A 112,271-nucleotide genomic window follows, 5' to 3' on the forward strand; every position below is an offset into this window, starting at 1 on the left:
GTGTTCATGGTGTCGTGGCATAACCCCGGCGCGGCCGAGCGCAATCTGGGCATGGACGACTATCTGCAGCGCGGCCTGTACGCAGCGCTCGATCAGGTGACGGCGATCTGCCAGCAGGCGCCCGTGCATACGGTGGGTTACTGCCTGGGCGGTACGCTGCTGGCCATAGGTGCGGCAGCGCTGGGCGCGCCTAGCGGCCCGAAACATGGCACGCTGGCTTCCGTCACGCTGCTGGCGGCGCAGACGGATTTCAGCGAGCCGGGCGAACTGGGCCTGTTCATCGACGATAGCGAGCTGGCTTTCCTCGATGCGCTGATGTGGAAGCAGGGTTATCTCGATGGCGACCAGATGGCGGCGTCGTTCCAGCTGCTGCATGCGCGCGATCTGGTGTGGTCGCGCATGATGCGCGAATACCTGCTGGGCCAGCGCTCGGCGCCGAACGATCTGATGGCGTGGAATGCCGATGCCACCCGCCTGCCATTCCGCATGCATAGCGAATACCTGCACGGCCTGTTCCTGCGCAATGATCTGGCCGAGGGCCGCTATCAGGTGGGCGGCCAGCCGATTGCGCTGGCCGATATGGCCGGGCCGCTGTTCGTGGTGGGTACCGAGCGCGATCACGTGTCGCCATGGCGTTCGGTGTACAAGCTGCATCTGCTGTCGCCGGCAGCGATCGATTTCGTGCTGGCTTCGGGCGGCCACAATGCCGGCATCGTCTCCGAACCTGGTCATGCGCACCGCAGCTACCGCCGTCTGGCCGATGCCGCTCCCGGCGGCTACCGCAGCCCCGATCAGTGGCTGGCGCAGTCGGAGCTGGTGGAGGGTTCGTGGTGGCCATGCTGGCAGCAATGGCTGGCGCAGCATTCGGCCAGCAAGCGGGTCAAACCGCCTGCACTGGGGCAGGGCCAGACGCTGGGCGCGGCGCCCGGGCATTTCGTGCTCGACGCCTGAACGGCAAGACCTAAAAAACGGCAGCGCTGGACTGAACCCTGAAAGTTGGCGACAACTTTCAGGGTTCAGTTCTCACGTCTCCTATTTTTTTTGAAACGCTGCGATGATGGTTCTGGCGTTTTAGCCTTTGACGGTGCATAAGGCTTGCCCCTGGTCTTACCATGGTAGTAACATGACTACATTAATTTGACATGCAGGAGTGTCACCATGGCAATTACCACTATTTCTAGCCGTGAGTTCAACCAACAGGTGAGCGAGGTGAAACGTGCCGCCAACAACGGACCGGTGTTGATCACCGATCGAGGCCGCCCGGCCCATGTGCTGATGAGCTTCAAAGACTATCAACGGCTCACCAAGCAACGCCGTAACATCGCCGATGTGCTGGCGATGCCGGACACTGCCGATATCGAGTTTGATCCGCCGCAAGCAACCATCGGGCAACGGACAGCTGATTTCTCATGATGTTTATTCTCGATACCAACGTAGTGTCCGAGCTACGCAAAGTGCGGCTCGGCAAGGCTGATATGCAGGTAACAGCCTGGGCAGAAAGCGTTGACGCCGCTGACCTCTTTGTATCGGCTATTACCATTCTGGAGCTAGAGCTTGGCGTTTTGTCGATCGAGCGTAAGGATGCCACGCAGGGAGCCATGTTGCGTGCCTGGTTGACGAAGCAGGTGCTGCCTGAGTTTGCAGAGCGCACTCTGCCTGTCGATACTGCTGTGGCACAACGCTGCGCCCGGCTCCATGTGCCCGACAAGCGTGGCGAACGGGACGCACTCATCGCGGCAACCGCGCTGGTGCATAGCATGACGCTGGTTACTCGCAACGTCACCGACTTTCAGGCCATGGGAGTTACCCTGATTAATCCGTGGGAAGTATCGCAGTGAGCGCCTTGGATCGGCTACCAGTTGAATCTGCAACTGGTTACCCGCAAGATCCATGGACGAAACGAGAAAACCTTCCTAGAAAGGGCGGCTCAGACTATGACTTGACATCAGAGCAGTGGTTGAGTTTTTGGCTTGGTCGCACAAACACAATAACTCTTCCTTACTGCTTTCTGGCGTTTGCGCCGTGCTTATACCGGTAATCTGTGAAGAACCTTGTTATTTTGCGGGTTGCTACGGCCGGCGTATCAGCCGCGCCGGGTCCAGCGCTCGATCACGCCGGCGAAGGCGGCCGAGGTGAAAGGCTTGGTCAGATAATCGTCGGCGCCGGAATTGATGCAGCGTTCGCGGTCGCCATCGATGGCGCTGGCCGTCAGGGCCACCACCGGCGTGCGCGGCAAACCTTGCGCTGCTTCGCGCGCGCGCAGCGCTTCGGTCGCCTGATAGCCATCCATCACGGGCATCATGCAGTCCATCAGCACCATGTCGTACTGGCGCTCGGCCAGTGCATCGAGGGCTTGCTGGCCATCGTGCGCTTCATCGACATCCCAGCCCAGCCGGGTCAGGAGTATGCGCGCCAGCTGGCGGTTCATTTCAGTGTCTTCCACCAGCAGGATGCGGCCTTGTTTGGGCGCCTGCGGCCTTGCCGCAGCGCTGCTGGCTGCTGCGCTGCTGGTGCTAGTGGCGCTGGTGGTGTTTTCGGTGCTGGCGGGGGTGGGGACAGCAGTGTGCTTCATGGTGATACTTTCCACTTCAGGTTGGTTAACTGATGCTGGTCGCAAGTGCTGCGACGGAACGTCGACGGCAAAGGTGGCGCCGCAGCCCGTGCTGCTGCGGCAGGTGATGGTGCCACCCATCAGCTCGACGAGGCGTTTGCAGATGGCCAGACCCAGGCCCGTGCCGCCATAGTGGCTGCTGGTGCTGTGCTCGGCCTGGCTGAAAGGCTCGAACAGGCGCTGCTGGCCTTCCGCACTGATGCCTATGCCGCTATCGGTGACTTCGAAGTGCAGGCGCCAGCGGCCGCTGGCATCGCCGGGCGGGGTGGCATTCAGGCTCAGGCGGATGGTGCCGGCCGGGGTGAATTTGATGGCGTTGTTGATCAGATTGCCCATAATCTGGCGCATGCGCAGCGGATCGCCTTCCATCGGCCCCGGCAGAGGCCCGATATCGGTTTCGATCTGCAGCCCTTTGCGCAGGGCCACCGGTTCGTGCAGGGCCAGCACCTGCCGGATCATCAGGGCCGGATCGTAGGCTTGCAGGTCCAGCGTCAGGTGGCCTGATTCCACTTTGGAGAAGTCCAGCACGTCATTGATGATGTGCAGCAGTTCGACCGTGCCCTGATGCACGTTATGGGCATAGTTGCGCTGGGTATCGTCCAGCTTGGTGCCCAGCATCAGTTCCGACATGCCCAGGATGCCGTTCATGGGTGTGCGGATTTCGTGGCTCATCATGGCCAGGAAGCGCGACTTGGCCGCGCTGGCCGCATCGGCCGCGGCTTTCAGCTTGAGCGCCTGCTGGGCATCCTGCTCGCGCCGCTTGAGCAGCTGTTCGACCACGCGGAAGGCCAGCAGTACGGCGATCATGCTGGCCAGCGTGATGCCGGTGATCAGGCGCACATTGCGCCACCAGCCGTGCAGCAGCATGTCTTCATTGATGGTGGCGTTGATGATGAGCGGGAAGTCGCGCACCTGGCGCACGGCACCCATGCGGGTTTCCGGCTTGAGATCGTTGGATGCACGCGGGCTGCTGGTGACAACCACGTCATGCTGCTTGCCCTGGCTGATGACCTGATAGGTGGTACCGGTGCGCACCTGCTTGCTGATCATTTCTGGCGCATAAGGCCAGCGCGCCAGCATGGTGTAATCGCGGTTGTACAGGGTGATGGTGGAATCGGCACCCAGATTGACGCGGTGGAAAAAGTCGGCAAAGAACTGGCAGGATACGCCTACCAGCACGGCACCGACAAATTCGCCGCGCGCATTTTCGACGCGGCGGCTGACGTAGAAGGTCCAGTTGCCATTGCCCTTGTTGCGCACCGGTTCGCTCATATAGGGCTGGTCACCGCGGTGCGTGCTGTGGTAGCGGAAATAGTCGCGCGTGGACAGATTGATGGGCGGAGCCGGATAGCTGCGCGTGAAGTTGATGACATTGCCTTCCACATCGAGCAGCGAGACTACGTCCACCTGCGGTAATGCGGCCATCTTGTCGCGCAGGCTGTGGTAGATGTCTTCGCTGGCCAGCGCGTTGCGGCGGTTGTCGCCATTGCGTTCGGGCTGGTCCTGCACCAGTCCCACCACGCTGTCGAGCAGGGTGTAGCTGGCCGCCATGGTCTGCGCCGTGTTCTCGGCCAGCACCAGCGTCAGGCTGTCCATGTTTTCACGCCAGTCCTCGATCTCATGCTGGCGCAGCGACCAGGCCGAGATGCCGGCCGTCAGCGTCAGCAGTGCCAGCAGGGCAAAGCAGATCAGCTGCATGGCGCGGTGGGCGCTCAGGCCCGTGCGGTGCAGCAGCCGGCGCGGACGCGAGTTCTTCTTATGCGCCTGCAGCTCGGGCTGGGTCGGGACGTCGGGATTGCTCATGCATGGTTCCCCGGGGTGCTATGGGCTATGCTGAGCTGCATTTCTTCGAACACGGCCGGATACAGCACCGTCAGGCGCTGCTCGGCCAGTGCCAGGCGCTGACGCTGGCGTGCCGCCTGCTCCATTTCCTGCAGCAGGCTGGTCAGCTCTTTCGCGCCGATCAGCATGGTCATGCCTTTGAGCGCATGGGACTGGCTGGCAATGGCGCTGAAATCGCCCAGCTGCAAGCCTTGCTGCAGACGGGCATAAGTGGCGGGCGCGCTATCGATATAGGTGTGTGACAGTAGCAGGGCGATTTCCTGGTTGCCTGCCGCCGCCTCCAGCAGCACGGCAGGATCGATCACATGAAACACGGGCGAGGGTGGAACAGAGGTCATGCTGCTTCCTTGGTATTGGCGGCAGGCTGGGCTGGCGCTTCAATCTGGGGCGGGCGGATAAACGGTATGCTGAACAGGAATACCGAGCCTTGCCCGTCGCTATGTTCGAGGGCGATTTTACCGCCCATCAGTTCGACCAGGCGGGCGGCGATCGCCAGCCCCAGCCCGGCGCTGTCGCGCGCGCGCGAAGCGCTGTCGTCGGCGGTGGAGAATTGTTCGAATAAACGCGGCCGCAATGCTTCCGGCACGCCGCTGCCACTATCGCGCACGCGGAAATTCAGCTGGCTGGCACTGGCATCGGTCTGCAGCTGCACGCTGCCCGAGCTGGTGGCCTGGATGGCGTTATGCAGCAAGATGTCCATCACGCGCATCAGCTTGATGCGGTCGCAGATCAGGTGGCTGGGCAGGGCGTTGCCGTTGACCAGTTCCAGCTTGAGTCCCTTGTTCACGGCGGCACCGCGCTGGCGCGCCAGCGCGCCGTGCAGCAGTTCGCTCAGTACCGCCGTTTCCGGCGCCAGCTTGGTCTGGCCCGATTCCAGGCTGCTCAGTTCCAGCACGGCTTCCACCAGCCCCAGCAGCTTGATGCCGCAGCTATGGATGGCGTCGGCAAAGCCGCCCGCATGGCTGTTGGCAAACTCGGCCTGCAGCAGTTCGGAATACCCGAGGATGCCATTGAGCGGTGTGCGCAGTTCGTGCGACATATTCGACAGGAAGCGCGACTTGGCGCGGTTGGCCGCATGGGCCTGTTCGCGGCTGACGATCAGGCGGCCGATCAGCACGATGATCCCCACCGTGAAGGCCAGCACCACCAGACTGGTGACACCGGCCAGCGTGAGCGCCAGATTGCGCCGCTCGTGGTAGTCGGCCAGCGCTTCTTCGTAGTCTATCCCGACCAGCGCATACAGCGGCACGCCGGGCAGGTGGGAATAGGCATAGAAACGTTTGCGCTGATCGATAGGGCCCGATTGCAGCACGGTGCCGCGCTGGTTTTTCTGCATGGCGGCGAACAGCGGCGTATTGAAGATATCCTGGCCGCGGCTATCGTCATTGCCGACGCGGCGGGCGCGTACCACGCCATCTTCGCCGATCAGCGCGATCGAACCCTGGGTGCCCACATTGATATCGCTGTACAGGCGGGTGAAATACTGCGGGTCCAGCGACACCACGACCACACCGTTGAAACTGCCGTCCGGCTTGGCGATGCGGCGGGTCAGCTGGATGGACCATTTGCGCGACACCCGGCCCATCACGGGCTGGCTCACATACAGCAGGTCCGGTCCGGGCTGCATGTGGATGCGGATATGGGGCCGGTCGGCCAGATTGATGGTGGTAAATGGCTGGGTGGACAGCACCACGTCGGCATGTTCGTCGACGATGGTGAACAGGGTGTACAGATCGCTAGGGCCCAGACCTTCGGCCAGCTCGCGTTTCATGTCGAGCCTGGTGCCCAGGCTGTTGTAGCGGTGGCGCAGGAAGGTGACGGCTTGATCGGCAGCAGAAATGGTGCGGCTCGCGTGTTCGTCGAACAGGCGCACCAGATCCTGGGCTTCGCGTTCGGCCACGGCAATCGAGCGGCGCTGGTCCTGATCCAGCTGCCACAGGGTGGAACCCCAGATACCGCTGACCAGCAACAGGGCAAACAGCGCGAGTACCCAGCGTGCGTCCAGATGCCTTTGTACGGCTTGCAACATTTCCCTCTCCCTGCACGTGCCGCCAGCCGGAATGGTGGCGTGCCACGCGAGTAAGCCCTAAGATTGCCTCAGAAACAAAAATTTGTCAAATTCATTAACACCGATAAATTTACGGGCGGTTACGTTCGTGCTGGGCGCAGCAGGCCTTCAGATAGCCCCGCAGTTCATCATAATTGACAGGTTTGGGGAAAAATACCACACCGCGCGGCACGCCGCCCCGGTTTTGCAGCTCGGCCGGATCGAGGCCGGACAGGATGGCGATATGCATGGGGCGCAGCAGCGGATCGGCCACGATGGTGTTGATCAGTTCATAGCCATCGATGCCATCCATGACGATATCGGCCAGCACGATGTCGGGCTGGCGACGGGCGATTTCCAGCAGCGCCTGATAGCCGTTTTCGCAGAAGGTCAGCGTGGCCTGCAGGTTCCAGCTGGCGATCTGGGTCTCGTACAGCTGGCGCTGCATGGGGTTGTCTTCCACTACCAGTATGGTCGGTATGGCGTTGTTATTGCGGTTGGCCAGCACGGCAGCCGGCTGGGCCGCCAGTGAGCCGGCCGCTGGCTGCAGCTTGTAGGCCAGTACGGCAGCGAGGGGAATGCGGCGGTGGCCGCCCTTGGTTTTCCAGGCTTCGATGACGCCCGCTTCTACCAGCTGCTGCACGGAAGATACCGAGACGCCGAGGATCTCGGCGGCGCGCTGGGTGGTGCAGACTTCATCGGCTTGCGTTGCGTTTTTCATTGTCACTTGAGTCCCAAATTAGCCACAGTAGAATTTAAATATACCAAATTTGTTGAATTCGCAAAAAGCTCGGTATAATTGTTTTTATCGGCCATTACGTTCATATCTGCATTATGCCGCCGAAACAGTATTCCGCCTAGGGGTGGCGTAGCTGGGCGCCGGAACAGGCTGTCAAGGCGGTAGCAGAGGAAGCAGGCTAACAGGCAGGGCGGGGCTAGGAGCGCACATGAAAGTTCTGATCGTAGACGACAATCCATTAAATCTGGAATTGCTCACCCATGTACTGGGCACCATCGCGGTGGCCCAGCCGGTGCCGTTTGCCGATCCGGAAGCGGCGCTGGCCTGGTGCGCGGGCGAAGTGCCGGATCTGGTACTGCTCGATTACCAGATGCCGCAGATGGACGGGCTGGAATGCCTGCGTCGCCTGCGCGTGCTGCCGGGCCTGCAGAATGTGCCCGTCATGATGCTGACGGCCGACAGTAGCCAGGCCGTGCGGCACGAAGCGCTGCGGCTGGGCGCCAATGATTTCCTCACCCGCCCGCTCAACCACACCGAGCTGCACGCCCGCATCGGCAACCTGCTGGTGTGGCGGCTGGGGCAGAACCAGCTGGCCGAACATACCGAGCGGCTCGGCTATGCCGTGCAGCAGGCCGAAGCCAGAGCCAGCGCGCGCACCACGGAACTGGTGCAGCGCCTGCTGGAAGCGACCCAGCGGCGCGACCCCGATACGGCCGCCCACATGACCCGCATTGCCGATTACGCGCTGCTGATCGCGCGCCAGCTACGGCTCGACGATAGCCTGTGCCAGCAGATCGCTGATGCCGCGCCGCTGCACGACGTGGGCAAGCTGGCGCTGCCGGACGAATTGCTGTGCAAGACGGATGTGCTGAGCCAGGACGAACTGGCCCTGATGCGCACCCATGCGGAAAAAGGCGCGGCCATCCTGGCCGACAGCGATGTGCCGCTGCTGCAGATGGCAGCCCAGATGGCGCACAGCCACCATGAACATTTCGATGGCAGCGGCTACCCGCAGGGGCTGGCCGGCGACGCCATCCCGCTGGTGGCGCGCATCGTTGCCGTGGCCGACGTGTTCGACTCCCTGACCAGTGCCAAGCCTTACCGTCCCGGCTGGGAGGTGGCCGAGGCGGTGCAATACCTGCGCGACCAGCGCGGCAGCCAGTTTGATCCCGACTGTGTCGACGCCTTGCTGCGTGACATGGTCGGAGTGCGCATCATCCATACCCATTATGAACAACAAGCCCACAGGGCAACCCGGAGAGCAGCATGATGAAAATTCCACGTGGACGCGGCGCCTTGCCAGAGAACTATCCCAACGGCTTCCTCGACAGCGTGATCCGCGAACAGCGGCTGAAAAATGACGCCGAGCTGAGCCGGGTCCTGCAGCTGGCGCCGTCCAGCATCAGCAAGATCCGCCACGGCCGGGCCGAAGTCAGCGCCGAAGTGCTGCTGCGCGTGCACGAAGCGTTCGGCACGCCCATCGCCGAGCTGAAACGCCGTCAGAGCAGCGGCAGTACCACCCATTAAGTTGGCGTATCCACAATAACAGCGCCAGCTTGCGCACTTCCGTCGCAACGACGGGGGCGCTCCGGGCCGGGGTTGGCAGCTAACGGTGCCGGTCCTGATTGATCTGGCGCACCTTCAGTCCGGCAAGCACGGCCATGAAGGGCGGGTATCCCGGCTAGATGCCTTGATTCTATCTCGGCACAATTAAGCAAATATGTCGTATTCAAAGCCAGAATTGGCGGATTTGGTCTATGCAGCATCAAATCCGCGCCGGTGCTGGTTTTGATTTTTGGTATATTGCTCTAATTCATCGACAGTTTCCTTTTGGAAGTATAAAGTTCGTCTTCCGGTTTTTTCTGGCGTTACTTTTCTAGCGTTTCCCATCACGCTGATCGCGCCGGCCGCGTGCGGCCCGCGTCGCCGCTTTTCCCTACACTCTGGACTTTACATGGCGTTTGCCCACCTCTTTCTGCGCCGCAGTCGGGCGCTGCTGCTGCTTTTATCCGTGCTCGCGGCCGCAGGCGCACGGGCGGATGACGCTACGCCCGGTGCTGTGCGCATCAGCGGCTTCGGCACGCTGGGCTACGTGCATAGCAATGAAGATCAGGCCGACTACAGCGCCAGCGCGCTCAATCCGGGTACGGCCGGGGCCAGCAAAGTCTGGAGTCCCGATGTGGACAGCCGGCTGGGCGTGCAGGCCGACTGGCTGCTGAGCCCGCACTGGTCGGTGGTGGTGCAGCTGGTGGCCGAACGCAGTTTGCAGAACGGCTATGCGCCCCAGCTCGAATGGGCCTATCTGAAGTACCAGCTCAGCCCCGAACTGAATCTGCGGCTGGGCCGGATCGCCTTGCCGCTACTGCTGGTGGGCGATTACCGCAAGGCCGGCTATGCGCTGCCGTGGGTGCGCCCGCCAGTGGAACTGTATGGTGCCATCCCGATTAGCAATAGCGACGGGGTGGATGCCAACTACCGCTGGGCTAGCGGCGAGATGACCCATATCACCCAGCTGTTCTATGGCCATGCCGATGTGCCGTTCAAGCCGCAAGCCCATGCCCGGGCGCAGGCCATGACGGGGCTGTCGCACATCGCCACGCTGGGCGCCCTGAGCGTGCGCCTGAGCGCCATGACCACGCGGGTGTCGGCCAATCTGGTTCCCGAGCTGTTCGAAGGCTTGCAGCATGCCGGTACGGCCGGCGCCGCGCTGGAAGCGCGCTATGCGCTCGATAATGCCCGCACCGGCACGGTGGCACTGGGCTTCAGCTACGATAGCTGCGCGTGGTTCCTGACGGGCGAGGCGGCCAGCATGACCAGCCATTCCTTCCTCGGCCATCGTAACGCGGCCTATCTGAGCGGCGGCCTGCGCTTCGGCGACTGGACCCCGTATCTGGCTTACGCCGTCGCCCGGCCGGTATCGCCCATCGCCGATGCCGGCCTGCCGCTGGCCGGACTCGATGGTGCCCAGCTGGCCCGCAGCAGCGCGCTCAATAACGGGCTGAATGATCTGCTGTCGTCCATCCCGCACCAGCACAGCGTGACGGCCGGTGTGCGCTGGGATCTGGCGAGCAACTATGTGCTAAAAATGCAGTACGAGCGGCTGATGCCGGTGAGCGGCACGCGCGGCACCCTGATCCACATCCAGCCCGGCTTCCGTGCCGGCCATGCGATCAGCGTGTTCAGCGCTGCGCTGGACTTCGTGTTCTGATGGGGGCGCACATGTCACGCTACTGGCAACAAAGCTGCGCCTTTGGTCTGAGCCTGCTGATCCTGCTGACCGATGTCGCCAGCGCAGCGGCCGCCGAACTGGTGGTCATCGTATCGGCCCGCAGCCCCGTGGTGGCGCTCAGCACCGAGCAGGTGGCTGATATCTTCCTGGCCCGCACGGCGCGCCTGCCCGGCGGCGAAGAAGTGCAGGCGCTCGATCTGCCGCTGGGCCATGCCCTGCGCGACGAGTTTTATGCGCGCGTGGCCGGCAAATCGCCCGCGCTGATGAAAGCCTACTGGACCCGCATGGTCTTTACGGGACGGGGCCAGCCGCCGCGCGAACTGAGTTCGATGGCGGCCATCCGCAAGCTGGTGGCCGAGAATCCTGCCATGATCGCCTACCTCGAGCGCAGCGCGCTCGATGCCAGCGTTAAAGCCGTGCTGGTGCTGCGATGATGCGTAAATCGATTTTCGCGCGCCGGCGCCCGCTGCTGCGCCGTGGTCTGGATAGCTATCTGGTGCTGCCCCTGTTCGCCGGCCTGCTGCTGCTGGCGATCTGGCTGGTGACTGTGCGCGAAATTAATAACGAGCGGGCCCACGCGCAGGAAGCCGTGAGCGATTCGCTGCGCGAACTGATGGGCACTTACGAAGCCCAGGTGTCGCGCAGTCTGGACGGTATAGACCAGACCCTGCGCGTAGTGAAGTATGCAGTCGAGCGCAAGGGCGCGCTGGGTGCGTTCGCCGAACTGGAACGGGTGGGCCTGCTGCCGCCGGGCGTGGTATTCAATGTCAGCATTGTCGACCGCCAGGGACAGGTGGTCGCCAGCCGGCCGCGCCGCAGCAGCATGTCGGTGGCTGAGCAGCCGTACTTCAAGGTGCATCAGGAGCGCGACAGCGGCGCCACCTTTGTCAGCCCGGTGTCGCGCGATGTGGCCAATAATGACTGGCATGTGCACTTCACGCGCCGGCTCGACGATGCGCTGGGCAATTTCGCCGGCATCGTCATTGTGGAAACGGATCCTGCCTATTTCACCAGCAGCTATGAGCGCAGCCGTCTGGGCGAGCTGGGCATGCTGGCGCTGGTGGGCTCGGATGGCGTCGTGCGGGCCTTGCGCACGGGTGACAAGCTGAGTTTCGGCCAGCGCCTGCATGCCCGGCAGTTCGGCCTGCTGGACGGCGTGGCGCGCTACAGCGATATGCGCGAACTGCATGGCGTGGCACTGAATGTGGTAGTGGGACTGGCGCAGCAGGAAGCCATGAGTGCCTTCGAGCGTCAGCGCAAGGAAAAGCTGTGGCAGGCCGGCGTCGCCAGTGCCGTGCTGGTGCTGGGCAGCACCCTGTTGTGTCTGTGGGCCTGGCAGGGCGCGCGCCACCGCACCCACGTGCGGCGCGCGCAGGAAACCTATGCGGCGGCGACGGCCGCCAGCATGGATGCCTTCTTTGTGCTGCGTGCCGTGCGTGATAGCGCCGGCGCGATCAGCGACTTCGCCTTTTTCGATACCAATTCGCGTGCCGAGAAGATGATAGGCCACAGCAAGGAAGAACTGCGCGGCATGACCTTGTGCGGCCTGTCGCCGCAGGCGCGCAGCAGCGCCATGTTTGCCGGCATGGTGCGGGTGATGCAGCTGGGCGGCGTGCACGAACAGGAATGGGAAAACAATCTGCCCCAGCTCAAGGCGCGCTGGCTGCACCAGCAGATGGTGGCCGTGGAGGGCGGTGTAGTGGCCATCGTGCGCGACATCACCGAACGCAAGCTGGCTGAAGAGCGCATGCGGCATCTGGCCCACCACGATACGCTGACCGGCCTGCCCAACCGCAGCCGCATCAACGCGCGGCTGGATCAGGCTATCGCCCAGGCCCATCGCCACAACAGTGCGCTGCTGGTGGCGTTTATCGATCTCGACGGCTTCAAGCTGGTCAACGACAGTCTGGGCCACAATGCCGGCGACGAGTTGCTCAAGGTGGTGGCCGAGCGTATGGGCGACTGCCTGCGCGCGGGCGATGTGGTCGGGCGCTTCGGCGGCGACGAATTCGTGCTGCTGCTGAACGAGAGCCATGGGGTGGAAGCGGCGCCCGTGCTCGAGCGCGTGCGCGAAGCCGTGCTGGAGTCGATACTGCTGTGCGATCAGGAAGTGCAGGTCAGCTGCAGTATCGGCGTGGCCGTGTATCCCGACGATGGCGCCGACGCCGAGACTTTGCTGATGCATGCCGATACGGCCATGTACCGTGCCAAGGACCTGGGCAAGAACAACTGCCAGTTCTATACGCGCGAAATGAATGCCACTATCGAACGCAAGCTGCACATGCTGGAAGGCTTGCGTAATGCCGTCGATGAAGGCCAGTTCCAGCTGGTCTACCAGCCCAAGGTGGATCTGCGGACGGGCCATGTGTTCGGCGTGGAAGCGCTGGTGCGCTGGCTGCATCCGGAATACGGCCTGCTGGGGCCGGACCGTTTCATTCCGCTGGCCGAAGAAAGCGGCATCATCTTCGCGCTGGGCGAATGGGTGCTGCAGACGGCCTGCCGGCAGAACCAGCTGTGGCAGGAGGCAGGGCTGTCGCCGCTGCGCATTTCCGTCAACGTTTCGCCGCGCCAGTTCGAAGAACAGCGGCTGGTGCAGCGCGTGGCACAGGCGCTGGAAGAGAGCGGACTGGCGCCCGAGTGGCTGGAGCTGGAAGTGACGGAAGGCGTGATCATGCGCGACCTGCAGCAGGCCGTAGCCAAGATGGGCGAGCTGCGTGCCATGGGCATTTCGCTCTCGATCGACGATTTTGGTACCGGCTATTCCAGCCTGTCGGCCCTCAAGTCCTTCCCCATCAGTACGCTGAAAATCGATAAATCGTTTGTGCGCGATCTGGGCAGCAATGCCGGCGACGAAGCCATCGCCAGTTCCATCATCGGTCTGGCGCACCAGCTGCGCCTGCGCGTGATTGCGGAAGGGGTGGAGACGGAAGAGCAGCGCGCCTTCCTGCGCCACAATGGCTGCGATGAGATGCAGGGCTATCTGTTCAGCCGTCCGCTGGCGCCCGAGCAGCTGCGCCAGCTGCTGCTGCGCCAGTCGCCGCCTGACGTGGCCCGGCGCCAGTTGGCCGCCGCAGCAGCCTGACGCACTGCCGTGGCCAGCGCACGCCGGGCCGCTACGCGCCTGATCTCCCGCGCGGCGCGCCAGCCATGTATCATGGCAGCCTTGCCCTGATCGTGAGCGAAGATGAGATATTGGTTGGCCAGTGAGCGTGGTGCGCACTTTGTTCTGTTGCTCGGCGTCGGCATGGTGCTGCTGTTCGCCGTGCTGGAATGGCGTTTCCCCGGCGAGCAGCAGCTGCAGACGGCCAGCGGACGGCTGGCGTGGGAACGCAGCACCATCGATAGCTATTACTTCGGCCTGCAGGGCGAGGAGCGCATGTTCGTGTTGTACCGCAAGGGCGATCCCGAACAGAAGCTGCAGGCTGCCCTGCATGATGCCGTGGCCTATCCGGCCCGGGTCAGCTACGATCCGCAGCAGCGCGGCGGTGCCATGCTGCTATCGGGCCAGTTCTATCCTGTGTATGGGGTCAGCATAGGCGGCAAGCCGGTGCTGGCGCTGGATACGGTGCGCGGCTACTACCGCCACGACAATCTGGTGGCGCTGGGACTGGGGCTGCTGTTCCTGCTGGCAGGCGGCTGGCGCAGCTACCAGTGCGCCACGGCCATCAAACGCTATCCGCTCGACCAGCTCGACTAATCAAGCTGCGCTACTGTGCTCAGACCAGCAGCGCAGCGTTCATTTCGATGGCGTGGATCTTGGCTTCGGCCAGCATGGACTCGAGCTTTTCGTTATCGATGAACAGTTCAATCGCCGATTCCGAATGGGGTGGCAGATCGCGCTCGGGTTCCTGCAGCGGCGATTTCACGGGCGTCAGCAGATTGGCCAGCAGCAGGGTATCGAACAGGGTTTCCGGCGGAATCGACAGGAAGCCGTCGCGCAGGCTTTCGATGGCTTCCGAAACGGGCTCGGGGATGCACAGCTTGCGCAGCACTTCGCGCGTGATGATCTCTTCGCTGGCGGAATGCCAGTTTTCCGGGTCTTCTTCCAGCAAGCCGGGGAATTCTTCGGCGCGCGACAGCAGATAGAAGCCGCTGACTTCGTGCACGATGGAGGCAAACAAGGCCGTATCGGGATTGACCCCCGTAACGCGGCGCGCGATGATGCGCGCCAGTGCAGCCACGGCGATGGTGTGGTCCCACAGCTTCTCGGCCTTGGCACGCAGATCGGGATCGGTAATCTTGCTGCCGAAGGAACGCACCACCATGGCGGCGGCCAGCGCGAACAGATTCTGGTAGCCGATGCGCATGATGGCGCCGCGCACATTGGTGATCACGGGGGCGCCGGCGCGGTTGAACATGGCGGAATTGGAGATCGCCACCGTGCGTGCAGCCAGCTGCGGCTCGGCCAGAACCAGGCTGATGGCTTTATCGATCGGGCATTCGGGATCATCCAGTGCCAGCTGGACGCGCAGTGCCGCGTTGACGCTGGTCGGAAAGACCAGTTCGCCACGGATGGCCATTGCTGCGATATGACCGTAGGCTTCGAGTTTGTTCATGGTCAAAATTATACGCATGCGGCACGTCATACTCAACGCCGGCGTAAGAATAGTGCATTACATAACGACAATATTGCGTTTTAAGCGATCTGAACTGGACAAAATACAACGGCGCCACCAGGGCGCCGTATAAAAACACTGTGGCGCCGGACCTTGCAGGCCGTGGCGCCCAGCCATGGATCAGGCGTTGACCAGTTGTGGCCGGCCGCCGCCGTGCTGTTGCTGATAGCGTGCCACCGACAGATCGTCGGCCTTGATGGCCGGGCGGCGCGAGGAAATCAGATCGGCCAGCAACTGGGCCGAGCCGCAGGACATGGTCCAGCCCAGCGTGCCGTGGCCCGTGTTGATGAACAGGTTGCGCACACCGGTACGGCCGACCACGGGCGTGCCGTCCGGCGTCATGGGGCGCAGCCCGGTCCAGAAGCTGGCTTCGGCGGTGTCGCCGGCGCCGGGGAACAGGTCGTTGACCACCATTTCCAGCGTTTCGCGGCGGCGCGGGTTGAGGCGCAGGTCGAAACCGGCGATCTCCGCCATGCCGCCCACGCGGATGCGGTCGTCGAAGCGGGTCACGGCGATCTTGTAGGTCTCGTCCAGAATGGTCGAGACGGGAGCGGCCGCCGCATTCACGATAGGCACGGTGATCGAATAGCCTTTCAGCGGGTAGACCGGGATCTTCACCAGATCCTTGAGGAAGCTGGTGGAATAGGCGCCCAGCGCCACCACATAGCTATCGGCCGTGACCACTTCGGCACCGCACTGCACGCCGCGGATTTCATCGCCGGCCGTAATCAGGCGGCTGATGTCGACGTTGTAGCGGAACTTCACGCCCAGTTCTTCGGCCATGGCCGTCAGACGGGTGGTGAACAGCTGGCAATCGCCCGTTTCATCATTTGGCAGGCGCAGGCCGCCCACCAGCTTGTTCTGGTCCAGGCCCGGTTCGGCCGCCACCAGCTGCTCGCGCGTCAGCAGTTCGTAGGGCACGCCGGTTTCTTCCAGTACGCGGATATCCTTGGCCGCATCGTCGAGCTGCTTCTGGGTGCGGAACAGCTGGGTGGTGCCTTGCTGGCGGCCTTCGTATTCGATGCCGGTGCTGGCGCGCAGGGCTTTGAAGCAGTCGCGGCTGTATTCAGCCAGACGCACCATGCGTTCCTTGTTCACGCCATAGCGTTCGGCATTGCAGTTCTGCAGCATCTGCCACATCCATTGCAGCTGGAACAGGGTGCCGTCCGGGCTGATGGACAGGGGAGCGTGACGCTGCAACATCCATTTCATGGCTTTCAGGGGAATGCCGGGTGCGGCCCACGGCGAAGCGTAGCCGGGCGAGATCTGGCCGGCATTGGCGAAACTGGTTTCCAGTGCCGGACCCGGTTGACGGTCGAGCACGGTGACTTCGTGGCCGGCGCGGGCCAGATAGTAAGCACTGGTGACGCCGATAACTCCGCTACCCAAGATAACAACGTGCATTGCAGTCTCCCTATTATTTGTTCATGCCAGATATTCCGCTATGGTATTCTCTGTTCACTAGCATTTGTTACTGTATAACTTGCACAATTCAGTGGATTTTCATGAGAATTCAAAAAGAATCGGTACGTACGCTTGACAAGCTTGACAGGAAAATACTGCGCATCCTGCAGGATGACGGGCGGATTTCCATGAAGGACCTGAGCGAGCAGGTGGGCCTGTCCATCACCCCGGCCATAGAGCGGGTCAAGCGCATGGAGCGCGATGGCGTGATTACCGGCTACCACGCGCGCATCCACCCGCCGGCGCTGGGCGCCAAGCTGCTGGTGTTCGTGGAAATCACGCTGAACCAGAAGTCCGGCCCCGCTTTCGAGCAGTTCCGGCGCGAAGTGCTGCGCATACCGGAAGTGCTGGAATGCCATCTGGTGTCGGGCGATTTCGATTATCTGATCAAGGCGCGCATCCACGAAATGGCGGAATACCGCAAGCTGCTGGGCGATATGCTGCTTAGCCTGCCGGGTGCGGCGCAGTCCAAAAGCTATGTGGTGATGGAAGAGATCAAGGAAACCCTGAGCCTGCCTACCGAGCTCAGTAGCGGTCAGACGGGCGCACGCTAGCGTGGCACTGTGGAGCGGACAACACGCGAGACTAGGCGCAGGCGCATGAAACTGCTAGGCTGGTAGCCGTCGGTCCATGCGTGGCGGGCCCTCGGAACTGGGCAGCAAACCTCCGGATGAAAACCATGAAAGCTCTGATACTGTTGGCAGGCAGTTTGCTGGCGCTGAACGCGCACGGCGATGAATATGCGCCCGTGACGCCTTACCGGCCTTCCGTTTCCAGTCCGGCGCAACTGCCGGCCGCCGGACAGCTGGAACTGGAACTGGGCGGGCTGGCCAGCAAGAGCGATGAGGGCCGGCGTGCCAGCCTGCCTTACACACTGAAGCTGGCGCTCGACAGCGCATGGGGGCTGGTGCTCGGTGGCGAAGGGCTGGTCTCGGCGCCGACGGCGGATGGGCGTCAGCGTGGCATGGGCGATACCCAGCTGGTGCTCAAGCGGGCTTACGTGCTGAGCGACGAATCGGCGCTGGGCTGGGAGCTGGGCACCAAACTGCCGACCGCGCGCAGTGTCATCGGTAGCGGCAAGGCGGATTACAGCGTGAACGGCATCGTCAGCCAGGACCTGGGTGCGGTGCACATGGATGCCAATCTGAACCTGACACGTCTGGGCGCCATAGAGCCGGGCAGCGGGCGCACCCAGATGGGCGTATCGGCCGCATTCGCCATGGCGCTCGATGAACGCTGGGGCATCAGCGGGGAATGGTCGGGCAACCAGCGTCGCGGGAGCGAGCGCAGCGCCCAGCTGCTGCTGGCACTAAGTTTTAGTCCCAGCAAGTTGCTGACGCTGGATTTCGGCATGAGCCATGGGCTGACGGCGGCTACGCCCAGCTGGTCCGTGTTCAGCGGTGCCGTGCTGCCACTGGCACGCCTGTGGTGATCTCGCTAGCTGCTGGCGGGCTTGGGTAGTACCACCGTCAGCAGTGTGCCGCCATCGGGGTGGTTGCTCAGGCTGAGCGTGCCGCCCAGATAGGCGGCCCTTTCGCGTACAGTGCGCAAGCCGAATTTCCCGCTGCTCAGATCATTGCCCGCTACCAGTCCTACGCCGTTATCCTTCAGTCGCAGCGTAATGTTGTGCGCCGTTTCATCGACCTGCACGTCGATGGCACTGGCGTGAGCATGCAGGGCGACGTTGCGCAAGCCTTCTTCCAGTGCATGCAATAGCACCACGCCATGGCTGCGCGGGCACTGGAGTTCGTGCTCGGGCTGGCTGCAGCGTACGTTGATGTGGTGCTGGAGGCCAAACTGTTCGGCGGCTTCGCACAGGGCGACGCGCACACCAAGAAATTCCAGCCTGTCGTTCCACAGCCGCATCTGCATCTGGCGGTTGGTTTCCACCACTTGCTGTAGCAGCTGCTTCATCTGGGCCGCACGGTCCTGCAGGGCCGGATCGGGCGGCAGCTTCTGCGCGAGCAAGCCTAAATGCATGGTGAGTGCTGTCAGGCTGGAACCCAGGCTGTCGTGTAGCTGGCGCGACAGCGAGCGGCGTTCGTTATCCCAGCAGTTATGCAGATGACCCAGCAGGTCGCTTAGCTCGACGTTGCGCAAGGCCGCAGGGTGTGGGGCCGGTGCTGGTGGCGACGCTGGTGCAGGGTGGGCGGACATGGCGGACTCGCAGGCAGGATCAGGTTGCGCCGATGATACCCGAGAGCGGCCAAATGTGGCGCACGATGATGATGTGTCGTGTGCACGCATCACCGGGCTGGCAGCGTGGGCTGGCGCACAGACTAGACAGGGCTGGCGGAACAGAATGGCATCTTGCGCCCGGCGCAGGAGGAGCAAGCATGAATATCGACACTATCGTAGACCAGGAGTACGCAGGCCTGAGCTTCCGTGCACTGGCGGCAGCACCGGTCAGCGCGCTGCGCGGCCTGAGCCCGCGCGACGCCCGTGCGCTGGCGCAGGCCTTCAATGTGCACAGCGTGCGTGATCTGGCCGAGCTGGCGCTGGTGAAATGGGCGGTAGCCATCGTCACGCTGGCCGATCAGGAATTACCGGAGCCGGTGGCACTGGCGCAGGAGCATTTGCTCGATGACGGGCTGGAGATGACTTTTCCTGCCAGCGATCCGATCTCCGTCGATGCCGGTGCGACCCGCATCGAAGTGGCGCCGGATATGGTGGATGCCCAAGGCGATCACCAGCATGCGGAAAAGGTCGCGCAAAGCACGGAAACGGGCAGGCAGGTGGCTGCCGCCACCACGTCCCGGCGGGACACGCGGGCGCAGCGCCGGCATTAGGCCGGCGACACGGCTTCCGGCTGGCCTTCGATCGCGCGCAGGGCTTGCGCCGTGCAGCAGCAGTTCTTGCCGCTGCGCTTGGCTGCATACAGCGCTCCATCGGCGGCAGCTATCAGGGGATTGACTTCGGTGGCGTCGTCCGGGAACAGGGCAACGCCTATGCTGGTCGAGAGCGTGAGCTCCAGTCCATCGACCAGATAGGGGCGGGCCACCGCTTCGATCAGTTTGGCGGCGGGCTCGCAGGTATCATCGAGCTGGTTCAGGCTGCCCATGACGATGACGAATTCATCGCCCCCCACGCGCGCCACAGTGTCTTCCTTGCGCGAGCAGCCGGTCAGGCGCTGGGCTACCTGTTTTAGCACGGCATCACCAGCCGCGTGGCCGTGGGTGTCATTGATGGCCTTGAAGCCATCGAGGTCCAGATACATGACAGCGGCCTTGTTCTGCTGGCGCGTGGCGTGTTGCAGCACATGGCCGATGCGGTCTTCCAGCAGGCGCCGGTTGGGCAGGCCGGTGAGGGGATCATGCAGGGCCAGCGCCTGCTGCTGGCGGCTGTACTGGGCCAGCTCGCGGTAGAGCAGGCGCACTTCCAGCATATTGTGGATGCGCTTGTAGACCTCCATCAGATCAAACGGTTTGCTGATGAAGTCGCGCGCGCCGGCTTCCAGTGCAGCAATCTTGAAGCTGGGCTGGGCGGTCAGCGCCAGTACGGGCAGATAGCCGCCCTGTTCGATCTCCTTCAGCCCCTGCATTACCTGAAAGCCGTTAAAGCCCGGCATCTGCAAGTCCAGCAGTATCAGATCATAGCTATGCTGGCGGTGCATCGCGCAGACCTGTTCAGCCTGCGAGGTGGCGCTGACGTCGCGATAGCCGCCGTCGTGCAGGATTTCGCACATCAGTTCTAGATTGTCAGCGTTGTCATCCACTACCAGTATACGGGCGTTGAGGATATCTTCTCGGCTTGGCATAGGGATCCCGGTCGATAAGTTCTGCAGGCGCTTAGGCCATTTCTAATGGATTCATGTTAGCGCACGATGATTTTGCGCGTCGCACACATGCAAGATATTTCCATGTGGAAATTTATTGTACATGTTTCTTGGTGGATTTGGTAGTTTATTCAAAGAAATTAATCTGATTTGTCTAAGCTTGTTTTTTTGTTCAGGCGGGGGCTTGAAGCTGGGCTGGCAGGCGCAGGGTGAAGCGGGCGCCCTGGCCCAGCCCGGCGCTTTCGGCACTGAGCATGCCGTGATGGAGCTCGGCCAGCTGGCGCGCAATGGCCAGCCCCAGTCCCAGTCCGCCGTAGCCGCGCGAGAGGCCGGGATCGGCCTGATGGAAGGGTTCGAAGATGTGGGGCAGGGCGCTGGGGACTATGCCTATGCCCTGGTCGTCGATGCGGATGCAGACGGTGCTGTCTTCACGCGCTGCATGCAGGCGTACACGCGAGCCCGGGGTGCTGAATTTGATGGCATTGTGCAGCAGCTTGCCCAGCAATTGCTGCAGGCGCTCGCTGTCGCCCAGCACCATGAGGTTGGCCTCGGCGCTGGCCAGTTCCAGTTCGATGGCGGCGGCACTGGCCAGCGTCTGCAGCTGTGCCATGGCGGCCGCCAGCAGGGGCAGCACGGCCGTGCTGCGCAACTGTAATTGCAGACGGCCGCCGGACAGGCTGCTCATGTCGAGCAGATCTTCGATGAGCTGCGCCTGCAGACGGGCGTTGCGTTCTATGGTTTGCAGTCCGCGCTGCAGATCGGCCGCATCGCGGCCGCCGCGCCGCAGCACCTGAGCCCAGCCCAGAATGGCCGTGAGCGGGGTGCGCAGCTCGTGCGAGAGGGTGGATAGCAGCTGGTCCTTGATGCGGGCGTAGCCGGCCGCCTCGGCTCGTATGCGGCGCAACTGGTCCACATCGGTGCAGGTGCCCAGCCAGCGCAGTATCCGGCCGTTGCCCAGCACGACGGGCTGGGCGCGGGCCAGAAACCAGCGGAACTCGCCGGCGGCACTGCGGATGGGGACTTCCATTTCGTAGGGCAGGCCGCTCAGACGGGCCTGATCCCAGCGCGCCGTCAGCGCAGCCAGCGCTTCCGGTGCGCACACCTGGCGCCAGCTCTCGGCATGGTTGCGCGTTGGGTGGGCGCCCGTGTAACGGTACCAGGGCTGGTTATGCCAGATGGTGGTGCCATCGTGCTCGGTGATCCATGCGGGTTGGGGCATGGAGTCAAGCAAAGCACGCAGCGCTTGCTGGTCGGGCTCGTCGGCAGTACAGGTGGCGGGTTTCATCGGAAGTGCTACGGGCGTGGCGAGGCACGCGTGATGTTCGTCAGTGCTGCCATTCTAGTCCGGGCGGACGCCGCAGCCGCGCACGATACGGCTATGGAATATCGGTGCAAAAAAAAAGCCCGCTACGGGAGCGGGCTAAATCTATTTCCTTGGAGGAGAATAGAGGAGACAGGTGAATGATGCTGCAACGCGCAATTGTTGGCAAATTTTATGTTGTGATGAGAGAAATCACTAGCATGAATGAAGCTCTGCAGTACACTATGGCGCAGCGGCCGGGCACTGTTGAACTGGCGCGGAAAGGGGATGACATGGTGACCGTGGTGCGGCACAGAAAAGTGAATATAGTGGTGCTGGAAGGCGGGGAACAGCTGGCCGAGCATTGCAAGCCCGGCGATATCGCCATCCTCAGTGATGAGGATGGCTGGTGGATAAAATTCGTCGGCGAGGGCGGAGCGGTCGATTGCTATGGCGAGCCGTTTGCGTCCTATAACGAAGCACTGTGGTCATCCAAGGCTGCGGCGGAATTCGGGGTCTGATTCAGATGAGCCGATACGTGGCACTGGACAAGAGCCTAGACGCTCCCTATAATGCTGCTTCTTTCGCACGGCATGCCATGCAAAGTAAGTAGTAAATAAGGCAGTGAGTGGGTTTGCAAATGGTTCATTCGGTGTTTCGTGCGTCGAACGAATAAAATGATAGAAATATCGAACTTTGCAAAACGAAATTAATGCTTTATAATGCACTACAACGCGGCTGTAGCTCAGCTGGATAGAGTACTTGGCTACGAACCAAGGGGTCGTGGGTTCGATTCCTGCCAGCCGCACCAATTCGTAAGTGAGAGGGCCTGTAACGCAAGTTACGGGCCCTTTTACTATAAGTGTAAGCCTCCGATTCGGATAACAAAATTTCTTGACGGAATGCTTCGCTAAACGAGAAAACGCTGTTATAATCTTGTTTTCGCGGCTGTAGCTCAGCTGGATAGAGTACTTGGCTACGAACCAAGGGGTCGTGGGTTCGATTCCTGCCAGCCGCACCAAAATTCGTAAGTAGAAGGGCCTGAAGAGTGATCTTCGGGCCCTTTTGCTATAAGTGTAAGACCTGTGTTTTGATAGCGAAGAGACTTCGAAATTACTACACAGAACACTTCGTAAAGATAGGAAAAGCTGCTATAATCCTGTTTTCGCGGCTGTAGCTCAGCTGGATAGAGTACTTGGCTACGAACCAAGGGGTCGTGGGTTCGATTCCTGCCAGCCGCACCAGAATTTGTTGTAAAGAAGGGCCCGGAAGCATCGCTTCCGGGCCCTTTTTCTTTGCGCTTGCTTCGCCTGCCCCGAGCCTTCATGTTCTGCCGCGCCTTTATTGCATATTGAAAAATGCGACTTCGCTAGTGCCTGCCACGGCAGTTCCGCCAGTGACTGTCATGTGCGGAGTTTTTGCGTCGTGCGAACGCCACGCGTACACCTGAATTGTGATGCAATTTTTATAATTTTAGACTACCCTAGCGGACAGTGCTTAGCACGTCTGATTCACTTGCTCGGTTGCAGCCATTCGGCGCCCGGTGGCGTAAGATCGACGAGCGTGTCGTAGGCAAAGTATGTGGCGCTTTTCACAAGGAGACGGTATGAAATTGCTTACTTCCTGTTGGTACCAAGTTGTACTTGCGCTCGCACTATTTGTTTCAAATAGCGCACAGGCTACCACCATCGTTCTAGACTCGACCAATAGCAATAACGCGGTAGTACTCAATCTGGCGGTAGGTTCCTATAATTTTACGTATGTTAGTGGGGCCTGGAACCGTTGGTCTGCTGTGGATGGCTGCGATGCCAATGGTGAGCACTGCACTCATGGCTGGGTGAATACTATTCGGGTCGAATCGCCCCAGTATTCGGGGTGGTTTGGTGATGGAATGGTGTACGCAACCGCTGCGCAAGCAGAGGCTTCGGGAAAAGCCAATTTTACGTTCCCGTTTGATTACACGACGGCAGGCCCAGTAACGCTTTCCCTTTATGATGGCTATTATGCCGACAATACCGGGTCCATCACGATTTCCATCACCGCAGTACCCGAGCCGGAAACTTATGTCATGCTGCTTGCCGGCCTGGCCATCGTTGGTGCGATGGTCGTCCGTGGTAGATCTGCCGGGAATGGGAGCGGCGCTTCCTTCTGCGCTTACGTTTGATGCACTGTAGCGGGAGCGTACATGGCTAGGGCCTGAAGGCATGCTTCGGGCCCCTTGCTGTTTTTCCGTGCAGACGGCGCCATTTCAAGCGCTAATTCAAATTTCTTATTGGCATTTGCGCCGAAATCCCCGATGATCGTACGATCACCGTCGCGGAGAATAAGCCATGGCCCTCATCACCAATATCGAGGATTTGCGTCAGCTGGCGCAGCGGCGCGTACCGCGCATGTTTTACGATTATGCCGATGCCGGTTCGTGGACCGAATCGACCTATCGGGCCAACGAAGCGGATTTTCAGAGCATCAAATTCCGCCAGCGCGTGGCGGTGAATCTGGAAAACCGCAGCCTGCGTTCCAGCATGGTAGGGCAGAGCGTGGCCATGCCGGTGGCACTGGCGCCGACTGGCCTGACGGGCATGCAGCATGCGGACGGCGAGATACTGGCGGCGCAGGCGGCCGAGAAGTTCGGCGTGCCATTCACGCTGTCCACCATGAGCATCTGCTCGATCGAAGATGTGGCGGCCCATACCAGCCAGCCGTTCTGGTTCCAGCTCTACGTGATGAAGGACCGGGATTTCATCAACCGCCTGATCGACCGCGCCAAAGCGGCGCGCTGCTCGGCGCTGGTGCTGACGCTGGACTTGCAGGTACTGGGCCAGCGCCACAAGGATTTGCGCAACGGCCTGTCGGCGCCGCCGCGCCTGACGCTGGCGAACATGCTGAATCTGGCTACCAAGCCGCGCTGGGTGCTGGGCATGCTGCAGACGCCGCGTCGCAGCTTCGGCAATATCGTCGGCCATGCGACGTCAGTGTCGGATATGTCGTCGCTGTCGTCATGGACCAGCCAGCAGTTCGATCTGAGCCTGTCGTGGCGGGATGTGGCGTGGATTAAGCAGCGCTGGGGCGGCAAGCTGATTATCAAGGGCATCATGGATGCCGAAGATGCGCGCCTGGCGGTAGCTTCGGGCGCCGATGCCATCATCGTCTCCAACCACGGCGGCCGCCAGCTCGATGGCGCGCCATCCTCGATCGCGGCGCTGCCCGCTATCGTCGATGCAGTAGGCAGCGAGATCGAAGTGCATATGGATGGCGGCATCCGTTCGGGGCAGGACGTGCTACGCGCGCTGGCGCTGGGCGCCAAGGGCGTGTATATCGGTCGGCCCTTCCTGTACGGCCTGGGCGCCATGGGCCGCGAGGGCGTGAGCAAGTGTCTGGAGATTATCTGCAACGAACTCGATCTGAGCATGGCCTTCTGCGGCCTGCGCGATGTCGCGCAGGTGGATAAAAACATTCTGCTGCCCGGTTCTTATTAAACGCCGGCGCTAGCTCAGGCCACCACGTTGCGTGGTGTGCCTGCCACCCACGCTTCGACGTTGTCGATCAGTTGATCCACCAGCACCTGCATGGCTTGCGTGCTGGCCCATGCCGAGTGGGGCGTGAGGAGGAAATTGGGCAGGCGCAGATTGAGCAGCACATTGTCGGCCGGTGGCGGCTCCTGTACCAGTACATCGAAACCGGCACCGGCAATCACGCCGGTACGCAGCGCATCGGCCAGCGCCGATTCATCGACCAGCCCACCGCGCGCCGTGTTAATCAGCAGCGCATTGCGCTTCATGCGTATCAGCTGGCTGGCGCCTATCAGTTCACGGGTTTGCGGCGTCAGCGGCAGGTGCAGGCTGATAATGTCCGAGCTTTCCAGCACTTCGTCGAAGCTGGCTTCGCGCACGCCGTCGGCCGCGGCATCGGCCAGCGGCGAGCGGGTATGGACGATGACTTCCATGCCGAAGGCACGCGCAATCTGCGCTACGGATTTACCCAGCGCGCCATAGCCGAGCAGGCCCAGTCGGCTGCCGGCCAGATCGCTGATGGGATGGCCGAACAGGCAGAAGCGCTCCGACTTCTGCCACAGGCCTGCTTCGATGTCGGCACGGTAGGCCACGATCTGGCGGCGCAGCGCGAGGATCAGGGCAAAGGTATGTTCGGGCAGGGTGTGCACGGCGTAGTTACGGATGTTCGAGACCACGATGCCGCGTTCGCGGCAGGCTGCCAGATCGATGATGTCGGTGCCGGTCGCGGCGACGGCAATCATTTTCAGATCGGGCAACTGGTCCAGATCGGCCGCGCGCAGCGGCACCTTGTTGGTGATGGCGATGCTGGCGCCGGCTTCGCGCAGACGCGCCACGGCCTCGCCGGCACGGGTGGCCGGATACTCGGCCCAGCGGTGCTCGAAAGCCGGGCGGCGGATCGTCGCGATGACGCTATCTCGGTCGAGAAAAACGATGCTGTGGGGTGCGCTCATAGGGTGACTTATCGGGTAATTTATCGGGTAACTTATAGGGCTAGTTCGGCAGTAAGCGGACGTGCGGCCTGTGCAAGCTTCGGCAGGCGCATACCCGGATGGTTGGAAAACAGTTCAGCCACCCATTCGACGAATACCCGCACCTTGGCGGACAGGTGGCGGTTCTGAGGATACACCACATGGATGGGCAGCGGGTCGGACTGCCAGTCGGCCAGTATCTGTTCCAGAGTGCCTGCCCTGAGCATGGGTTCCAGCATAAACTGCGGCATCTGCACGATGCCCAGACCGGCGATGCCGGCCGCCGTGTAGGCATTGCTGTCGTTCAGGGCGATCAGGCCCGGCAGCGGCAGTTGCACCCGTTCGTTACCGCGTGCGAAATCCCAGTCGAAGATTTTGCCCGTGCGCGAAGAGAAGTAGTTTACGCAGCGGTGGCGTTTGAGTTCTTCCGGATGGCCGGGGCGGCCAAAGCTGTCGAGATAGGATGGCGCGGCACAGGTGATGAATTCGAGGATGCCGACGCGGCGTGCAATCAGGCTGGAATCGGCCAGCGCACCGCCGCGCACGGCGCAATCCACGCCTTCTTCGATCAGGTCCACGGTGCGGTCGCTGCAGCCCAGTTCCAGCTGGATGTCGGGATAGCGCTGGAAGAATTCGGGCAGGGCAGGGATCAGTACCAGGCTGGCCAGCCCTGTGGGGGCATCCACGCGCAGCCGGCCGCTGGGGCTGAGGCGGGTGCGCGACAGCGATTCTTCCGCCTCGCGCACGTCGGACAGGATGCGCAGGCAGCGCTCGTAATAGGCCGCACCGTCAGCCGTCACACTGACTTGTCTGGTGGTCCGATGCAATAATTTGACGGACAAAGCCGTCTCCAGAGACTGGATCAGGGTGGAAACCGTGGCCTTGGGCAGTTGCAGGTGTTCGGCCGCACGGGTGAAACCGCCGGCGTCTACCACCTGTACAAACACTTCCATGGCTTGCAATTTATTCATCGATCCACCTTATTGTTCGGGATTCTGAACAATCAATTCAACTTAACCGTATTTATTGGATTGTAAATCATGTTTAACATGTGCGTACTGTCCAAGGAAAACCAGCTTCAGGAAAGGAGATGCACATGAAATATCGGGATGGAATTTTTGCTACGTTCGCACTGGCGCTGACGTCGCTGGCTTTGACCGGCGTAGTCTATACCGATGCCTATTCGCAGGCGGCCAAGGCCGAAGCGACCGGCGTGCGTGCTCTGACCGAAGTGGCGGCCGGCACCACGCTGGCCTCGGCCGAACCGGCCATGCTGGCCCTGGCTCCGGCGCAGGTGCAGTAATGGGCATGGAAGCACAGGCGGAATTTTCGCCCCACCTGAAGATGCGCAATCTGCAGGTGGGCGGTGCGGAAGGCTTGCTGGCGGCGCGGCTGTATGCCGTCGGCGAGGCTGCCGGCAAGCGCGATACGCTGATCGTGTTCTTCCACAGTGGCGGTTTTGTCGGTGGCGACCTCGATGAGGGCGACACTTTCCTGCGCCATCTGGCCAACCAGAATGCCGGCACGATGGTGCTGGCCAGTACCTACACGCTGGCAGGCGTGAAGCCTTTCCCTGCTGCGGTGGAAGATGCCCACGCCGTGCTGCAGTGGGTGAAGAAGAGTAAAGCCAAATTAGGCTGGAGTGGCAAGCGCCTGATCGTGGCCGGCATAGAAGCCGGCGCCAATCTGGCAGCAGTGTGCGCGCTGATGTCGCGCGACCGGGGCGGCCCGGCACTGGCTGGCCAGATTCTGATCATGCCCATGCTGGACCCGGGCCTGTCGACCTGCTCGATGCGCGACATGCAGCACGGGCAGGAGTTGCTGGAAGTGGCTGATGCCTGCGCCGCGGCCTACCGCGGCTATCTGCCGAATGCGGCGGACCGCATCCATCCGTATGCGTCGCCGCTGCAATCGAGCCGTCTGAAAAACCTGCCGCCGGCGCTGATCCTGTCCACCGAGGACGATCCGCTGCGTGACGAGGCAGAACAGTATGGCGCCAAGTTAGTCAGTTGCGGTGTGAAGACCACGGTCACCCGCATGCAACCAGCCCCGCTGCACGAAAGCGGGGCGCGTAACGAATGTGCGTGCCAACGTCACGCACTGGGAGAAATCGCCAGCTTCATCGCTGGTCTGGAACGGGCTGATTTACCAGCGGCCGACTAGAACTCCCGTCTCTCTTGTAGTTGTAAGCAAAACGTCCCCACTGGCTTGCCGGCGGGGCGCTAGTACCGTGTTTTCTCACGATTTTGCTGAGTCGCCCGGTGCCGCCATTTCTATTAAATTTTTTCATGTAAAAAGGAATAAAAATGAAAAACATTAAATTATTGACCGCCCAGGCCCGGCCGCTGGCCGCCGCCATGGCGCTGGCGGGACTGGCCGCAATGAGCGCGTTTGCCCTGACTGGCTGCGATACAGCCACCGGCAAAACGGCCGAAGCACCGGCCGCCGGTGGTCCGCCCGTGTCGGCTGCCGTGGTCGTGGAGAAAACTGTCACCGAGACCCAGCAGTTCTCGGGACGTCTGGAAGCCATCGAACAGGTGCAGATCCGTCCACGCGTGGGCGGCTTCATCACTGCCATCAACTTCAAGCCCGGCAGTCAGGTGAAGAAGGGCGATGTGCTGTTCGTGATCGATCCCCGTCCGTTCCAGGCGGAAGCCAACCGCGCCGAAGCGGCTGCTGGTTCGGCCCGCGCCAAAGCGGATCTGGCCCGTCTGGAACTGAACCGCGCGGAAAAGCTGCTGGCCGATAAAGCCATTGCCCAGCGCGAATACGATGAACGCGCTTCCAGCCTGAAGCAGCTCGATGCGGATGCCCGTGCGGCCCAGGCCCAGTTCGAAGCGGCCCGTCTGAACCTCAGTTATACCCAGGTGCAGTCGCCCATCAATGGCCGTGTTTCGAAAGCCGAAATCACGCTCGGCAATCTGGTCGATGCTTCGGCCGTGCTGACTTCCGTGGTGTCGCTGGACCGCATCTACGCCTCGTTTGACGGCGACGAAGAAACCTATCTGCGCGTAGGCGCTGCGGCCCATCAGGGCAAGCCGGCTACGGTGCGCATAGGCTTGGCCAACGAGGAAGGCTATCCGCACGAAGGCAAGCTGGAATTCGTCGATAACCAGCTCGATGTGCGCAGCGGTTCCGTGCGTATGCGCGCTACGCTGAACAATGCCGACGGTGCGCTGGTGCCCGGCCTGTTCGCCCGCGTGCAGCTGGCTGGTTCGGAGAATACCAAGCCTGCGCTGCTGATCAACGAACGGGCCGTCAACACGGACCAGAACCGCAAGTTCGTGTTCGTGGTGGATAAGGACAACAAGGCTGAATACCGTCCGGTGCAACTGGGCCAGAGCGTGGATGGTCTGCGCGTGGTGCGCGATGGTCTGAAGCCGGGCGAGAAAATCGTCGTCAACGGCCTGCAGCGCGTACGCCCCGGCGCACCGATCACGCCTAACGTGGTGGCCATGGATGTCGATCCGCTGGCCGCCAACGCCCAGCCGCCAGCCGGCAAGGAAGTCGCTAAAGATGCCGGCAAAGATGCCGGCAAGGACGCTGCTGCCAAGGCCGACAAGCATGCTGCCAAGGATGAAAAAGTTGCCATCGCCAAGACTGGCACTCGCAAGGAATAAGAACTCATGAACATATCCCGATTTTTTGTCGATAAGCCGATCTTCGCGGCCGTGCTATCGATCGTCATTTTTGTCGCCGGCCTGATATCGATCTTCAAGCTGCCGATCTCGGAATATCCGGACGTGGTGCCGCCTTCGGTGGTGGTGCGCGCCCAGTATCCGGGGGCGAATCCGAAGATCATTGCCGAAACCGTGGCTGCGCCGCTGGAAGAGCAGATCAACGGCGTCGAAAACATGCTCTACATGTCCTCGCAAAACACGTCCGATGGCGCGCTGGCGCTGACCGTCACCTTCAAGATCGGCACCAACGTCGAGCAGGCCGAGACGCAGGTGCAGAATCGCGTGCAGCGTGCTTTGCCGCGTCTGCCGGAAGAGGTGCGCCAGATCGGTGTGACCACCGTGAAGTCTTCGCCCAACCTGACCATGGTGGTCCACCTGAATTCGCCCAACGGCCGTTACGACGATCTGTATCTGCGTAACTACGCGGTGCTGAACATCAAGGACCAGCTGGCCCGCCTGCCCGGCATGGGCGAGGTACAGATGTTCGGCTCGGGCGACTACGCCATGCGCGTCTGGCTCGATCCGCAGAAAGTGGCCCAGCGCGGCCTGACAGCGGGCGATGTGGTGAATGCCATCCGCGAGCAGAACGTGCAGGTGGCGGCCGGTGTGATCGGTCAGGGCCCCAGCAAGGATGCGGACTTCCAGCTGACGGTGAATACGCAAGGCCGTCTGCAGTCGGAAGAAGAATTCGGCAACATCATCCTGAAGACCAATAACGACGGTGCGGTGACGCTGCTGAAGGATGTGGCACGTCTGGAGATGGGTTCGAATTCCTACGCACTGCGCTCGCTGCTGAACAATAACTCGGCGGTGGCGATTCCTATCTTTGAAGCGCCGAATGCCAATGCGCTGCAACTGTCGGCGGATGTACGTGCCACTATGGCCCGTCTGTCGAAAGATTTTCCGGAAGGCGTCGAATACAGCATTGTGTACGACCCGACCCAATTCGTGCGTGAATCGATCCGTTCCGTGATCCATACGCTGGTGGAAGCCATCATCCTGGTTGCGCTGGTGGTGATTGTATTCCTGCAGACCTGGCGCGCTTCGGTGATTCCGCTGCTGGCCGTACCTGTCTCCGTGGTCGGCACCTTCGCCGTGATGCTGGGCTTCGGCTTCTCGATCAATACGCTGTCGCTGTTCGGTCTCGTGCTGGCCATCGGTATCGTGGTCGATGACGCCATCGTGGTGGTGGAGAACGTCGAGCGCAACATCGCCAACGGCCTGTCGCCGCATGACGCGACGATACAGGCGATGAAAGAGGTGAGTGGTCCGATTATCGCGATTGCGCTGGTACTGTGCGCCGTGTTCGTGCCGATTGCCTTCGTGTCCGGCCTGTCGGGCCAGTTCTACAAGCAGTTCGCGTTGACCATCGCGATTTCCACCGTGATTTCGGCATTCAGCTCGCTGACGCTGGCACCGGCCCTGTCGGCCGTGCTGTTGCGCCCGCACGATGCACCGAAAGACCGTCTGACCCGCATCATGGACCGTATCTTTGGCCGCTTCTTCGGCTGGTTCAACCGCTTCTTCAACCGTGCTTCGCATGGTTACGAGACGGGCGTGACCGGTGTGCTCAAGCGCAAAGGCGGTTCGCTGGTGGTGTATGCCGTGCTGGCGGCAGCCGCAGGCTTCATGTTCAAGCTGGTGCCGCCGGGCTTTGTGCCGGCACAGGACAAGCAGTACCTGATCGGCTTTGCCCAGCTGCCCGATGCTGCTTCGCTGGACCGCACCACCGCCGTGATCCGCAAGATGTCGGACATCGCCAAGGATATTCCCGGTGTGGCCGATTCGGTAGCTTTCCCCGGTCTGTCGATCAACGGCTTTACCAATGCGCCTAACGCGGGCATCGTGTTCACGCCGCTGAAACCGTTCGAGGAACGTACCAAGCCTAGCGAGTCGGCCCAAGCGATTGCCGCTGAAATCAACAAGCGCATGGGCGTGATCGAAGGCGCGTTCGTGATGGTGCTGTCGCCGCCACCGGTGAATGGTCTGGGCACCACGGGCGGCTTCAAGGTGATGATAGAAGACCGCGATAACCTCGGCTACGACGCACTGTACAAGGCAATTCAGGCGGTGCAGATGAAAGCCTGGCAGAACCCGAAACTGGCTGGCGTGTTCTCCAGCTACCAGATCAACGTGCCGCAACTGTTTGCCGACGTGGACCGCGCCAAGGCCAAACAGCTGGGCGTACCGCTGCAGACCATTTATCAGACCCTGCAGATCAATCTGGGTTCGCTGTATGTGAACGACTTCAACCAGTTTGGCCGTACCTATCAGGTGCGGGTGCAGGCGGACCAGCAGTTCCGTTCGCACGCTGAAGACATCGCCCAGCTCAAAGTCCGTAATGACAAGGGCGAGATGATTCCGCTGTCGTCGCTGGTGCGCGTCAAGGATAGCTATGGTCCGGATCGGGTGCAGCGCTACAACGCCTACGTGGCGGCCGAGATCAACGGCGGTGCGGCACCGGGCGTATCGTCGGGCGAAGCACAGGCCGAGATGACCAAAATCCTCAATGAAGTGCTGCCGAAAGGGATCAGCTACGAATGGACCGAGCTGGTATATCAGGACATCCTGTCCGGTAACACCATGATCTATGTGTTCCCGCTGTGCGTGCTGCTGGTGTTCCTCGTGCTGGCCGCCCAGTACGAAAGCTGGACGCTGCCGCTGGCCGTGATCCTGATCGTGCCGATGTCGATTCTGTGCGCACTGCTGGGCGTGAAGCTGACCCATGGTGACAACAATGTGTTCACCCAGATCGCATTGTTCGTACTGGTGGGGCTGGCCTCGAAGAACGCAATTCTGATCGTGGAGTTTGCCCGCGAACTGGAACATCACGGCCGCAGCATCGTGCAGGCCGCACTGGAAGCCTGCCGCCTGCGTCTGCGTCCGATTCTGATGACGTCGATCGCCTTCATCATGGGTGTGCTGCCGCTGGTGTTCTCGCACGGTGCCGGTTCGGAAATGCGCCATGCCATGGGTGTGGCCGTATTCGGCGGCATGCTGGGCGTGACCTTCTTCGGCCTGTTCCTGACGCCGGTGTTCTACGTCCTGCTGCGTACGCTGGCCGTACGTCTGGAGAAAAAGCCTGCTGCCTTGCCGGCAGCAGCAGAAAAACTGGAAGGGAGCCATTAAGATGAATACTATGCAGATGATCGCCCGTGGCGTGGCGCCTGTCATGGCAGCGCTGCTGATGACGGCCTGCGCGGCGCCAGCCTTCAAGCAGCCGGCCATGGAAGTGCCGGCCGCCTACAAGGAAACCCAGGGCGTACGCACGGCCGCTGATGGCAGCACCTGGCAGCCGGCGCAGGCGGCAGAAGCCCGGCCGCGTGGCGACTGGTGGCTGGCCTTCAATGATACGGCGCTGAACCAGCTGATCAACGAGGCTACCCGTGCCAATGCCAATCTGGCCGTGGCGGCAGCGCGCGTCAAACAGGCACGCGCCATCGCCGGTGTGGCAGAAGCTGACCGCATTCCGCAGGTGGGCGTGAGCGCCTCGGGCCAGCGTCAGCGCGCTTCCGATCTGTCGCTGGGGCTGCCCGCCGGCACGCCGGTGGCACCTACCAAGGCCTTCAATGCCAGCCTGACGGCCAGCTATGAAGTCGATCTGTTCGGCCGCGTTTCCAGTAATGTGAGCGCAGCGCGCAGCGATGCTGCTTCGATCGAAGCGACCTACCAGTCGGTGCTGCTGGCCGTGCAGGCCGATGTGGCGCAGACCTATTTCCGTCTGCGTGCCACGGATGCCGAACTGGAAACTCTGCAGCGCACGGTGCAGACGCGCGAAGAAAACGTCAAGGTCAACCAGCGCCGCTTCGATCTCGGTGATATTGGCGAGTTCGATCTGTCGCGCGCCAGGACGGAGCTGGCCAGTGCCCGCGCCGAAGCCATAGGCCTGCAGCGTCAGCGCGCTACCACCGAGCATGCGCTGGCTGTCCTGCTGGGCAAGCCGGCCGCCAGCTACACGGCTGGCAATAGCCCGCTGCTCGATAGTGCGCTGCTGCCGGAAGTGCCGGCGGGTATGCCATCGACGCTGCTGGAACGCCGGCCCGATATCGCGGCGGCCCAGCGCAGCATGGAAGCGGCCAATGCCCGCATCGGCGTGGCCCGTTCGGCCATGTTCCCGGCCCTGAACCTGAATGCTGCGGCGGCCGGTGCATCTGGCAGTACGGTGGCGGAAGTGTTCAAGTGGAGCAGCCGTTCGTGGGTACTGGGCGCCATGATGTCCATGCCGCTGATCGATGGCGGACGTAATTCGGCCAATATCCGCCGTGCAGAAGCGGCACTGGAGGAGTCGGTGGGCAGCTACCGCCAGAGCGTGCTGCAGGCGTTTGCCGAAGTGGAGGACAACCTCGCCGGCCTGCGTATCCTGCAGGCGCAAGCCGTACAACTCGACGAGGCGCTGGTGTCGGCACGCCGTTCGGCCGATCTGGCGCAGAAGCTGTATGCGGCAGGACGCTCGAGCTATCTGGATCTGCTGGACGCGCAGCGCAATCTGGCGGCAGTGGAGCGCAGTGCCGTGCAGTTGCGCGGCAACCGCGCCATTACCACGGTAGCGCTGATCCGTGCGCTGGGCGGCGGCTGGAATGCCGCGGTGACTAGTCCGCAATTAGCGCAGCAGTAGTCCGGCACCGCAGTAGTGGCAGGGGCAGGCCGGTAGCAGCAAGCACGCTGTTGCCGGCCTGCCTTTTTTTATTCTGTACCATACATCGCCCCAGTCACGCTGAGCTGCACTTGTGCCGCCAGCTTTCCTGGTTGCGTGCCCTGTCCCATATCAGGCGGCATATTTGTTGCTGGCCGGAATTCTGGCTCCTATCCTGATATTGTTCTCAAAAAAGCAACAAAAACCCCGTCTGATAAGTTCATTAGGAAATATTTTGATCTAAATGACAAAATTTATTGCTTTTCGTGAATGATGTGTCAAACTTACACGGGTTTGTAATTTTCTAATTTTTTTGCTTGATGCAGGAGTGCAAGATGGCGGGTCGGAGCGTAAGTGCGGGCGTGTTTTTCAGTACGGATAGCGTCCAGCGTATGGCTTTTCAGGCGCTGTGCGGAGAAATGTTTGCCCAGTTGCATCTGACCGAAACTATCGACCAGGCGGTCGACCAGCTCGGCCAGCGTCAGCCAGACTTGCTGGTGCTGGATCTGAACGGCTACAACTACCTGAACGAACTGGCCGGCATCGGCACCCTGATCCGCAGCCGCGCCGGCGCGCCGGTACTGGTACTGTGCCCGTTCGACCATACCTCGTGGCTGCCGGAGCTGATGACTTTCGGCCATTTCGACTACCGTATCTGCCCCCTGATCGACGACGAGCTGCGTCAGTCCGTTGTGCAGGCGCTGGTGCAGCCTGTCGATGCCGCTGCCGCCCTGCAGCAGCAACTGCTGGACAAGGAAAAGGAACTGCGCGACGTGCTCGGCGTGCAGCGCAGCCTGCAGCGTGCGCTGGCCTCGATCGAGCCAGTGGAAACCATGGCTGCGCATATCTGTCTGGCCCTGTGCAACTTCCCCGGCGTGCGTCACACGGCACTGCTGCACATGAAAGAGCGCGGTGATCTGCAACTGGTAGCGCAGGAATCGCGCAACCATCTGGATCTGGCCCGTTTGCTGCAACGCCGCGACCGCCTGCTGCAATCGCCGCTGCGCGATATCTTCCCGCCGCTGCTGTCGGTGGCGCGCGGTGAGCTGATGCTGCTGGACGCGCCGGAAAAGGCCGGCAATCCCGAATTCGCCATGGCGCTGCATGACCGCGGCGTGCGCATGGTGCTGTCGCTGCCGCTGCGCGCCGCGCCGGGCGGTCCGGAAATCGGCGCCATCAGCCTGATGTTCGATCGCCACATCATGTTCTCGCGCGAGCAGTTCGCCTGCTTCACGGGGCTGGCCCAGATCATCAGCTTCGCGCTCGGCATGAGCGCGCTGCAGCACCAGAACGAAGAACTGAGCGGCCAGCTGTCGCAGATGAGTACCGTGGATAGCCTGACCGGCGCCGCCAACCGCCGCGCCGGCGAAGAAATGCTCGACCACGAACTGCGCCGCGCGCGCCGCTACGCCATCCCGCTGGCCGTGCTGTCCTTCGATGTGGTGGGCTTCCAGTCGGAAAACGATATATACGGTTCCAGTGTAGGCGATGCCGTGTTGCGCACCGTTGCCACCATCGTCAAGGAACGCCTGCGTACTTCGGACCTGCTGGCCCGTATGCAGGGCGAGCAGTTCATCGTGATCGCTACCCACACCAATGCGGCCGACGCCATGCGCCTGGCCGAGAAGCTGCGCAAAGCCATCGTGGAAGCCGATCTGCCTAGCGAAGCCACAGTGGTGATCAGCCTCAGTGTCAGCCAGACCCGCTCCGATGACGGCGTATCGGCGGTACTGGAGCGGCTCGATGTGGCACTGCAGCGCGCCAAACGCGTGGGCCGCTGCTGCATCGAACTGGCCGACTAGGCGCGCAGCATACAGGCTGCGCTAGACCTGCGGCGGCTGATGGCGTAGTCTTGCGGTATTTTTTCAGTACCGTGGACAAATTATGCTGTATTGGCTGAGACACTACCGGCGCGCCTATCTGGCGGGCGACCTATCTGCCGGCGTCGTCGTGGCAATGATGATGATCCCGCAGGGCACCGCCTACGCGCTGGTGGCCGGCCTGCCGCCGGTAGTCGGCATCTATGCCAGCATCCTGCCGCCCATGGTGTATGCGCTGTTCGGCAGCAGCATGACGCAGTCGGTCGGCCCCATGGCCATCATCTCGCTGATGACGGCCAGCGTGATCGCACCGCTGGCCGCCCCCGGTTCTGCGCTGGCTACCGTGCTGGCGGCGCAACTGGCGCTGGTATCGGGTGCCGTGCTGCTGCTGTGCGGCTTTCTGCGGCTGGGTTTTCTGGCCAACTTCTTTTCCCGCCCCGTGATGAACGGCTTTACCGTCGGTTCGGCGCTGCTGATCGCCTACGACCAGCTGCATACGCTGCTGGGCGCGCCGGTCGGACAGGTGCATCTGCCGAGCGCCATATTGGGCATCGGTGCCTTGCTGCTGCTGGTGCTGGCGCGCATGTATCTGGCGCAGCTGCTGGTGCGCTGCGGCCTGTCGGCCGGGCTGGCCGATATCGCGGCCAAACTGGCGCCCATGCTGGTGGTACTGGGCGGGATCGCGCTGATGGCAGTGAGCACACTGGCCGCGCAGGGCGTGCGCACCACGGGCGCCATTCCGGCCGGCCTGCCCGGACTGAATCTGGCGACCTCCGCGCCGCACTGGCGCAGCCTGCTGCAACCGGGCCTGCTGATAGGCTTTATCGTGTTCCTGATGTCGATGTCGGCGGCCCAGTCGCTGGCGCTCAAGCGCAACGAAAAGCTGGTCAGCAACCATGAGCTGATCGGGCTGGGGGCTGCCAACATCGCCAGCGCACTGACGGGCGGCTTTCCCGTCACGGGCAGCCTGTCGCGCTCCGCCGTCAACTTTGCCGCCGGGGCCCATACGCCGCTGGCCAGCCTGATCACGGCGACTCTGCTGGCCTGTGCGCTGCTGGCGCCTACCGGCTGGCTGGCGCTGCTGCCGCTGCCCGTGCTGGCTGCCACCATCATCGTCGCGGTACTGGGTCTGCTCGATCTGGGTATATTGCGCACCGCATGGGAGTATGACCGCGGCGATGCGCTGGCATGGGGCGCCACCTGCCTCGGCGTGGTGGCCATGGGGGTAGAAGCGGGCGTGCTGGTAGGCGTGGCGCTGTCCATGGGCACCCTGATCTGGCGTGCCAGCCGGCCCCATATTGCCGTGCTGGGGCGGATCGCCGGTACCGAACATTTCCGCAATATCGAACGCTACCCGGCTGAAACCCGGCCCGAGTTGCTGGTGCTGCGCATCGACGCCAATCTCTTCTTCGGCAATATGGAAGCCATCACCGAGCGTATCGAAAGCGAACTGGCCAGCCATGCGTCGGCGCGCCATCTGGTGCTGGTGATGAGTGCCGTCAGCTCGATCGACACCAGCGCGCTGTATGCGCTGTCGGAGCTGAACCAGCGCATGGGACGGCGCGGCCTGGGCCTGCATCTGGCCGAAGTAAAAGGGCCGGTGCTGGACCGCTTGCGCCAGAGCGCCTTGCTGCGCGAGCTGCATGGCCAGCTGTATCTGAGCACGCTGATGGCTTGCGATGCACTGCAAACCCCGCCCTACAGCCGTCAGCATGCCGGTGAAGCGGGCGGTTCGGGAATCTGAGCGGCGTTTTCCGCAGTTTTTAATGCGTACTAGAAACAATATTCATGGACTTCATGGGGCTTTGAACCTATGATTTCAGGCGTTGCCAGCAGATTAACCCCGAAAAATGGTTAGCCGATGTTAGACCGCCTTGCCCGCCGTGCCTCCAAAGTATCGATTGCCGTCTATGTCAGTGTGACACTGACAGCTGTTGTTACGCTGGTGCTGACGACGTTCGCCCTGTATTTCTATCAGGTCGAACGCGCCCAGCGCTGGGAGCAGCTGCACAAGACACTGGCCGACAGCGCGGAAGAACTGGCCGTGGCCGTGGCGCTGCCGGCCTGGAATTTCGACGAGACCCAGATCGTCACCATCATGAAGAGCGGCCTGAGTAACCGCGATCTGTATGCCAGCGCCGTCACTCCCGTCTCCAGCAGCCCGCCCTTCATCCTGACCCGTAGCGAAACGGGCCAGCTGGTGGAATCGACCCTGCTGCCGCAGCGCGATGACCTGATTTCTGTACAGCGCCCGATACTGGTATCGGGCCAGCACATCGGCACCATCACCGTGTATGCCTCGCCGGCCCAGCTGATTGAACAGCTGCGCCAGCGCCTGTACACCATCGTCGGCATGATCTTCGTGATGGTGGTGACGCTGGTAATGAGCCTCTACCTGCTGCTGTGGCATCTGGTTCTGAAACCGCTGACCACCATCGAACGCTATGCAGCCAATGTGAAAGCGGGGCAGAATCTGGGCGCCGAGCCGCCGCGCGACCTGTTCCTGGGCGAGCTGAAGACGCTGAACGGTTCTATCCGTGAAATGGTGCGCCTGATGGATAGCCGCTATGTGGCCATGCACGCCAGCGAAGAGCGGCTGCAGATCGCCAGTAGCGCTGCCGCCATCGGTATCTGGGACTGGAATATTCCTGACGATATCGTGGTGTGGGACGAGCAGATGTACCGCCTGTACGGTGTCGAAGGGCGCACCCTGCCGCGCCCCATGGACCAGTGGCGCAGCATGATGCATCCGGATGACCGCATTCCCACCGAGGCTTTGCTGCAGCAGGCGCTCGATGGCCAGGCCGAATTCGATGCGGAGTTCCGCGTAGTGTGGGAGGATGGTTCGGTACACCATATCAAGGGCGACGCCATGATCTTCCGCGATAGCGAGGGCAAGCCCGCGCGTATGGTGGGCGTCAACTACGATGTGACGGAAAGCCGTGTGGCAGCGCAGGAATTGCGCCGCCACCGTATCCATCTGGAAGATCTGGTGACCGAGCGCACCAATGCGCTGTCGGTGGCGGTGCTGCAGGCGCAGGCCGCCAACAAGGCCAAGAGTACCTTCCTGGCCAATATGAGCCATGAGCTGCGCACCCCGCTCAATTCCGTGATCGGCTTTTCCCGCCTGCTGGCGGACTCCAAGAACATGCTGCCGGAAGAGAAACGCAATCTGGCCATCATTCACCGCTCGGGCCAGCACCTGCTCACGCTGATCAACGATATTCTGGAACTATCCAAGATCGAGGCAGGACGCGCCGTGCTGCAGACGGACGTGGTGGCGCTGGCCGACATGCTGCAGGAAGTCATGGACATGGTCAGCATGAAGGCTAGCCAGAACGATGTGGAACTGGTGCTGGAGGCGGATGGCCTGCCGCCCGGCGCCTGCGTGGACGGCACCAAGCTGCGCCAGGTGCTGCTCAATCTGATGTCGAATGCTGTCAAGTTTGCGCCGCGCGGCCGTGTCACGCTGGCGGTGCATGGCCAGCTGCTGCAGGCGGCTAGCGGCGACCACTATGAGCTGGATTTTGCCGTCAGCGACAATGGCGCCGGTATCGCGCCGGAAGACCAGAGCCGCATCTTCGAGCCTTTCATCCAGGCCGATACCCCGGGCGGGCATGAAGGCACAGGGCTGGGCCTGACGATTTCGCGCGAATTCGTCCAGCTGATGGGGGGCGAACTGACGGTGGCATCGAAGCCGGGCGTGGGCGCTACCTTCCGCTTCCGTCTGGCCCTGCCGCTGGCCGATGCCTCAGCGGCGGCCTGTGGCGATGAAGTGCCAGCCGGCGTACCGCAGGCCAGCGAAGTGCGCCATCCGGTGCCGCATGCGCTGACGCTGGATGATCTGCTGAACCTGGATGCCACGCTGCGGGCGGACATGAAGAAAGCCTTGCTGGAACTGAATCTGACGCGGGTGGGCCAGTTGCTGGCACCGCTGCCGGGCGAGCTGGCCGCAGTGGTGGCAGGCATCGAATACATGCTGCGCCAGCACCAGTATCCGCAGCTGTGCCGCCTGCTGGACGATGCGGAAAACGGCACAGCGGCGCAAAGCTGAACGGTATATGATTAACCCTGCCCACAGGGGCGGCATCTAGTACGAAAGAGTTTTTACATGGTTCGGGAAATAACGGAGCAGTCGAGCAAGGGAGAAGTGCTGATCGTGGAAGACACGCCAGCCTCGCTCAAGCTGCTCAGCGATCTGCTGACTGAGGCAGGGTACTACGTGCGTCAGGCGCCGAACGGCGAGCTGGCGTTGTGGACCGTGCAATCGCGCCCGCCTGAACTGATCCTGCTGGATATCCGCATGCCCGGCATCGACGGTTTCGAAGTCTGCAAGCGCCTGAAGGCCGCGCCGGAGTTGAGCCAGATCCCCGTGATCTTCCTCTCCGCCCAGCACGACACGGACGACAAGGTACGCGGTTTTGCACTGGGTGCGGTGGATTTCATCGCCAAGCCATTCCAGGCCGAGGAGATACTGGCCCGTACCGATGCCCATGTGCGGCTGGCCCGTACCCAGAAAGCGCTGGCCGCCGAACGCGCCATGCTGGAGCAGCGCGTCAGCGAGCGCACGGCCGAACTGGCTGCACTGGCCACTTCGCTGGAACAAGAAGTGCAGCAGCGCCGTGCCAATGAAGAATTCATGCGCCTGTCCAGCCAGGTGTTCGAGGCGACTCAGGATGCCATCGTGGTCACCGACCGTTATGGCCGCATCGTCGCCTGCAATCCTGCTTTCACGCGTATTTCCGGCTACTCGTCCGATGAAGTGACAGGGCAGGGCGCTGCGCTGCTGCATGCGGGCGAAGCGGATATGAAGACTTTCCAGATCATGGTGCAGGCCATCGTCAAGACGGGCCACTGGTCGGGCGAGATCATGGCACGCCGCAAAAACGGCGATACCTTCCCCGGCCTGCTCAGCCTTTCCGTGGTGCGCGATGCGCAAGGAGAGGTGAGCAACCATGTGGCCGTGTTCATGGATATCAGCGAACGCAAGGCCGAACAGCATCTGATCGATTTCCTGTCGCACCATGATGCACTGACTGGCCTGCCCAACCGCCTGCTGGCGCGCCAGCAGTTCGAGCAGAAGCTGGCTGCGGCCAAACGCGAACACCGCTGCGTGGCCGTGATGTGCCTCGATCTCGATCACTTCAAGAGCATCAACGACTCCTACGGCCACGATGTGGGCGACAAGGCGCTGCAGGTGGTGGCGACCTTCCTCGGCGAATGCGTGGGTACGGACAACATCGTCACCCGTCAGGGCGGCGACGAATTCCAGATCATCGTGGCGGACGACCGCCAGCTGGCCCAGACCATGGCGCTGGCCCAGCGCATACTGGCCGGCCTGCGGCAGGAACTGATTATCGACCAGCATACGATCACCGTAACATCGAGCATAGGCATCGCCGTCAGCCTGGCCGATGGCGAGAGTTTCGATGAACTGGTGCGCAACGCCGACACGGCGCTGTTCCGTGCCAAGGAGGTGGGGCGCGATAACTACGCTTTTTTCACCGAACGCATGGATGCGGAAGTGCGCGACAAGCTGGCCATCCAGAGCCAGTTGCGTGGCGCTATCGCACGCGACGAATTCGAAGTTTACTACCAGCCGCAGATGTGTTTGCAGACGGGCGCCATCGTCGGCGCCGAAGCGCTGCTGCGCTGGGATAATCCGGTGCTGGGCCGGGTGCCGCCCAACCGCTTCATTCCGCTGGCCGAAGAGTACGGGCTGGTGAACTCCATCGGCGAATGGGTGCTGGCCAGCGTGTGCGCGCAGATCAAGGTGTGGCACGATCAGGGGCTGGGCGCCATCAAGGTGGCGGTGAATCTGGCGGCCAGCCAGTTCGTCAACGATGCCACTGTGCCGTATGTGGAAAATATTCTGCGCGATTTCAAAGTGGCGCCGCAATATCTGGGGCTGGAAATCACCGAGAGCACGGTGATGGGCGATCCGGACAAGGCGGTTGCTGCCCTGCGCCGGCTGAAGGCCATCGGCGTGGGCATCTCGCTGGACGATTTCGGCACAGGTTATTCCAGCCTGAGCTATCTGAAGCGCTTTCCCATCGATGTGCTGAAGATCGACAAATCCTTTGTCGACGATATCACCACCAACGCGGCCGATGCCGCAATTGCACTGTCGGTCGTATCGCTGGCGCACAACCTGAATATGCGCGTGATCGCCGAAGGGGTGGAAACGCGCGAGCAGATGGAGTTCCTGCGCCAGCACGGCTGCGACGAAATGCAGGGCTATTATTTCAGCCGTCCCGTCGATGCGGCGGCGTTTACCGGTTTGCTGCGCGAGCGGCGCTGTTTGCAGGACCTGTCTTAAACCGACTCACAGGAGTGTTATGGATAAGAAGTTCAACGCCGCGCTGACTGGCGCAAGCATGCTGCTGGCGCTAGGTGCCGCAGTTTCCCTGCCGCTGCAGGCCACTGCTGCCGATAAGCCGGCTGCTGCGGCCAGGGCCGAGCGTCCCGGTCCGGCCGATGCCCGCTTCAAGGCCATCTACACGCAGGAATGGAAATGGCGCCAGAGCCAGAAGCTGGAAGAGGGCGAGGACGATGACGATAGCGGCGTGGATACCAGCTTGCCGCGTATCGATGCCGCCACCCAGAAGCAGCGCCTCGATTACTGGCTGGCCGTGATGAAGAAGCTGGATGGCATCAGCGAGAAGCAGCTGTCGGCCGGCGAGAAGGTCAACTATCAGGTCTACAAGGCGCAGATCGCTGCGCTGATAGCGGCCCAGCAGTTCCGCGAATTCGAAAAACCGCTGAATGCCGATTCGGCCTTCTGGTCCAACCTCGCCAGCGGTGCACGCCGTCCGCTCACGACCGAGAAACAGTTGCGCGACTATCTGAAGCAGCTGGCCGATATGCCGCGCTACTTCAACGACGAAATCGTGAATATGCGTGCCGGTCTGGCGCGCGGCTTCACGCCACCGAAAGTGACGCTGGTGGGACGCGACAGCTCTATCACGTCCGTCACCGAGGCCAAGTCGGCGCAGGATACCGTGTACTACTTCCCGTTCAAGACCATGCCGGCCAGTATGCCTGCAGCCCAGCAGGAGGCGCTGCGTGCCGAAGCCGTGAAAGCCATCGAGACTTCGGTGCTGCCGTCCTACCGCAAGCTGCTGCAGTTCATGCGCGAGGAATATGTGCCGCATGCGCGCGAAGCACTGGCGGCCGAAAGCCTGCCTGATGGTAAAGCCTATTACCAGTCGAAGATCGTGGAGTTCACTACCACCTCCATGAGCGCTGACCAGATCCACCAGATCGGCCTGTCCGAGATGGCCAAGATTCGCGCTGAAATGCACGACGTGATCAAGCAGGTAGCCTTCGAAGGCGATCTGCCGGCCTTCCTGCAGTTCCTACGTACCGATCCGCGCTTCTATGCCAGGACGCCGGAAGAACTGCTGATGCGCTCGGCGTGGGTGGCGAAGAAGTTCGACGGCAAGGTAAGCCAGTATTTCGGCTATCTACCACGGCGCCGCTTTGCCGTGATTCCTGTGCCGGACGATCAGGCGCCGTTCTATACCTCCGGTCGTGGCGGTCCCGGTGTGTATCTGGTGAATACCTATAACCTGCCATCGCGCGCGCTGTATTCCGTGCCGGCGCTGACGCTGCACGAATCGGCACCGGGCCATGCCTTCCAGATGCCGGTGGCGATGGAGCAGAAAGGCCGTCCGGCCTTCCGCAATGCGTATATCTCGGCTTTCGGCGAAGGCTGGGCGCTGTATTCGGAACGTCTGGGTGTGGAAATGGGCATGTACGAAACGCCTTACGAAATCTTCGGCATGCTCAGTTATCAGGCATGGCGTGCTTCGCGTCTGGTAGTCGATACGGGCATCCACAGCAAGGGATGGACGCGCAAGCAGGCGCAGGATTATCTGCACGAGAATACGGCACTGTCCGAGCATGAAATCGAGACGGAGGTAGACCGCTATATCTCGTGGCCCGGTCAGGCGCTGTCCTATTACCTGGGCGAGATGAGCATCATTGCGGCGCGCCGCAAGGCCGAAGCGGCGCTGGGCACCAAGTTCGATATCCGTGCCTTCCACGACACCGTGCTGCAGCTGGGTTCCGTGCCGCTGCCTGTGCTGGAAGCGCGCATCGATACCTTTATCGCCGACGGCGGCAAGAGCCCCTATCCTCAGCTGGACTAGTGCCAGTCTGGCCGGCGTCGCACCATTGCGGCGCCTCGTGTAAGTCCTTTCTTAACGGCGCACCGCTTTGGTGCGCCGTTTTCACTTGGTAGCGGGCAAACGCGCAGCGCGCTCTCCTATGGGCTGGCATGGTGATTGCATAGATCACCGCATGCCCGATACCACTGCCATCCGTGAATACAATGCCGCCAGCCAGCACTGGCAGGCCAGCCTCACGCTCGGCTTCGGTCGCGATGGCGACACCACCCGTCTTTACGACAATCTGCATGCCGGCCCACTGCGCGTGCAGAAGGCGCTGTATCCGGAAGGCGGCGCAGTGTGCCACGCCATCATCGTCCATCCGCCCGGCGGCGTGGTGGGCGGCGACCAGCTCAGTATAGCCGTCAGCGTGGGTGCACAGGCCCATGCGCTGCTGGCCACACCCGGCGCAGCCAAGTGGTACAAGGCCAACGGCAAAGTCTCGCGCCAGCAGATCAAGCTGCAGGTGGGCGCTGGTGCTGCGCTCGAATGGCTACCGCAGGAAACCATTTTCTTCGATACCGCCCGCGTCCAGCTGGAACAGGAAGTCAGGCTGGGCGCCGGTGCGCACTACCTCGGCTGCGAGATTCTGTGCATGGGGCGGCGCAGTTCCGGCGAGGTGTATGCCAGCGGCTGCGTGAGCCAGCGCAGCAGCATCTACCTCGATGGCAAATTGATCTGGTGGGAGCAGGGCAGGCTGCTGGGTGGTCAGCTCGATAGCCCGCTATCGCTTCAGGGCCACAGCGTATGCGCCACTTTTCTTGCAGCGGGGCGGCAGGTGCCGGCGCCCTTGCTGGCCGAAATTCGCGCCGACATTGCTGCCGATGGCGAACATTTATTCGGCATTAGCCAGACCCGCAACGTGCTGGTGGCGCGCCATCTGGGCAACGACAGCGAAACGGCGCGCCGCCTGATGCTGGCGGTGTGGCGCCGCCTGCGCCCCTATCTGCTGGAGCGCGCTGGCGTAACGCCGCGTATCTGGCAGACCTGAACGAGACAACGATAGAGATACACCGACATGGATCTGACCCCGAGAGAAAAAGACAAGCTACTGATTTTCACCGCCGGCATCGTGGCCGAGCGCCGCCTCGCGCGTGGCCTGAAGCTCAACTATCCCGAAGCCGTCGCGCTGATCACCTGCGCCATCATGGAAGGTGCGCGTGATGGCAAGAGCGTGGCGCAACTGATGTCCGACGGTACCCGCGTGCTGACGCGGGCCGATGTGATGGAAGGCGTGCCGGAGATGATCCCCGACATACAGGTGGAAGCTACTTTCCCCGACGGCAGCAAGCTGGTCACCGTGCACCAGCCCATACCCTAAACAACAGAGAACCAGTATGACCCCTAACCGCATCCAGTGTTTGACAAGGAGCTCACGATGATACCCGGTGAATACCTGCTCGAAGAGGGCGAGATCGGACTCAATCAGGGCCGTGCCACGGCTACCGTGGTGGTCAGCAATCAGGGCGACCGTCCCGTACAGGTGGGATCGCATTTCCATTTTTTCGAAGTCAATACGGAGCTCAAGTTCGAGCGCTGGAAGGCCTACGGCATGCGCCTTAATATCGCTGCCGGTACGGCCGTGCGCTTCGAACCGGGCCAGCAGCGCACAGTGGAACTGGTGAAGCTGGGCGGCGAGCAGAAGGTGTACGGCTTTAACGGCAAAGTGATGGGCAAGCTGGCCGACCAGCCGCCCCGCAAGTAATCCAGACACGAGAAGGCAGGCAAGTACATGGTAACGATGACGCGGCGTGCATATGCGGAGATGTTCGGTCCCAGCAAGGGGGACCGCATCCGTCTGGCCGATACCGAACTGTTTATCGAAATCGAGCACGATTACGCCACCTATGGCGAGGAAGTGAAATTCGGCGGCGGCAAAGTGATCCGCGACGGCATGGGCCAGTCGCAGCGGCTGGCGGCCGAAGTGATGGATACGGTGCTGACCAATGCCGTCATCATCGACCACTTGGGCATCGTCAAGGCCGACATCGGCCTGAAGAACGGCCTGATCGCCGGCATAGGCAAGGCCGGTAATCCCGACATCCAGCCCGGCGTAACCATGGCCATCGGTGCGGCGACGGAAATCATTGCGGCCGAAGGCATGATCGTCACGGCAGGCGGGGTGGATACCCACATCCATTTCATCTGCCCGCAGCAGATCGAAGAAGCGCTGATGAGCGGCGTCACCACCATGATAGGCGGCGGCACGGGGCCGTCGGCCGGCACCTCGGCCACCACCTGCACGCCGGGACCATGGCATCTGCATGCCATGCTGTCGGCGGCCGATGCCTTCCCGATGAATCTGGGCTTTCTCGGCAAAGGCAATGTGAGCCTGCCGCAGCCGCTGGAAGAGCAGGTGCTGGCCGGTGCGATTGGCCTCAAGCTGCACGAGGACTGGGGCAGCACGCCAGCCGCCATCGATAATTGCCTGAGTGTGGCCGATCAACTCGATGTACAGGTGGCCATCCATAGCGATACGCTCAACGAGGGCGGCTATCTGGCCGATACGCTGGCCGCGTTTAAAGACCGCACCATCCACACCTTTCACACCGAGGGGGCGGGCGGCGGCCATGCACCGGACATTATCGCGGCAGTGGGCGAAAGCAATGTGCTGCCCTCGTCGACCAATCCTACCCGTCCCTACACGGTGAACACGCTGGACGAGCATCTGGATATGCTGATGGTGTGCCATCATCTGGATGCAGCGATAGCCGAGGATGTGGCGTTTGCCGAATCGCGCATCCGGCGCGAGACCATTGCAGCAGAAGATATCCTGCACGATATCGGCGCCATCTCCATGATGTCGTCCGACTCACAGGCCATGGGCCGGGTGGGCGAAGTCATCATGCGTACCTGGCAGACGGCGCACAAGATGAAGGTGCAGCGGGGCGCGCTGGCACCGGATACGGCACGCAACGATAATTTCCGCGTCAAGCGCTACATCGCCAAATACACCATCAATCCGGCCATTACGCACGGCATTGCCCATGCCGTGGGTTCGCTGGAAGCGGGCAAGATCGCCGATCTGGTGCTATGGAAGCCGGCCTTCTTCGGCGTCAAGCCGTCCATGATCCTCAAGGGCGGCATGATTGCAGCGGCCCAGATGGGCGACCCGAATGCCTCCATCCCCACACCGCAGCCGGTGCACTACCGCATGATGTTCGGCGCCTTTGGCGGCGGCCTGAAAAAGTCCTTCACCTTTGTCTCGCAGGCCGCTTACGACGCCGGCATAGGCCAGCAGCTGCAGCTGAATAAAACCCTCATCGTGGCGCGCAATATGCGCACGCTGCGCAAGTCCGACATGATCCATAACGGCGCCACGCCGCAGATGCATGTCGATCCCGAAACCTATGAAGTGCGTGCCGATGGCGAACTGCTGGTGTGCCAGCCGGCCAGCGTGCTGCCCATGGCGCAGCGCTACTTCCTGTTCTGATTCTGTGGGCCGAGCATGCTGACCTTACATACCAAACTGAGCCAACTGAGCAACCTGAGTACCGCCGGACAGATTGCCGCGCAACTGGTACTGCCTTACGAACTGCGCGAGAAATGCCGCCTGCGCGCCACGCTCGACAACGGCGAAGAGGTGGCCGTGTTCACCGTGCGCGGCACGGTGCTGCGCGATGGCGATCTGCTGACGGGCGAAGACCGCCGCGTGATCCTTGTGGTAGCCGCACCCGAACCCACCTACACCGTCACCTGCGCCGATGCGCAAGCCTTGCTGCGCTGTGCTTTCCATCTGGGGAATCGCCACACGCAGGCGCAGGTGGGCGATGGTTTCCTGCGCATCCGTGCCGACGCCGTGCTGAAGGAAATGCTGCTAGGGCTGGGCGCCACGGTGACGGAGGAACTGGCGCCGTTCGAGCCGGAGGCAGGTGCCTACGGCGGTGGCCATGGCCATCACCACGAAGCTGGCCAGCATAGCCATCTGCTGGCACCGGTGCCGCTGCGCCAGAAGATCCACCGTCCCGGCGATACGCGCTGATGCAGGCCGCCGCCTTGCTGCACCTGCTGCAGTTTGCCAGCCCCGCATTGCCGATAGGCGCTTACAGCTATTCGCAAGGGCTGGAAGCGGCGCTGGAGCGCGGGCTGGTGCACGATGCGGCGACGGCGCGTGACTGGATAGTGCGGCATCTGCATGAAGTGGTGGCGTGCTGGGAAGCGCCCGTGTGCTGGCGGCTGATGCAGGCCTACACGCGGCGCGACTGGTTGGATGTGGCCTTGTGGAGCGAGCGCTTTATCGCCTCGCGCGATAGTGCCGAATTCCGTGCCGAGACTATCCAGATGGGCTTTTCCCTGAGCCGGCTGGTAGCGGAACTGGGCTTCGTCGATGATGAAATGCTGGCCCACTTGCAGGCACAGAGCGAAGTGGCGCTGCCTACGGCCTATGCCTGCGCCGTGGCCGCGCTGGGCATACCGCACGATGCCGCCTTGCTGGCCATGCTGTTTGCGTGGGCCGAGAATCAGGTGCTGGTGTGCGTGAAGTCGGTGCCGCTGGGGCAGGTGGCGGGCCAGCGTCTGCTGCTGTCGCTGCGCGCCGAGCTGGAAGCGGCAGCGCGGCATGCGCAGTGCGTGCCGGATGAAGAGATGAGTAACTGGGCGCCGGGCCTGTCGCTGCTGTCTGCCCAGCACGAAGTGCAGTACAGCCGTTTATACCGTTCCTAACGAGAGAGTGTTTATGAGTATTCCATCCAACCCCCTGCGCGTCGGCATTGGCGGTCCGGTCGGCTCCGGCAAGACAGCGCTGTGCGAAATGCTGTGCAAGGGCATGCGCGAGCGTTATGACATGGCCGTGATTACCAACGATATCTACACCAAGGAAGACATGGAGATACTGCTGCGCGCCGACGCGCTGCCGGCAGAGCGCCTGATGGGCGTGGAGACGGGCGGCTGCCCGCACACGGCTATCCGCGAAGACGCCTCCATCAATCTGGAAGCCATCGCGCGCATGCAGGCTGATTTCCCCGCGCTCGATCTGATACTGGTGGAATCCGGTGGCGACAATCTGGCCGCCACCTTCAGCCCCGAGCTGTCCGATCTGACCATCTATGTGATCGACGTGGCCGGTGGCGAAAAAATTCCGCGCAAGGGCGGTCCCGGCATCACCCGTTCCGATCTGCTGATCATCAACAAGACCGATCTGGCGCCCCATGTGGGCGCTGACCTCGCAGTGATGGCGCGCGATGCCAAGCAGCAGCGCGGCGCACGTCCTTTCCTGTTCACCAATCTGCGCAGCGGCGAAGGCGTGCAGGCCGTGATCGACTTTATCCGCGTGCAGGGGCTGATGGAAGCCCGCGACGCTGCCTGAATCTGAATCTCTAGGAGTAGCACCATGCATCTGATACGTTTTCTCGCGCTGGCCGCACTGACCATCGCCAGCAGTTACGCGCAAGCCCATGTGCAGGGCGGTGTCTGGCATAGCCATGGTTTCCGCGCCGGCTTGCTGCACCCGCTGACAGGGCTGGACCATCTGCTGGCCATGCTGGCCGTGGGTATCTGGAGCGTGCGCCAGAGCGCTACGCTGCGCCTGCCGTTAGGATTTATGGCAGCCATGCTGCTCGGCGTGCTGACGGGCGTGGCCGGTCTGTCGATACCGGGGCTGGAAACAGGGATAGCGCTGACGGTAGCGCTGCTGGGCGTGCTGCTGGCCGCAGCGCTGCCGCTGCCACCTGTGCTGGCGGCGGCCATGCTGACAGGGTTTGCCATCCTGCACGGCAATGCGCATGGACATGAACTGCCGGAAGTGGCCAGTACGCTGGGCTTGATGCTGTCGAGTGCGGGCTTGATTTACGCTGGCCGTATGCTGGGCCATAGGCTGCCAGTGCTGGCTGTGAAATGGACCGGTGCGGCGATTGCCGCCACCGGTACCATGCTGCTGGCGCTAGCCTGAGTCCCTGGTAGAGTGCAGGCCAGCGCAGCCGGTATAGCGGGGATTCAGGCCTGCTTCGACTGGGAGGCGTTGTCTTCGTCGGGACGGCGCTCCTGGAACACGATGGGTGCGGCCTTCGCCGGATACAGGCCCTGACGGCCGGCGAAACCGGCGCGGATTTTGGCCAGATCGGTTTCCATATCGCCCGTCAGTTCAACGTGTTCGACCAGCCCCAGCGACTTGGTGGCGTAATCGATGTAGACCAGTACCAGCGGCACCTTGGCTTCCAGCGCGAGGTGGTAGAAACCGCTCTTCCAGTAAGGACGATAGCCGCGCGTGCCTTCCGGCGTAATGCCCACCCAGTACCAGTCGGCTGCGTTCATGCGGGCCGCCTGCGTCTTGATGGTGCCGCTAGGCGTGCCGCGCTCGACGGGTTCGCCGCCCAGCGAGCGGAACCAGTTACCCAGCGGGGTCTTGAACAGGGAATCCTTGGCCAGCCAGCGGAACGGCAGGTCCAGCGCCCATTTGCCGAACAGGCCTACCATGAAATCCCAGTTGGACGTGTGCGGATAGATCACGCAGATGCCACGCGGGCCGGGCAGGGGGCGGAACAGCAGCTTCCAGCCGAACAGATGCAGCACGCGCAAGGCAGTGCGCTGGCCCCACTTGGGCAGATCGGCCGGTTTTAATTGAAAATCACTCATTTGTTTGATCCCGTCGTTGTTTTAATATATTTTCACTATTGACAGGTCGGCACATCCCTAGTCAAAAAAAACTGCGCAGGCATTCTATATTGATGCTCGGAACGCAGCAAGCAACTTGTTCTGGATTAAATGGCAAGAACGAACTATTGCCATTTAGTCCAGTCGAACAGGCATGACTCCTCACTCAGCCATACTGTGCGTGGCGCTAGGAAACAGCTTGCCGCCTGCCACATTGGCGCAGGCCTTGCAGGGCCATGTCGTGCATCATGTGGACAGCCTGAAGGAAGCCGAACGCCTGCAGGTGCTGCTGTCTGCGCGCGTGGGTGTGCTGCTGCTGAGTGCGGAACTGCCCCAGCCACAGGCCGCGCTGGAGGCCTTTCTGCTGCGCTGCTGGCAGATGCGCTGGATCGTCGTGTTGCCGCCCAGTCTGCTGGCCCAGCCTTACTGGCGCAGCCTGCTGCACACCCACTGTCATGATTTCCACACACTGCCGGCCGATGCGGCGCGCCTGAATCAGACGCTGGGCCATGCGCTAGGGCTGGCGGCGCTGGCGCCGCTGACGCGGCCGGACAAGCCAGCGCTGCTGGAACAGATGGTGGGCCCCAGCCGTGCACTCACGCAACTGCGTGGCCAGTTGCAGCGGGTGGCGGGCGTACTGGCCCCCGTGCTGATTACGGGCGAAAGCGGCACTGGCAAGGAACTGGTGGCGCAAGCCGTGCATGGCCTGTCGGCGCGGCGCAGCGCGCCGTTTATCGCCGTCAACTGCGGTGCCATGCCGGCCTCGCTGATCCATGCCGAACTGTTCGGCCACGAACGGGGCGCGTACACGGGCGCCAGCCGCGAGCGGCGCGGCCTGATCGAAGCTGCCCAGGGCGGCACGCTGCTGCTTGATGAAATCGGTGATCTGCCGCTGGAACTGCAGGCCAATCTGCTGCGGTTTTTGCAGGAAAAGACCATCTTCCGGCTGGGCTCGACGGCCAGCCGGCCGGTCGATGTACGGGTGCTGGCAGCCACCCATGTTGATCTGGCGCAGGCGGTCGCACGTGGCAGCTTCCGCGAAGACCTGTACTACCGGCTGAACGTGCTGGCACTGGAAGTGCCGCCCCTGCGCCAGCGCCGTGACGATCTGCTGCCGCTGGCCGAACATTTCTTTGAACGTTATGCCAGCGAACGTGCCAGCCAGCTGCGCGGCTTCAGCAAGGCTGCCGAGCTGGCCATTGCCGCGCATGACTGGCCCGGCAATGTGCGCGAATTGCTCAACCGCGTCAGGCGCGCCATGGTGATGGCAGCGGGGCGCCTGATCATGCCGGACGATCTGGGCCTGGCCGCAGCGACGCCCGAGCGGGCAGCAGTGGCGCTCGATGATGCGCGCGTGCTGGCCGAGCGTGCCGCGATTGCGGCCAGTCTGCTGGAGGCGGGCAGCAATGTGGCACAGGCGGCGCGCCGCCTTGGCGTGTCGCGCATGACGCTGTATCGCCTGCTGGCCAAGCATGGCATTCCGGTCCGGTCACATCAGGGTGACATAGGGCGTGCGGCCCCGGGCTGACTCTTCCTTCTCTTTGCTCGACGCGCACAGCGTAGCCGGGGGGCGGTCTGTCGTGACAGCTCCTCTGGCGCAGCAGCTGTCGCGGCACGTGTCACAGCGCATGTCACTGCGCATGTCACAGCGCCGTGACACTCTGCGTCAGCTTTGCTGTCCCACATTGCCACAGGCGGCTTCAGCACTGCTGAAATCACTCTGCAACTCAAGGACTTAGGCGGGCGGGCAGTCAGGTGGCATCGGCTTTGCCTTGAGGCGCCTATCGGGAGCAAGCAGGCCCGGTACACCTCTGTTCTTTCCCCATAACTTGTCCAAGTAGGAGCTAGTATGAAGAAAACCATGATCGCCACTGCGCTGGCACTGGCTTTTAGCGCCAGTATGGCCCAGACCACGACGCCGCCCACCAATACGCAGTCCGGTGCCGGTGCCCACGCGAACGATGCTTCGTCCGCAGTACAGGATAGCAGCAACAATAACAACAACAGCAGTGGCGGTGCGACTGCCAGCCAGGTGGGCGCTGCCGCTGCCAACAACGGTGCCACGGCCACTTCGGCTGTCAGTGGTTCGTACAACACTTCCGCCGCCAATGCCAACAGCACGCTGAACGGTACGGTGTCGGGTAATACGGTACACGATATCGGTAATAACGCAGGCAACAATGCCGGTACGGCCGGCGGGGCCGGCTATGGTGGTGTTGCCGGCAATGCCGCCGGCGGCTCGGCCAGTGGCACGGGCGGCTATGGCGGCGACAGCTATGGTGGTGCCGGCGCTGCGGGCGGTAATGGCGGCAATGCCAGCAATGGCAGCGCCAGCAACGGCGCCGCTACGGCAGCCGGTGGCGTGGGTGGTGCCGGCGGTGCGGGCGGCAATGCCGGCTCGGCCAGCAGCGGTGCCGGCGGTGCTGGTGGCATGGGCGGCGCCGGTGGCGCAGGTGGCCGTGGCGCCGCTGCACTCGGCGGCAATGGCGGTAATGGTGGCGCAGGCGGCATGGCCACTGGTGGCGCCGGCGGTGCCAATGGCGCGGCAGCCGGTGGTGCTGGCGGCATGACGGGGGCCGCCACGGGTAGCAATGGCGGCAGCGGCGGTAACACGGGTAATGCCGGCAGTGCAGCCGGTGGCGCCGGTGGCCTGGCCGGCATGGGGGGCGCCGGCGCTGCGGGCGGTGGTGCCGGTAGTGGTTCCGGCAGTGCCAGCAGCAGTGGCATGGGCGGCGGTGCCAGCAGCGGTGCGGGCAGTGCTTCCAATATGAACGGCGTACCGGAAGGCAGTACGGGTACGACGCCGCCTAGCCAGACCGCCAGCGCCGGCAGCGGTAATGCTGCGGGCGGCAATGGTGCGGCTGGTAATGCCACCAGCAGCACGGGAACGGCCACGGGCGGCGCAGGTGGCAGCGGTGCCGCTGGTGGTGCTGGCGGTGCCGGTGCGGCGGCGACCGCCGGTAACAATACGGCGGGCAACGGTGCGGCCGGTGGTGCTGCCACCAGCGGTGCCGGTGGTGCAGGTGCGGCAGCGAGCCAGACGGGCGGCGCCGGTGCCACGGCCAGCACAGGCAACAGCGGTGCCGGCGGGACTGGTGGCGCTGCCAGCAGCACGGGCGCCGCAGGTGGTGCCGGAGCCGCAGGCGGTAATGGTGCCGCCAGCGGCAATGCCAGCAATACCGCAGGCAATGGCGCAGCCGGTGGTGCAGCGGCCGGTGGCACGGCCAGCAACGGTAACCCGACCAACGGCAGTTCCACCGGAGGTGCAGCCGGTGCTGGCGGTGCCGGTGGTGGTGGCAATCTGGCTGGTGCGGGCGGCAGTGGCGGTGGCAACACGGCCGGTGCGGCCACGGGTGGTGCAGCGAGTGGTGGTACCGGTGGTGCAGGCGGCAATATCTCGGTGAATGCCGGCACCTTCAATATGTCCAATGCCATGACCAATGTGGGCCAGTCGGCGGCCGGTGTAATGGTGGTGGCACAGAACAGCGGAATCGCTTCGCTGGTCCAGCAGAGCGTGAACGTGCAGGCCAATCTGGCAGTCGGTAAATAAACCTCGGGCGGGCCGCGTACCGGAGGGCGTGGCCCGCTCCGCGACAGGGAGCTGTGATGCAAAAATACTTGGGAGTGAGTGCGGGCTTGCTGTGGCTGGCGCTAATGGGTAGGGCAGACGCGCAGCAACAGGGCGTGGCGGCCAGCGCACAGGTGCAGGGTGCAGCGGGCGCTGCGCAGGAGGTTAGTGTAGTGGCGCCTGCCGTGCCTACAGGGCAGGGCGCCGGGACGTCCCGGCTATCGGGCTGGCGGCCGCTGGCACAGGCCGGGCTGGCCGATAAGCGGGCTGGCAGCGACACGGTCAGCAATAACATGGATGTGGCAGGCTCCGTCAGTGGCAATGCCGCCATCAATGTGGTGACGGGGGCGAATGCCATTTCGGCGGCATCGTTTGCCAATGCGGCCGGTTTGCCCGTAGCGATACAGAACTCGGGGGCGAATGTGCTGATCCAGAATGCCACCATCATCAATGTGCAGATGCGATGAAGACGCCTGCGCTGATTGCTTCCGGGCTCGGCCTGCTGCTATTTTGTGGCAGCATGCTGACGGCCGGCGCTGCCGATCTGGCGCTGCCCGGTGGCGGCAGCGTTGCCGTGGCGGTGACGGATATGAAGGCTGCGCGCTTTCTCACCACGGTGCACCAGCAGGCCGACTTCAGTTGCGGCTCGGCTGCACTGGCAACGCTGCTGACGTTTCATTACGGCCGGCCCACTACGGAGCAGCAGGTGTTCGACATCATGTACGCTCAGGGTGATCAGCAGCGCATACGCCGGCAGGGCTTCTCGCTGCTGGACATGCAGCGTCTGCTGGCCAGTCAGGGACTGATTGCCGATGGCTACCAGCAGCCGCTGGACAAGCTGGAGCAGGCGGGACTGCCAGCCATCGTGCGCATCGTCGAGCAGGGCTATGCCCACTTTGTGGTCATCAAGGGCATACAGGGCGGACGGATACTGCTGGGCGATCCGGCCAGCGGCACGCGCGCCATGAGCCGCGTCGCATTCGAGCGGATCTGGCAGGATGGGCTGCTGTTCGTGATCCACGAGTGGCCCGGCCAGCCCCGCTTCAATCTGGCGACGGACTGGCGGGTGGTGCCGCAAGTGCGTCTGGCCGGGGCCGTGAGTGATGTGATCCCGGCCATGTCCGTGCTGCCCAAGACGGGCAGCGGCAATTTCTGAAGGAGCAGCCATGCATGGTCGGCGCAAGATCTTTCCGTGGTACTGGCTGGCTCTGGCCTTGCCCGCGTGCTGGCCTGCACCGGCGGCCTCCCTGCCGGACGACTGGCAGCCTGTCAGTGCCGCGCAACTCGATGAAGCGCGCGGTGGTTTCGAGCTGGGCAACGGGGTGCAAGTGAGCTTAGGTGTAGAACGTTTGGTTTCGATCAATGGCGGTGTTGTAGCCAGTAGTCGGTTTGGCTACGCAGATGTGACAAAGTTGAGCGCTGCGGAGATCAGTACAGCCAGCATGGCGCTGGCCGGCATACGGGTGCAGGATGGCGGCGTTTTGGCGCTGCCGGACAATCCCGGCGCCTTGCTGATCCAGAACAGCCTGAATGATCAGGCTATCCGCAGCCAGACCACCATCAGCACCACTGTCAGCAATCTGGCCATGCTCAAAAGTCTGAATTTTGAAGGAGTGCTGAGAGCAGCTCTGAGCGCGGCAGTGGGACCCAAATGAACACCAGCGCGGAGAGCAGGCATGCGGAAGTTACATCTGTGGGTAGCAGCATTGACATGGGCGGCGGGCACACTGGCGCACGCCGAAGACAGTACGGCACCTGCCGTTGCGCCCTTGTTCGAACAGCCGGGCGTACTCACGCCGCGCGGCCAGATCATCGTCGAGCCTTCGGCCCAGTTCGGCTACTCGTCGAGCAACCGCGTGGTGCTGGTCGGCTATACCATCATTCCGGCTTTGCTGATCGGGCTGGTGGATGTGCGCGAAGTAAAGCGCAATACCGTTACCGGCGCGCTGACGCTGCGCTATGGTCTGGGCCGCCGCGCCGAAGTGGAGCTGAAACTGCCATATGTCTACCGCTCCGATTCCACCGTGAGCCGCGAGCTATTCACCGGCACGGGTGTCGACAAGGTGTTCGAGACTAGCGGCAAAGGCGTGGGCGATGCCGAGCTGGCGGCGCGCTACCAGCTCAATCAGGGCGGCAATGACAGCCCGTATTATGTGGCGGGCTTGCGTTTCAAATCGCGTACGGGCCGGGACCCGTTCAGCGTCGTGACGGACTGTACGCGTCGCTGCGTAGGTTCCGATGCCACCGGCACGGGCCTGCCGCTGGACTTGCCGACGGGTTCGGGCTTCTATGCCATCCAGCCCAGCCTGACATGGCTGTATGCCAGCGACCCCGCCATCCTGTTCGGCGGCGTCAGCTATCTGTACAACTTCAAACGGCACAATGTGAACCGGCGTGTGCTGGCCGGTGAAACGGAGCCGCTGGGTACGGTTGCACCCGGTGGTGTGTTCGGCTTTAATTTCGGGCTGGGGCTGGCGCTCAATGACAAGGCCCTGATCAGCTTCGGCTACGACCACAGCTCGATCGCGCGCACGCGCCAGAATGGCTTGCCGGTGCCCGGCTCGGTACGCACCCAGCTCGGCACTTTGCTGATGGGGCTGTCGTACCGGCTCAGCGCCAAACGCAGCATCAACGTGGCCATAGGCGCAGGGCTGACGCGGGATACGCCCGATGTCCAGCTATCCGTGCGCATGCCAATTTCGTTTTAGCAACTGGCAAACACAGCAATGAAATTTGCGGTATCTTAGCGTTTCCTCTCTCAAAAATAATAAGGAGCGCTATGATCCCGTTTAAATTTAGCCGTTCTGCTGCTGTGCTGGCTGCCATGGCGGCCGTGAGCTCGCTGGCGCAGGCTGCCGCACCCATGGCCAGATTCCAGGCCCCCGGCTTCTATCGCACCACGCTCGGTGATTTCGAAGTGACGGTGCTGAATGACGGTACGGTGGATCTGCCGGTCAACAAGCTGCTCAAGCAGCCAGCGCAAAAGACCGATGCCGCGCTGGCCAAAGTTTACGAGCACAGCCCGCTGGAAACCTCCGTCAATGGCTTCCTGATCAACACGGGCAGCAAGCTGGTGCTGATCGATGCCGGTGCCGCCAGCCTGTTCGGCCCGACGCTGGGCCGTTTGCTGACCAATCTGAAGGCTTCCGGTTACCAGCCTGAACAGGTCGACGAGATCTACATCAGCCATATGCATAGCGACCACGTGGGTGGCCTGTCGTCGAATGAGCAGCGCGTGTTCCCGAACGCTATCGTGCGCGCCGGTAAGCTCGATGCCGATTATTATCTGAGTCAGGCGAATCTGGACAAAGCCGGACCGGAAGCCAAGGATGGCTTCCTCGGTGCCATGGTGTCGGTCAATCCCTATGTGAAGGCAGGCAAGTTCCAGCCTATCGTGGCCAATACCGAGCTGGTGCCGGGCGTGCGTTCCTACTTCAATGGCGGCCACACGCCGGGCCATATCACCTATGTGGTGGAAAGCAAAGGCCAGAAGCTGGTGCTGCTGGGCGACCTGCTGCACGTGGAAGCCGTGCAGTTTGCCAATCCCGGTGTCGGCATACAGTTCGATACGGATAGCAAGATCGCCATCGCCGAACGCAAGGAAGCCTTCGCCGCTGCCGCCAAAGGTGGCTACCTGATAGGCGCGCCCCACCTGCCATTCCCGGCGCTGGGCCATGTGCGCACGGCAGGCAAGGCTTACGAATTCATTCCGGTGAATTACACACAGCCACGCTAATCAGCGCACCGTCGTAAAAAAAGGGCTCAGTTCAAAACTGAGCCCTTTTTGCTTAGGCCAGTGCCGGATAGTCGGTATAGCCTTGCGCCGTGGCGCCGTAGAAGGTGGCCGGCTGCCACGGGTTGAGCGTGGCATTCTGCTGCAGGCGCTGCACCAGATCCGGATTGGAGATGTAATCCTTGCCGAAAGCCACAGCGTCAGCTTTGCCCGAGTCGAGCAGGGCCTGTGCGCCGGCCTTGTCGAGTTTTTCGTTGGCGATGTAGACGCCGCCGAAGGCCTGCTTCAGTAATGGGCCCAGGCTGTCTTCGCCCACGGCTTCACGTGCGCAGATGAAGGCAATCTTGCGCTTGCCCAGTTCCTGCGCCACGTAGCCGAAGGTGGCGGCCGGATTGCTGTCGCCCATATCGTGTGCATCCTGGCGTGGTGCCAGATGCATGCCGACGCGGTTGGCGCCCCAGACTTCGATGCAGGCATCGGTTACTTCCAGCATCAGGCGGGCGCGGTTTTCAATCGGGCCGCCGTAGTTGTCCGTACGCTGGTTGGTTTTGTCCTGCAGGAACTGGTCGAGCAGATAGCCATTGGCGCCGTGGATTTCCACGCCATCGAAGCCGGCTTTCTTGGCGTTCTCTGCACCGAGCTTGTAGGCCGCAACGATGCCGGCCAGTTCTGCCGTTTCCAGTGCGCGCGGCACAGGGTAGGGGCGTTCCGGACGCAGCAGGCTGACATGGCCTTGCGCTGCGATGGCGCTCGGTGCTACCGGCGCGGCGCCGTCGAAGAAGCTGGGATCGGAAATCCGGCCCACGTGCCACAGCTGGGCGAAGATGCGGCCACCGGCAGCGTGCACGGCTGCCGTCACCAGCTTCCAGCCTGCTACCTGTTCGTCCGACCACAGACCCGGGGTGTTTTCATAGCCCACGCCTTGCGGTGTGACGGCCGTGGCTTCGCTCAGGATCAGGCCGGCGTTGGCGCGCTGGGCGTAATACTCGGCCATCAGGGCGTTAGGCACACGGCCGCCGCCGACGGCACGGGCGCGCGTCAGGGGCGCCATAACGATACGGTTTTTCAGCGTCAGATCGCCGATGGTGATGGGGTCGAACAGAGTGGCCATGAAAAGTTCCTATAGTGTCATTTGTGCGATGAAGGCCGCGATGGTCTCTTCATTGCGTTTAAAGTAATTCCACTGGCCCACCTTCTGGTTGGTGATCAGGCCCGCCTTGAGCAGGATGGCCAGATGCGCCGACACGGTGGACTGCGATAAACCGGTCTGCTGGTCGATCAGACCAGCACACACGCCCAGACTCAGTGGATGCTGTTGTGCTGCGAAATACACCTCGGGCTCCTTCAGCCACGCCAGTATCTGGCGCCGCATCGGGTTGGCAAGGGCTTTGTGGATAGCGTCTATGTCCATCTTCTTACCTCGGGCTATGCTAAGTTCTATATGCATCGCATTTTTCCGATTTCAATATCGGAATTCTACGATATTTAAAAAATTTCTGCTCAGTGCGCTGAAATGGTTTATTTTATGACTACCTTATTCAAAAAATAATCCCGCCATGAGCAACCATTATCTCGATGTGGCGCTAGGGCTATCTGCCACCTATCTGGCGCTGAGCCTGCTATGCAGTGCTAGCCGCGAAGCCATCGCTTCGCTGTTCCAGAGCCGCGCCAAAATGCTGCTCGATGGCGTGCTGACCCTGCTGTACGAGCCGGCCGGGCTGGCGCTGCTGCGTGGCATCCTACCATCACTGCAGCGACTGCTGCGGCGCGAAGCTGGTTTCGATCTGCGCGGGCTGGGCCGCGATTCGCTGGCGGCTGCCGTCATGAGCCACCCGCTGATCACCGGTCAGGCGCAGGCCGGGCGCATGCCTTCGTATATTCCTTCCAGCATGTTTGCCCGCGCGGTGATGGATACGCTGCAGCAGCGTTATGGCCGGCAGACCAGCGCGCGCAGCTTGCTGGCGCAGCTGGGCAATCCTGCTTTGCAGCGCACCCTGCTGGCGCTGCTGGGGGAGGTCGATGATCTGGCGGCGCTGGAACAGGCGCTGTCTAACTGGTATGACACGGTCATGGCTCGTACCACTGGCTGGTACAAGCGGCGCTCGCAGAGCGTGCTGTTCGGTATCGCGCTGGTGTTGGCCGTGGCCCTGAACATCGATACATTCACGCTGAGCCAGCGTCTGTGGAGCGACGAGAATGCCGCGCAGCAGAGTGCCGAACTGGCCGCACAGATGTCGGCGCAGATGTCGGCTCAGGCAGCTCAGGCAGCAGCTCAGGCAGCAGCACAGGCAGCAGCGCAGGCAGCCGCGCAGATGGGACAGCAGAACTCTGTATTCGAGCCGGCGCCGGTATCGCCGGCCATACTCGGCACGGCCAGTGCCCAGCTCAATAGCCTGCCGATAGGCTGGCCATCCGCGCGGCTGGACCATCTGGCGCAGCTGAGCGCGGGCGCGGCGGCGGGCGCCGTGCTGCTGACCGCACTGGGCTGGCTGCTGACGGCGTTTGCCGCCTCGCTCGGTGCGCCGTTCTGGTTTGACGGGGTGGGCTGGCTGCTGGCCCTGCGCGGCACGGGGGCTCGTCCGGCCAGCAGTGTGTCAGGCGAGGGTGCGCAGGGCCAGCGCTAGTACGGCCGGCACGGTCTGGATGAACAGGATGGAGCGCTTGACGGTGATCGCGCCCCAGATGCCGGCCACCGCCACGCAGCACAGGCCGAATACGGTGAACGCTGCGCCCGTGGCAGCATCGGGATGCAGCCAGCCTACGCACAGCGCAGCCACCAGAAAGCCGTTGTAGCAGCCCTGATTCGACATGGCAGGGCGCATCAGCTCCGCCTTTTCCTGCGACAGTCCGAACACGCGCCGCCCGCGGGTGGGGAACAGCACTGTCTCCAGCAGTACGATGTAGACGTGGATCAGGGCGACCAGCGCCGTGACGATGTGGGCCAGCAGTTGCATGTTGTCTCCGTTAGCAATATTGAAGAATGATTATGTCTGCAAGCGGCGTAATGGGGAAGCTCCCAGCGTTGTTTTTCCGGCAGTGCTATAGTGCGCGCAACATTGGAGAACTTTATGACGTGGATAGCACTGATATTGGCTGGCCTGCTCGAAGTGGTGTGGGCGGTTGGTCTGAAATATACCGAAGGCTTTACCCGCCCGCTGGCCACAGCCGGCACGCTGGCCGCCATGGCTGGCAGCGTGGGCTTGCTGGGACTGGCCCTGCGCGGGCTGCCGCTAGGGACGGCGTATGCCATCTGGACCGGCATCGGTACGGTCGGTACGGTCATCTTCGGCATCGTGGCGCTGAACGAACCGGCCAGCGCCTTGCGCCTCGGCTGCATCGCCATGATCGTCGGCGGTATCGTCGGCCTGAAACTGACTACTGTCTAGCCTCATTCAGCCGGGCCTGAGCCCGTGCCGCCGGCGCGGGCGATTCAGAAGTCGGGATTAGCGCGGCACAGGTAATACCATTCGCAGTTGGCGCCGGCGGCAGCATCGGGGAACAGGATGCGCCCGTCGAAAGCGGCCAGTTCCGCCGAACCGTCGGCGCGCACGCCTATCTGTTCACCGGCCCGCACAGGATCGAAGCTGGCCCATGGCCGGCTGAAGACATCGCCGGCCTGCTGTTTGTCCACCACGGCGGCCATGCTCAATGCTTCCATCTGTTCTGCCGCTATCGGCTCGGGTACCGGGCCATCGATCAGGCCGAGGAAGGCCAGCGTATTCAGAATGGCGCGGTAGCCCACTTCAGGCGCTTGCGGGTCGTCGTGCTGGCCGCATTCCAGCGTGAGGGCATAGCCGCCCGTGCTGCGCATGTATTCCGTCGTGCCCATGCCATAGCGCAGTACGGTCTGCAGTTCGCTTTGCTGGCGCAGGCGGCGCTGCACACCGGCGCCATAGGTACGCAGCCAGCCATCGACGAAACGCCGCACACCGAGGCGACGCGCCAGTGCGCGCTCCTGCTGTTCGTGGCGGAACGGTTCCAGCGGGCCGTCGTTGTTGCGCGGGCCGACCATGACAAACGCTTCGCTGTGCGCATTGAAGGAGTGCAGATCGAGCAGCACATCATGGCGCGCCAGCAGCGGGCATAGCCAGTTGGCGATGCGGTCCTCGAAATCCTGCGGCGCCTCCTGCGGGAACAGGTTGCGGTTCAGATTGCGCTCGCCGGCCCGTTCGCCCCTGGCATAGGCGAGCGGATTGGTGACCGGTACCAGCGTCAGGCTGCCGCGCCGGATCAGCAGGCTGCCTTCGTCGAGCATGGCCAGCACGCGGCGGATCGCCGTGGTGCCGCAGGTCTCGTTGCCATGCACGGCGCCTGTCACGATCAGGCGCGGCCCCGGCAGCTGGCCGCTGTACTGGTGGGAGATAAATTGCAGGTGGTCGCTGGAGTTCATGCATGCCGAGGGTAGTAGGAGGATAGCGGCTTTATACCATGGCGCCGTGGCGCTGTGCCAGCGGCGACTATGCGCGGCGTGCCATGTTTTGTTATCATTCGTGCATGACTACTACCGCTACCGCGCGCAATGCCGGACTCGATACCCTGCGTGCACTGGCCATTGCGCTGGTGTTTGCCAACCACTATATGCTGTTTATCAGCGGCGCGCCCACGCTGGGCTGGTTCGGCGAGATAGGCTGGAGCGGGGTCGATCTGTTCTTTGCTCTCAGCGGCTACCTGATCGGCAACCAGATACTGGGTGCGATACGGCGCAGCCAGCAGAGCGGCAGCCGGTTTTCTCTCGGCCGCTTCTATGCACGGCGCCTGTTGCGCACCGTGCCGAATTTCTACGTGGTGCTGGCGCTGTTTGCCTGCTGGCCCTACTTCCGCATGGATCTGGTACTGCCGCCGTTATGGCAGTTCCTCACCTTTACCCAGAATATCGGCCTGCAGCCGGGCACCGCGTTTTCCCATGCGTGGTCGCTGTGTGTGGAGGAGCAGTTCTATTTCCTGCTGCCGGCGCTGGCCTTGCTGATCGCTGCCTGCCGCAAGTCGCTGCTGCTGGCATGGCTGGCCGTGGCTGCTGCGCTGATAGGCGGTATGCTGATCCGCAGCCATCTGTGGACCAGCTACGTGGCCGCTGCGCCGGAAGGCAGCCGCGCGTTCTATACGCTGATCTACTATTCTTCGCTATGCCGCTTCGACGAACTGGTGGTGGGGGTGGCACTGGCCCTGCTGAAAAACTACCATGCCGCCGTGTGGGCGCGCCTGACTGCGCATGGCAACTGGCTGCTGCTGGCCGGTGGCGTTGCGCTGGCGCTGGTGTGGTCGCACTTCCTCGCCGACCATTATGGCTATGCCATGACGGTGTATGGTTATCCCTTGCTGGGGCTCAGTTACGCGTTACTGCTGCTGGCCGCACTCAGTCCCGGCTCCTTGCTGCAGAAGGCGCGCCTACCCGGTGCGGGTGCGATTGCGCTGTGGTCGTATGCGATCTATCTGGTGCACAAGACACTGTGCATGTTGCTGCGTGCGCCGTTGCAGGCACAGGGCTGGGAGCCCGACCACTGGGCCACGGTGCTGCTGATGGCGGCAGCCAGCGTGCTGGCCGGTTTTCTGCTGTACCAGCTGGTGGAGCGGCCCTTCATGGCGCTGCGCGACCGCTATGTGCCCAGCCATGAAGTGCTGGCTGTGACGCGGCAGCCGGCGGCGTCTGCGGTGCGCTGAGGACTTCCTAATTGAGATCGATGACGTCGAAGGGCGACTGCATATCGCTCAGGAATGCCATCAGATTGAGTGCGCGTTCCGTCATGTCGGCATGGCGGGTGGCCGCAACGGCGGCGCGCAGGCCGGGCAGCACTTCCATGATGTGCGGGCTATCGTAGGCTTGCACCAGCAGTGCGGCCAGTTCGCTGGCGCGGCCACGGTTGTTGCGCATGCGTTCTTCCAGTATCGACAGCAGGGTGCGCTGCATGCGCGGCGTGGGATTGCTGATGTAGCCGAACACCAGCGGGGTATTGCTGATGGCATCGCACAGACGCTGCTCGATCTGCTCCGGCCTGACGTCGGAAGCGATGTCGAAATACGCGCCCTGCCAGCGCGTGCGCTCGTACAGATGGCCGGCAGGGAAGGACTCGGCCGTTTCAAAGCCGAGCAGGTGACTGAGCCGGCGCAGCCAGCGGAGTAGGGTAGGCATCATGGCCGCATTGTAGCGTGAGATGCCTGCCCCTTGCTCGTTACTGCGGCGCCTGTTCGCCCAGGCGGCCGGCGCGGAAGTCTTCCACGGCCGTATGCAGTTCGGCCTGCGTATTCATCACGAACGGACCGTATTGCGCGATCGGTTCGTTCAGCGGCGCGCCGGCCACCAGTATCAGGCGTGTCGCCTCACTGGCATGCACGCGCAGACCGTCCGCTGCCGGACTATTGGCCAGGATTGCCATGCGTCCCGTTGCCACTTCCTTGTCGCCTACCTGTGCTGCACCCTGATAGGTGAAGACAAAAGCGTTGTGGCCGGGCGGGATGGCCTGCTCGAAGCTGGCGCCTGCGGGCAGGTGGATATCCAGATACAGCGGTTCCGTCACGGGGCGCTGTACGGCACCATCGACGCCATGGCTGCTGCCGGCGATGACTTTTACTGCCACGCCATCGGGCGTGGTGTAGGCCGGCACCTGATCGCCATTGAAGTCGCGATACCATGGCTGGCACATCTTGTCCCTGGCGGCCAGATTGAGCCACAACTGGAAGCCCGACATCAGGCCCTCTTCCTGCTCGGGCATCTCCGAGTGAATCACGCCGCGGCCGGCCGTCATCCACTGCACGCCGCCATTGGTCAGCAAGCCCTCGTTGCCGGCGCTGTCCTTGTGGCGCATGCGGCCTTCCAGCATATAGGTCACCGTTTCGAAGCCGCGATGCGGGTGGCTGGGGAAGCCGGCGATGTAATCGTTGGCCTGATCGCTGCCGAAGTTATCGAGCATCAGGAAAGGATCGAGCCGGCGTTGCAGCGTCTGGGTCAGGATGCGGTTGATCTTGACGCCCGCGCCATCCATGACGGCCTGGCCGGTGATGATACGTTCGACACTGCGTGTCTGAGTGACTGCTTGCGTCATGTTGTGCTCCCTGTTGGTTTAAACCAGAATGGCGTTGATTTCGGCTTCGGCCTGTGCCTGCGCTTTGGCGACAGCTTCAGGACCCATGCCCATACCTTCGGCGAAGACGTACTGTACATCGCTCAGGCCCACAAAGTTCAGGAACATCTTGATGTGTGCCAGCTGGGTGTCGGTCGGCGCATCGCGATGCAGGCCGCCACGCGACAGCGCGACGTAGACTTTTTTACCGCTCAGCAGACCGACCGGACCCGTCGCCGTGTATTTGAAGGTGACACCGGCGCGGGCAATCGCATCGAACCAGCTTTTGAGCTGGGTGGTGATGCCGAAGTTGTAGGTCGGGGCGCCGATCACGATTACGTCCGCCGCCTGTACCTGGGCGATCAGGGCATCGTCGAGGGCCACGCGGGCTGCCTGTGCGGCGCTGCGCTGGTCGGCCGGGGTGAACAGGGCGCCCAGTGCGGCTTCGTCCAGCACAGGGTGAGGTTCGCTGGCCAGATCGCGGCGCTGTACGCTCGCTTGCGGGTTGGCGGCGCGGATTTTGGCAACCAGAGCGTCAGCCAGACGGGTGGATTCGGAACCGCTGCTGCGGGCGCTGGAATTAATTTGCAGGATGTTCATAATGCCTCCGGTGTTAGGTCGTTGTTGACGATGTTGGGTTCGGTGCTGCGATGGAGGTACTTTATCAGTTCCATATTCATGGCAGAAGCCGTTAAAATGGATAACATTAATCCATATATGGAACAATCATGGACATCGATCCCGGCGATCTGCTGTTATTTGCCCGTATAGTCGAATGCGGCAGCTTTAGTCTGGCTGCGCAGCGCGTGCAGCTGCCCAAATCCACCGTGTCGCGCCGTATCGCGCTGCTGGAAGCCCAGCTGGGCGAACGCCTGCTGTTGCGCACCACGCGCAAGCTGACGCTGACGGAATTCGGTGCCAGCCTGCTCGAACATGCGCGCCGCGTAGCGGAAGAAACCGCACAGGCGGGGGCGCTGGCCCAGCACCGGCAGGGCGAGCCGAGTGGCCTGCTGCGCGTTTCGATGCCGGCCGATTTCGCCAACCGGACCATGGGCCTGCTGATGGCGCGTCTGCTGCGCGACTATCCGGCCATTTCGCTGGAGCTGGATCTGTCGCCGCGCCGGGTCGACCTGCTGGCGGAGAATTTCGATCTGGCCATCCGCATGGGCAATCTGCCCGATGATGCCTCGCTGGCCGCGCGGGCGATTACCACCAGTTCGATTGCGCTGTATGCCGCGCCCGAATATGCGAGTTTGCGCGGCCTGCCCGAGCATCCCGATGAACTGTTCCAGCACGATCTACTGAGCCTGCCGCCACGTCAGGGCAGCATGGTGCACTGGACGCTGGTGCGCGGCAAGACCCGCTGGGAGCGCGATCTGCCCGTGCGCCTGCAGGCCAATTCGCCGGAACTGCTGGTGCGCATGGCGGCTACTGGCGTAGGCATTGCCACCTCGACGGAACTGATAGCGGGGGAATTACTGAGGACGGGAAAACTGGTGCGGGTCTTGCCCGAGTGGGCCTTCCCGCCGGTGACAGCGTGGGCGGTGTTCCCCGGGCGCCGGCTGATGCCGGCCAAGACCCGGGTATTCCTCGACCTGCTGCAAAGCGTGTTCGACGCGCAGGCCGGGCGCAGTGCCTAGCGCTTAGCGGCAGTTGGCCATGGTTTCGCCCAGCTGCACGGCAGCTGCCGGCTGCCATGCCGGATTGAAGCCCAGTACATCTTTAGGGAACAGCATGACGACGGTGGAGCCGAGCAGGAAGCGGCCCAGCTCAGCGCCTTTTTTCAGCACGATCTGCTGGTCGTCGTACTGCCATTCGCGCACGTGGCTGGAACGGGGCGGGTTGACCACGCCATGCCAGACGGTAGCCATGCTGCCGACGATGGTGGCGCCCACCAGCGTCATCACGAACGGGCCATGGGCTGTCTCGAACACGCAGACCACGCGCTCGTTGCGGGCGAACAGGCCGGGGATGCCGCGTGCCGTGGTGGGATTGACAGAGAACAGGTCGCCCGGTACGTAGATCATGCGGGTCAGGCGGCCATCGCAAGGCATGTGGATGCGGTGGTAGTCGCGCGGGCTCAGATACAGATTGGCGAAGCTGCCGTTGCGGAATTGCGCGGCCAGTTCGGCATCGCCGCCCACCAGTGCGGTGGTGCTGAAGTTATGGCCCTTGGCCTGAAAGATCTGGTCATCATCGATGGCGCCGAACTGGCTGATGCGGCCATCGACCGGGCAGATGAAGTCGGCGTCGGCCAGCGGACGTGCGTCGGGACGCAGGGCGCGGGTGAAGAATTCGTTGAAGCTGGGGTAGTTGCGGATGTCGGGGTCGAGCGCTTCGTCCATATTGACGTTGTAGCGGCCGACGAACCAGCGGATCATTGCCGTGGTGCGGCTGCCGCCGCGGGCATTGGCCACACGGCCAGCGAAATTGGTCAGCGCTCCCTTGGGGAGCAGATACTGCGGCAGCACGGCAAGACGGTCGGACACGATGGCGGATTCCTACAAATGAAGATGGCGCATTATAGCGCTACATCTGGCCGCTATCGTGCGGCTTCGAGGCTGGCTTCAGTTTTGGCCGGCAAAGCCGGATAGAACTCGGCAGCTTTGCACACGGCGCAGATGGGGATGCCGTGCAGCGCCGTCCATTGCGCCAGGCTCGTGCGTAAATCGGGGTCGTCTGCGACCAGTATCACATTGATGGCAGCGCTCAAGCGGCATGCTCCTGCGCGAGTAAAGGTAGGGTGATGGTGACGGCCGTGCCGCCTTCGGGCCGGTTGGCGAGGCCCACGCCGCCTGCATGCTGGCTGATGATGCGCAGTACCAGATACAGTCCCATGCCGCTGCCGGACACCAGCCGCGTACGGCTACCTCGATAGTATTTGCCGTACACCAGATCGAGTTCGTGTTCCGGTATGCCGGGGCCCTGATCGCTAATCAGTATGCGCAGGCTGTCGCCCTGAGCGCTCAGCCGCACGTGCACCTGGCCGCCTGCCGGGCCGTATTTGATGGCATTGTCCAGCAGGTTGAGCAGGGCAGTCTTGAGCAGGGTGCGATCGCCGTTCACGCTGTAGTCCGCGGCGCTATCGAGTGTGATCTGCGGGTACTTCTCGCCCCAGAATTTGGCTGCTTCGCTGGCGATGCTGCGTAGCAGTTCGGTGATATTCAGGGGCTCGCGTATCGGACCGATCTTGCCGTCTTCGCGGGGATCGCTGCTGACGGCCGTCTCGGCTACTTCTACCAGCCGGCCGACAGCACGCTGCATTTTTTCCAGATTCGGTTGCGTGGAAGTGCTGGCGCCGCGCAGCTTGTTATGCAGAATATCGAGGTTGGTGCGGATAATCGCCAGCGGCGTGCGGTATTCCTGCGAGAACATTTCGACGAAACGGCTCTGGGTTTCCAGTGCATCCTGGCGTGCATCGAGCGACAGCAGCAGCTGGTCCCTGATGCGCTCGAAATACAGTAGCAGCAGGGCAGGGAAGAATAGTACGGTGCCGGCCAGCGGGATCAGGAAGACCAGCAGGACATTGAGCTGCGAGAAATCGTCCGGTGTGGTGCCTGCCCGCTGCGCCATCAGCATGGCGATGCGGGCGCCGTGGCCCGTCAGCAGCAGGCACAGGCCGGCGATGGCCATACGGCGGGCATAGGCATGGCGCTGGCTGCTACCGTCTTCGGCCCGTACCAGTAAAGTTTGCAGACAGAGCAGGAACACCAGTATCAGGCTGGCGCTGCTAAACAGCAGGCGGTAGGCAAACGCCGCCTCGAAACCGATCAGCAGCGTGTAACCTATCGTGAAGGCCAGGCACAGGCCGTAGCCGCTATGGCGGGTGCGGCGGCCGAAAAACGCCCGCATGCCGGCCCAGACCAGCACGCAGGCGGAGAACAGCAGCACATTCCCGATAATCAGTAGTAAGCCGGGCTGGCGTTCGGCGCTGAAAATAATCAGCGTCATACCGGCTGCGCTGCAAATACCGAATTGCGCCCATAAACGGGTATAGCGCTCTGCCGGCGCCGCAAAATATACCCCGACCATGATGATGGAAATACACAGCTGGGTAATGGCGAGGGCGAGGCTGGCGGTAGGCGTATCCATGGCGGCGAGGGTATAACCGTATGCCGGAATAGCATGCGGGACCGGCAATGTAGCACTGTTGGGGATTTTATTGCATAAATAAATTAATCGCTGCGCCGCAGCATGGCAACTATTTCTGCGCCAGGCGTGGTGATTTATGCCGGCGATTCAGTAATCATCCTGCAATGGGCTGGCGTATTGCAGAAATATTATCTGCGCACTGGAAAAGGCAGAATTTGCCGATTATATTGATATTTATCGATTATTGATGTGACTCAGTAATTGAGCTTATGGTAAATTTCGCCAGTAGGATTTTTTCTGGAAAATCTGCCTTAATCTATAACCGCTCCTGCCGATAAGAAGGAAATAAGATGACAACCTATCAGGAATACAAAGCCAAGATCGCTGAACTGGAAACTCTGGCTGAAACCGCGCGCAAGAACGAGAAAACTGCTGCGATCGAACAGATACACTCCATCATGCGCGAGTATGGCCTGACGGTTGCCGATCTGGGCTCCGTCAGCAAGACCAAATCCGGCAAGAAACGCGCCCCGGTGCCGGCCAAATACCGTGACAACGCTACCGGCCAGACCTGGACGGGACGCGGTCGTGCACCGAAATGGCTGGAAGGTAAAAACAAAGAACAGTATCTGATTAAATAAAAGTTACTACGATACTTAAACAGCGGGTTTATAGTGGCTATAAACCCGCTGTTGTCGTTTTAGCCATGGGCGCCCGTGATGAAGTCTACTATTAACTCTGCGGTGAAATCGGTATTCTGTGGTCTGGGGAAACTATCCGGCTTGCCCCTGGCGGGTCGCTTATTAACCGGAGCAGCCTTGCTGTTTATTCCGCCGGCGCTATTGGCGGCCGCACCTCCGGCGCCCGCGATAAACCAGCTATTAATAACCCCGGCACGGGTATGGACAGGCGAAGGAGCGGTACATACCGACTGGTCGGTATTAATTGTCCAGAACAGTATTGCTGCCGTCGGTCCTAGCGCACAATTAAGTGTCAATGCGGCTGCCCAGCGTATCGAATTACCCGATACCACGCTGATACCGGGTTTAATGGATCTGCATGCCCATGTATTACTGCATCCGTATAACGAAACTTCGTGGGACGATCAGGTTCTGAAAGAGCAGGTGGAATACCGCACCCTGTTAGCTGCGCGCCATGCGGCAGCGACCTTGCAGTCCGGCTTTACTACTTTGCGCGATCTGGGTAGCGAAGGCGCTTTATATGCCGACGTGGCGATAAAAAAAGCCATTGACGATGGCGTGATTCCCGGGCCCCGTCTTTGGATCGCGACGCGCGCCATCGTGGCGACGGGCAGCTACGGCCCCTCGCCGCGCAGCTATCGTGCCGACGTTGACCTGCCCAAGGGGGCACAGGAAGCCAGCGGCGTGGAAGAAGTAGTGCGTGCCGTGCGCGAGCAGAGCGCCCGTGGCGCCGACTGGATCAAGGTGTATGCCGACTACCGCAACGGGCCGGACGGCAGCGCCCATGCCACCTTCACACAGGCCGAACTCGATGCGCTGGTCAGTACGGCCCATGCTTCGGGGCGCAAGGTGAGCGCCCATGCCAGCACCGATGAAGGCATGCGGCGCGCCACGCTGGCCGGTGTGGACAGCATAGAGCACGGTTACGGCGGCAGTGCCGCCACCTTCCGCTTGATGGCCGAGCGCAAAGTGGCGTATTTCCCCACCCTGACGGCGCCCGAAGCGACCAGCGAATACTTCCAGAAGTATCAGCGGGGCGGCGCGCCCACCCCATCCATGCAGGCGGCAGCACAGGCCTTCCGGCTGGCGCGGCAGGCCGGCGTGGTGATAGGTAATGGCAGCGACGTGGGCGTGTTTGCCCATGGTAGCAATGCGCGTGAACTGGAATGGATGGTGAAGCTGGGCATGACGCCGACGGAAGCGCTGCATGCGGCCACGATGGTGAATGCGGCCGTGCTGGACCGCGCCGCGACGCTGGGGCAGATCCGCACCGGCTATCTGGCCGATCTGGTGGCGGTGAAGGGTGATCCGACGCGCGATATCACGGCACTGCGCGATGTGGTGCTGGTGGTGAAAAACGGACAGCTGGTGCGGCGCCCTTAGAAAAACATAAAACTTGTAAGGGATTCACTAATCCCAAGCGGGCCAGTTCGTGCGATGATAGCGCTATGGTAACGCTCCCTTTATTTCCGTTAAACACGGTTTTATTCCCCGGTGGCCATCTGCCCTTGCAGATCTTCGAGGTGCGCTATCTCGATCTGGTCAAGCGCTGCATTGAAAATGGCGAGGCTTTCGGCGTCGTGCCGCTGCTCGAAGGTAGCGAGGTGCGCGTGCCCGGCCAGCAGGAGAAACTCAGCGGCGCCGGCACCATGGCGCGCATCATCAGCTGGGATGCGCCGGCCGCCGGCCTGCTGAAAATCCACTGCATAGGCACTACGCGGTTCCGCATACTGTCGTGCGAGCAGCAGAAGAATGGCCTGTGGCTGGGTGAAGTGGTGGCCCTCAACGACGATCTCGATGTGCCTGTGCCTAGCGAGCAGCAGGATGTGGCGAATGCGCTGGCTACCCTGATCCGTTCGCTGCAGAAGAAGCAGATACCGAGCGAGCGCATGCAGCTGGCGCCGCCGTACCGGCTCGATGATGCGGGCTGGGTGGCAAACCGCTGGTGCGAACTGCTGCGCCTCGATATGACGGAAAAACAGCGCCTGCTGGTACAGGAAAATCCGCTGGTGCGGCTGGAACTGATACAGGATGTGCTGGGTGCTAACGGCCTGCTGGACTCCAGCGGGGCGGCGCGCTAGCCCGCTGCAGGCAGGCTAGCCGAGGTACTAGCCGGCATGGGCTTCGCTGTCTTCGTCCAGCGCATGTACGCGCAGCGACCACATCACCCCTAGCGTCAGCAGCACCATGGCGGCGATCTCCAGCGGTTGCGGCAGCTGCTGCTTGTAGATAAAGCCGTACAGCAGCGCGAACAGGGTCTCGAACAGGATCAGCTGGCCGGACAGGGTAAGCGGCACCTTGCGGCTGGCGATATTCCACAGATGGTTGCCGATCACTGATGCGCCCAGTGCCAGCAGGCCGTTGACGATCCAGAACAGGCCCCAGTCGCGGCCACTGGCCTGCGCACCGGCCCCCGTTACATCGGCATGGAAGATGGCCAGCGCCACCACTGCGATCAGTAGCGCAATCAGGCCGCTGGACACGCCGTACAGGGCCGACCATTCCCCGCTGCTGTAGTGCGGATTGCGCTTCAGATAGCGCGCGTTGTCGACCGAATACCAGGTCCAGCACAGCAGTGCACCCGTTGCGCACAGCAGGCCGATGATTTTGTGGGCCAGCGGTCCGCCCGCTGCCGTCGGCTGCGAGAATACTTCAAGGTTGATGCAGCCTATGCCGGCCGCCACCAGCAGCAGCGGCAAGGCCAGCTGGCGTAGCGGCACCGAGCCGTGGTCATTCTTGCCCAGCAGCGTGACGCTGATCGGCAGCACGCCGATAATCAGCGAAGTTGCTGCCACGCCGGCCAGTTTGACACCCATGGCCAGCAGCATGTAGTAGACGATGTTACCGGCCAGCGCGTGCTTGAGCAGCGCCACCATATCGGCGCGGTCGAGCCGGCGCAGCAGCGCAGGCAGGCGGTTGAACAGCAGGCCGGCCGAAATCAGGCCATAGGCGATGTAGCGGCCGCAGGCCAGTTCCAGCGGCGTGAACGCGGTGAGGAAGGCCGGTGCCACGAACACCAGTCCCCACATGGCTCCCGCCAGCAAACCGCACAACACTCCCTGCCACATAAGACTATCCCTGCTGGTTGAAATAGAAACGCATCAAGCCTGTCAGCGCGGCCAGATTCAGCAACACGCTGAACCAGAACGCCAGCACGAAAGGCAGCTTGCGGGTTTTATGGCGCAGCGTCTGCTGCGCCAGCCATGCACCGGGCCAGCCGCCGCACAAGCCCCATAGCAGCAGCGTGCGTTCGGCAATGCGGCGGCGCTGGCCGATGGCGGCAGATTTATCCAGCGCGTACAGCACGTAGCTGATGATGCTGGCGCACCCGTACAGTGCCGCAAGGCCTAGCAGGGTAGACGCCAGCGAGGGCATCAGAAGTAGCTCAGGCCCAGTGCGGCCTTGACTTCGTCGGCCGTCTTGGCGGCTACCTCACGTGCGCGCATCGTGCCTTCCTTGAGCATCTGCATGATGTAGCCGCGATCCTGCGCCAGCTCTTCACGGCGGGCGCGGATAGGTGCCAGCATCTCCTGCAGTACCACTTCCAGACGCTTCTTGACGATGGAGTCGCCCAGACCGCCGCGCACATAGTGGGCCTTCATTTCTTCCAGCTTGTCTTTTTCCGGGTCGAAGGCATCGAGGTAGATGAAGGCCACATTGCCTTCCAGATGGCCGGGGTCTTCCACCCGCAGGTGCAGCGGATCGGTGTACACCTTTTTCACGGCGGCCGTGATTTCGGCGGCGCTGGCGCCCAGATTGATGGTGTTGCCCAGCGATTTGCTCATCTTGGCTTTGCCGTCGGTGCCCGGCAGGCGGCCGATTTCCGGTACCAGTGCCTTGCACTCGACCAGAATGTCGCGGTTGGCGATGCGGTTGAAGCGGCGCACGATCTCGTTGGTCTGTTCGATCATGGGGATCTGGTCTTCGCCCACCGGCACGATGGAAGCCTTGAAGGCCGAGATATCGGCCGCCTGCGAGGCAGGGTAGGTGAGGAAGCCGGCCGGAATATCGCGCTCGAAACCGCGCAGGGCGATTTCCGTTTTTACTGTCGGGTTGCGTTCCAGGCGGGCCACCGTGACCATGTTGAGGTAGTAGAAGGTCAGCTCGGCCAGCTCGGGAATCTGCGACTGGATCAGGATGGTCGATTTGGTGGGATCGATGCCCACGGCCAGATAGTCGAGCGCCACTTCCACCACATTGCGGTGCACCTTGTTGGTGTCATCCATATTGTCGGTCAGCGCCTGCGCATCGGCCAGCATGATGAACTGCTGGTACTCGTGCTGGTAAGCCACGCGGTTGCGTAAGCTGCCCACGTAGTGGCCCAGATGCAGCGGGCCGGTGGGACGGTCGCCGGTCAGGATGATGGCGGGGCCTTTGCTGGCGCCCGGGGTGGCAATAACTTCGGCGGTAGGGGACTGGCTCATCAGACTTCCTTCAGGTTGCTTACACTAGCCCTGACGGCGGCGCACAGTCGTGAAAACGCCACCAGACGAGGGCGGCATTGATAAAAATATCACATCACTAGGGGTGATTCAGGGCCGCAGGTCAGCAGCGGCGCCAATTCAGGCAGGGACTAAGTGTGGACAGAAAATTCATGGCCGTATGGTTGCAGTTCGGGGGCGGTCTGTCAAGCCGCGCAGCGCTGCAGGAAGGTGCTGCATCGGGTAGTATTGTTTTTTTCACGCTATTTCTAATCAATCAACTACTGGAGCCGGAATGCCTTTACCTGCTGTCGCCGTATCTGCCGCCCTGAATGTCGCCCTGATCGCTGCCAGTTCCGTGCTGGCGCCGGTCGCCCATGCCCAGACAGCGCCGATGGCGCCCGATGTACCCGCCAGCTTCGAGATGCGCATGCCGGCAGCAGACTATGTGCGGCGCGAAGTGATGATCCCCATGCGCGACGGCGTGCGTCTGCATACGGTGCTGCTGATTCCGAACGCGGCGCAGCGGGCGCCCATGGTGCTGAGCCGCACGCCCTATAGTGCCAGTGGCCGTGCGCGCCGCAATGACAGCCCTAGCGTGCTGGCCACGGGCGGGCAGGGCGATGAAGTGCTGCTGGGCGCCGGCTACATCCGCGTGTATCAGGATGTGCGCGGCAAATACGGTTCCGAAGGCGATTACGTGATGACGCGGCCGCTACGCGGTCCGCTCAACAACAGCCGCAGCGATCATGCCACCGACGCGTGGGACACCATAGACTGGCTGGTGAAGAATGTCCCGGAAAGCAATGGCAAAGTGGGCATGATAGGTTCCTCCTACGAAGGCTATACGGTGCTGATGGCGCTGATCGATCCTCACCCTGCGCTCAAAGTGGCGGTACCGATGAGCCCCATGGTGGATGGCTGGCGTGGCGACGACTGGTTCCACAACGGCGTGTTCCGCATGACGAATATCTCCTACATCGCCCACCAGACCACGGCCCACGGCAGTGGCCTGCCTCTGCCCACCGGTGTGTACGACGATTACGACGGCGTACTGCGGGCCGGTTCGACGGCCGACTATGCGCGCCAGTTCGGCCTCGATAAACTCAATTTCACCCGCAAGCTATTCGAACATCCGGCCTACGACAGCTACTGGCAGCAGCAGGCCGTGGATAAGCTACTGGCACAGCGCCCGCTGAAGGTGCCGACCATGACGGTGGTGGGCTACTGGGATCAGGAAGACATCTACGGCGCCTATGCCGTGTACGCGGCGCTGGAAGCCAAAGACACCGACAACCGCCGCAACTTTCTGGTGGTGGGCCCGTGGCGCCATAGCGGCGTGAATTACGATGGCTCCGGTCTGGGCGTGTTCAAGTTCAGCGGCGACACGGCGCTGGAATTCCGCCGCGACGTGATGCAGCCTTTCCTCGACCAGTACCTGAAAGATGGCGCGCCCGTGGCCGATACGCCGCCCGTGCTGTTCTACCAGAGCGGCAGCAACCGCTGGCAGCGTTTGCAGCGCTGGCCACTGGCCTGTGAACAGGGCTGCGCTGCACCGTTGCGTCCGCTGTATCTGCAGGATGGGAATAAGCTGGGGTTCAGCGCACCGGCGGGCGAAGCTGCGTATGACGAATATGTCAGCGATCCGGCCAAGCCGGTACCGTTCGTGCCCCGTCCCGTGCGCATGAACGATGCGGCGGTGTGGCGCCCCTGGCTGGTATCGGACCAGCGCGGCTATTCCGACCGGCCCGATGTGCTGACCTATGTGACGGCGCCACTGACAGCGCCGCTACGCATCGCCGGCGCCGCGCAGGTGCAGCTGCATGCGGCCACCACGGGCACGGATGCCGACTGGGCGGTCAAGCTGATCGATGTGTATCCGGACGAAGTACCGTCGCAGCCGGAGCTGGGTGGCTACCAGCTGGGTGTGGCCATGGATATTTTCCGTGGCCGCTACCGCCACAGTCTGGAGCAGCCGGCGCCCATCGTGGCCAACGCCATCGAGCAGTACCGCTTTGCGCTGCCGAATGCCAACCACGTATTCCTGCCCGGTCACCGCGTGATGGTGCAGATCCAGTCCAGCTGGTTCCCCCTGTACGAGCGCAACCCGCAGACCTATGTGCCCAACATCTTCTACGCCAAGCCGGCCGACTACCAGAAAGCCAGTATGCGGGTCTACCACGGCGGCGCCAGTGCCAGCGCCATCGAACTGCCGGTGGTCGAATAGGCGCCGGCCTAGTCGTGGCGGTGCGTCTTGAAGTAGTAGCGCACCACCAGAATGGCTAGCAGCTGCAGCAGGGCGCAGAAGTAGAAGCTGGCGCCCATGCGCCAGTCGCTCGACGGCAGGTGGCTGACGCGGCCCAGTATCTCGGCGCCGATCAGGGGCATGAAGATGATGCCCAGGCTGCTGATGGACTGCATGGAGCCCATCAGCTCGCCCTGTTCAGCCGGCGGCGTGGCCTTGGAGGTGAGTGCCTGCAGGGCCGGGCCGACGGCGAAGGAGAGGATGTTGCACAGGATGAGCACGTACATCATCCAGCCTTGTGTGGCCAGGCCGTACAGCAGGAAGGTAATCGCGCCTGACGTCATGCCCAGCAACGCCAGCCGCACTTCACCGAAACGCCGGATCAGCACACCGAGCAGACCGGCCTGCACCACGGCGGCCGTCAGGCCGACGCAGAACAGCGCAGCGCCATTCTGGCCCGGGGTCCAGTCGAAACGGAAATGGGTGTACAGCACCCAGGTGGTCTGCAGCATCATCTGGGCGCAGGTGGTGAGGGTGAAGGTAATTACCAGACCGCGGATATCCGTGCGCCGCGCCAGCCGCAGCAGCGCCGCCAGCGGATTGATGCGGGCCAGACTGAAAGGCGCGCGGCGTTCGGCCGGCAGCGATTCCGGCACGACGAAATAGCCATAGACGAAGTTCAGCGCCGACAGGGCACCGGCCACGTAGAACGGCAGGTGCAGATCGACGCTGCCCAGCAGGCCGCCCAGCATGGGGCCGCAGATGAAGCCCAGCCCGAAGGCCGCGCCCACTTTGCCGAAGCTCTTGGCGCGGTTGTCCGGCGTCGAAATGTCGGAGGCATAGGCCGAGGCGACCGACATGCTGGCCGAGGACATGCCGCCCACCACCCGGCCGATGAACAGACAGGCCAGATTCGGCGCCCACGCCGTGGTGAGGAAGTTCACGCACATGCCGGCCATGGAATACAGCAGCACGGGGCGGCGGCCGATGCGGTCGCTGATGGCGCCCAGCATGGGCATGCAGAGGAACTGCATCAGGCCGAACACGGCGCTGAGGATGGCGAACCAGTGCGCCTGATTTTCCCGGCTGCCGGTGAACTCGCCCACCAGCATGGGCAGCACGGGCACGATCAGGCCTATGCCCAGCATGTCGATGAACACGCTGATCAGGATGAAGTTCAGGCTGGCCGGTGCGGTGGCGCCGATGCGGCGGGTCTGGGGTGTGGTCGGGGGACTGGACATAGGTGTGCTCGGGTGTCAGGGCGTGGCGGGGCTGCTGGCCCATTCGGCAATAAAGTCATCGCGGAAATTGGTCAGTGCCAGCAAACGGCTGTTGGCCAGTTGTCGGCCAGCCTGCGTCTGCATTTTGCCGGGGATGGTCGCCAGCTTGGTGTCAATGTGGTCGATGGCATAGGCCTTTTCATCAAGTTCGCGGTGCAAGGCCATGGGGTCGTCGGCATGGGCCAGCCCTGTGCCCATACGGCCGGCCGTGTAGAACAGCCGCGCCAGGCCGACAGCGCCCAGCGCATCGAGGCGGTCGGCATCCTGGACGATTTTCGCTTCGATGGTTTCGGCCGCGATGGCAGCGGAATAACTATGGCTTTCGATGGCATGGCCCACGGCGGCCAGCCGTTCGGGCGGGAAGTCCAGTGTGGCCAGCTGGCGGCAGGCCAGCAGGGCAGCCTGGCGTGAAGCCAGATGGCGCTCGGGATGGTTCTTGGGCAGGTTGACCAGATCATGCAGATAGCAGGCCGCCATCACCACCAGCGCATCGGCTTCGGGATAGTCTTCCAGCAGCTGGCAGGCATTGCGCCAGACGCGGTGCAGGTGGTTGCTGTCGTGGGCGCCGTCGCTGCCGGCACTAGCGGCGGCCAGCTGTAGCAGCCGCGGATGCCAGCTGTCGAGCAAACTATTCATGGGTCTCCGGTTGCAGGGCGGTCAGATGTTGGCGATCATACAGGCTGATGCAATGCTTGTGCAGATACTTGTTTTTGCAAGAATGTTACATCGCACTTGCAAAGCTGCAGATGATTGTGCAAAATGCTTTCATAACTGACAATTATTGGCGAATCCTATGCACATCAATGTAACGCTGGCTGTGGTGCTGTACACCCTGGGCACGTCCATGGCATGGGCGCTCGATGATACGCCGACGCTGGCCCCGCGCTATATGCCGCGTCCGGACGATGGGCGGGCTGTCAATCGTACGGCGGCGCCGCTGCCCAGTGCCGCGCCCGCTGCAGCGGCCCGTGCTGCGGCCGAAAACGACGCCCTGCCGGCCAATGTGCGGTCCGCTCCGCTGCGTCCTCAACCGCTACCTCTGACCCGCGTGCTGCCTGCCGAAGGTCATGGCGCGCCAGTGAAGCTGCCAGCCAAGCCGCTATAAAACTGAGGAATTTGCGTCAGAAATTCGTCAAATTGCGGTTTTTATTGCTGTTGGGCATATTTTTTTGCTTTACCTGCTGATTTATTTATTGGCTTGCGGTAATATTACGCACAGTCAATTCTTTCCTGAGGTAAAGCAAATGTCCAACGTCACCGAACTGCACGCCGCTACTCCTGCCGCCGAATATCTGGCGTTCACGCTGGGGCAGGAAGAATATGGCATCGACATCCAGAAAGTCAGCGAAATCCGCAGCTACGAAGTACCGACCCGCATCGCCAATGCGCAGGACTTCGTCAAAGGGGTGGTCAATCTGCGTGGTCTGATCGTGCCCATCGTCGATATGCGCATCAAGCTCAATCTGGGCACGCCTACCTACGACCAGTTCACCGTTGTGATCATCCTGAATATCGGCCACCGCGTAGTGGGCATGGTGGTGGACCGCGTGTCCGACGTGACCACGCTGCTGCCGGAACAGATCAAACCGGCACCGGACATCGGCGTGAACATGAAAACCGACCACATCATCGGCCTCGGCACGGTGGATGAGCGCATGCTGATCCTGGTCGATATCGACAAGATGATGACCAGCGCCGACATGGGGCTGCTGGAATCTACGGCGCTGGCGGCCTAAGCTTCAGCGCCTGCTGTGCCAGCTGGTCGGCTGCGGCATTGCGATGCCGCGGCAGCCAGCGCAGTTCCACTTTGCCTATTTGCGCCATCAGCGCGCAAACTTCCTGCCGGTGCCCTGTCAGCACGGCAGCGCCTTGCCCCGCCGCGATGGCTTGCGGCGTCAGATTCACATCGTTGACCACCACCTGACTGTCGCCACGGATGGATAGCTGGGTCACGCCCGCCTGCACGGCGGCCTGCAGCAGCGCCGTCAGCGCCAGATATTCCGCTTCGCTGCTATTGCCATAGCCGGCCGGCTGGCTGATGCGGATGGTCTGTCCCTGCGGCCCGCACAGCAGGGCGCCTATGCCCATGCGGCCCGGATTCGGTACGGCCGAGCCGTCGAACCAGCCTTGCCAAACTTGCACGTCCGCTACGCTGTCTTGTGCGTCATGCGGCGCACTGGTGGCGCAGGCTGCCTGCCGCTGCGCGCTGCGCTGGGCTAGCGCGGCATTGCGGGCCTGTGCGCGCAATTCGCTGCGTTGCTGCTGGGCCTGACGGTCGGCCACCAGCTGGGCCAGACCGGCCTGACCGGCTGCCAGCGTCAGTACCTGTCTCAGTGCCTGTGCGGGCGCCAGCTGCTGGCGTGCCGCCAGCCTTGCGGCGGCGGCACGTTCGGTCTTGTAGGCGAGTTGCTGGAGTTGCTGGTCGGCCGTATCACTCATCCGGTTTAATCACGTCGCGGGTTGTCAGGATGGTGATCATACCGGTTTGGTACGCCGTCGCCATCCCTGTCGCGGTCATAGCGGTTCGGCACGCCATCATGATCGCGGTCGCCGCGGCCCCGTCCGTGGTGGTATTCACGGCGGTCGTCGCGCTCCCAGCGCGAGGGAGCTGGTGCGCGCGGTAGCGTGACCCAGCCGCCCGGTTCGAAGCGCCAGCCGCCACGGTCTTCCAGCCAGACTGGCGTCTGATATTGATAGCCGTTGCGCAGCACTTCCCAGTGGCCGGTGCGCCAGACATAGCGGTGGCCATTCCAGCGCCAGTAGCCGGGTGCCCACACATGGCCGTGGCGCGGCGGCGGCAGGCTTTCATAGCGTAATGGTGGCGGCGCGTTGCTGACCACGATGCTCAGTTCGGTCTGGGCATGGGCAGGAACCAGCGTCAGGGTGCTGAGTGCCAGCAGGGTGGCGCTGCACAGATGGCTAAGGCGCATAGTCATGATGGTCTCCATGTGAGGTGCGGGGCATGGAGTGGAATATAGCGCGGTCGGCGGGCGCTGGCGCGGCCTGATGCAAACGCTTACAAGTGATGCAGAATTGATGCAGAGTAATGTGGCCTAGCGCACGGAGCGGGACCGGGCGGCACGCCTGCGGCGGGAGGGTAGCGTCGCGGCAGGCGTGGCAAACAGGGCGTTCAAATCTTGCTCGAAGTACTGCTGCGGGTAGCCAGCGTGGCAGGACGGGCACCTTCCTGCATGGCCTGTTTCTGTTCCGGGCTCAGGCGCTTGGCACTGACCACCACCACTTGCATATTGCTGGCAGCGGCCATGGCTGGCGTGGCGTAGTTGGTATTGTCCATCGTGCTGTCCAGGGTATAGCTGGCAGCGCTGGCCAGACCCAAAGCGACGACAAACACGGCTTCGAAGTTTCTCAGGATGTTCATTTTGCTTCCTTTCGTTGGTGTTAAGTGGTGTTCGATGTGATCACTTTATGGCAGCGGCCCTGGACGCTCCAGCGGATTGCGACGAAGCGCGGCCGGCGTAGCGCGAAATGCAGATAGGCGCGATAAAACGTCGCTGCGGGGCGGTGCTTTCATGCTCCCTCCGCTAGCTGGCTGCGTTGCCCGACCATCCCTGCGAGGAAACCATGCCGCGTCTGTATTCCACACTACTGCTAGCCCTGCAGGCACGCTTGCGCGCGCGTCGCCGCGCTGCCAATCTGCGTGCGGGCAGACAGGGCGCAGCTGCGCACTGCGGGCACGTCGCCCCGGTACAGGCAGGTGCAGGGCAGCGCAGGCATGGGCTAGCGCAGTGGCACTGGCTGTGGCTGGGTGCTTTGCTGCTGCTGGGCGGCTTGCTGATCGCCAGTCATGCTCGCTATCTGGTGCAGACCAGTGCGCTCACGCCGCAGGCCAGCCGTACGGCGCGGGCCGTGCAGGAATTTCAGGCCGTGCTGCCCGGTGTGCGCTTCGAAGTGCCGCAGCAGGCCGGCATTTCGCTCAGCCTGCATCCCGAGGCAGCCTTGCTGGTGCTGACCGGCATGCAGGCAGCGCCACCTGTGCGTATCGATCTATGCAGCCAGCTGCGCGCGCCGGATGACCCGCGCCTGCTGCCGCTGCGCTTAGGCTACCGTTTCGAAGATGTGCAGCGGCTGGTGGGGCAGAACCAGTCTGCTGCCTTGCCGCAGGCGCTGCGCAATGTGCTGCTGGTGTCGGAGCAGGGCGTGGCGGCGGGTATGCCGCTGGTGCAGATCAGTGGCAGGGCAGGGGCCGATTTCAATGATCCTGCCGGCGCGACCCTGCAGCTGAACTGGCAGGCGCAACGGGCGGATGTGCGCTGGCTCAGCGATGCCAGCTTCGGCCAGATCGAACAGGGCAGCACTGCCAGCGTGAGCTTGCGCCAGCAGGGCTGGCTGATGTGGGGCAATGAGGCCGCCCTGCACATTGAACGGCGCAGCAATGTCACCTGTCCGCAGGCCGGTGAATTGTCCGTGCAGCTGTACCGCAGCGCCAGCGCTGGCGCGCGCGCAGCGGAGAATGCCGCCGCACAGCCGGCGCTGGTACAGGCTTTTCCGGCCCGCGGCCGCCCATTGAGCAGTGCCCTGCAGGCGGGCGTGTATCAGGTGCCGGCCGCTCCGGCCGCCGCGCTGGAAGATGCCAGCCTGTTCGCAGCCCTGCAGGCGCAAGGGCTGCTGCGCCTGAATGCGCAGGGCAGCATAGAACTGGCGCCGCCGGACCTGATGCAGTGGCAGCTACTGGCGCCCGATCAGCGGGTGGACGGTGCCCGCGTGTGGCAGGCAGTGGCTCATGATGCCGGCAGCCGCAAGCTGCTCAAGCGGCTGTACTATCAGGCCGACGGCGCCTACGTGCGGCAGCAGGTGGAGCTGTTTAATAGCGAACGCTGGCTGCTGGCATGGCGCGCGCCGGAATCAGCACAAAGCGCCGTGCTGGCGGCAGGGGCAATGAGCAGCAAGGCGGCGCCGGCCGGGATGCGGCAACAGGTCGCATCGCCGCAGTGGCAGGCTAGTCTGGCGCCGCCCGGCGGGAATGACGGCATTGCCGTGCCGCTGGCCAGTACGGCCCAGATGCCGGTGGCCGCAACCCGCTTGTTTGCTGCCTTGCCGCAGGGCTGGCAAAGCTGGAACCGGCTGGCTAACTGGCCGCCCGGCCTGCAGGGTGGGACGCGTAACGTGCGCTTGCAACTGGCGCTGCCGGCAGCGGCGCTGGGCGGCGAGCAGCTGCGCCTGATGCTGATCGGGCAGGTAGTGCAGGTGGAGGGCGCTACTGCGCGTAGCCTGCCGGCCTGCACGGGGCGCGCTTGCCGTAGCGCCAGCGACGTGCAGCAAGTGCTGCTGAGCGTATTGCCCGGTGCGCGCAGTGTGCAGCTACAGGTAACGCCGCTGGCTTTCCGTGCGGCCGAAGACGAGAGATACCGTCATCTATGGGTAGACCATGGCCAGCTGCGCTGGCAAGCCTTGCCCGCCGCGTCGCATCGCATGGCGGCGGGCAGTGCGCAGGCTGGATCGCCGGCGGCACTGCAGCTGCTGGACCGCCACGGCACCGCCTTGTGGCGCGATGGCGCCAGCACGGCCGAAGCGGCGCAGGCAGGTCTGGCGCCGTTGCTGGGGCTGGGCCGTGACCATGGCAGCAGCGTGGCCGGCATGCTGGCGCGCCTGCCCGGCGTGCCGCAGCAAGCCCGATTGACGCTGGACCTGCCCCTGCAGGCGCTGAGCCAGCAGGTGCTTGAATGTGTAGGCCTGCGCCATGGTCGCTGGGATGGCGCGCAGTGCCTGGCCGGCGGGCCTGTGCCGGAAGGCCGCCATGCCGGACTGGTGATCCTCGATGCGGAAAACGGTGACATTCTTGCTGCCGCCGGTGCCGGTATGGGCGATGTGTCGGCGGCCAACTGGGCGGAGGTGCGCGATTTCGACCGCACCAGCCCGGCCCGCAGTCCCCTGCGCCTGCCCGCATGGCAGCACGATGGCGGTGCCCACCAGAGCCCCGGTTCCACCTTCAAAGTGGTCACGGCGCTGGGGCTGGAACTGGCGGCACAGCAGGATAGCCAGCTCGATGCGCTGCTGTCAGGCCTGCCGCTGCCCGCGCTGAACCGGCTGGCGCAGCAGCGCGGTTTCGGCTTCCAGACCGATGCCGCCAGCTATCCGCTCAACCCGCGTCTGGCCCACGTCACCAACTACCGCGAGCAGAGTCTGGAACGGCGCGCGCAGGATGGCAAACTGGGGCTGGCACAGGCGCTCACCTACAGCCTGAACACGTGGTTTGCGTGGACGGGAGAACTGAGCGACCGCTCGCTGTTCGGCCGTGCCGAAGGCGGTGCGCCGGACCTGCAGGCACTCGATGCCGGTGCGCTCGATAGCATACGGCCCATCGTGGCAGCAGCGCACAAGCTGGGCTTCGAGCAGCGCCTGCGTCTCGATGGCGGCCTGCTGCCGGCCGATTACGACTGGCGTAGCTGGGATGCCTTGCAGGCCACGCCGGCCCACATCGACCCCATCCACACCCGCCACGAACTGCGCCAGATGAGCATAGGCTTGCGCATGCAGGTTACGCCGCTGCAGATGGCGCTGGCCTCGGCCGCCATAGCGCAGGGCGCGGTGGTGACGCCGCGCCTGTTGCTGGCGCTGGACAGCAGCAACAGTGTAGCGCCGGCCCAGCCGGCGCTGGGCATACGGCTGGACCGCATACGCGCCGGCATGAAGGGCGTGGTGGATACCGGCACGGGGGCGGGCGCCTTCCGTAGCAGTGCGCTGGCAGCGCTGCGCCCCGGCCTGTTTGGCAAGACGGGGACGGCGCCTAGCGGGCCCGATAGCGCCACCGTCTGGTTCACGGGATGGCTGGAAGCGGGCAGCCTGCCGGGCCAGCGCCACCGGCTGGCGCTGGCGGCTTTCGTCAGCCATTCCGAGGCCACGGGTGGCGAACATGCGGCACCCGTACTGGCTACCGTGCTGGCGGCACTGGCCGGACCGGCGCACCAGAACAGCGAACAGAAGCGGAATTAGCCCTGTGACTGCGCAATTGGATGCGGCCCTGCTGTGGGATGATCTTGAGGCGTTCGCCCTGAAGCGGACTTTGATCAATTACACAACAGGATAGTATGCGCCTGCCAGGAACGCGGTATCAGGAACCCGGCTGGGAACAAGTGCGGAAATTGCTGGGGCAAGCCAGTGTGCAGATGCTGCGCACGCTTGCTCCCCATGAACTGCAGGACCCGGCCCTGCTCGATCGCTACGTCGATGAGACGGGCGCACTGCTGCACGCCTGCCGCCACACGGCCCGCGCCGCTGCCGCTGGCAACAGCTACGGCGACAGCGTGGGCGAGCTGGCCCTTAGCCTGCTGTACGAACTGCCGGTGCAGCCCGCATTCTGGCAGGCCTTCCTCGCCACGCTGGAGACGGAACTGGCGCGCAGCGGCGCATTCTGGCAGCAGCCGGCCGGCGAAGGCATGCTGCGCAAAAAGGTCAACGACCTGTACGCGGGCCTGCGCGACCGGATCGACGCCGATGGCTATATGGTGGCGACGGGGCGCAGCTGCACGCCCAACCGCATCTACACCTACCGCATGCTCGATACGGCTTACGGTGAAATCGCCGCCCTGTTCGCCGACTGGCAGGCCCACAGCGCGCAAGTGGGGGCGATACTGGGGCGCGAACTGCAGGGCATACCCATCGAAGTGCGGCAGATGAAGTCGATTGCTGGCTGCAAGGCAGACTGGGTGATTGCGTGGAGTGCTACGCTGGAGCAGTTCAGCGGCGCTGCCGGGCCGCTGCACACGCGCTCCAAGCGCTTTGCCAGCCTGAAAAACAGTCCCGACAAGATAGCCGCCATGCTGGCCGAAATCGGCGAGTACGAGCAGCTGTCGGCCAATCAGGATAGCGCCGAGACCTTTCGCAGCGATGCCGGGGAAGCTGGGATATGGCTGGAAGACTACTGGCGCGTGCTGCACGCGTCCGAGCAGTACGAGCAGGATGGCGGCGATAGCGGCCCTGATCAGCTGCTGATGGCCGAAGCGGGCGAGTACGAGAGCGAGGCTGACGGCGCGGCGGTGCCTGACAGCGAGCAGGCAGCTGAAGCGGGCGCCGAGGCGGATAGGGTAGACCTGCACGCGGCATGGGCCGAACCGGACGAAACCACCCGCATGCTGGAGCAGCAGCGCGCCAGTGCTGTTTCTCTGCCCCCCGGCTATTTGTCACTGGCGCGGTTGGCACAGCACGCCGGCAGCCGTATGCTGGGCATACTGGCGCAGGAAAGCTTGCCGATACGGCTGGCCGTGTATCACAAACTGCTGGGTGTGGCCGATGACAGTTATCCGGATGTCTGGCTGGACCCGGCCACGGGCGAATTGCCCACCTTGCAGCAGCTGGCCGCACTGGACGGGATCTCCATGCCCACCCTGCGCAAGCGCCGCAATGAAGCCATCGATAAGCTGTATGCTGCCCGCCCGAGCGGTGCAGCCTGAAGGAGAATGCCGTGAAACCCACCACCACCGGGCTGGAAGCCCGATTGCAGGAACAGCTGTTGCTGGCGCGCGCCGTGCCCGGCGACCGGCTGATGCTGGCCGATGCCACGCTGCTGCAGGCACTGGACGGCAGCCGTCCCCTGACACCGGCAGAGCGCACGGCCCTGCAGGCTTCACCGCTGACCCTGAAGCGCTTCCGCCAGCTGGCTTTGCAGCGCCATCACGCGGCCCAGCCTGGCCATGCCACTGGCTGGAACGGCAGCCAGGGCCTGCTGCGCGCCGCCGCCACGGCAACGGTACTGGAAACCCTGCGCACGCAGGATGGCTACTGGACGCTGGACTTCGTGCCATCGGAACAGGGCTGGCGCGTGATACTGGCGCTGTGCGCCGATGCGCCGTTTGCTGCGCTGGCCGTGCAGCAGGGCTGGCGCGTGCAGGTGCACGATGGCGCCGGCCAGCTGATGCTGCACGGCGCGCTCGATGACGATGGCGAATGCGAAGCCGCCTGGCCCCATGCGGCGGCGCCGGCATCCTACCTGCAGCAGCATGGCGCCAGCTTCGTGGTGACACCGGCAGGGCAGCGCTAATGGGCCTGTTCTCGCGCCGCAAAGCTGCCGGTACCGAGCTGTCGGGACTGGGCAGCAGCATGATCGCGCAACCGTGCGAGGCGGGCAGCGTGGTGCCGGCCGGCTGTACGCTGGTGCTGGGCAGCGCCGACGGCCAGACCCGGCGGGTGGCAGCGGCCAAGGTGGTGCTGGGGCAGGGCGAACGTGCGTGGTGCTTCCATGCCGGTCCCTACACGCTCGATCTGCAGCCGTTTGCGGCAGCACCGGAATGGGGCTTGCGCTTGCGTGTGCTGGTGGATGCTGCCGATCCGCGTGTCTCGCAACAGCGTTTCGATCTGTTCCTGCAGAGCGAAGTGGCGCAACCCCTGAGCGGCACAGCTTTGCGCAGCGCCCTGCAAGGCGCGGTGCAGAGCGCTCTTGCACTCGGTACGCTGGAACTGCCGCCCTGCACCACGGTGGAAGAATGGCATGCCTTCCGCGCCGGTCTGAACCAGCTGATGTACACCCGCTACGGCCTGACGGTGGATGACTGCGTGCCGGTCGATCTGGCGCCGCAGGCTGACTACGCGGCCATGCTGCGCAGCCGTGCGCTGGCCCCGGTGGCGGCGCCGGTGCCGCTGATCATTGCCCCGCCCGTGCCGCAGCCGCAGGCCGGAGCCGTCGCCTATGTGGCGCAGGACGATGCGGCCGGCCTGCGCCGCCTGTTTATCGAACTGCCGGCACTGTGCAGCGCCTTGCGGCTGCTGGAACTGCCCGCTGGTGTCAGCAGCTTCGAGTCGCATCAGGCTGTCCTGCTAAGGCTAGGCATGGCCACCCTGAATGCAGCCAGCATGCCTTCGCTGGGCTGGGCCACGCCCGACCAGCCGCTGCCTGTGCTGCAGCAGCAGCGCCGCATCGCCCACACTCTGCTGGCCGTGCAGGCGCTGGATCAGGCCTGGGCGGTGCTGGCCCGTATGCAGCTGGCGCGCAGCAGCGAATGGCTAGCCCTGCTGGATGAAACGGCGCGTATCTGCGCCAATCTGGAAACCGGTCTGGCCGGACGGCGCCAGCCCTACCCGCCGGTGGAGGAAGCCGCATGAGCAGCATGCTGCATTCCGCGCTGCCCGCTACGGCGCTGTGCCGCACTGTGCTGGCCGACGGGCGGGTACTGACCATCACGGCCAGCCGCCGTCCGCGCGCCAACCGTGCCGATGTCAAATGCAGCGTGGCGGCAGCGCCGGCGCTGGCCCAGCACATGCAGCAGGTGGTGCGCATGGCGCGCCTGACCGAACCCGTACTCGATACGCGCGATCAGGTCGTGCTGAGCATGGACCATACCCCCGGCGCGCTCGAGCGCGACTGGGAACTGGCCGCCGTGCTGGCCGACCGCATGGTGCGTGGCGTCTATCAGCCGGCCAATCCGGCCGCGGTATTTGCTTTTGGCGCTTCCGATGGCTGGCATCTGGGGCGGTTGCGGCTGGCGGAATTGCCCCAGCCTGTGCCGGTACAGCGCAGCAGCGCAGGTGCGGCCGGTGCTGGGGCTGCCGGCGAGAACGACCGCTACGCTATTGCGCTGGCCCGGTTGCCCGACGACGGCGTGCTGGTGTATTCCGAAGCGGTCGCCACGCTGCCGCGCGCGCCGGACGGGCGCTGCTTCGCCATCAGCCATCTGGGCGCTTTGCACGGACATGCCGATCAGGCGGATTGTGTGGCCAGCGTACGCAGCTGGTTCCCGCTCTACAGTGGCGGCCTGCATGACAGTCTGGCATGGGTGGAAGTGAGCGTGTATCCGCTCGATGCGGCCGATGGCGGCGCCAGCGAAGAGGACAGCATCGCCGCGCCCCAGCTGGAACCGGCGCGCCTGCTGGGCTTGCGCCAGACGCTGGCGGCGGCACGCCATTTCGATGGCCACGGGCTGGGGCGCTGGCGCACGCTGGTGCGCTTCGGCCAGCCCGAGTTTCAGGGCGCATCGTATGAGCTGGCGCTGGTGATGGCCGACCGTATGGCGCGCGGGCGCGAATTCCTGCCGCGTGGCCGGCTGATCGCCAGCGGCCAGTCCAGTGCCTGGCATGCGGGGCTGGTGGAAGCGGTGGAAGGCCAGCAGGCCAAGCTGGAATTGATAATCCGGCAAGCCGGCGCGGGCGACCGTGTACTGCTACCGGCGGACTGGGCAGCAACGCTGCCGGCCGGCTATCAGGCCCAGCTGCGCCAGCGTGGCGCCAGTCTGGCCTGTATTGGCCGTATCGGCATGATTTAAAACGTGCGCAAACGCGCGCAAGAATGGAGCTGCCCTGCTAGAATCGGCTGATGGCAGAGCAATCCGCGAGATGAATGGTTGAGGGAGTCTGACATGTTCCGCAAGTTAGGTTTTGGTGGCGTCAAGTGTCCGCGCTGCGAACAGAAGAACGACGGCCAGTCGGGCTACTGCCAGCACTGCGGCCTGACGCTGGGTGCGCCGCGCAATGAGCCTGTGCTGCGCGATAACCGCTGGATACCGGCGGATGACGAGCTGGCCGTGTATTTCGGCGTCGCCAGCCTGTCCGGCATCTTCACCAAGACACTGCGCGTGCCTGCCATGGCGCGCGCCTATATCCTGCAGGCCGACAAGGCCACCGAAGTGCCGCAGGGCGAATACGAGATCGAGGGCTTTTTCACCCGCCTCAACCACCTGCTGCGCAACCAGCATGCCGAAATCCTGATCACGCGCAGCGTGGCGCTGCCCGTCAGTTTCGAGTTCGAACAGCTGCGTACGGCCGAGCAGCTCAAGGTGGCAGCCAGCTTTACTATCAATCTGGCGATCGAACAGGTGCCGGCGTTTGCACGCCACTTCATGACGGCGCCCGGCACCGTCACCACGCGCCACTTGCAGGATTTGCTGGAGCCGTCCGTGCGCCAGCTGGCGACGGAATTTATCGCCAGCCGTTCCATCCGCGATATGGCCGACAACGGCCATCTGCGCCAGCAGCTCGATGAGCGCCTGCAGTCGGGCCTGAAGCTGCGGCTGGCCAGCTACGGGCTGGCAGTGGAACGGGTGGAGACGGTAGCGCTGCGGCATGATAAATACGACCATAACCGCGAACGGGTGGGCAGCCTGTGGCTGGTGGCCGATGAACGTCAGGGCCAGCTTGAACACACGCGCCAGCTCGACCAGCTGTACGATGCCGAAGAATGGCAGGCCATCGCCCGCGAGGAGCGCAAGCAGCATACGGAATTGCGCCGCGCCGAGCTGAAACAGGATGCTGCCGTCGAGCGGGCCGAGCTGACCTTGAAGGAATCGGAACGCCTGCAGGCGCTGCGCGCACGCGAAGTGGATCTGTACAGCCGCATCATGGATGCCAAGACGCGCAAGGTCGCGCTGGATAAAGGCGCGGGTACGGTGCTGGCCGATCTGGAACATGAACTGGCCAAGAACAAGGCACAGCGCGATGGCGAAGCGGCAGACTGGGAACATGTGCGCCAGCTGGCCCGCATCCGTATGCAGACCGAGCTGGAAGTGCTGCAGCAGACGGCAGCCGAGCAGCGGCAACTGGCGCAGCAGCGCCTGTCGCACCAGCTGCGCCAGCAGGCTATCGAAAACCAGATCGAGAATGCGCTGCGCATCGAAGACGAAGCGCAGCGCCGTCAGGAGCTGTTGGCCCTGCGCGAACAGGAAAAAGCCGAAAAGCAGCGCGAGCTGGCGATCGAGGCGGAAGCCCATCAGCAGCAGCTGCAAAGCCTGACGCTGGCCAGTCTGGCGCAGCGGCGCGAGGCCGAGCGGGTGCAGGAATGGGAAGACCAGCAGGCACTGGCGCGCCAGCGCGAGCTATTGCGTGCCGACGCCGTCAAGGATGCCGGCAATGCGGTGGAAGTGGCACAAGTAAGGCAGCGGCTCGAAGCCTTGCAGCGCGAAGGTGCGGCAGCCGAGGCGCTGGCCCAGCACGAAAAGCTGTTGCGGACGCTGGAAGCAGACCAGCTGCATACGCGCCAGCAGCAGGCCAGTACCAAACAGGCGATGCAGGACCAGTTGGCCATCGAGGAACAGCGCCAGTTGCTGCGCCAGCGCGAGCAGGAGCTGCAGTGGCAGCAGGAATTGCGCAAGCTGGATCAGGCCAGGGAAGAGCGCTATGCGCGCTGGAAGGGCGATTACGAAGTGCTGCTGGCGCAGCAGAGCCACGAGCTGGCGCGCATGGATGCCATGCACCGGATTAGCGACACGGCCAAACTGGCCACGGCCACCGGCCCCAATGTACAGGCGCTGGCGCAGGTGATGGGCTTGCAGATACAGGCCGGTATGGACGCTGCCCAGATCCACGCCCATGCGCAGGTAGTGGGCGCAGGCCAGCCGCCAGCACCGGTGGCCGCTGCCGCGCCGCAGGCCCGTTGCAGCAACGGCCATGTGCTGCGCGCCGGCCATGGCGACGATAAATTTTGTGCCACCTGTGGCGTAGCTTTGCAGGAAACCAGCAAGCCTGGCGGCTGAATAGGAAGCTGATATTTCGAAACATGATGCAGACAGCAAGAGACCGGATCCGCGAACTGCGGGCCTTACATGACGACGGGCTACTCAGCCTGCAGGAGTTCGACCGTCGCAAGAACGCCATCCTCGACGCCGAATATGCGCCGCCCGGCGCAGTGACGGCGCAGCCGCAGCCGCTGCCAGTAAGGCAGGGCACGGAACTGGGTTTCATGACGGGGCAGGAAATCGGTCCGCAGAACCGCCGCTACCGGCTGGAACGCCTGATCGCCATGGGCGGCATGGGGCAGGTGTGGCAGGCCACGGATCTGGCCACGCATGCCGAACTCGGTCATAGCGAAATGGTGGCGCTGAAAATCCTGCCACCCCAGCTGACCCAGAGCGCTACCCATGCCAAGCTGCTCATCGAGGAAGCCACCCAGGCGCGCCGGCTGGCGCATGAAAACATCGTGCGGGTGTACGAATGGGCGCAGGACCCCGCCACCTCCAGCTATTTCATCATCATGGAGTATCTGGAAGGGCAGGATCTGGATGCCTATCTGGCCGCACAGGGCAAGCTGGCGCTGGACGCCATCTACCGCCTGCTGCTGCCGGTGGCCGAGGCGCTGGACTATGCGTGGGACAAGCACAAGCTGGTACACCGCGACATCAAGCCGGGCAACGTCTACCTGACCAGCCATGGCGACGTGAAGCTGCTCGATTTCGGCATCGCTTCGCGCGTGCGCAATGCCGGCAGCAGCCTCGGTCTGCAGACGCCGAATGCGGGTACGGCCGGCTACCGTGCACCGGAAGCCGGCACCCATCAGCGTCAGCCTTCCCGCACGCTGGACGTGTATGCCGTGGCGGTGATGATCTACCAGCTGCTGGAAGGGCGCATGCCTTTCGATACCATGCGCACGGCGGACTTCCATCCTTCGCCGCCGCAGGCGCTGCAGCCGGCCCAGTGGCAGGTGCTGCAGCAGGGCTTTGCCTATCTGGCCGAGCAGCGGCCAGCATCGGTTGCGGCGCTGCTGCAGGCGCTGCGTGCGGCCGCTGGTCCCAGCGAGGAAGAACTGGCCGCACAGGCGCGCGAGGCAGAGCAACGCGAACAGCAGCGTCAGGCCGAACTGGCAGCAGCACAGGCGGCGCAGGCGGCCAAACAGGAACAGCAGCGCGCCGAAGCCGAGCAGCGCCGTGCACAGGCGGCCCAGCTGGCGCAGCAGCGCGAAGCCGAAGCACGCGCTGCGGCGGCCGAGAAAGCCCGGCTGGAACAGCAGCGCAAAGTGATGGAAGCGCGTCAGCGTGCCGAAGCGGAAGCGGCGGCACAGGCGCGCAAACAGGCTTTGCGCGAGCAATTGCTGGCGCGGCGCGAAGCCGATGCGCAGCAGGCCCGCGCGGAACGCGCCGAACAGCAGCGCAAGGCCGCCCAGCTGAAAGCGGAAGCGGCCTATCGCGCCGAGCAGGAACGCCACCGCAAGCAGCAGGCCGAACGCCATGCGGCCGAACTGGCTGCCTTGCGCCCGACGGCCGGCAGCCCCGTGGCCGACGCCAGCGGCGTGCTGCGCGACCGCTTCCTCGATGGCACGGGCGTGGGGCCGGATCTGGTGCTGATCCCGACGGGGCGCTTCCAGATGGGCTCCAATGAAGTGGAACGGGCAGCAGCCATCAAGTCCGGCGCACAGAAAGCCTGGCTCGATCGCGAGTTGCCGCAGCACTGGGTCGGCATAGAGTATTCGTTTGCGCTGGGACGTTTCCCTGTCACGGTAGGCCAGTGGCGCCAGTTTGCACGGGCCACGGGCTGGGAATCGCTGTCCGATACGGACTGGCGCGCACCCGGCTTTGCCCAGAACGACGAGCATCCCGTGGTAGGCGTGAGCTGGGTCGATGCGCAGAAATATGTGGCATGGCTGTCCGAACAGACGGGCCAGACTTACCGTCTGCCCAGCGAGGCGGAATGGGAATATGCCTGCCGCGCCGGTACCCGCACGGCTTTCTCGATGGGCGATACCATCAGCACCGAGCAGGCCAACTACGACGGCAACTACACCTATAACAACGGGCCGCGCGGCGCTTTCCTGCAGGGCACCAACAAGCTGGGCACCTTCCAGCCCAACCCCTGGGGCCTGTTCGACATGCATGGCAATGTGTGGGAATGGACCCAGGACGTGGTGCACGAGAACTACGAAGGCGCACCGGCCGATGGCAGCGCATGGGAGCAGGGCGGCGACAGGGCGCGCCGCGTGCTGCGCGGCGGCTCGTGGCTGTACAACCCGCGCTATCTGCGTTCGGCCGTGCGTAACGGCTTTTCTGCCGTGCTGGCCAACGATATCGTGGGCTTCCGGGTGGCGCGAAAATTGGTCTAGCGGGCGGCGGGGTGTATACTGTCGGCCTCTTTAAACTTCTGGACTACTACCATGAGCGCACTGCCACCATGCCCTAAATGCCATTCCGAATACACCTACGAAGATGGCGCCATGCTGGTGTGCCCGGAGTGCGCCCACGAGTGGAGCGCTACGGCGACGGAAGCCGCTGAAGAAACCGCCCGTGTGTACCGTGACGCAGTCGGTAATATCCTGCAGGATGGCGACACCGTGACCGTGATCAAGGATCTGAAACTCAAAGGCGGTGGCGGCACCGTCAAAGTCGGCACCAAGGTCAAGAACATCCGTCTGGTCGATAGCGACCACGATATCGACTGCAAAATCGACGGTTTCGGCCAGATGGGTCTGAAAACCGAATTCGTCAAAAAAGTCGTGTAATGCGGCAGCGTGAGCCGCGCTCTGCGAGCTCACGCCAAACGGTGTAAATTAGCGGTTCTTTGTCTCCTCCATAAAGGACCGCCGTATGACTATCCGAGTATTGCGCGACCAGTCGCTGCCTATGCGCCACATCGTTCATGTGCGCGATCACATTTTCTCGACCGACGGTTCGGAAGCCGAAGGCGGCAGCGATGCCGGCCCTTCGCCGCACGATCTGTATGATGCCGCCCTGAGCTCCTGCAAGGCGCTGACCGTGGTGTGGTATGCCAAGCGCAAGAACATCCCGCTGGAAAACGTCGAAGTCAGCATCGCGCGTGACGCCAGCGAAGAGCGTCAGGGCGTCTACCGTCTGGCCGTTACGCTGTATCTGGGCGGCGATCTGACGGACGACCAGCGCGCCGAGCTGCTGGCCGCAGCGCAGAAATGCCCGGTCCATAAGCTGATGGCCTCCGTGACCACGGAAATCAGCACCCTGCTGGGTTAAGGCCATGACTGTCACGACCCTGATCAAAGGCCACGAGAAAGACCTCGGCGGCGGCTTCGTGGTGCGCCGCTATCTGCCTGCTGCCGTCAAGCAGGCAGTCGGCCCCTTCATTTTCTTCGACCATTTCGGCCCCGTCGATGTGCCGGCCGATGCCAACCACGACGTGCGGCCGCACCCGCATATCGGACTGGCGACGGTAACCTATCTGTTCGAGGGGGCGATGGATCACCGCGACAGCGTGGGCAGCGTGCAGCGCATCGAACCGGGCGCCATCAACTGGATGACGGCGGGACGCGGCATCGTTCACTCGGAACGTACACCGGCCGATCTGGTGGGCGTGCCGCACCGCACGCACGGCTTGCAGCTGTGGGCGGCACTGCCGGTGGCGCATGAAGAAAGTGCGCCCGGCTTCTGCCACACGCCTGCGGATGCGATTCCCGAATATACGGCGGCTGGCGTCTGCGTGCGCGTGCTGGTAGGTTCCGCCTTCGGCCTGACTTCGCCCGTGCAGACCTATAGCCCCACGCTGTATCTGGATGTGATGCTGCAGGAAGGCGCAGAACTGGCGCTGGAACAGTTACCGGCGGAAGCGGCAATCTATCCCATCAGCGGCGAGATCAGCGTGGACGGGCAGGCGCTGGCCCTGCATGCCATGGCCTTGCTCGATACGGCGGCAGCGCTAAAGGTCAGCGCGCACAGCGAGGCGCGCTTTGTGCTGATCGGCGGCGCAGCACTGGATGGCCATCGCTATATGTCGTGGAATTTTGTTTCGTCGCGCAAGGAACGCATCGTGCAGGCCAGTGCAGACTGGGAAGCCCAGCGCTTCGATGCCGTACCGGGCGAAACGGAATTCATCCCGCTACCGGCGCGGCTGCCGCGCTAAGCCTCAGCGCTGCTTCAGGCCGTGGAGAGTGCACCGGCTGCCACCGTTTCATACAGATCGGTGGCATGGGTGCGGATGATCCAGTGTTCGGGATACGGATCGCTGGCGAAGCGGCTGGGGCGGGCGATGCGGCTCAGCTTATCGAGCGGCGTGGCGGGTGCCAGCGCGGTTTCCTTGCCCGTCACCTGATCCAGATGCCAGAAGCCGCCGTCGCGGTGCAGCAGTATGGGCAGTGCGGCAGCCTGCGGCGTGGCCGGATAGGCTTTGAGCGGATAGCCGGGATGGGTCTCCGGCATCAGCAGGTAATAGCATTCGGCGCTGGCGCCGTGGTCCAGCCGGTGCAGGATCACGCCATGCGGCATGATGGCGGAAACCGTCAGCACCACGATGCCCTTGATGCTGGCCGTGAGTTCGATGCGCATGCCCAGCCTGAGCGTGGTGGGCTTGTGTTTGCCGGGCCAGACGCCATCGAGCAGGATGCCGTAGCGCGACACATCTTCAATTTCAAAACCGGCACCGGCGCGGCGGATCACCGCATGGCGGCCGGACAGGCGGCGCGTCAGGCCATTGGTATCCTGCCCGTCAGGCGTGTAGTGGGTCAGCAGCAGATTGGCTTCCGGATCGACCAGTTCGAAACGTCCCAGCACACATTCGTCCAGCGCAAACAGGCGCACCTGACGCTGGGTGCCCGCTTCCGGCGCAGCATTCACCAGACTGGCCGCGCGGCTAGGATGAGGGTGCACGGCCGGACCTTGCGGCATATCGATTTCTATCAGGTCCTCATCCCAAGCGATGGTGGGGAAACTCAGATCGACCTTGCCGGCGCTGGCGCCCAGATCGAGCTGCGCGATGCCGGCATTGCGTGCCGTGACGTCGATATCGACGCTGTGGCCATCGGGCGCGCTGACGCGGGCAATGGCGGCATCATCGGCCATCACGCGCACGTTCTTGTGGGTGCTGAGGAAGATGCGGTGGATTTCCGTCAGCGTGGCATCCGGCCGTGGCACCAGGATCACGAAGGTGCAGACCCATTTGCGCGTGGCCAGACCGGCGTGGCGGCTGGTCAGCTCGATGCTGATCTGGTACTGGCCGTGCTCCTTGCCGCGCGAGGAAAACTCGGCGAACACGGGGCGCCATTCACCGCCGCTGGCGCGCACGAAGGACTGCTGTGATGCGCCGTTGGGTATCAGGTCCGATTGCAGCTGCAGCACCAGCCCGGGGGCGCAGCCTTCGGGCATGCCGCGCAAGGTCATTTTCAGAGCCTGACGGCCACCGGCGGCGCGCGGATCGAAACCGCTGATGTGCAGCTGGGGGCGGGCCGACTGGGCGCGCTGGACCGGGCGGGCGTAATTGGGGGCGGGTTCTGCTGGCGCAGCATCAAGCGCCGTGCCGGCGGAGCTGGCACGGGCGGTGCGCATGGCACTTAGCAGGTCAAAGCTGGACGGCGCAGGCTGGGTGTGGCCACCCTCGCACGTAGGCGCTCCAGGCATGACCCAGTAGGTGCAATGCGGATGCTGGGCATTACTGCATTTTTTCATGATGAACCGGCACTGGGATACCCCTCAGTGTAGGCGCTTTTTGCCCTGTTTGGCAATCCGATCACCTATCGTCGTGGCGATTTTTGCGGCGCTCATGGCAGTTTTGCCACGTCCGCATCAATCGTGCGGCTTTGCTGCTTGTGGTAGTGCTGTTTCGTCAATATTGCCGTGGCGGGGCACGAGCGGGCGCAGCAGGATGGCGCTCAGGTTATCGATGTGCAGGGCCGGTGGCGGATGCTGGCGGTAGTCGTGGTAGAGCGCTTCGAGCGCCGCCGCGACGGGCTGCCCGGGCCGGGCCAGCAGTTCCGGCCAGCGTGCCACCCACAGGTCGGGGCGGGCGCAGGACCAGAAGCCGTCCGTGGCCAGCAGGTAGAGCGCGTCGCTGCGCAGGGTCAGCGCGCGCCGGTCCGGCAGATGCTGCAGGAAGGCAGGCAAGCTGGCCTGATCTAGCGCATGCAGGCCGTCGTCCAGCACCTGCGGGTTATCGAACGCATTGCCGAGGATGTAGGCCTGCGCGATCTGGGGCCGGTGTTCGCCGTGCACCTGCTGCCACCATTGCTGTTCGTCGAGCAGGCCGTGCATGGCGTAGGCAGTGGCGGGCACATGGTCGACCGTGAGCGGGCGCACGGTTTCAGCGCTGATTTCGTACAGACGCGAGTCGCCCACATGGTACAGCAAGGGGGCGCTGTCGGCCGGGATTTCCAGCAAGGTGAGCGTGGTGCCGGGGCGGCGGAAGCTGTCGGTATCGTGCAACTGGCGGAACTGCTGCTGCAGGCGGTGGTGCAGGGCATCGAGCTGTTCGCCCAGTTGCTGCAGCGTGTGGCAGGCCGGCACCTGCAGCAGTGCCTGCGCTACCGCTTCGGCAGCTTCGCGGCCATGACCATGGCCGCCCATGCCATCGAGCACGGCGAGGCGCACATGGCCGGCTGGCCAGTCCGCCACGGTCAGGCTGAGCGGCTGCTGCTGGTGCATCAGGACGGCCTGTCCGCGTGCGTCGATCAGCAGCAGATTGTCCTGATTTTCCGGCATCTGCAGCTTGCTGATGCTGGCTTCGCAGCGGGCTGCCACGCTCAGGCTGGCGCCGAAATCCAGTTGGTCGGTCAGGCTGGTCATAGCTGGGGCGGTTGTACGGCGCGGTGGGAAAGGCCACAGCTTAGCCGAAAACCGGACCGGCGCGGCACAACTGGCAGGCGATTTAGTGTTCATGCGTCTGGCCTGCCGTTTCTTCGCTGCGGCGCAGCCACAGGCTGCTGACCCAGCCCGTGCTGCACTGGCCGCCGCTACAGGCGCTGATCTGCCACCAGTCACCCTGACGCTGGCCAGTCGGTGTGACCAGTGCCCCGGCCGGAATGGTGCGCATGCGGGTGGCTTGCACACCGGCTGCATAGCGCAGGTTCAGGTCGTGATGCACGATGAATGGCTGCGCCCTAGCCGCGCTGCCCGCAGCCGCGCCGGACTGCCGAGCGGCGGCATTGTCGTCGCGGGCGGATGTGGCAGTACTGTGGCCGCTGCTGGCCGCTGTCTTGACGCTATCCGTTGTTTTGGTGCTCGCGCTGTCCACTACGCCGCTGGCAGCATGGGCAGGCAGCAGCCAGTGGCTGAATAGCTGGGCAAACAGCAGTGTGCCGCCCAGCGTAACGGCGATGGCGCGCAGGTTCAGCTGGCGCCACCAGCGGCGCGGCGTGCAGTAGGCGGCCAGCACCAGTGTGACAAGCAGCGCTGCAGGATAGATGGCTGCGGCTAGCGGCAGAGGTAAGTTCATGGCGGCTCCGCGCATCAGGCGTCAAAGCGCAGCACGTAGGGACCGGCTACCAGATGGTGGCCGCGCGGCAGCAGGTAGGGCGCGTCCGTGCTGGCGCTTTCGATGTTCGCTACCCATGCCAGCTTATCGTCGAGGTGGTAGAGCGCCTGCGTGGTGCTCAGGCGTCCGATCAGAAAGCCGCGTGGCGTGGCCTCGAAGCTGAAGGCGTCGCGCGACAGGCCGATACGTTCCACTCCGGCGCATGCGCCCCCTGCACGCTGGAGGAAACGGGCTTCGCCCAGTATGCGCAGCCCGGCCAGTACGGCCGAATTGCGGCCGAAATTGAAGCGGGCGCCGGCCGGCGCTGCGGCACTCAGCGGGCGCGCCAGTCCCAGTAAGGCGCAATAGCGTTCGGCCATGGCCGCCGGAGCAGGTAGTAGCGCTATGCTGGTGCCATCGACGGGCGCGAAGGTCGCCGGTGCGCTGATGCGCTCCCTGCCTTCAGCGCTGGCGGCATACAGTTCGTCATTGCTGTTGACGATGAAACTGATCACGGCATCGGCGCTGGGCGCCAGTGCCATCTTGCGGTTGAACGGCAGTGCCAGTGCCTGTGTGCCGGTCTCGCGGTAGCGGCTCAGGCGGGGCAGTGCCAGTGCCACCAGACTGACGCGCTGTGCGCTGGTGGGGGCGTAGGTGGCGTCGCCTTCGCTGCTGGCCAGTTCCGGCTTGTGCTGGACGGGGATGGCGGTTACATCGGCGTTGACAGGGCGGTGCTGAGCTTTGACGCTGCCGGCATCGCTATCGCGCATGGACAGGCCGTTCTGTCTGTCCTGCCAGACGGCGGGCCGCGGCTGTGCCGCGCTGGCCGATGCTGGTGCCGAGGCCGGAGGCAACGCCGCGCCAGCCGCGTGGCTACGGGCGGGCGCACTGGCGCTGCGGCTGACCTTGAGCAGCAAACGCGTGCCGCCGGCTACTTCGGGCAGCGTGCGTATGACGTAATATCCGCTGCGCGCATCGTAGCTGCAGCTATAGCCTTCCTTGGGCCGCATCTGCACCACTGGCGGCGTATCGGCGCCATCGTTGAGGATCAGCAGTGTGGCGTCGGGACCGAATGGCCAGTGGGCGCTAGGATGGCTGGCATCGCTGCCGGCTGCTCCCAGTAGCACCAGTCGCTGGGCCGGGTAGATGGGGCAGACCGGGTGCCACACGGCGCTATCGCGCGACAGGCTGACGTTGTACAGCACCTTCTCGTCCGGCGCAGGCAGATACACGGCGTGGCCGAAGCGCACTTCCACTTCGCCCGCGCCCAGCGTATCCGTGCCGATCACGTCGTAGCGCACCTGCTCGCCGCCCAGCAGATCGGCAAAATCTTTCTGGTGCAAGCTGGTCAGCGATTGCGCCAGATCGCGTGCGCGGGCACCCCGGCTCAGGTGGTAGTCGTCGTCGACTTCTTCCTGCGGCAGCGCCAGCGTGATGTGGCTGAAGCAGCGCGTAGCGGCGCGGCCGCGATGCTCGCGCGGGCTGCGTTCCAGCAGATCGCGCAGCAGGGGGCGGCGCGAAAATAGCGATAGACCGGGCGCCTGCCATAAAGCCTCGGCGTTAAAAACGTCGGGGATGCGGCGCAATATCTCGTGTTGTACATAGACTGGCATGATTCATTCTCCTTGCATGGATGGCGCACTGAAGGCACTGAAGGCTAGCAGGGGGCAGAGGAAAAACAGCAGGTGGCTGCCACCGGCGGAGAGAAAACTCATGGGCTGGCCCATGATGGGGAAGATGGCCAGATTGGTGCCCCATGAAAGCAGGAAGTGGCCCAGTACCAGTGCGGCCGCACCGCACAGGGCGAAATAGCGGAAGCGCCCCAGCCACGCCTGGCGGAAGTGGCGTGCGCTCAGTGCCAGCTGGTAGTTCTGCCATGCCGTGCGCACCAGCGCGTAGAGCAGGCTGGCCTGCAGGCACCACAGCAATAGCCCTGCCAGCAGGCCGTGCCGGTTGAGGAAGAAGGAGGCGGCAAAGTCATCCTGTATGGCCGGCACGCGCAGCACGTCGCTGGCGTGCTGGCCCAGCGTCAGCAAACCCAGACGCTGATCGCTGCCCCACCAGCCGCCGTCGGCTATGGCCTGAGCGCCGGCCAGCAGCTGCTGGCCGGTATGGGGATGCAGGGCAGGGTGCAGCCAGACGAGGAAGCGGTCGGCATAGAAGCCCCAGCGTATCAGTTCGTCGCTGCCGAGCAGGCGTAGTGCGGTGATGGCTGCCACGGCCAGCAGACCTAGCGCAATGACGCCGGCGAGCAGGCCGCGCCGCCGTGCAGCCAGCGCATAGGCCAGAGCCATGGCGCTGCACCAGACCAGCAGCAGTATCAGCGGTGAAAAGTCATCGACCTGCACCAGTGCCAGCCCTAGCAGCATCAGGAATAGCAGGGCTGGCGCGATCAGGTGCAGCCAGCGGCCGCTACGTGCAGACAGGCTGGTGCCCGCTTCGTGCCAGCTGAAGCGCAGCGCAAGGCAGTGCGCAGTTAGCGCAGTCAGGGCCAGCTTGGCCAGTTCTACCGGTTGCAGATCGAATACGCCGGTCTCGTCGCCAAAGACTACCTGCAGCAGCAGGCCGGCCAGTGCTACGGCTGCGAAGCCTGCCAGCAGCCATTCAAGCTGGCGCTGCGGCAGATAGTGTCCTTGCATCTTCCTGCGCTGTAACCATAGCTGGCACAGGGCGGTGGCGCTGGCTCCCAGCGCCAGTAAGGCACTGCTTTTCTGGTAAAAGCGTAGCCACGCAGATTCGCTGGCGCCCAGCCCCAGTTCGAGCTGGGACAGCAAGCCCAGTGCGAGCAGACTGCAGGCGCAGATGCCGAGCATGGTGCGACGTGCCGGATGACTGAGCCAGAGCAGCAGCGCGCTGCTGGCCAGCAGCAGCGAGAGTGACGCCGGCGGTGCCTGTACGCTGCGCTGCATTAGCATGGCCGCCAGTGCGCAGCCCAGTAGCAGTAGGGCGGTCGTCACCGTCAGTGCCGCTGTCAGTGCACTGGTTAGCCTGTTCTTTAGCGTAGTTCTGTGTTGTAGGTCTTTTGGCGTGCCTATCGGACCACTGCCTTGTGCATGCGGCGCTGCGGAGAGGGCGTGCAGTCCATACAGGCAGATTACGCCGGCAAGGCAGATAGCGAGGGCGATGGCCAGCGTGCGCACCGGCGCTGCTGCCTTGGCCAGTCCCAGTTCGCGCTGCTGCCATTGCCATTGCACGGCCTGAGGCAGCGATATTTCGGGAGCAGTATACAGCTGCACGTGCTGGGTAGGTCGCAGGGTCAGCGTGTCATCATGGAGGGCGATGGCAAAGCGGGTGTGGCCGATGATGATGGTGCCGGCGTCGGGCACGGGCAATTCCTGACGGCGGATATCTTGTACCTGTTCTTGCACTTGCATTTGGCCGTCGGTGTGACGGGGAAGGAGCAGCACGGGCAGGGGCGCGCCGTCGGGGTTGCCGGCATGGAGCAGGAAGCGGCCATGCTCGCGGGTGATCAGTGCCGAGCCCGGGCTGGCCTGAGCTAGGCCCAGCCGGTTATCGCAATACAGGTTGCCGCCCAGCGTGAGCGGACGGGCCAGTGCCAGCCAGCGCGGCAGGTAGGCATTCCAGTAGCCAGCCAGCCGCGCCAGCCCATGGCTCTGCGGGCAGGCCGGCTGACGCTTGCCATCGGGATACAGCACGGCGCCATCGTAGCGCCAGTGGTGTTCTGCTGTGCTGAACGCCAGATTGCCACCATTCTCGCTATCGACCCGGAACAGCGTTGTGCCTAGCTGGAAGCGCTGGCCACTGGCGAGCACACTGCTGCCGCTGTGCTGTTCGGTGTCGCCTGACTGCAGGAGTAGCCGGTGGGTGCTGCTCAGGTTCTGCACCATCCAGCCTTGCTGCGCGTCGTGCCGCAACCGCAGATGGCGCCGGTCGGCCTGTGCAGCCGCCAGTTCCCGCGCGCCCAGCTCGATGCTGTCGCCAGCGGCCAGACGAACCGCGATGCTGGCCGGCTGCCATGCGGCAGGTGCGCGCAGGGTAGCCAGCAGCTGCAGCGCCAGCAGCGCTGCCGGTAGCATTAGCGCGGCAAAGATCGCAGCGCCTGTGTGCAGGGGCAGCGCTGGTCGCTGCGGGCGGGAGCGTGCGCTGCGCTGTGGCAGGTAGGCGTGTGCGCCATAGCGTGGCGCAAACCGGATGAGGCGGGCCAGCATCATGCGCTCCGCATGGTTTGCCAGCCGTTGGCGGCGGTGGGACGACGCATGCCGCGCACGGGATCGGTGACATCGAGGTAGTTGCGCTCGGGCTGCATGCCCTGTATCGCATGCAGCATGCGGCTGATCTGGATAGCGTGGCGCGGGCGCTGGGCGGGATCGGCATGCAGCAGGCTGCGTAGCAACAGCAGGGCGCTGTCGCGTGCCGCCTCGGGCAGGGCGGCGCAGAAGCGCGCCACTTCATCTTCCTGCAAGGTGGCGGGCAGCAGGCCGCCGCTAGCCTGCAGCAGCAGGCCGGCACCGGCATTCTGGTGGCTGCGATAGGCATTGCCGCAGGCCGCACAGAATTGCAGGGGCGTGCCGCCCGTGACCAGAAAATACAGCATGGCGCCGAGCGAAAAATAGTCGCTGGCAGCGGAGCTCTGGTAGCTGCCTTCCGGCTGGGGGAAGAACTGCTCGGGTGCCTGCCAGTTGGCGGTGCCGGCGTAGGAATGCAGCTCGGTGTAGAGGCCATGGCGGTTGGTGCCGAAATCGGCCAGCTTGACCGTCTGCAGGCCCCAGTCCAGCAGCACATTGGCCGGTTTCAGGTCGAGGTAGCGCCAGCCATACTGGTGTACCTTGGCCAGCGCCTGATTGATCTGGCTGACCCAGCTGAGCAGGCGGGGCAGCGGCACGGCCTGCTGATGGGTTTTCTGCGCCTGCATATGCCGGCCCAGATCCGTGGCCAGCAGTTCCAGCGCCAGTACCGGCAAGCCCTGATGCCAGCCACTATCGAGCAGGCGGACGATGTGCCGCTCGTCCCACGGTTCCAGCGCCTGCAGAAAGCCGATTTCATTCAGTGCGCTGGCGATCCAGCGTTCGCGCAGGGCGGGTTCGGCCTGCGCCATCTGCTCGTGATTGATGAATTTGAGTGCTACATCGCGCGTATTGGCTGGCCCGCTGGCGCGCCAGATCACGCCATATGCCGACCTGCCTATCTGTTCCTGCAGCCGGTAGTGGCCCAGTTCCAGCGTTATGATAGTCATCCCATTCCCCCGCTAGCTGTGTGTCACCTGGCTAGCGGGGGGAATGAAAAAAGCCCCGTGTGGCGGCACGGGGCTAGTCTTTGGGGGCGATGCGCTGTTACCAGCGGCCGCGGTCGTGGTGATGGTGGTGTTCCCAGCGGTCGTCGCGATATTCGCGATATTCGCGCACTTCACGGTAGTAAGGGCGGGCAGGTTCCACGTACACCACGCGTGGTGGCGGGGCATAGTAGACCGGCGCCGGTTCGTAGTAGACGGGGGCAGGGCGGGTGTAGACGCGGGTTTCGACATAGCGGCCGCCGCGGCCACGGTCGTAATAACGGTCGTCGCTACGGATGCTGTTACCCACGGCAGCACCGATCAGGCCACCGACGATGGCGCCGTCGCGGCCGCCGCTGCTGTTACCGATGGCGGCGCCAACCACGGCGCCGGCCAGCGTGTTGAACTCGCGTTCGCCGGCATAGGCCGACGACGAGAGCGCCGCTGCGGTGACTAAAGCCAGCATTATCGATTTTTTGTTCAACATGGTATTCCCCTTGCGTAGGCCGGATCGGGAGGATCGCTGAGCCAGTGAGTTCACTATAAAGCAGTGGCGCCAGAGTGCCACGTCTTATACACCTGCTTACAAACTCGGGAAACTGGTAAAGCCTTGTAACAATTAGCGCCTTGCGGCCTGCCATTCGGGCCGCAGCAGGGCAAATAACTGCACGCTCTGGTAATGGCCGTTAATGAAGAAGCTCTCGCGCAGTACGCCTTCGGCCCGGAAGCCGCACTTCTGCGCAACCCGTACCGAGGCCAGATTTTCGGGCGCCATCAGCAGTTCCAGCCGGTGGTAGGTCTGGGTCTTGAACAGGTAGTCCACCAGCAGCTGGCAGGCTTCGGTGACATAGCCCTGACCCGCCAGTGTGGCGTCGAACAGGCGGTAGCCGATTTCGCGTGTGATCGGGGTACGGCTCTTGAAGTGGGTGATGACGCCGATGATGTGGTGGCGCTGGTCTTCAATCACGAATAGTTCGCTGTCCTCGGTGACGAAACTGCTCTGGGCGAACTCCTTGCGCAGGGTTTCGGGGGACTTGAAGTGGCTGGAAAAGTAGTCGCCGCGCGAGGGCAGGTCGTTGACCAGCGCGATGAAGGTGTTCAGATCGGCCGTGAGCAGGTGACGTACCGTGCACAGTTTCCCCTTGAGCATAGGCGCTTTCTTCAACAGGTTGAAGAATCATGGTAGTGCAGTGGCAATAACAAATCAACATTAATGACAAGAACCTCATGATCGGTTATCGTTTAGATCATTTTTCGTCTAAGCCATGCTCTGGCTCCATTCAGCCTCTTTCTTTGCCCCTATCCGGAAAACCATGAAAGCTACCAAGTTTGCCCTGACCGCCATCGCCAGCTGCCTGTTTGCCGCCGGCGCCGTTTCCGCTGCCACGCCAAATGATGCGGCGACGCTGAGCCGCATCCGCGCCACCGCCATGGAGAGCGACTGGGCTTACGAGCGGCTGGCCGATCTGACCGATCTGGTGGGCCCGCGTCTGTCCGGTTCGGCCGGTTATGCGGCCGCCGTGGAGCAGGTGGCCGATGCCATGCGCAAGCTGGGCGCCAAGGTGACGCTGCAGCCGGTCAAAGTGCCGCACTGGGTACGTGGCGCGGAAACGGCGGAACTGGTGGACTATGCGGGCCGTCCGGCCGGCATCACCCAGAAGATCGTACTGACGGCGCTCGGTGGTTCCGGTGCCACGCCGGCGCAGGGCCTGACGGCGCCCGTGCTGGTGGTGCGCAGTTTTGAAGAGCTGAAAGCCAGGGCCGCGCAAGTGAAAGGCGCCATCGTGCTGCTGGATGTGCCGTTCGATCAGGAGCTGGCCGACCGTGGTCATGCCGGTGCGGCCTATGGCCCGGGCGCCGGTTTCCGTTATGCCGGTCCGAAAATGGCGGCCGAGATGGGCGCAGCAGCAGCGCTGGTGCGCTCGGTGGGCGGCGCAACTTACCGCATTCCCCACACCGGTGCTACCGGTCTGACGGAAGGCAAGCGCATTCCGGCGGCGGCGATTACTACGGAAGATGTGCTGCTGCTGGACCGTCTGCTCAAGCGCGGCCCCGTGAAGATGCATCTGACCCTGACCCCGCAAACCCTGCCGGACGCCGATAGCTACAACGTGATCGCCGACTGGCCCGGCAGCGACAAGGCGGACGAAGTGGTGATCGTTTCGGGTCACCTCGATTCGTGGGATCTGGGCACGGGGGCGCATGACGACGGTACCGGCGTGGCCGGAGCCATGGGCGTGATCGATACGCTGCGCAAGCTGGATCTGCATCCGCGCCGTACCATCCGCGTGATCGCCTGGGCCAATGAAGAAAACGGCACCCGTGGCGGCAAGGCCTATTTCGACGCCAATAAAAACCTGCTGGACAAGCATTTCGCCGCGATCGAATCGGATAGCGGCGGTGGCCGTCCGTTCGGCCTGATCGGCAGCGTCACGGCGCCCATGGTCAAATACTTCGCCCCGCTGCGCGAAGCGCTCAGCCCTATCGGTGCCGGCGTGTTCGAGCGGCGCGATATCGCCGGCGCGGCCGACACCGGCCCGCTGGAACGCGCCGGTGTGCCGGTGTTCGAGCCGCTGGTGGATTCGTCGTTCTACTTCAACTACCACCACACGGCAGCCGATACGCTGGACAAGGTGAATACGCTGGAACTGAAGCGCCACGTCGCGGTGCTGACTTCGCTGACCTGGTTCCTCGCCAACATGGAGCAGCCTATCGGCCGCGTGGGACCGTCCGATAGCGACGATTAAGCCGCTGCGCGCCAGTCGTGCGCGCCGCTGCCGCGCTTCATGCTAGGCTAAACCCGACTGGCATGGAGCGCGACATGGACAAAATACTCTACAAGGGCTGGTATATCCTGCCGACGGCACTGCCCACCACGGGCGGGCAGTGGACGGCCAGTTGCGATCTGGCGCGGGTGGAAGCGGACGGGCTGGAAGTGTTCGAAGGGGCGACCCTGCAGTTCGTCCGGCCACGCGAGCTCGATGCCGTCAACGCTGCCTGCGACGAAGCGCGGCGTCAGGTCGACAACATACTGGCCGACCCGCTCACACGGCTGGCCTGAAGTGCGGGCCTGTTCAGGGCCGTTGCAATTGTCCTGCAGGTGGGATTTTGCTAGTATGCAAAATCCATGACCTCCCGCCATCCACTCTCCGCTCTCCGCATTCTGCCCTATCTGGCGAAATGGACGCTACTTGCCGCGCTGGTTGCCGCTGCCAGCGGCTCTGCCTCGGCACTGTTCCTGTGGGCGCTGGAGCTGGCCACTGCCACGCGCATCAGCCACCCGTGGCTGATCTGGCTATTGCCCGTCGCCGGCTGGCTGGTGAGCTGGGTGTATCTGAAAGTGGGCACACAGGTCGAAGCGGGCAATAATCTGCTGATCGATGAAATCCATGACCCGCGCAAGGTTGTCCCCTTGCGTATGGCGCCGCTGGTGCTGGGGGCAACCGTAATTTCCCATCTGTTCGGCGCATCGGTGGGGCGCGAAGGCACGGCTGTGCAGATGGGCGGCTCGCTGGCGGACCAGCTCACCCATCTGTTCCGGCTTAGGCACGAGGAGCGCCGCATCGTGCTGATGGCCGGCATCAGCGCCGGTTTTGCTTCCGTCTTCGGTACGCCGCTGGCCGGCGCCATATTCGCGCTGGAAGTGCTGGCCATAGGCCGGCTGCGTTACGACGCGATTTTCCCCTGCATGCTGGCGGCGATACTGGCCGATCAGGTATGCATGGCCTGGGGCATACAGCACAGCCATTATGCGGCGGGTGCGCTGCCGGCCATCAGTGCCTGGAGTTTGCTGGCCGTGCTGCTGGCCGGGCTGGCGTTCGGCCTGACGGCCTGGCTGTTTGCCAGCAGCACCCATGCATTGACGGCGCTACTGAAGCGCTACCTGCCGTACGCGCCCCTGCGCGCGCTGGCTGGTGGCGTGGTGCTGGCACTGGCCGTGTACATGCTGGGGCAGCGCTACATCGGACTAGGCATCCCCGTGATGATGGAAGCCTTCCAGCAACCCTTGCCGTGGTGGGACAGTGCAGGCAAGCTGGCATTCACCGTCGCGTCTCTGGGCAGCGGCTACAAAGGCGGCGAAGTGACGCCGCTGTTTTTTATCGGCGCCACTCTGGGCAATGCACTGGCGCCGCTGCTGCAACTGCCGTTCGGCATGCTGGCGGCACTGGGCTTTGTGGCGGTGTTTGCCGGCGCCGCGAATACGCCGCTGGCCTGCACCATCATGGCCATCGAACTGTTCGGGCCACAGCTAGGCCCCTACGCGGCGCTGGCCTGCGTGATGGCCTATCTGTGCTCCGGGCATAGCGGCATCTACCGTGCGCAGACGGTGGCCGTGCATAAGCACCGTATGGGGCCGCCCGAAGCCTGATCGGCACCTGCCTGCCGCCCGTTCAGTTACGGCCGGCCATGACGCCGCCATCGACATCCCAGATGGCGCCCGTGACCCAGTCCGCCTTGTCCGACAGCAGGAAGGTAATGACCTCTGCCACATCCTGCGGCTTGCCGATGCGGCCCAGCGGATGGAAGCTGTTGAATCCCTGCAGTGCGCCATCCACTTCGTCTTTGGGAATGAAGCCCTGATAGATAGGCGTCTGCACCACGGCCGGTGCAACGGCATTTACACGGATCCGTTGCGGCGCCAGTTCCATGGCCAGATGCTGGGTGAGCGAGTGCAGGCCGGCCTTGGCCATCGAATAGGCGGAAGACGGGGTGGCGGCGATGGCCTGTCTGGCCCACATCGAACCGATATTCACGATGGCGCCCGGTTTGGCGCTGAGTACCAGATTGTTTGCCACTTTCTGGGTGATGAAAAAGGTCGCCTTGTTGAGCTTCATATACCGGTCGTAATCAGCTTCGGCGTGCTGCAGGAAAGGCTTGGGCGAGAATACGCCAGCAGCGTTGACCAGCAGATCGATGTCAGTGTGCTCGTCATCCATGATCTGCAGGAGTTGGGCCAGTCCCAGTTCGCTGGTCAGATCGGCGCTCAAGGCTCGCACGGGACCGAATTCTGCGAGCGTATCACGTGCCTCGGCCGTCTTTTCCGGACGGTGGCCAACGATGAGCACATTGCCTCCCTGTTGCAGCACATTGCGTGCCGCTTCAAACCCCATGCCGCTGGTCCCGCCTACCACCAGCAACTTCTTGCCTGCGAATTGATTGCGCATCATGACTCCCTGTTCCAGCCTTGCGGCATATAAATAAAAACTTCATGCACCCACAGAGCAGTTGCGCGCTGTGGTGCATCTATCCTTTGATGGAATGCAGTTTGCGCTGGCTGCGGACAAATAACAAACCAGATAAAATGTCTGTCATCGATAGAAAAACTTTATATCCATGAAAACTCCCGTGTACCTCAATGCCTTGCGCGCGTTCGAGGCCAGTGCGCGCCATCAGAGTTTTTCTGCCGCGGCGGCCGAGTTGAATGTGACGCCTGCAGCCGTGGGCCAGCTGGTGCGGACGCTGGAAGAATGGCTGGGCGCGTCGCTGTTCCATCGTGCGGCAGGCGGACGGGCAAGGCTGGTGCCCAGCGAGGCGGCGGAACGCGCTCTGCCGGAAATCCGCGCCGGCTTCGAGCGCCTGTCGCTGGGGCTGGAACGGCTCAGGGAAGGTTCGCTCAACGGGGTGTTGACGGTCACCGTCAGTCCGGCCTTTGCCGCCAAGTGGCTGTTGCCACGTATAGACCGCTTCCAGACGGCCTGTCCGGATACCGATGTGCGGCTCGATACCAATCTCAAAGCGGTCGATTTCGCCGCCCAGCGCATCGACATCGGCGTGCGCTACGGACTGGGAAGCTGGCCCGGACTGATAGCGGAAAAGCTGATGGAAGAAGAGGTCTATCCGGTCTGCTCACCCGAATTGCTGCGCCCTGCGGGACGATTGAAAAAGCTGGCCGATCTGGCGCAGGAGACGCTGATCCATGATCTGTCGATGGATGGCCACGCCGGTTTTCCCAGCTGGGTGGCGTGGCTGCAGAAGGCCGGTGTTGAAGGCGGCCATGGCCGGCGCGGCATGAAGATCAATAATTCGGCGGCCGTGCTGCAGGCGGCCGTGGAAGGTCACGGCATTGCGCTGGCGCGCAGCGTGATGGCGCGCGACGATCTGGTGGCCGGACGGCTGGTGCGCCTGTTCGGCAAGATCCGCTACGCGTCGCCGCTGGCATACTACGTGGTATATCGCGCCGAGTGTGCCGGCCTGCCGCGCATCCGTACCTTCCGCGACTGGCTGCTGCAGGAGGCGCAGCGTGACCGCGGCCGGTAGCTTGGAAGAGGGCTGCGCCAAGGTGGTGCCGCCCACTCACTGTGCCTGAAAACGTCACCATTCCCATTTCAATCGTAATCAAAATACCCATGACCCGCTTCTCGTCCCCGTCGCTATACCAATGTCCCGCATGCGCCGCCTACTTCACGCGCGCATCGCTTATATCGCTGCACTTCGATAAAAATGTGCCTGAGTGGTCGGATGGAAAAAGCGGGCAGTGGTGGTCCGGTGCCAGCGCTACCGTAGGCCGCTGTCCGTCTTGTAGCGGCATCGTCTGGATAGCAGATGTCACTGCAATCATGGAGCAGCCAACGGCACCGCGCGAGATCCATCCTCTGGCCCGTCTATGGCATCGCATAACTGGCGACCGGCAAGGCCGGCTACGCAAAGAGCGGGAGTGGGCCGCGCTGCCGGCCGGCATCAAGGAAGCCCGGGGATTCGGCGGACTGGAAAGTGCCGACGATCTGATCGAAGCGCTGGATGGGCTTTCGCCTGATGCTGCGGATGACCGCGAAATTTTCCTGCGTCGACGTCTATGGTGGGCTTCCAGCGAGCATCAGCGGACCCGTAACGACGGCGTATCCGCTGCCTCGCTCCCGCTCGTCGCACCAGAACTGGCACACACCAACCGATTACGCCTGCTTGCCTTGTTTGAGCTCGATGCCGAGGCGCCGTTAGAGCGCGGTGAGTTGCTGCGCCAGTTGGGGCGGTTTGCCGAAGCGATGGCGGTGTTAAAGGCTGTCCAGCCAGATGGTTATTCCGAAATCAAGGCGAGCAAGATCGAGCGGCTGGCCCGGGCGGGGATAGTCGAACTACGCGACCTCAAGGCTGTATAGGAGCCCTGGTCCAGTACGGGGAGCTCGCATTTTGCGGAGCAATCATCGGCATAGGCGCCGTCTTTTTTAAGATTATCCAGAACAATGTAGCGGCTACGGAGATCGTTGCGGATAGTTGACGTTTTCTTAATTTGGTCTTAGCCTTGCACTCTTGGTAAAACTGCACAGGGATAGCTATGTACGGAGCGCTGCTTGGGGATCTTATCGGGTCGCCATGGGAATTCAATCGGATTAAGCATGAACGCTTCGAGTTGTTTTCTCCCCAATGTGCTTATACGGATGATTCGATTATGACGGTGGCAGTGGCTGATGCCTTGTTGCACAACACTGACCCCGCTTCCTCCATGCGTGCCTGGGCGCAGCGATTCAAGCCTCAGCGTGGTGGCTACGGTGCCATTTTTTGGGTCTGGCTAAATAATCCAGATGATGAACCATACGGTAGCGCTGGCAACGGTGGTGCGATGCGCGTCTCCGCTGCGGCTATGCTGGGTGATACCCTGGAGGATGCACTGAAGAAGGCTACCTTGGTAACTTCATGTACTCACGATCATCATCTTGGATTGAATGCGGCATTAGCCACCACACAAGCTATCTGGATGGCAAAGAACAAGGCGTCGCAGGTTCAGATCAGGGCTGCACTTGAGGATGCATTTGGCTACGATTTGTCTCGGCCATTTGAGATAGTCCAGCGCGATTGTGTACATTCCGAGCTGGCAATTCCCTCGGTCCCCGAGGCGATCACCTGTGCGCTGCTGTCAACTTCGTTTGAAGACTGTATGCGGAAAATCGTTGCTCTGGGTGGGGATTCAGATACGCAGGCCGCGATTGCCGGCCCTATTGCCGAAATGCTGTGGGGCATACCGGAGGAGTTTATGCGCGAGCTGCGCGCGCGGATTCCGGCAGAGATGCTTACCGTGATCGATGGTCTTTATTTGCGATAGGAGCGGTATCCTGATTCAACTGCATTGAGCTTTGACCCGGAGTTTGCATTGCACCCCCGCTTGCCTTAGATATTCAATTGCTCATAC

Annotated in this window: 105 protein-coding genes and 3 tRNA genes (1 of these 108 cut by a window edge); 69 read left to right on the top strand and 39 right to left on the bottom strand. The window is 63.1% G+C overall.

Translation table 11 applies throughout. The features are described 5' to 3' along the window. From GTP23_RS07210 to GTP23_RS07220, 3 genes are all read left to right on the top strand, one after another. Nucleotides 1-951 carry the 3' portion of a PHA/PHB synthase family protein gene (locus GTP23_RS07210; RefSeq protein WP_202412077.1) on the top strand. The gene continues 687 nt to the left of window position 1, outside the view, so 951 of the gene's 1,638 nt are visible here — the last part of the coding sequence; its start codon lies off the left edge, out of view; it ends in the stop codon at nt 949-951. Between the two features lie 207 nt (nt 952-1,158). Continuing rightward, nucleotides 1,159-1,413, top strand: a complete 255-nt coding sequence (locus GTP23_RS07215; RefSeq protein ID WP_161034453.1) for a type II toxin-antitoxin system Phd/YefM family antitoxin — start codon at nt 1,159-1,161, stop codon at nt 1,411-1,413. After that, nucleotides 1,410-1,838: a type II toxin-antitoxin system VapC family toxin gene (locus GTP23_RS07220; protein ID WP_202411947.1), complete on the top strand. Its 429-nt coding sequence runs from the start codon at nt 1,410-1,412 to the stop codon at nt 1,836-1,838. The genes GTP23_RS07215 and GTP23_RS07220 overlap by 4 nt, the downstream gene beginning before the upstream one ends. 245 nt (nt 1,839-2,083) lie before the next feature. Here GTP23_RS07220 and GTP23_RS07225 read toward each other — a convergent pair whose 3' ends face one another. From GTP23_RS07225 to GTP23_RS07240, 4 genes are all read right to left on the bottom strand, one after another. Then, complete coding sequence (locus GTP23_RS07225; protein WP_161034454.1) at nt 2,084-4,414, bottom strand: hybrid sensor histidine kinase/response regulator; 2,331 nt, start codon at nt 4,412-4,414, stop codon at nt 2,084-2,086. After that, nucleotides 4,411-4,791, bottom strand: coding sequence for an Hpt domain-containing protein (locus GTP23_RS07230; RefSeq protein ID WP_161034455.1), 381 nt, complete (start codon nt 4,789-4,791; stop codon nt 4,411-4,413). The genes GTP23_RS07225 and GTP23_RS07230 overlap by 4 nt, the downstream gene beginning before the upstream one ends. Then, nucleotides 4,788-6,482, bottom strand: coding sequence for a sensor histidine kinase (locus GTP23_RS07235; RefSeq protein ID WP_161034456.1), 1,695 nt, complete (start codon nt 6,480-6,482; stop codon nt 4,788-4,790). The genes GTP23_RS07230 and GTP23_RS07235 overlap by 4 nt, the downstream gene beginning before the upstream one ends. A gap of 109 nt (nt 6,483-6,591) precedes the next feature. Next, nucleotides 6,592-7,221, bottom strand: coding sequence for a response regulator (locus GTP23_RS07240; protein WP_161034457.1), 630 nt, complete (start codon nt 7,219-7,221; stop codon nt 6,592-6,594). A gap of 226 nt (nt 7,222-7,447) precedes the next feature. Between GTP23_RS07240 and GTP23_RS07245 the strand changes: the two genes are divergently transcribed. From GTP23_RS07245 to GTP23_RS07270, 6 genes are all read left to right on the top strand, one after another. Continuing rightward, nucleotides 7,448-8,509: an HD domain-containing phosphohydrolase gene (locus GTP23_RS07245; RefSeq protein WP_161034458.1), complete on the top strand. Its 1,062-nt coding sequence runs from the start codon at nt 7,448-7,450 to the stop codon at nt 8,507-8,509. Then, on the top strand, nt 8,506-8,766 hold the full coding sequence (locus GTP23_RS07250) for a helix-turn-helix domain-containing protein (RefSeq protein ID WP_229255949.1): 261 nt from the start codon (nt 8,506-8,508) through the stop codon (nt 8,764-8,766). Before GTP23_RS07245 ends, GTP23_RS07250 begins: the two co-directional genes overlap by 4 nt. Before the next feature lie 427 nt (nt 8,767-9,193). Next, nucleotides 9,194-10,447 (top strand): hypothetical protein, encoded by a 1,254-nt coding sequence (locus GTP23_RS07255; protein WP_161034459.1) that lies wholly within the window; start codon nt 9,194-9,196, stop codon nt 10,445-10,447. Nucleotides 10,448-10,458: 11 nt separating this feature from the next. After that, on the top strand, nt 10,459-10,902 hold the full coding sequence (locus GTP23_RS07260; RefSeq protein ID WP_229255950.1) for a type 2 periplasmic-binding domain-containing protein: 444 nt from the start codon (nt 10,459-10,461) through the stop codon (nt 10,900-10,902). After that, nucleotides 10,899-13,550 carry a bifunctional diguanylate cyclase/phosphodiesterase gene (locus GTP23_RS07265; RefSeq protein WP_229255951.1) on the top strand — a complete coding sequence of 884 codons (2,652 nt, stop codon included), beginning with the start codon at nt 10,899-10,901 and terminating at the stop codon, nt 13,548-13,550. The genes GTP23_RS07260 and GTP23_RS07265 overlap by 4 nt, the downstream gene beginning before the upstream one ends. Nucleotides 13,551-13,652: 102 nt before the next feature. Then, entirely contained in the window at nt 13,653-14,165 is a 513-nt protein-coding gene (locus tag GTP23_RS07270) for a hypothetical protein (RefSeq protein WP_161034460.1), read from the top strand. 19 nt (nt 14,166-14,184) lie between these two features. Here GTP23_RS07270 and GTP23_RS07275 read toward each other — a convergent pair whose 3' ends face one another. Together GTP23_RS07275 and GTP23_RS07280 are read right to left on the bottom strand one after the other, a co-directional pair. Continuing rightward, nucleotides 14,185-15,024 (bottom strand): HDOD domain-containing protein, encoded by an 840-nt coding sequence (locus GTP23_RS07275; RefSeq protein ID WP_161034461.1) that lies wholly within the window; start codon nt 15,022-15,024, stop codon nt 14,185-14,187. Between the two features lie 180 nt (nt 15,025-15,204). Further along, nucleotides 15,205-16,488 carry a D-amino acid dehydrogenase gene (locus GTP23_RS07280; RefSeq protein ID WP_161034462.1) on the bottom strand — a complete coding sequence of 428 codons (1,284 nt, stop codon included), beginning with the start codon at nt 16,486-16,488 and terminating at the stop codon, nt 15,205-15,207. Nucleotides 16,489-16,589: 101 nt separating this feature from the next. On the opposite strand from GTP23_RS07280, the gene GTP23_RS07285 reads away from it, so the two are divergent. After that, nucleotides 16,590-17,102: an Lrp/AsnC ligand binding domain-containing protein gene (locus GTP23_RS07285; protein ID WP_161034463.1), complete on the top strand. Its 513-nt coding sequence runs from the start codon at nt 16,590-16,592 to the stop codon at nt 17,100-17,102. 125 nt (nt 17,103-17,227) lie between these two features. Further along, nucleotides 17,228-17,980, top strand: a complete 753-nt coding sequence (locus GTP23_RS07290; protein WP_229255952.1) for a transporter — start codon at nt 17,228-17,230, stop codon at nt 17,978-17,980. 5 nt (nt 17,981-17,985) lie between these two features. Here the strand turns inward: GTP23_RS07290 and GTP23_RS07295 are convergent, their stop codons facing one another. Then, entirely contained in the window at nt 17,986-18,705 is a 720-nt protein-coding gene (locus GTP23_RS07295; protein ID WP_161034464.1) for a sensor histidine kinase, read from the bottom strand. A 179-nt stretch (nt 18,706-18,884) separates the two neighbouring features. Between GTP23_RS07295 and GTP23_RS22565 the strand changes: the two genes are divergently transcribed. Beyond that, complete coding sequence (locus tag GTP23_RS22565; RefSeq protein WP_229255953.1) at nt 18,885-19,337, top strand: hypothetical protein; 453 nt, start codon at nt 18,885-18,887, stop codon at nt 19,335-19,337. Here the strand turns inward: GTP23_RS22565 and GTP23_RS07305 are convergent. Beyond that, nucleotides 19,334-20,305, bottom strand: a complete 972-nt coding sequence (locus GTP23_RS07305; RefSeq protein ID WP_161034465.1) for a diguanylate cyclase — start codon at nt 20,303-20,305, stop codon at nt 19,334-19,336. The two genes, GTP23_RS22565 and GTP23_RS07305, sit on opposite strands and share 4 nt — an antisense overlap. 190 nt (nt 20,306-20,495) lie before the next feature. Continuing rightward, nucleotides 20,496-21,608 (bottom strand): PAS domain-containing sensor histidine kinase, encoded by a 1,113-nt coding sequence (locus tag GTP23_RS07310; protein WP_161034466.1) that lies wholly within the window; start codon nt 21,606-21,608, stop codon nt 20,496-20,498. A gap of 176 nt (nt 21,609-21,784) precedes the next feature. Here GTP23_RS07310 and GTP23_RS22720 point away from each other — a divergent pair, with 176 nt between their 5' ends. From GTP23_RS22720 to GTP23_RS07340, 6 genes are all read left to right on the top strand, one after another. Beyond that, nucleotides 21,785-22,144 (top strand): hypothetical protein, encoded by a 360-nt coding sequence (locus tag GTP23_RS22720; RefSeq protein WP_229255954.1) that lies wholly within the window; start codon nt 21,785-21,787, stop codon nt 22,142-22,144. A gap of 213 nt (nt 22,145-22,357) precedes the next feature. Next, a tRNA-Arg gene (locus tag GTP23_RS07320) sits at nt 22,358-22,434 on the top strand. Between the two features lie 133 nt (nt 22,435-22,567). Beyond that, nucleotides 22,568-22,644, top strand: a tRNA-Arg gene (locus tag GTP23_RS07325). A 146-nt stretch (nt 22,645-22,790) separates the two neighbouring features. Next, nucleotides 22,791-22,867, top strand: a tRNA-Arg gene (locus GTP23_RS07330). Between the two features lie 362 nt (nt 22,868-23,229). Beyond that, on the top strand, nt 23,230-23,787 hold the full coding sequence (locus tag GTP23_RS07335; RefSeq protein ID WP_161034467.1) for a PEP-CTERM sorting domain-containing protein: 558 nt from the start codon (nt 23,230-23,232) through the stop codon (nt 23,785-23,787). 166 nt (nt 23,788-23,953) lie between these two features. Beyond that, a complete protein-coding gene (locus tag GTP23_RS07340; RefSeq protein ID WP_161034468.1) occupies nt 23,954-25,099 on the top strand; it encodes an alpha-hydroxy acid oxidase in 1,146 nt (381 codons plus the stop codon). 14 nt (nt 25,100-25,113) lie between these two features. On the opposite strand, the gene GTP23_RS07345 is transcribed toward GTP23_RS07340, so the two are convergent. Together GTP23_RS07345 and GTP23_RS07350 are read right to left on the bottom strand one after the other, a co-directional pair. Next, entirely contained in the window at nt 25,114-26,085 is a 972-nt protein-coding gene (locus GTP23_RS07345; RefSeq protein WP_161034469.1) for a D-2-hydroxyacid dehydrogenase, read from the bottom strand. Between the two features lie 32 nt (nt 26,086-26,117). Beyond that, the gene (locus tag GTP23_RS07350) at nt 26,118-27,074 is read right to left on the bottom strand and encodes a LysR family transcriptional regulator (RefSeq protein ID WP_161034470.1); all 957 of its coding nucleotides are present in this window, start codon (nt 27,072-27,074) and stop codon (nt 26,118-26,120) included. A 125-nt stretch (nt 27,075-27,199) separates the two neighbouring features. Between GTP23_RS07350 and GTP23_RS07355 the strand changes: the two genes are divergently transcribed. The 18 genes from GTP23_RS07355 to GTP23_RS07440 all read left to right on the top strand — a co-directional run bounded on the left by GTP23_RS07355 (nt 27,200) and on the right by GTP23_RS07440 (nt 50,294). After that, nucleotides 27,200-27,406 carry a hypothetical protein gene (locus GTP23_RS07355; RefSeq protein WP_161034471.1) on the top strand — a complete coding sequence of 69 codons (207 nt, stop codon included), beginning with the start codon at nt 27,200-27,202 and terminating at the stop codon, nt 27,404-27,406. Then, entirely contained in the window at nt 27,406-28,266 is an 861-nt protein-coding gene (locus GTP23_RS07360; RefSeq protein WP_229255955.1) for an alpha/beta hydrolase, read from the top strand. The genes GTP23_RS07355 and GTP23_RS07360 overlap by 1 nt, the downstream gene beginning before the upstream one ends. A gap of 143 nt (nt 28,267-28,409) precedes the next feature. Next, entirely contained in the window at nt 28,410-29,723 is a 1,314-nt protein-coding gene (locus tag GTP23_RS07365; RefSeq protein WP_161034472.1) for an efflux RND transporter periplasmic adaptor subunit, read from the top strand. A gap of 6 nt (nt 29,724-29,729) precedes the next feature. Further along, on the top strand, nt 29,730-32,912 hold the full coding sequence (locus tag GTP23_RS07370) for an efflux RND transporter permease subunit (protein WP_161034473.1): 3,183 nt from the start codon (nt 29,730-29,732) through the stop codon (nt 32,910-32,912). Nucleotide 32,913: 1 nt separating this feature from the next. Further along, entirely contained in the window at nt 32,914-34,398 is a 1,485-nt protein-coding gene (locus GTP23_RS07375; protein WP_161034474.1) for an efflux transporter outer membrane subunit, read from the top strand. Between the two features lie 353 nt (nt 34,399-34,751). Then, nucleotides 34,752-36,218, top strand: coding sequence for a GGDEF domain-containing protein (locus tag GTP23_RS07380; RefSeq protein WP_161034475.1), 1,467 nt, complete (start codon nt 34,752-34,754; stop codon nt 36,216-36,218). An 82-nt stretch (nt 36,219-36,300) separates the two neighbouring features. After that, complete coding sequence (locus tag GTP23_RS07385) at nt 36,301-37,980, top strand: SulP family inorganic anion transporter (RefSeq protein ID WP_161034476.1); 1,680 nt, start codon at nt 36,301-36,303, stop codon at nt 37,978-37,980. A 117-nt stretch (nt 37,981-38,097) separates the two neighbouring features. Next, nucleotides 38,098-40,290 carry a PAS domain-containing sensor histidine kinase gene (locus tag GTP23_RS07390; protein WP_161034477.1) on the top strand — a complete coding sequence of 731 codons (2,193 nt, stop codon included), beginning with the start codon at nt 38,098-38,100 and terminating at the stop codon, nt 40,288-40,290. Nucleotides 40,291-40,347: 57 nt separating this feature from the next. Next, nucleotides 40,348-42,555: a two-component system response regulator gene (locus GTP23_RS07395; protein WP_161034478.1), complete on the top strand. Its 2,208-nt coding sequence runs from the start codon at nt 40,348-40,350 to the stop codon at nt 42,553-42,555. Between the two features lie 19 nt (nt 42,556-42,574). Further along, on the top strand, nt 42,575-44,389 hold the full coding sequence (locus GTP23_RS07400) for a DUF885 domain-containing protein (protein WP_161034479.1): 1,815 nt from the start codon (nt 42,575-42,577) through the stop codon (nt 44,387-44,389). Nucleotides 44,390-44,540: 151 nt separating this feature from the next. After that, nucleotides 44,541-45,398: an urease accessory protein UreD gene (locus GTP23_RS07405; protein WP_161034480.1), complete on the top strand. Its 858-nt coding sequence runs from the start codon at nt 44,541-44,543 to the stop codon at nt 45,396-45,398. 27 nt (nt 45,399-45,425) lie between these two features. After that, nucleotides 45,426-45,728 (top strand): urease subunit gamma, encoded by a 303-nt coding sequence (locus tag GTP23_RS07410; protein WP_161034481.1) that lies wholly within the window; start codon nt 45,426-45,428, stop codon nt 45,726-45,728. A gap of 57 nt (nt 45,729-45,785) precedes the next feature. Next, nucleotides 45,786-46,112, top strand: coding sequence for an urease subunit beta (locus GTP23_RS07415; RefSeq protein ID WP_155433827.1), 327 nt, complete (start codon nt 45,786-45,788; stop codon nt 46,110-46,112). A gap of 27 nt (nt 46,113-46,139) precedes the next feature. After that, nucleotides 46,140-47,840: an urease subunit alpha gene (gene ureC / locus GTP23_RS07420; protein ID WP_161034482.1), complete on the top strand. Its 1,701-nt coding sequence runs from the start codon at nt 46,140-46,142 to the stop codon at nt 47,838-47,840. A 15-nt stretch (nt 47,841-47,855) separates the two neighbouring features. Beyond that, on the top strand, nt 47,856-48,389 hold the full coding sequence (ureE, locus tag GTP23_RS07425) for an urease accessory protein UreE (RefSeq protein ID WP_161034483.1): 534 nt from the start codon (nt 47,856-47,858) through the stop codon (nt 48,387-48,389). After that, nucleotides 48,389-49,069 carry an urease accessory protein UreF gene (locus tag GTP23_RS07430; protein ID WP_161034484.1) on the top strand — a complete coding sequence of 227 codons (681 nt, stop codon included), beginning with the start codon at nt 48,389-48,391 and terminating at the stop codon, nt 49,067-49,069. Before ureE ends, GTP23_RS07430 begins: the two co-directional genes overlap by 1 nt. A 13-nt stretch (nt 49,070-49,082) precedes the next feature. After that, complete coding sequence (ureG, locus tag GTP23_RS07435) at nt 49,083-49,712, top strand: urease accessory protein UreG (protein ID WP_161034485.1); 630 nt, start codon at nt 49,083-49,085, stop codon at nt 49,710-49,712. 24 nt (nt 49,713-49,736) lie between these two features. After that, nucleotides 49,737-50,294 (top strand): HupE/UreJ family protein, encoded by a 558-nt coding sequence (locus tag GTP23_RS07440; protein WP_161034486.1) that lies wholly within the window; start codon nt 49,737-49,739, stop codon nt 50,292-50,294. Between the two features lie 44 nt (nt 50,295-50,338). Here GTP23_RS07440 and GTP23_RS07445 read toward each other — a convergent pair whose 3' ends face one another. Then, nucleotides 50,339-50,977 carry a 1-acyl-sn-glycerol-3-phosphate acyltransferase gene (locus GTP23_RS07445; RefSeq protein ID WP_161034487.1) on the bottom strand — a complete coding sequence of 213 codons (639 nt, stop codon included), beginning with the start codon at nt 50,975-50,977 and terminating at the stop codon, nt 50,339-50,341. Nucleotides 50,978-51,149: 172 nt separating this feature from the next. Here GTP23_RS07445 and GTP23_RS07450 point away from each other — a divergent pair, with 172 nt between their 5' ends. The 7 genes from GTP23_RS07450 to GTP23_RS07480 all read left to right on the top strand — a co-directional run bounded on the left by GTP23_RS07450 (nt 51,150) and on the right by GTP23_RS07480 (nt 58,299). Beyond that, complete coding sequence (locus GTP23_RS07450) at nt 51,150-52,523, top strand: sigma-54 dependent transcriptional regulator (RefSeq protein ID WP_161034488.1); 1,374 nt, start codon at nt 51,150-51,152, stop codon at nt 52,521-52,523. Nucleotides 52,524-52,844: 321 nt separating this feature from the next. Continuing rightward, on the top strand, nt 52,845-54,545 hold the full coding sequence (locus tag GTP23_RS07455) for a hypothetical protein (protein WP_161034489.1): 1,701 nt from the start codon (nt 52,845-52,847) through the stop codon (nt 54,543-54,545). A gap of 56 nt (nt 54,546-54,601) precedes the next feature. Then, entirely contained in the window at nt 54,602-55,030 is a 429-nt protein-coding gene (locus GTP23_RS22725) for a hypothetical protein (RefSeq protein WP_229255956.1), read from the top strand. Continuing rightward, the gene (locus tag GTP23_RS07465) at nt 55,027-55,719 is read left to right on the top strand and encodes a C39 family peptidase (protein WP_161034490.1); all 693 of its coding nucleotides are present in this window, start codon (nt 55,027-55,029) and stop codon (nt 55,717-55,719) included. Before GTP23_RS22725 ends, GTP23_RS07465 begins: the two co-directional genes overlap by 4 nt. 10 nt (nt 55,720-55,729) lie before the next feature. Continuing rightward, nucleotides 55,730-56,218, top strand: coding sequence for a hypothetical protein (locus GTP23_RS07470; protein WP_202411950.1), 489 nt, complete (start codon nt 55,730-55,732; stop codon nt 56,216-56,218). A gap of 21 nt (nt 56,219-56,239) precedes the next feature. Then, complete coding sequence (locus GTP23_RS07475; RefSeq protein ID WP_229255957.1) at nt 56,240-57,271, top strand: acetate kinase; 1,032 nt, start codon at nt 56,240-56,242, stop codon at nt 57,269-57,271. A gap of 71 nt (nt 57,272-57,342) precedes the next feature. After that, a complete protein-coding gene (locus tag GTP23_RS07480) occupies nt 57,343-58,299 on the top strand; it encodes an MBL fold metallo-hydrolase (protein WP_161034491.1) in 957 nt (318 codons plus the stop codon). Nucleotides 58,300-58,351: 52 nt separating this feature from the next. On the opposite strand, the gene GTP23_RS07485 is transcribed toward GTP23_RS07480, so the two are convergent. Together GTP23_RS07485 and GTP23_RS07490 are read right to left on the bottom strand one after the other, a co-directional pair. Further along, complete coding sequence (locus GTP23_RS07485; protein WP_161034492.1) at nt 58,352-59,407, bottom strand: alkene reductase; 1,056 nt, start codon at nt 59,405-59,407, stop codon at nt 58,352-58,354. 9 nt (nt 59,408-59,416) lie between these two features. After that, nucleotides 59,417-59,707: an ArsR/SmtB family transcription factor gene (locus GTP23_RS07490; RefSeq protein WP_155433839.1), complete on the bottom strand. Its 291-nt coding sequence runs from the start codon at nt 59,705-59,707 to the stop codon at nt 59,417-59,419. 145 nt (nt 59,708-59,852) lie between these two features. On the opposite strand from GTP23_RS07490, the gene GTP23_RS07495 reads away from it, so the two are divergent. Beyond that, a complete protein-coding gene (locus GTP23_RS07495; protein ID WP_161034493.1) occupies nt 59,853-60,920 on the top strand; it encodes a hypothetical protein in 1,068 nt (355 codons plus the stop codon). Here GTP23_RS07495 and GTP23_RS07500 read toward each other — a convergent pair. Then, nucleotides 60,891-61,250 carry a DUF1304 domain-containing protein gene (locus tag GTP23_RS07500; protein ID WP_161034494.1) on the bottom strand — a complete coding sequence of 120 codons (360 nt, stop codon included), beginning with the start codon at nt 61,248-61,250 and terminating at the stop codon, nt 60,891-60,893. The genes GTP23_RS07495 and GTP23_RS07500 overlap by 30 nt on opposite strands. A 114-nt stretch (nt 61,251-61,364) precedes the next feature. On the opposite strand from GTP23_RS07500, the gene GTP23_RS07505 reads away from it, so the two are divergent. After that, the gene (locus GTP23_RS07505; RefSeq protein ID WP_161034495.1) at nt 61,365-61,682 is read left to right on the top strand and encodes a DMT family transporter; all 318 of its coding nucleotides are present in this window, start codon (nt 61,365-61,367) and stop codon (nt 61,680-61,682) included. Nucleotides 61,683-61,726: 44 nt separating this feature from the next. Here the strand turns inward: GTP23_RS07505 and GTP23_RS07510 are convergent, their stop codons facing one another. Further along, nucleotides 61,727-62,686, bottom strand: coding sequence for a M14 family metallopeptidase (locus tag GTP23_RS07510; RefSeq protein ID WP_161034496.1), 960 nt, complete (start codon nt 62,684-62,686; stop codon nt 61,727-61,729). A gap of 104 nt (nt 62,687-62,790) precedes the next feature. On the opposite strand from GTP23_RS07510, the gene GTP23_RS07515 reads away from it, so the two are divergent. After that, nucleotides 62,791-63,954, top strand: a complete 1,164-nt coding sequence (locus GTP23_RS07515; RefSeq protein ID WP_161034497.1) for an acyltransferase family protein — start codon at nt 62,791-62,793, stop codon at nt 63,952-63,954. A 7-nt stretch (nt 63,955-63,961) separates the two neighbouring features. On the opposite strand, the gene GTP23_RS07520 is transcribed toward GTP23_RS07515, so the two are convergent. The 3 genes from GTP23_RS07520 to GTP23_RS07530 are packed head-to-tail and all read right to left on the bottom strand — an operon-like array spanning nt 63,962 to nt 65,951. Continuing rightward, nucleotides 63,962-64,423, bottom strand: a complete 462-nt coding sequence (locus GTP23_RS07520) for a hypothetical protein (RefSeq protein ID WP_229255958.1) — start codon at nt 64,421-64,423, stop codon at nt 63,962-63,964. Nucleotides 64,424-64,463: 40 nt separating this feature from the next. After that, nucleotides 64,464-65,333, bottom strand: a complete 870-nt coding sequence (locus GTP23_RS07525; RefSeq protein WP_161034499.1) for a pirin family protein — start codon at nt 65,331-65,333, stop codon at nt 64,464-64,466. 18 nt (nt 65,334-65,351) lie between these two features. Beyond that, nucleotides 65,352-65,951: an FMN-dependent NADH-azoreductase gene (locus GTP23_RS07530; RefSeq protein WP_161034500.1), complete on the bottom strand. Its 600-nt coding sequence runs from the start codon at nt 65,949-65,951 to the stop codon at nt 65,352-65,354. 128 nt (nt 65,952-66,079) lie between these two features. Between GTP23_RS07530 and GTP23_RS07535 the strand changes: the two genes are divergently transcribed. After that, the gene (locus tag GTP23_RS07535; protein ID WP_161034501.1) at nt 66,080-66,991 is read left to right on the top strand and encodes a LysR family transcriptional regulator; all 912 of its coding nucleotides are present in this window, start codon (nt 66,080-66,082) and stop codon (nt 66,989-66,991) included. A gap of 3 nt (nt 66,992-66,994) precedes the next feature. On the opposite strand, the gene asd is transcribed toward GTP23_RS07535, so the two are convergent. From asd to GTP23_RS07550, 3 genes are read right to left on the bottom strand one after another with little or no spacing between them, the layout of a single operon-like run. Continuing rightward, nucleotides 66,995-67,840, bottom strand: coding sequence for an archaetidylserine decarboxylase (asd, locus tag GTP23_RS07540; protein ID WP_161034502.1), 846 nt, complete (start codon nt 67,838-67,840; stop codon nt 66,995-66,997). A 53-nt stretch (nt 67,841-67,893) separates the two neighbouring features. Beyond that, complete coding sequence (locus GTP23_RS07545; protein ID WP_161034503.1) at nt 67,894-68,064, bottom strand: response regulator; 171 nt, start codon at nt 68,062-68,064, stop codon at nt 67,894-67,896. Continuing rightward, nucleotides 68,061-69,443: a sensor histidine kinase gene (locus GTP23_RS07550; protein ID WP_161034504.1), complete on the bottom strand. Its 1,383-nt coding sequence runs from the start codon at nt 69,441-69,443 to the stop codon at nt 68,061-68,063. Before GTP23_RS07550 ends, GTP23_RS07545 begins: the two co-directional genes overlap by 4 nt. Nucleotides 69,444-69,793: 350 nt before the next feature. On the opposite strand from GTP23_RS07550, the gene GTP23_RS07555 reads away from it, so the two are divergent. The 3 genes from GTP23_RS07555 (at nt 69,794) to GTP23_RS07565 (ending at nt 72,225) form a co-directional block, all read left to right on the top strand. Next, entirely contained in the window at nt 69,794-70,084 is a 291-nt protein-coding gene (locus tag GTP23_RS07555) for an H-NS histone family protein (RefSeq protein ID WP_161034505.1), read from the top strand. A 177-nt stretch (nt 70,085-70,261) separates the two neighbouring features. Further along, a complete protein-coding gene (locus GTP23_RS07560; protein ID WP_229255959.1) occupies nt 70,262-71,527 on the top strand; it encodes a metal-dependent hydrolase family protein in 1,266 nt (421 codons plus the stop codon). A 65-nt stretch (nt 71,528-71,592) separates the two neighbouring features. Next, complete coding sequence (locus GTP23_RS07565; RefSeq protein WP_161034507.1) at nt 71,593-72,225, top strand: LON peptidase substrate-binding domain-containing protein; 633 nt, start codon at nt 71,593-71,595, stop codon at nt 72,223-72,225. Nucleotides 72,226-72,252: 27 nt separating this feature from the next. On the opposite strand, the gene GTP23_RS07570 is transcribed toward GTP23_RS07565, so the two are convergent. Genes GTP23_RS07570 through trpS form a run of 3 tightly spaced genes read right to left on the bottom strand, consistent with a single transcriptional unit; the run spans nt 72,253 to nt 74,568 of the window. Beyond that, nucleotides 72,253-73,212: a DMT family transporter gene (locus GTP23_RS07570; RefSeq protein WP_161034508.1), complete on the bottom strand. Its 960-nt coding sequence runs from the start codon at nt 73,210-73,212 to the stop codon at nt 72,253-72,255. Between the two features lie 4 nt (nt 73,213-73,216). Continuing rightward, the gene (locus tag GTP23_RS07575; RefSeq protein ID WP_161034509.1) at nt 73,217-73,519 is read right to left on the bottom strand and encodes a DUF1294 domain-containing protein; all 303 of its coding nucleotides are present in this window, start codon (nt 73,517-73,519) and stop codon (nt 73,217-73,219) included. Next, a complete protein-coding gene (trpS, locus tag GTP23_RS07580) occupies nt 73,519-74,568 on the bottom strand; it encodes a tryptophan--tRNA ligase (RefSeq protein WP_161034510.1) in 1,050 nt (349 codons plus the stop codon). The genes GTP23_RS07575 and trpS overlap by 1 nt, the downstream gene beginning before the upstream one ends. A gap of 292 nt (nt 74,569-74,860) precedes the next feature. Between trpS and GTP23_RS07585 the strand changes: the two genes are divergently transcribed. Then, the gene (locus GTP23_RS07585; RefSeq protein ID WP_161034511.1) at nt 74,861-76,792 is read left to right on the top strand and encodes a CocE/NonD family hydrolase; all 1,932 of its coding nucleotides are present in this window, start codon (nt 74,861-74,863) and stop codon (nt 76,790-76,792) included. An 8-nt stretch (nt 76,793-76,800) separates the two neighbouring features. Here the strand turns inward: GTP23_RS07585 and GTP23_RS07590 are convergent, their stop codons facing one another. Then, nucleotides 76,801-78,051 carry a TCR/Tet family MFS transporter gene (locus tag GTP23_RS07590; RefSeq protein WP_161034512.1) on the bottom strand — a complete coding sequence of 417 codons (1,251 nt, stop codon included), beginning with the start codon at nt 78,049-78,051 and terminating at the stop codon, nt 76,801-76,803. 15 nt (nt 78,052-78,066) lie between these two features. Then, the gene (locus tag GTP23_RS07595; RefSeq protein WP_161034513.1) at nt 78,067-78,726 is read right to left on the bottom strand and encodes an HD domain-containing protein; all 660 of its coding nucleotides are present in this window, start codon (nt 78,724-78,726) and stop codon (nt 78,067-78,069) included. A 157-nt stretch (nt 78,727-78,883) separates the two neighbouring features. Between GTP23_RS07595 and GTP23_RS07600 the strand changes: the two genes are divergently transcribed. Together GTP23_RS07600 and GTP23_RS07605 are read left to right on the top strand one after the other, a co-directional pair. Further along, complete coding sequence (locus GTP23_RS07600) at nt 78,884-79,195, top strand: hypothetical protein (protein WP_161034514.1); 312 nt, start codon at nt 78,884-78,886, stop codon at nt 79,193-79,195. Between the two features lie 139 nt (nt 79,196-79,334). Further along, nucleotides 79,335-79,826 (top strand): chemotaxis protein CheW, encoded by a 492-nt coding sequence (locus GTP23_RS07605; protein WP_161034515.1) that lies wholly within the window; start codon nt 79,335-79,337, stop codon nt 79,824-79,826. On the opposite strand, the gene GTP23_RS07610 is transcribed toward GTP23_RS07605, so the two are convergent. The 3 genes from GTP23_RS07610 to GTP23_RS07620 form a co-directional block, all read right to left on the bottom strand. Further along, the gene (locus GTP23_RS07610) at nt 79,807-80,529 is read right to left on the bottom strand and encodes a reverse transcriptase-like protein (RefSeq protein WP_161034516.1); all 723 of its coding nucleotides are present in this window, start codon (nt 80,527-80,529) and stop codon (nt 79,807-79,809) included. The genes GTP23_RS07605 and GTP23_RS07610 overlap by 20 nt on opposite strands. A gap of 5 nt (nt 80,530-80,534) precedes the next feature. Beyond that, nucleotides 80,535-81,026, bottom strand: coding sequence for a YXWGXW repeat-containing protein (locus GTP23_RS07615; protein ID WP_161034517.1), 492 nt, complete (start codon nt 81,024-81,026; stop codon nt 80,535-80,537). Nucleotides 81,027-81,220: 194 nt separating this feature from the next. Then, a complete protein-coding gene (locus GTP23_RS07620) occupies nt 81,221-81,469 on the bottom strand; it encodes a hypothetical protein (RefSeq protein ID WP_161034518.1) in 249 nt (82 codons plus the stop codon). 203 nt (nt 81,470-81,672) lie between these two features. Here GTP23_RS07620 and GTP23_RS07625 point away from each other — a divergent pair, with 203 nt between their 5' ends. The 10 genes from GTP23_RS07625 (at nt 81,673) to GTP23_RS07670 (ending at nt 95,601) form a co-directional block, all read left to right on the top strand. Then, nucleotides 81,673-85,041: a penicillin-binding transpeptidase domain-containing protein gene (locus GTP23_RS07625; RefSeq protein WP_161034519.1), complete on the top strand. Its 3,369-nt coding sequence runs from the start codon at nt 81,673-81,675 to the stop codon at nt 85,039-85,041. A gap of 95 nt (nt 85,042-85,136) precedes the next feature. Continuing rightward, nucleotides 85,137-86,498 (top strand): hypothetical protein, encoded by a 1,362-nt coding sequence (locus tag GTP23_RS07630; RefSeq protein WP_161034520.1) that lies wholly within the window; start codon nt 85,137-85,139, stop codon nt 86,496-86,498. Nucleotides 86,499-86,509: 11 nt separating this feature from the next. Next, a complete protein-coding gene (locus tag GTP23_RS07635) occupies nt 86,510-87,085 on the top strand; it encodes a hypothetical protein (protein WP_371866848.1) in 576 nt (191 codons plus the stop codon). Beyond that, entirely contained in the window at nt 87,085-88,143 is a 1,059-nt protein-coding gene (locus GTP23_RS07640; RefSeq protein ID WP_161034521.1) for a hypothetical protein, read from the top strand. Before GTP23_RS07635 ends, GTP23_RS07640 begins: the two co-directional genes overlap by 1 nt. Then, nucleotides 88,140-89,300 (top strand): hypothetical protein, encoded by a 1,161-nt coding sequence (locus GTP23_RS07645; protein ID WP_161034522.1) that lies wholly within the window; start codon nt 88,140-88,142, stop codon nt 89,298-89,300. Before GTP23_RS07640 ends, GTP23_RS07645 begins: the two co-directional genes overlap by 4 nt. Nucleotides 89,301-89,393: 93 nt before the next feature. Beyond that, a complete protein-coding gene (locus tag GTP23_RS07650) occupies nt 89,394-91,502 on the top strand; it encodes a coiled-coil domain-containing protein (RefSeq protein ID WP_161034523.1) in 2,109 nt (702 codons plus the stop codon). A 23-nt stretch (nt 91,503-91,525) separates the two neighbouring features. Then, the gene (locus tag GTP23_RS07655) at nt 91,526-93,838 is read left to right on the top strand and encodes an SUMF1/EgtB/PvdO family nonheme iron enzyme (protein WP_161034524.1); all 2,313 of its coding nucleotides are present in this window, start codon (nt 91,526-91,528) and stop codon (nt 93,836-93,838) included. 51 nt (nt 93,839-93,889) lie between these two features. Beyond that, nucleotides 93,890-94,234 (top strand): zinc ribbon domain-containing protein YjdM, encoded by a 345-nt coding sequence (locus tag GTP23_RS07660; RefSeq protein WP_155433873.1) that lies wholly within the window; start codon nt 93,890-93,892, stop codon nt 94,232-94,234. An 85-nt stretch (nt 94,235-94,319) separates the two neighbouring features. Continuing rightward, a complete protein-coding gene (locus GTP23_RS07665; protein WP_155433874.1) occupies nt 94,320-94,718 on the top strand; it encodes an OsmC family protein in 399 nt (132 codons plus the stop codon). Between the two features lie 4 nt (nt 94,719-94,722). Continuing rightward, nucleotides 94,723-95,601: a pirin family protein gene (locus tag GTP23_RS07670; protein ID WP_161034525.1), complete on the top strand. Its 879-nt coding sequence runs from the start codon at nt 94,723-94,725 to the stop codon at nt 95,599-95,601. Nucleotides 95,602-95,615: 14 nt separating this feature from the next. Here the strand turns inward: GTP23_RS07670 and GTP23_RS07675 are convergent, their stop codons facing one another. From GTP23_RS07675 to GTP23_RS07710, 8 genes are all read right to left on the bottom strand, one after another. Continuing rightward, on the bottom strand, nt 95,616-97,019 hold the full coding sequence (locus GTP23_RS07675) for an FHA domain-containing protein (protein WP_371866849.1): 1,404 nt from the start codon (nt 97,017-97,019) through the stop codon (nt 95,616-95,618). A gap of 237 nt (nt 97,020-97,256) precedes the next feature. Then, a complete protein-coding gene (locus GTP23_RS07680) occupies nt 97,257-98,252 on the bottom strand; it encodes a PP2C family protein-serine/threonine phosphatase (RefSeq protein WP_161034527.1) in 996 nt (331 codons plus the stop codon). Nucleotides 98,253-98,334: 82 nt separating this feature from the next. Further along, nucleotides 98,335-98,901: an SH3 domain-containing protein gene (locus tag GTP23_RS07685; RefSeq protein ID WP_161034528.1), complete on the bottom strand. Its 567-nt coding sequence runs from the start codon at nt 98,899-98,901 to the stop codon at nt 98,335-98,337. A gap of 14 nt (nt 98,902-98,915) precedes the next feature. Continuing rightward, nucleotides 98,916-100,532, bottom strand: coding sequence for a hypothetical protein (locus GTP23_RS07690; protein WP_161034529.1), 1,617 nt, complete (start codon nt 100,530-100,532; stop codon nt 98,916-98,918). Nucleotides 100,533-100,535: 3 nt separating this feature from the next. Beyond that, nucleotides 100,536-103,088: an FtsW/RodA/SpoVE family cell cycle protein gene (locus GTP23_RS07695; RefSeq protein WP_229255960.1), complete on the bottom strand. Its 2,553-nt coding sequence runs from the start codon at nt 103,086-103,088 to the stop codon at nt 100,536-100,538. Next, nucleotides 103,088-104,113, bottom strand: a complete 1,026-nt coding sequence (locus tag GTP23_RS07700; protein ID WP_161034530.1) for a serine/threonine-protein kinase — start codon at nt 104,111-104,113, stop codon at nt 103,088-103,090. Before GTP23_RS07700 ends, GTP23_RS07695 begins: the two co-directional genes overlap by 1 nt. A 97-nt stretch (nt 104,114-104,210) precedes the next feature. Then, nucleotides 104,211-104,636, bottom strand: coding sequence for a YMGG-like glycine zipper-containing protein (locus GTP23_RS07705; protein ID WP_161034531.1), 426 nt, complete (start codon nt 104,634-104,636; stop codon nt 104,211-104,213). Nucleotides 104,637-104,768: 132 nt separating this feature from the next. After that, complete coding sequence (locus GTP23_RS07710) at nt 104,769-105,299, bottom strand: GNAT family N-acetyltransferase (protein WP_161034532.1); 531 nt, start codon at nt 105,297-105,299, stop codon at nt 104,769-104,771. A 163-nt stretch (nt 105,300-105,462) separates the two neighbouring features. Here GTP23_RS07710 and GTP23_RS07715 point away from each other — a divergent pair, with 163 nt between their 5' ends. From GTP23_RS07715 to GTP23_RS07725, 3 genes are all read left to right on the top strand, one after another. After that, nucleotides 105,463-106,896 carry a M20/M25/M40 family metallo-hydrolase gene (locus GTP23_RS07715; protein WP_161034533.1) on the top strand — a complete coding sequence of 478 codons (1,434 nt, stop codon included), beginning with the start codon at nt 105,463-105,465 and terminating at the stop codon, nt 106,894-106,896. Between the two features lie 74 nt (nt 106,897-106,970). Next, nucleotides 106,971-107,210 (top strand): hypothetical protein, encoded by a 240-nt coding sequence (locus tag GTP23_RS07720; protein WP_161034534.1) that lies wholly within the window; start codon nt 106,971-106,973, stop codon nt 107,208-107,210. Nucleotides 107,211-107,276: 66 nt separating this feature from the next. Next, the gene (locus GTP23_RS07725) at nt 107,277-108,518 is read left to right on the top strand and encodes a voltage-gated chloride channel family protein (RefSeq protein WP_161034535.1); all 1,242 of its coding nucleotides are present in this window, start codon (nt 107,277-107,279) and stop codon (nt 108,516-108,518) included. A gap of 22 nt (nt 108,519-108,540) precedes the next feature. On the opposite strand, the gene GTP23_RS07730 is transcribed toward GTP23_RS07725, so the two are convergent. Continuing rightward, nucleotides 108,541-109,314 carry an SDR family NAD(P)-dependent oxidoreductase gene (locus tag GTP23_RS07730; protein WP_161034692.1) on the bottom strand — a complete coding sequence of 258 codons (774 nt, stop codon included), beginning with the start codon at nt 109,312-109,314 and terminating at the stop codon, nt 108,541-108,543. 169 nt (nt 109,315-109,483) lie between these two features. Here GTP23_RS07730 and gcvA point away from each other — a divergent pair, with 169 nt between their 5' ends. From gcvA to GTP23_RS07745, 3 genes are all read left to right on the top strand, one after another. Further along, nucleotides 109,484-110,407 (top strand): transcriptional regulator GcvA, encoded by a 924-nt coding sequence (gene gcvA / locus GTP23_RS07735; RefSeq protein ID WP_161034536.1) that lies wholly within the window; start codon nt 109,484-109,486, stop codon nt 110,405-110,407. An 89-nt stretch (nt 110,408-110,496) separates the two neighbouring features. Further along, nucleotides 110,497-111,243, top strand: coding sequence for a hypothetical protein (locus GTP23_RS07740; RefSeq protein WP_161034537.1), 747 nt, complete (start codon nt 110,497-110,499; stop codon nt 111,241-111,243). A gap of 176 nt (nt 111,244-111,419) precedes the next feature. Next, a complete protein-coding gene (locus GTP23_RS07745; protein ID WP_161034538.1) occupies nt 111,420-112,184 on the top strand; it encodes an ADP-ribosylglycohydrolase family protein in 765 nt (254 codons plus the stop codon). The last annotated feature ends 87 nt before the right edge of the window (nt 112,185-112,271 follow it).

The sequence above is a fragment of the Duganella fentianensis genome (genome assembly GCF_009857835.1).
Lineage (GTDB): Bacteria > Pseudomonadota > Gammaproteobacteria > Burkholderiales > Burkholderiaceae_D > Rugamonas > Rugamonas fentianensis.

Excerpts from the sequence above, each read along its gene's own strand:
- GTP23_RS07355 (WP_161034471.1), top strand. The coding sequence starts at position 27,200 with ATGAAATATCGGGATGGAATTTTTGCTACGTTCGCACTGGCGCTGACG.
- GTP23_RS07310 (WP_161034466.1), bottom strand. The coding sequence starts at position 21,608 with ATGAAACCCGCCACCTGTACTGCCGACGAGCCCGACCAGCAAGCGCTG.
- GTP23_RS07555 (WP_161034505.1), top strand. The coding sequence starts at position 69,794 with ATGACAACCTATCAGGAATACAAAGCCAAGATCGCTGAACTGGAAACT.
- GTP23_RS07265 (WP_229255951.1), top strand. The coding sequence starts at position 10,899 with ATGATGCGTAAATCGATTTTCGCGCGCCGGCGCCCGCTGCTGCGCCGT.
- GTP23_RS07345 (WP_161034469.1), bottom strand. The coding sequence starts at position 26,085 with ATGAGCGCACCCCACAGCATCGTTTTTCTCGACCGAGATAGCGTCATC.
- GTP23_RS07350 (WP_161034470.1), bottom strand. The coding sequence starts at position 27,074 with ATGAATAAATTGCAAGCCATGGAAGTGTTTGTACAGGTGGTAGACGCC.
- GTP23_RS22720 (WP_229255954.1), top strand. The coding sequence starts at position 21,785 with ATGATGCTGCAACGCGCAATTGTTGGCAAATTTTATGTTGTGATGAGA.
- GTP23_RS07515 (WP_161034497.1), top strand. The coding sequence starts at position 62,791 with ATGACTACTACCGCTACCGCGCGCAATGCCGGACTCGATACCCTGCGT.
- GTP23_RS07495 (WP_161034493.1), top strand. The coding sequence starts at position 59,853 with ATGAGCAACCATTATCTCGATGTGGCGCTAGGGCTATCTGCCACCTAT.
- GTP23_RS07395 (WP_161034478.1), top strand. The coding sequence starts at position 40,348 with ATGGTTCGGGAAATAACGGAGCAGTCGAGCAAGGGAGAAGTGCTGATC.
- GTP23_RS07375 (WP_161034474.1), top strand. The coding sequence starts at position 32,914 with ATGAATACTATGCAGATGATCGCCCGTGGCGTGGCGCCTGTCATGGCA.
- GTP23_RS07275 (WP_161034461.1), bottom strand. The coding sequence starts at position 15,024 with ATGAACAAACTCGAAGCCTACGGTCATATCGCAGCAATGGCCATCCGT.
- GTP23_RS07340 (WP_161034468.1), top strand. The coding sequence starts at position 23,954 with ATGGCCCTCATCACCAATATCGAGGATTTGCGTCAGCTGGCGCAGCGG.
- GTP23_RS07600 (WP_161034514.1), top strand. The coding sequence starts at position 78,884 with ATGCACATCAATGTAACGCTGGCTGTGGTGCTGTACACCCTGGGCACG.
- GTP23_RS07530 (WP_161034500.1), bottom strand. The coding sequence starts at position 65,951 with ATGAACATCCTGCAAATTAATTCCAGCGCCCGCAGCAGCGGTTCCGAA.
- GTP23_RS07595 (WP_161034513.1), bottom strand. The coding sequence starts at position 78,726 with ATGAATAGTTTGCTCGACAGCTGGCATCCGCGGCTGCTACAGCTGGCC.
- GTP23_RS07695 (WP_229255960.1), bottom strand. The coding sequence starts at position 103,088 with ATGCTGGCCCGCCTCATCCGGTTTGCGCCACGCTATGGCGCACACGCC.
- GTP23_RS07295 (WP_161034464.1), bottom strand. The coding sequence starts at position 18,705 with ATGTCCGCCCACCCTGCACCAGCGTCGCCACCAGCACCGGCCCCACAC.
- GTP23_RS07450 (WP_161034488.1), top strand. The coding sequence starts at position 51,150 with ATGACTCCTCACTCAGCCATACTGTGCGTGGCGCTAGGAAACAGCTTG.
- GTP23_RS22565 (WP_229255953.1), top strand. The coding sequence starts at position 18,885 with ATGAATATCGACACTATCGTAGACCAGGAGTACGCAGGCCTGAGCTTC.
- GTP23_RS07410 (WP_161034481.1), top strand. The coding sequence starts at position 45,426 with ATGGATCTGACCCCGAGAGAAAAAGACAAGCTACTGATTTTCACCGCC.
- GTP23_RS07525 (WP_161034499.1), bottom strand. The coding sequence starts at position 65,333 with ATGACGCAAGCAGTCACTCAGACACGCAGTGTCGAACGTATCATCACC.
- GTP23_RS07360 (WP_229255955.1), top strand. The coding sequence starts at position 27,406 with ATGGGCATGGAAGCACAGGCGGAATTTTCGCCCCACCTGAAGATGCGC.
- GTP23_RS07705 (WP_161034531.1), bottom strand. The coding sequence starts at position 104,636 with ATGTTGAACAAAAAATCGATAATGCTGGCTTTAGTCACCGCAGCGGCG.
- GTP23_RS07220 (WP_202411947.1), top strand. The coding sequence starts at position 1,410 with ATGATGTTTATTCTCGATACCAACGTAGTGTCCGAGCTACGCAAAGTG.
- GTP23_RS07665 (WP_155433874.1), top strand. The coding sequence starts at position 94,320 with ATGACTATCCGAGTATTGCGCGACCAGTCGCTGCCTATGCGCCACATC.
- GTP23_RS07520 (WP_229255958.1), bottom strand. The coding sequence starts at position 64,423 with ATGCCTACCCTACTCCGCTGGCTGCGCCGGCTCAGTCACCTGCTCGGC.
- GTP23_RS07285 (WP_161034463.1), top strand. The coding sequence starts at position 16,590 with ATGAGAATTCAAAAAGAATCGGTACGTACGCTTGACAAGCTTGACAGG.
- GTP23_RS07230 (WP_161034455.1), bottom strand. The coding sequence starts at position 4,791 with ATGACCTCTGTTCCACCCTCGCCCGTGTTTCATGTGATCGATCCTGCC.
- GTP23_RS07405 (WP_161034480.1), top strand. The coding sequence starts at position 44,541 with ATGCCCGATACCACTGCCATCCGTGAATACAATGCCGCCAGCCAGCAC.
- GTP23_RS07475 (WP_229255957.1), top strand. The coding sequence starts at position 56,240 with ATGCGGAAGTTACATCTGTGGGTAGCAGCATTGACATGGGCGGCGGGC.
- GTP23_RS07440 (WP_161034486.1), top strand. The coding sequence starts at position 49,737 with ATGCATCTGATACGTTTTCTCGCGCTGGCCGCACTGACCATCGCCAGC.
- GTP23_RS07565 (WP_161034507.1), top strand. The coding sequence starts at position 71,593 with ATGGTAACGCTCCCTTTATTTCCGTTAAACACGGTTTTATTCCCCGGT.
- GTP23_RS07645 (WP_161034522.1), top strand. The coding sequence starts at position 88,140 with ATGAGCAGCATGCTGCATTCCGCGCTGCCCGCTACGGCGCTGTGCCGC.
- GTP23_RS07255 (WP_161034459.1), top strand. The coding sequence starts at position 9,194 with ATGGCGTTTGCCCACCTCTTTCTGCGCCGCAGTCGGGCGCTGCTGCTG.
- GTP23_RS07380 (WP_161034475.1), top strand. The coding sequence starts at position 34,752 with ATGGCGGGTCGGAGCGTAAGTGCGGGCGTGTTTTTCAGTACGGATAGC.
- GTP23_RS07370 (WP_161034473.1), top strand. The coding sequence starts at position 29,730 with ATGAACATATCCCGATTTTTTGTCGATAAGCCGATCTTCGCGGCCGTG.
- GTP23_RS07685 (WP_161034528.1), bottom strand. The coding sequence starts at position 98,901 with ATGAACTTACCTCTGCCGCTAGCCGCAGCCATCTATCCTGCAGCGCTG.
- GTP23_RS07715 (WP_161034533.1), top strand. The coding sequence starts at position 105,463 with ATGAAAGCTACCAAGTTTGCCCTGACCGCCATCGCCAGCTGCCTGTTT.
- GTP23_RS07675 (WP_371866849.1), bottom strand. The coding sequence starts at position 97,019 with ATGCGCACCGCCCGTGCCAGCTCCGCCGGCACGGCGCTTGATGCTGCG.
- GTP23_RS07720 (WP_161034534.1), top strand. The coding sequence starts at position 106,971 with ATGGACAAAATACTCTACAAGGGCTGGTATATCCTGCCGACGGCACTG.
- GTP23_RS07305 (WP_161034465.1), bottom strand. The coding sequence starts at position 20,305 with ATGCCAAGCCGAGAAGATATCCTCAACGCCCGTATACTGGTAGTGGAT.
- GTP23_RS07490 (WP_155433839.1), bottom strand. The coding sequence starts at position 59,707 with ATGGACATAGACGCTATCCACAAAGCCCTTGCCAACCCGATGCGGCGC.
- GTP23_RS07505 (WP_161034495.1), top strand. The coding sequence starts at position 61,365 with ATGACGTGGATAGCACTGATATTGGCTGGCCTGCTCGAAGTGGTGTGG.
- GTP23_RS07700 (WP_161034530.1), bottom strand. The coding sequence starts at position 104,113 with ATGACTATCATAACGCTGGAACTGGGCCACTACCGGCTGCAGGAACAG.
- GTP23_RS07610 (WP_161034516.1), bottom strand. The coding sequence starts at position 80,529 with ATGAGTGATACGGCCGACCAGCAACTCCAGCAACTCGCCTACAAGACC.
- GTP23_RS07400 (WP_161034479.1), top strand. The coding sequence starts at position 42,575 with ATGGATAAGAAGTTCAACGCCGCGCTGACTGGCGCAAGCATGCTGCTG.
- GTP23_RS07650 (WP_161034523.1), top strand. The coding sequence starts at position 89,394 with ATGTTCCGCAAGTTAGGTTTTGGTGGCGTCAAGTGTCCGCGCTGCGAA.
- GTP23_RS07245 (WP_161034458.1), top strand. The coding sequence starts at position 7,448 with ATGAAAGTTCTGATCGTAGACGACAATCCATTAAATCTGGAATTGCTC.
- GTP23_RS07445 (WP_161034487.1), bottom strand. The coding sequence starts at position 50,977 with ATGAGTGATTTTCAATTAAAACCGGCCGATCTGCCCAAGTGGGGCCAG.
- GTP23_RS07680 (WP_161034527.1), bottom strand. The coding sequence starts at position 98,252 with ATGACCAGCCTGACCGACCAACTGGATTTCGGCGCCAGCCTGAGCGTG.
- GTP23_RS07670 (WP_161034525.1), top strand. The coding sequence starts at position 94,723 with ATGACTGTCACGACCCTGATCAAAGGCCACGAGAAAGACCTCGGCGGC.
- GTP23_RS07365 (WP_161034472.1), top strand. The coding sequence starts at position 28,410 with ATGAAAAACATTAAATTATTGACCGCCCAGGCCCGGCCGCTGGCCGCC.
- trpS (WP_161034510.1), bottom strand. The coding sequence starts at position 74,568 with ATGAGCCAGTCCCCTACCGCCGAAGTTATTGCCACCCCGGGCGCCAGC.
- GTP23_RS07745 (WP_161034538.1), top strand. The coding sequence starts at position 111,420 with ATGTACGGAGCGCTGCTTGGGGATCTTATCGGGTCGCCATGGGAATTC.
- GTP23_RS07510 (WP_161034496.1), bottom strand. The coding sequence starts at position 62,686 with ATGAACTCCAGCGACCACCTGCAATTTATCTCCCACCAGTACAGCGGC.
- GTP23_RS07590 (WP_161034512.1), bottom strand. The coding sequence starts at position 78,051 with ATGTCCAGTCCCCCGACCACACCCCAGACCCGCCGCATCGGCGCCACC.
- GTP23_RS07485 (WP_161034492.1), bottom strand. The coding sequence starts at position 59,407 with ATGGCCACTCTGTTCGACCCCATCACCATCGGCGATCTGACGCTGAAA.
- GTP23_RS07655 (WP_161034524.1), top strand. The coding sequence starts at position 91,526 with ATGATGCAGACAGCAAGAGACCGGATCCGCGAACTGCGGGCCTTACAT.
- GTP23_RS07385 (WP_161034476.1), top strand. The coding sequence starts at position 36,301 with ATGCTGTATTGGCTGAGACACTACCGGCGCGCCTATCTGGCGGGCGAC.
- ureE (WP_161034483.1), top strand. The coding sequence starts at position 47,856 with ATGCTGACCTTACATACCAAACTGAGCCAACTGAGCAACCTGAGTACC.
- GTP23_RS07235 (WP_161034456.1), bottom strand. The coding sequence starts at position 6,482 with ATGTTGCAAGCCGTACAAAGGCATCTGGACGCACGCTGGGTACTCGCG.
- GTP23_RS07260 (WP_229255950.1), top strand. The coding sequence starts at position 10,459 with ATGTCACGCTACTGGCAACAAAGCTGCGCCTTTGGTCTGAGCCTGCTG.
- GTP23_RS07710 (WP_161034532.1), bottom strand. The coding sequence starts at position 105,299 with ATGCTCAAGGGGAAACTGTGCACGGTACGTCACCTGCTCACGGCCGAT.
- GTP23_RS07465 (WP_161034490.1), top strand. The coding sequence starts at position 55,027 with ATGAAGACGCCTGCGCTGATTGCTTCCGGGCTCGGCCTGCTGCTATTT.
- GTP23_RS07470 (WP_202411950.1), top strand. The coding sequence starts at position 55,730 with ATGCATGGTCGGCGCAAGATCTTTCCGTGGTACTGGCTGGCTCTGGCC.
- GTP23_RS07570 (WP_161034508.1), bottom strand. The coding sequence starts at position 73,212 with ATGTGGCAGGGAGTGTTGTGCGGTTTGCTGGCGGGAGCCATGTGGGGA.
- GTP23_RS07500 (WP_161034494.1), bottom strand. The coding sequence starts at position 61,250 with ATGCAACTGCTGGCCCACATCGTCACGGCGCTGGTCGCCCTGATCCAC.
- GTP23_RS07290 (WP_229255952.1), top strand. The coding sequence starts at position 17,228 with ATGAAAGCTCTGATACTGTTGGCAGGCAGTTTGCTGGCGCTGAACGCG.
- GTP23_RS07615 (WP_161034517.1), bottom strand. The coding sequence starts at position 81,026 with ATGACTATGCGCCTTAGCCATCTGTGCAGCGCCACCCTGCTGGCACTC.
- GTP23_RS07575 (WP_161034509.1), bottom strand. The coding sequence starts at position 73,519 with ATGCCCTCGCTGGCGTCTACCCTGCTAGGCCTTGCGGCACTGTACGGG.
- GTP23_RS07280 (WP_161034462.1), bottom strand. The coding sequence starts at position 16,488 with ATGCACGTTGTTATCTTGGGTAGCGGAGTTATCGGCGTCACCAGTGCT.
- GTP23_RS07660 (WP_155433873.1), top strand. The coding sequence starts at position 93,890 with ATGAGCGCACTGCCACCATGCCCTAAATGCCATTCCGAATACACCTAC.
- GTP23_RS07215 (WP_161034453.1), top strand. The coding sequence starts at position 1,159 with ATGGCAATTACCACTATTTCTAGCCGTGAGTTCAACCAACAGGTGAGC.
- gcvA (WP_161034536.1), top strand. The coding sequence starts at position 109,484 with ATGAAAACTCCCGTGTACCTCAATGCCTTGCGCGCGTTCGAGGCCAGT.
- GTP23_RS07335 (WP_161034467.1), top strand. The coding sequence starts at position 23,230 with ATGAAATTGCTTACTTCCTGTTGGTACCAAGTTGTACTTGCGCTCGCA.
- GTP23_RS07415 (WP_155433827.1), top strand. The coding sequence starts at position 45,786 with ATGATACCCGGTGAATACCTGCTCGAAGAGGGCGAGATCGGACTCAAT.
- GTP23_RS07730 (WP_161034692.1), bottom strand. The coding sequence starts at position 109,314 with ATGCGCAATCAATTCGCAGGCAAGAAGTTGCTGGTGGTAGGCGGGACC.
- GTP23_RS07585 (WP_161034511.1), top strand. The coding sequence starts at position 74,861 with ATGCCTTTACCTGCTGTCGCCGTATCTGCCGCCCTGAATGTCGCCCTG.
- GTP23_RS22725 (WP_229255956.1), top strand. The coding sequence starts at position 54,602 with ATGCAAAAATACTTGGGAGTGAGTGCGGGCTTGCTGTGGCTGGCGCTA.
- ureC (WP_161034482.1), top strand. The coding sequence starts at position 46,140 with ATGGTAACGATGACGCGGCGTGCATATGCGGAGATGTTCGGTCCCAGC.
- GTP23_RS07390 (WP_161034477.1), top strand. The coding sequence starts at position 38,098 with ATGTTAGACCGCCTTGCCCGCCGTGCCTCCAAAGTATCGATTGCCGTC.
- GTP23_RS07690 (WP_161034529.1), bottom strand. The coding sequence starts at position 100,532 with ATGCCAGTCTATGTACAACACGAGATATTGCGCCGCATCCCCGACGTT.
- GTP23_RS07550 (WP_161034504.1), bottom strand. The coding sequence starts at position 69,443 with ATGGATACGCCTACCGCCAGCCTCGCCCTCGCCATTACCCAGCTGTGT.
- GTP23_RS07605 (WP_161034515.1), top strand. The coding sequence starts at position 79,335 with ATGTCCAACGTCACCGAACTGCACGCCGCTACTCCTGCCGCCGAATAT.
- GTP23_RS07630 (WP_161034520.1), top strand. The coding sequence starts at position 85,137 with ATGCGCCTGCCAGGAACGCGGTATCAGGAACCCGGCTGGGAACAAGTG.
- GTP23_RS07535 (WP_161034501.1), top strand. The coding sequence starts at position 66,080 with ATGGACATCGATCCCGGCGATCTGCTGTTATTTGCCCGTATAGTCGAA.
- GTP23_RS07270 (WP_161034460.1), top strand. The coding sequence starts at position 13,653 with ATGAGATATTGGTTGGCCAGTGAGCGTGGTGCGCACTTTGTTCTGTTG.
- GTP23_RS07430 (WP_161034484.1), top strand. The coding sequence starts at position 48,389 with ATGCAGGCCGCCGCCTTGCTGCACCTGCTGCAGTTTGCCAGCCCCGCA.
- ureG (WP_161034485.1), top strand. The coding sequence starts at position 49,083 with ATGAGTATTCCATCCAACCCCCTGCGCGTCGGCATTGGCGGTCCGGTC.
- GTP23_RS07620 (WP_161034518.1), bottom strand. The coding sequence starts at position 81,469 with ATGAACATCCTGAGAAACTTCGAAGCCGTGTTTGTCGTCGCTTTGGGT.
- GTP23_RS07480 (WP_161034491.1), top strand. The coding sequence starts at position 57,343 with ATGATCCCGTTTAAATTTAGCCGTTCTGCTGCTGTGCTGGCTGCCATG.
- GTP23_RS07455 (WP_161034489.1), top strand. The coding sequence starts at position 52,845 with ATGAAGAAAACCATGATCGCCACTGCGCTGGCACTGGCTTTTAGCGCC.
- GTP23_RS07725 (WP_161034535.1), top strand. The coding sequence starts at position 107,277 with ATGACCTCCCGCCATCCACTCTCCGCTCTCCGCATTCTGCCCTATCTG.
- GTP23_RS07625 (WP_161034519.1), top strand. The coding sequence starts at position 81,673 with ATGCCGCGTCTGTATTCCACACTACTGCTAGCCCTGCAGGCACGCTTG.
- GTP23_RS07240 (WP_161034457.1), bottom strand. The coding sequence starts at position 7,221 with ATGAAAAACGCAACGCAAGCCGATGAAGTCTGCACCACCCAGCGCGCC.
- GTP23_RS07250 (WP_229255949.1), top strand. The coding sequence starts at position 8,506 with ATGATGAAAATTCCACGTGGACGCGGCGCCTTGCCAGAGAACTATCCC.
- GTP23_RS07740 (WP_161034537.1), top strand. The coding sequence starts at position 110,497 with ATGACCCGCTTCTCGTCCCCGTCGCTATACCAATGTCCCGCATGCGCC.
- GTP23_RS07225 (WP_161034454.1), bottom strand. The coding sequence starts at position 4,414 with ATGAGCAATCCCGACGTCCCGACCCAGCCCGAGCTGCAGGCGCATAAG.
- GTP23_RS07640 (WP_161034521.1), top strand. The coding sequence starts at position 87,085 with ATGGGCCTGTTCTCGCGCCGCAAAGCTGCCGGTACCGAGCTGTCGGGA.